The 115,343-nt window shown below is 34.9% G+C and carries 115 protein-coding genes, 4 tRNA genes and 2 other annotated features (2 of these 121 running past the window's edge); of the genes, 95 read left to right on the top strand and 24 right to left on the bottom strand.

All coding sequences use genetic code 11. The annotated features are described in order from the left end of the window. The 4 genes from C7P63_RS03915 to C7P63_RS03900 all read right to left on the bottom strand — a co-directional run. Positions 1-150 carry the beginning of an inorganic phosphate transporter gene (locus C7P63_RS03915; protein ID WP_125942844.1) on the bottom strand. 852 nt of this gene lie to the left of the window's left edge, so the window shows 150 of its 1,002 coding nt (coding positions 1-150); its start codon is at positions 148-150; its stop codon lies off the left edge, out of view. A gap of 13 nt (positions 151-163) precedes the next feature. Further along, entirely contained in the window at positions 164-784 is a 621-nt protein-coding gene (locus C7P63_RS03910) for a DUF47 domain-containing protein (RefSeq protein ID WP_125942843.1), read from the bottom strand. Positions 785-1,121: 337 nt separating this feature from the next. Further along, positions 1,122-2,075, bottom strand: coding sequence for a membrane protein insertase YidC (yidC, locus tag C7P63_RS03905; RefSeq protein ID WP_125942842.1), 954 nt, complete (start codon positions 2,073-2,075; stop codon positions 1,122-1,124). A gap of 90 nt (positions 2,076-2,165) precedes the next feature. Further along, a complete protein-coding gene (locus C7P63_RS03900; RefSeq protein ID WP_125942841.1) occupies positions 2,166-2,444 on the bottom strand; it encodes an acylphosphatase in 279 nt (92 codons plus the stop codon). Positions 2,445-2,576: 132 nt separating this feature from the next. On the opposite strand from C7P63_RS03900, the gene C7P63_RS03895 reads away from it, so the two are divergent. The 9 genes from C7P63_RS03895 (at position 2,577) to cbpB (ending at position 11,611) form a co-directional block, all read left to right on the top strand. Beyond that, positions 2,577-3,347, top strand: a complete 771-nt coding sequence (locus C7P63_RS03895) for a TrmH family RNA methyltransferase (protein ID WP_125942840.1) — start codon at positions 2,577-2,579, stop codon at positions 3,345-3,347. A gap of 126 nt (positions 3,348-3,473) precedes the next feature. Continuing rightward, positions 3,474-3,980: an HD domain-containing protein gene (locus tag C7P63_RS03890; protein ID WP_125942839.1), complete on the top strand. Its 507-nt coding sequence runs from the start codon at positions 3,474-3,476 to the stop codon at positions 3,978-3,980. 83 nt (positions 3,981-4,063) lie between these two features. Then, a complete protein-coding gene (locus tag C7P63_RS03885; RefSeq protein WP_125942838.1) occupies positions 4,064-4,414 on the top strand; it encodes a winged helix-turn-helix transcriptional regulator in 351 nt (116 codons plus the stop codon). A gap of 65 nt (positions 4,415-4,479) precedes the next feature. After that, positions 4,480-4,696, top strand: a binding site (T-box leader). Between the two features lie 74 nt (positions 4,697-4,770). Beyond that, positions 4,771-5,823 (top strand): phenylalanine--tRNA ligase subunit alpha, encoded by a 1,053-nt coding sequence (gene pheS, locus C7P63_RS03880; RefSeq protein WP_125942837.1) that lies wholly within the window; start codon positions 4,771-4,773, stop codon positions 5,821-5,823. Beyond that, positions 5,824-8,241 (top strand): phenylalanine--tRNA ligase subunit beta, encoded by a 2,418-nt coding sequence (pheT, locus tag C7P63_RS03875; protein ID WP_125942836.1) that lies wholly within the window; start codon positions 5,824-5,826, stop codon positions 8,239-8,241. 128 nt (positions 8,242-8,369) lie between these two features. Then, a complete protein-coding gene (gene racE / locus C7P63_RS03870; protein ID WP_125942835.1) occupies positions 8,370-9,200 on the top strand; it encodes a glutamate racemase in 831 nt (276 codons plus the stop codon). Then, on the top strand, positions 9,200-10,540 hold the full coding sequence (rph, locus tag C7P63_RS03865) for a ribonuclease PH (protein WP_125942834.1): 1,341 nt from the start codon (positions 9,200-9,202) through the stop codon (positions 10,538-10,540). Before racE ends, rph begins: the two co-directional genes overlap by 1 nt. Positions 10,541-10,557: 17 nt before the next feature. Continuing rightward, on the top strand, positions 10,558-11,079 hold the full coding sequence (locus tag C7P63_RS03860; protein WP_125942833.1) for a metallophosphoesterase: 522 nt from the start codon (positions 10,558-10,560) through the stop codon (positions 11,077-11,079). A gap of 34 nt (positions 11,080-11,113) precedes the next feature. Then, on the top strand, positions 11,114-11,611 hold the full coding sequence (gene cbpB, locus C7P63_RS03855; RefSeq protein ID WP_125942832.1) for a cyclic-di-AMP-binding protein CbpB: 498 nt from the start codon (positions 11,114-11,116) through the stop codon (positions 11,609-11,611). A gap of 85 nt (positions 11,612-11,696) precedes the next feature. Here cbpB and C7P63_RS03850 read toward each other — a convergent pair whose 3' ends face one another. Further along, positions 11,697-12,620, bottom strand: a complete 924-nt coding sequence (locus C7P63_RS03850; RefSeq protein WP_125942831.1) for a mechanosensitive ion channel family protein — start codon at positions 12,618-12,620, stop codon at positions 11,697-11,699. 173 nt (positions 12,621-12,793) lie between these two features. On the opposite strand from C7P63_RS03850, the gene C7P63_RS03845 reads away from it, so the two are divergent. Further along, positions 12,794-13,240 (top strand): DUF948 domain-containing protein, encoded by a 447-nt coding sequence (locus C7P63_RS03845; RefSeq protein WP_125943071.1) that lies wholly within the window; start codon positions 12,794-12,796, stop codon positions 13,238-13,240. A 13-nt stretch (positions 13,241-13,253) separates the two neighbouring features. Next, positions 13,254-13,802, top strand: coding sequence for a YtxH domain-containing protein (locus C7P63_RS03840; protein ID WP_125942830.1), 549 nt, complete (start codon positions 13,254-13,256; stop codon positions 13,800-13,802). Positions 13,803-13,866: 64 nt separating this feature from the next. Here C7P63_RS03840 and C7P63_RS03835 read toward each other — a convergent pair whose 3' ends face one another. Continuing rightward, positions 13,867-14,970, bottom strand: a complete 1,104-nt coding sequence (locus C7P63_RS03835) for an aminopeptidase P family protein (protein WP_125942829.1) — start codon at positions 14,968-14,970, stop codon at positions 13,867-13,869. Positions 14,971-15,211: 241 nt separating this feature from the next. On the opposite strand from C7P63_RS03835, the gene ccpA reads away from it, so the two are divergent. Further along, a complete protein-coding gene (gene ccpA, locus C7P63_RS03830; RefSeq protein ID WP_125943070.1) occupies positions 15,212-16,216 on the top strand; it encodes a catabolite control protein A in 1,005 nt (334 codons plus the stop codon). 82 nt (positions 16,217-16,298) lie between these two features. Here ccpA and C7P63_RS03825 read toward each other — a convergent pair whose 3' ends face one another. Next, positions 16,299-18,680: a transglycosylase domain-containing protein gene (locus C7P63_RS03825; protein WP_424580137.1), complete on the bottom strand. Its 2,382-nt coding sequence runs from the start codon at positions 18,678-18,680 to the stop codon at positions 16,299-16,301. 234 nt (positions 18,681-18,914) lie between these two features. Here C7P63_RS03825 and C7P63_RS03820 point away from each other — a divergent pair, with 234 nt between their 5' ends. From C7P63_RS03820 to C7P63_RS03780, 9 genes are all read left to right on the top strand, one after another. Continuing rightward, positions 18,915-19,802 carry a deoxyribonuclease IV gene (locus C7P63_RS03820; RefSeq protein ID WP_125942827.1) on the top strand — a complete coding sequence of 296 codons (888 nt, stop codon included), beginning with the start codon at positions 18,915-18,917 and terminating at the stop codon, positions 19,800-19,802. A 125-nt stretch (positions 19,803-19,927) separates the two neighbouring features. Continuing rightward, a complete protein-coding gene (locus tag C7P63_RS03815) occupies positions 19,928-20,164 on the top strand; it encodes a YneF family protein (RefSeq protein ID WP_125942826.1) in 237 nt (78 codons plus the stop codon). Positions 20,165-20,263: 99 nt separating this feature from the next. Next, positions 20,264-22,030 carry an ABC transporter ATP-binding protein gene (locus C7P63_RS03810; protein ID WP_125942825.1) on the top strand — a complete coding sequence of 589 codons (1,767 nt, stop codon included), beginning with the start codon at positions 20,264-20,266 and terminating at the stop codon, positions 22,028-22,030. Beyond that, entirely contained in the window at positions 22,017-23,807 is a 1,791-nt protein-coding gene (locus C7P63_RS03805) for an ABC transporter ATP-binding protein (RefSeq protein WP_125942824.1), read from the top strand. The genes C7P63_RS03810 and C7P63_RS03805 overlap by 14 nt, the downstream gene beginning before the upstream one ends. A 138-nt stretch (positions 23,808-23,945) precedes the next feature. Next, the gene (trxB, locus tag C7P63_RS03800) at positions 23,946-24,863 is read left to right on the top strand and encodes a thioredoxin-disulfide reductase (protein WP_125942823.1); all 918 of its coding nucleotides are present in this window, start codon (positions 23,946-23,948) and stop codon (positions 24,861-24,863) included. A 102-nt stretch (positions 24,864-24,965) separates the two neighbouring features. Then, positions 24,966-26,135, top strand: coding sequence for a nucleotidyltransferase (locus C7P63_RS03795; RefSeq protein ID WP_125942822.1), 1,170 nt, complete (start codon positions 24,966-24,968; stop codon positions 26,133-26,135). Positions 26,136-26,229: 94 nt separating this feature from the next. Then, complete coding sequence (locus C7P63_RS03790) at positions 26,230-26,943, top strand: YebC/PmpR family DNA-binding transcriptional regulator (protein ID WP_125942821.1); 714 nt, start codon at positions 26,230-26,232, stop codon at positions 26,941-26,943. 137 nt (positions 26,944-27,080) lie between these two features. Next, a complete protein-coding gene (locus C7P63_RS03785; RefSeq protein ID WP_125942820.1) occupies positions 27,081-27,422 on the top strand; it encodes a thioredoxin family protein in 342 nt (113 codons plus the stop codon). Position 27,423: 1 nt separating this feature from the next. Further along, a complete protein-coding gene (locus C7P63_RS03780; protein WP_125942819.1) occupies positions 27,424-27,747 on the top strand; it encodes a DsrE family protein in 324 nt (107 codons plus the stop codon). Positions 27,748-27,791: 44 nt separating this feature from the next. Here C7P63_RS03780 and C7P63_RS03775 read toward each other — a convergent pair whose 3' ends face one another. Both C7P63_RS03775 and C7P63_RS03770 read right to left on the bottom strand, forming a co-directional pair. Further along, complete coding sequence (locus tag C7P63_RS03775) at positions 27,792-28,529, bottom strand: amino acid ABC transporter ATP-binding protein (RefSeq protein WP_125942818.1); 738 nt, start codon at positions 28,527-28,529, stop codon at positions 27,792-27,794. Further along, on the bottom strand, positions 28,519-29,964 hold the full coding sequence (locus tag C7P63_RS03770; protein WP_243640790.1) for an amino acid ABC transporter substrate-binding protein/permease: 1,446 nt from the start codon (positions 29,962-29,964) through the stop codon (positions 28,519-28,521). Before C7P63_RS03770 ends, C7P63_RS03775 begins: the two co-directional genes overlap by 11 nt. Positions 29,965-30,184: 220 nt before the next feature. On the opposite strand from C7P63_RS03770, the gene uvrB reads away from it, so the two are divergent. The 6 genes from uvrB to whiA all read left to right on the top strand — a co-directional run bounded on the left by uvrB (position 30,185) and on the right by whiA (position 38,831). Continuing rightward, positions 30,185-32,179 (top strand): excinuclease ABC subunit UvrB, encoded by a 1,995-nt coding sequence (uvrB, locus tag C7P63_RS03765; protein WP_125942817.1) that lies wholly within the window; start codon positions 30,185-30,187, stop codon positions 32,177-32,179. Positions 32,180-32,193: 14 nt separating this feature from the next. Then, a complete protein-coding gene (gene uvrA / locus C7P63_RS03760) occupies positions 32,194-35,016 on the top strand; it encodes an excinuclease ABC subunit UvrA (protein ID WP_125942816.1) in 2,823 nt (940 codons plus the stop codon). A gap of 77 nt (positions 35,017-35,093) precedes the next feature. Next, positions 35,094-35,909 (top strand): alpha/beta hydrolase, encoded by an 816-nt coding sequence (locus tag C7P63_RS03755; protein ID WP_165863762.1) that lies wholly within the window; start codon positions 35,094-35,096, stop codon positions 35,907-35,909. Between the two features lie 84 nt (positions 35,910-35,993). Next, entirely contained in the window at positions 35,994-36,878 is an 885-nt protein-coding gene (gene rapZ, locus C7P63_RS03750) for an RNase adapter RapZ (RefSeq protein WP_125942814.1), read from the top strand. Beyond that, positions 36,875-37,870, top strand: coding sequence for a gluconeogenesis factor YvcK family protein (locus tag C7P63_RS03745; protein WP_125942813.1), 996 nt, complete (start codon positions 36,875-36,877; stop codon positions 37,868-37,870). The genes rapZ and C7P63_RS03745 overlap by 4 nt, the downstream gene beginning before the upstream one ends. 28 nt (positions 37,871-37,898) lie before the next feature. After that, entirely contained in the window at positions 37,899-38,831 is a 933-nt protein-coding gene (gene whiA, locus C7P63_RS03740) for a DNA-binding protein WhiA (RefSeq protein WP_125942812.1), read from the top strand. 68 nt (positions 38,832-38,899) lie between these two features. Here whiA and C7P63_RS03735 read toward each other — a convergent pair whose 3' ends face one another. Beyond that, entirely contained in the window at positions 38,900-39,457 is a 558-nt protein-coding gene (locus C7P63_RS03735) for a DsbA family protein (RefSeq protein WP_125942811.1), read from the bottom strand. Between the two features lie 107 nt (positions 39,458-39,564). Further along, positions 39,565-40,161, bottom strand: coding sequence for an ATP-dependent Clp endopeptidase proteolytic subunit ClpP (gene clpP / locus C7P63_RS03730; RefSeq protein WP_125942810.1), 597 nt, complete (start codon positions 40,159-40,161; stop codon positions 39,565-39,567). 183 nt (positions 40,162-40,344) lie between these two features. Between clpP and C7P63_RS03725 the strand changes: the two genes are divergently transcribed. Continuing rightward, positions 40,345-40,851 carry a hypothetical protein gene (locus tag C7P63_RS03725; protein WP_125942809.1) on the top strand — a complete coding sequence of 169 codons (507 nt, stop codon included), beginning with the start codon at positions 40,345-40,347 and terminating at the stop codon, positions 40,849-40,851. A 59-nt stretch (positions 40,852-40,910) separates the two neighbouring features. Here C7P63_RS03725 and C7P63_RS03720 read toward each other — a convergent pair. After that, positions 40,911-40,982: transfer RNA gene (locus tag C7P63_RS03720), tRNA-Arg, on the bottom strand. Between the two features lie 97 nt (positions 40,983-41,079). Between C7P63_RS03720 and rpoN the strand changes: the two genes are divergently transcribed. The 9 genes from rpoN to C7P63_RS03675 all read left to right on the top strand — a co-directional run bounded on the left by rpoN (position 41,080) and on the right by C7P63_RS03675 (position 52,932). Continuing rightward, on the top strand, positions 41,080-42,411 hold the full coding sequence (gene rpoN, locus C7P63_RS03715; protein ID WP_125942808.1) for an RNA polymerase factor sigma-54: 1,332 nt from the start codon (positions 41,080-41,082) through the stop codon (positions 42,409-42,411). Positions 42,412-42,616: 205 nt separating this feature from the next. Then, positions 42,617-43,654 (top strand): sugar-binding transcriptional regulator, encoded by a 1,038-nt coding sequence (locus C7P63_RS03710; RefSeq protein ID WP_125942807.1) that lies wholly within the window; start codon positions 42,617-42,619, stop codon positions 43,652-43,654. A gap of 41 nt (positions 43,655-43,695) precedes the next feature. Next, the gene (gene gap, locus C7P63_RS03705; protein WP_125942806.1) at positions 43,696-44,703 is read left to right on the top strand and encodes a type I glyceraldehyde-3-phosphate dehydrogenase; all 1,008 of its coding nucleotides are present in this window, start codon (positions 43,696-43,698) and stop codon (positions 44,701-44,703) included. Positions 44,704-44,811: 108 nt separating this feature from the next. Beyond that, entirely contained in the window at positions 44,812-45,993 is a 1,182-nt protein-coding gene (locus tag C7P63_RS03700) for a phosphoglycerate kinase (RefSeq protein ID WP_125942805.1), read from the top strand. Between the two features lie 18 nt (positions 45,994-46,011). After that, the gene (gene tpiA / locus C7P63_RS03695; RefSeq protein ID WP_125942804.1) at positions 46,012-46,767 is read left to right on the top strand and encodes a triose-phosphate isomerase; all 756 of its coding nucleotides are present in this window, start codon (positions 46,012-46,014) and stop codon (positions 46,765-46,767) included. 2 nt (positions 46,768-46,769) lie between these two features. Then, a complete protein-coding gene (gene gpmI, locus C7P63_RS03690; RefSeq protein ID WP_125942803.1) occupies positions 46,770-48,302 on the top strand; it encodes a 2,3-bisphosphoglycerate-independent phosphoglycerate mutase in 1,533 nt (510 codons plus the stop codon). Positions 48,303-48,410: 108 nt separating this feature from the next. Further along, positions 48,411-49,706 carry a phosphopyruvate hydratase gene (gene eno, locus C7P63_RS03685; RefSeq protein WP_125942802.1) on the top strand — a complete coding sequence of 432 codons (1,296 nt, stop codon included), beginning with the start codon at positions 48,411-48,413 and terminating at the stop codon, positions 49,704-49,706. Positions 49,707-50,098: 392 nt separating this feature from the next. Continuing rightward, positions 50,099-51,691, top strand: coding sequence for a CTP synthase (locus C7P63_RS03680; RefSeq protein ID WP_125942801.1), 1,593 nt, complete (start codon positions 50,099-50,101; stop codon positions 51,689-51,691). Positions 51,692-51,795: 104 nt separating this feature from the next. After that, positions 51,796-52,932, top strand: a complete 1,137-nt coding sequence (locus tag C7P63_RS03675; RefSeq protein ID WP_125942800.1) for an RtcB family protein — start codon at positions 51,796-51,798, stop codon at positions 52,930-52,932. Between the two features lie 35 nt (positions 52,933-52,967). Here C7P63_RS03675 and C7P63_RS03670 read toward each other — a convergent pair whose 3' ends face one another. Together C7P63_RS03670 and C7P63_RS03665 are read right to left on the bottom strand one after the other, a co-directional pair. Continuing rightward, positions 52,968-53,675, bottom strand: coding sequence for a YjjG family noncanonical pyrimidine nucleotidase (locus C7P63_RS03670; RefSeq protein WP_125942799.1), 708 nt, complete (start codon positions 53,673-53,675; stop codon positions 52,968-52,970). A gap of 110 nt (positions 53,676-53,785) precedes the next feature. Then, a complete protein-coding gene (locus C7P63_RS03665) occupies positions 53,786-54,166 on the bottom strand; it encodes an effector binding domain-containing protein (protein WP_125942798.1) in 381 nt (126 codons plus the stop codon). A gap of 404 nt (positions 54,167-54,570) precedes the next feature. Between C7P63_RS03665 and C7P63_RS03660 the strand changes: the two genes are divergently transcribed. Then, entirely contained in the window at positions 54,571-54,765 is a 195-nt protein-coding gene (locus tag C7P63_RS03660; RefSeq protein WP_125942797.1) for a hypothetical protein, read from the top strand. Between the two features lie 47 nt (positions 54,766-54,812). Here C7P63_RS03660 and C7P63_RS03655 read toward each other — a convergent pair whose 3' ends face one another. After that, a complete protein-coding gene (locus C7P63_RS03655) occupies positions 54,813-55,769 on the bottom strand; it encodes a sugar-binding transcriptional regulator (protein WP_125942796.1) in 957 nt (318 codons plus the stop codon). Between the two features lie 157 nt (positions 55,770-55,926). Here C7P63_RS03655 and C7P63_RS03650 point away from each other — a divergent pair, with 157 nt between their 5' ends. From C7P63_RS03650 to C7P63_RS03640, 3 genes are all read left to right on the top strand, one after another. Beyond that, a complete protein-coding gene (locus C7P63_RS03650; RefSeq protein ID WP_125942795.1) occupies positions 55,927-56,523 on the top strand; it encodes a GNAT family N-acetyltransferase in 597 nt (198 codons plus the stop codon). Positions 56,524-56,786: 263 nt separating this feature from the next. Beyond that, a complete protein-coding gene (locus tag C7P63_RS03645) occupies positions 56,787-58,643 on the top strand; it encodes a beta-glucoside-specific PTS transporter subunit IIABC (RefSeq protein ID WP_125942794.1) in 1,857 nt (618 codons plus the stop codon). A 90-nt stretch (positions 58,644-58,733) separates the two neighbouring features. Further along, a complete protein-coding gene (locus C7P63_RS03640; RefSeq protein ID WP_125942793.1) occupies positions 58,734-59,573 on the top strand; it encodes a PRD domain-containing protein in 840 nt (279 codons plus the stop codon). A 32-nt stretch (positions 59,574-59,605) separates the two neighbouring features. On the opposite strand, the gene C7P63_RS03635 is transcribed toward C7P63_RS03640, so the two are convergent. From C7P63_RS03635 to C7P63_RS03620, 4 genes are all read right to left on the bottom strand, one after another. Continuing rightward, the gene (locus C7P63_RS03635) at positions 59,606-59,821 is read right to left on the bottom strand and encodes a hypothetical protein (RefSeq protein WP_125942792.1); all 216 of its coding nucleotides are present in this window, start codon (positions 59,819-59,821) and stop codon (positions 59,606-59,608) included. Positions 59,822-59,901: 80 nt separating this feature from the next. After that, the gene (locus tag C7P63_RS03630; RefSeq protein ID WP_125942791.1) at positions 59,902-60,246 is read right to left on the bottom strand and encodes a hypothetical protein; all 345 of its coding nucleotides are present in this window, start codon (positions 60,244-60,246) and stop codon (positions 59,902-59,904) included. Between the two features lie 38 nt (positions 60,247-60,284). After that, positions 60,285-60,914, bottom strand: coding sequence for a DUF421 domain-containing protein (locus tag C7P63_RS03625; protein WP_125943068.1), 630 nt, complete (start codon positions 60,912-60,914; stop codon positions 60,285-60,287). Positions 60,915-60,937: 23 nt separating this feature from the next. Continuing rightward, positions 60,938-61,390, bottom strand: a complete 453-nt coding sequence (locus tag C7P63_RS03620) for a DUF3290 family protein (RefSeq protein ID WP_125942790.1) — start codon at positions 61,388-61,390, stop codon at positions 60,938-60,940. 133 nt (positions 61,391-61,523) lie between these two features. Between C7P63_RS03620 and C7P63_RS03615 the strand changes: the two genes are divergently transcribed. The 4 genes from C7P63_RS03615 (at position 61,524) to C7P63_RS03600 (ending at position 66,555) form a co-directional block, all read left to right on the top strand. Continuing rightward, positions 61,524-61,952, top strand: coding sequence for a MarR family winged helix-turn-helix transcriptional regulator (locus tag C7P63_RS03615; protein WP_125942789.1), 429 nt, complete (start codon positions 61,524-61,526; stop codon positions 61,950-61,952). Positions 61,953-62,109: 157 nt separating this feature from the next. Further along, on the top strand, positions 62,110-64,053 hold the full coding sequence (lpdA, locus tag C7P63_RS03610) for a dihydrolipoyl dehydrogenase (RefSeq protein ID WP_125942788.1): 1,944 nt from the start codon (positions 62,110-62,112) through the stop codon (positions 64,051-64,053). Positions 64,054-64,257: 204 nt separating this feature from the next. Next, on the top strand, positions 64,258-66,027 hold the full coding sequence (locus C7P63_RS03605; protein ID WP_125942787.1) for an LPXTG cell wall anchor domain-containing protein: 1,770 nt from the start codon (positions 64,258-64,260) through the stop codon (positions 66,025-66,027). Between the two features lie 123 nt (positions 66,028-66,150). Next, positions 66,151-66,555: a hypothetical protein gene (locus tag C7P63_RS03600; RefSeq protein ID WP_125942786.1), complete on the top strand. Its 405-nt coding sequence runs from the start codon at positions 66,151-66,153 to the stop codon at positions 66,553-66,555. A 9-nt stretch (positions 66,556-66,564) separates the two neighbouring features. Here the strand turns inward: C7P63_RS03600 and C7P63_RS03595 are convergent, their stop codons facing one another. Next, a complete protein-coding gene (locus C7P63_RS03595; RefSeq protein WP_125942785.1) occupies positions 66,565-67,194 on the bottom strand; it encodes a hypothetical protein in 630 nt (209 codons plus the stop codon). 215 nt (positions 67,195-67,409) lie between these two features. Between C7P63_RS03595 and C7P63_RS03590 the strand changes: the two genes are divergently transcribed. Further along, complete coding sequence (locus C7P63_RS03590; RefSeq protein WP_125942784.1) at positions 67,410-67,916, top strand: hypothetical protein; 507 nt, start codon at positions 67,410-67,412, stop codon at positions 67,914-67,916. 193 nt (positions 67,917-68,109) lie between these two features. On the opposite strand, the gene C7P63_RS10265 is transcribed toward C7P63_RS03590, so the two are convergent. Continuing rightward, positions 68,110-68,206, bottom strand: a tRNA-Sec gene (locus C7P63_RS10265). Between the two features lie 264 nt (positions 68,207-68,470). On the opposite strand from C7P63_RS10265, the gene selD reads away from it, so the two are divergent. The 32 genes from selD (at position 68,471) to C7P63_RS03430 (ending at position 94,871) form a co-directional block, all read left to right on the top strand. Next, positions 68,471-69,502, top strand: coding sequence for a selenide, water dikinase SelD (gene selD, locus C7P63_RS03585; protein ID WP_125942783.1), 1,032 nt, complete (start codon positions 68,471-68,473; stop codon positions 69,500-69,502). 30 nt (positions 69,503-69,532) lie between these two features. Continuing rightward, the gene (yedF, locus tag C7P63_RS03580) at positions 69,533-70,135 is read left to right on the top strand and encodes a sulfurtransferase-like selenium metabolism protein YedF (protein ID WP_125942782.1); all 603 of its coding nucleotides are present in this window, start codon (positions 69,533-69,535) and stop codon (positions 70,133-70,135) included. Between the two features lie 30 nt (positions 70,136-70,165). Further along, positions 70,166-70,429, top strand: a complete 264-nt coding sequence (locus C7P63_RS03575) for a putative Se/S carrier protein (protein ID WP_125942781.1) — start codon at positions 70,166-70,168, stop codon at positions 70,427-70,429. Between the two features lie 13 nt (positions 70,430-70,442). Then, positions 70,443-72,320, top strand: a complete 1,878-nt coding sequence (gene selB / locus C7P63_RS03570) for a selenocysteine-specific translation elongation factor (protein ID WP_125942780.1) — start codon at positions 70,443-70,445, stop codon at positions 72,318-72,320. A 44-nt stretch (positions 72,321-72,364) separates the two neighbouring features. Then, complete coding sequence (locus tag C7P63_RS03565; RefSeq protein ID WP_125942779.1) at positions 72,365-73,531, top strand: aminotransferase class V-fold PLP-dependent enzyme; 1,167 nt, start codon at positions 72,365-72,367, stop codon at positions 73,529-73,531. Further along, complete coding sequence (selA, locus tag C7P63_RS03560; protein ID WP_125942778.1) at positions 73,528-74,925, top strand: L-seryl-tRNA(Sec) selenium transferase; 1,398 nt, start codon at positions 73,528-73,530, stop codon at positions 74,923-74,925. The genes C7P63_RS03565 and selA overlap by 4 nt, the downstream gene beginning before the upstream one ends. 332 nt (positions 74,926-75,257) lie before the next feature. Beyond that, positions 75,258-75,728, top strand: a complete 471-nt coding sequence (gene grdA / locus C7P63_RS03555; RefSeq protein WP_125942777.1) for a glycine/sarcosine/betaine reductase complex selenoprotein A — start codon at positions 75,258-75,260, stop codon at positions 75,726-75,728. 152 nt (positions 75,729-75,880) lie between these two features. After that, the gene (locus C7P63_RS03550) at positions 75,881-76,843 is read left to right on the top strand and encodes an NAD(P)/FAD-dependent oxidoreductase (protein WP_165863761.1); all 963 of its coding nucleotides are present in this window, start codon (positions 75,881-75,883) and stop codon (positions 76,841-76,843) included. Positions 76,844-76,895: 52 nt separating this feature from the next. Next, entirely contained in the window at positions 76,896-77,219 is a 324-nt protein-coding gene (gene trxA / locus C7P63_RS03545; RefSeq protein WP_125942776.1) for a thioredoxin TrxA, read from the top strand. 87 nt (positions 77,220-77,306) lie between these two features. Next, complete coding sequence (gene grdC / locus C7P63_RS03540) at positions 77,307-78,842, top strand: glycine/sarcosine/betaine reductase complex component C subunit beta (protein ID WP_125942775.1); 1,536 nt, start codon at positions 77,307-77,309, stop codon at positions 78,840-78,842. Positions 78,843-78,857: 15 nt separating this feature from the next. Next, positions 78,858-80,009: a glycine/sarcosine/betaine reductase complex component C subunit alpha gene (grdD, locus tag C7P63_RS03535; protein ID WP_125942774.1), complete on the top strand. Its 1,152-nt coding sequence runs from the start codon at positions 78,858-78,860 to the stop codon at positions 80,007-80,009. A gap of 127 nt (positions 80,010-80,136) precedes the next feature. Beyond that, a complete protein-coding gene (secG, locus tag C7P63_RS03530; RefSeq protein WP_125942773.1) occupies positions 80,137-80,373 on the top strand; it encodes a preprotein translocase subunit SecG in 237 nt (78 codons plus the stop codon). A 107-nt stretch (positions 80,374-80,480) separates the two neighbouring features. Further along, positions 80,481-81,257 carry an alpha/beta hydrolase gene (locus C7P63_RS03525; protein WP_125942772.1) on the top strand — a complete coding sequence of 259 codons (777 nt, stop codon included), beginning with the start codon at positions 80,481-80,483 and terminating at the stop codon, positions 81,255-81,257. Continuing rightward, the gene (gene rnr / locus C7P63_RS03520; RefSeq protein WP_125942771.1) at positions 81,254-83,629 is read left to right on the top strand and encodes a ribonuclease R; all 2,376 of its coding nucleotides are present in this window, start codon (positions 81,254-81,256) and stop codon (positions 83,627-83,629) included. Before C7P63_RS03525 ends, rnr begins: the two co-directional genes overlap by 4 nt. Before the next feature lie 81 nt (positions 83,630-83,710). After that, complete coding sequence (smpB, locus tag C7P63_RS03515) at positions 83,711-84,172, top strand: SsrA-binding protein SmpB (RefSeq protein ID WP_125942770.1); 462 nt, start codon at positions 83,711-83,713, stop codon at positions 84,170-84,172. A gap of 406 nt (positions 84,173-84,578) precedes the next feature. After that, the gene (atpB, locus tag C7P63_RS03510; RefSeq protein WP_125942769.1) at positions 84,579-85,307 is read left to right on the top strand and encodes a F0F1 ATP synthase subunit A; all 729 of its coding nucleotides are present in this window, start codon (positions 84,579-84,581) and stop codon (positions 85,305-85,307) included. Positions 85,308-85,364: 57 nt separating this feature from the next. After that, entirely contained in the window at positions 85,365-85,580 is a 216-nt protein-coding gene (gene atpE, locus C7P63_RS03505) for a F0F1 ATP synthase subunit C (protein ID WP_125942768.1), read from the top strand. Positions 85,581-85,671: 91 nt separating this feature from the next. After that, on the top strand, positions 85,672-86,196 hold the full coding sequence (gene atpF, locus C7P63_RS03500; RefSeq protein WP_125942767.1) for a F0F1 ATP synthase subunit B: 525 nt from the start codon (positions 85,672-85,674) through the stop codon (positions 86,194-86,196). Next, positions 86,186-86,728 carry an ATP synthase F1 subunit delta gene (gene atpH / locus C7P63_RS03495; protein ID WP_125942766.1) on the top strand — a complete coding sequence of 181 codons (543 nt, stop codon included), beginning with the start codon at positions 86,186-86,188 and terminating at the stop codon, positions 86,726-86,728. The genes atpF and atpH overlap by 11 nt, the downstream gene beginning before the upstream one ends. A 30-nt stretch (positions 86,729-86,758) precedes the next feature. Further along, a complete protein-coding gene (gene atpA / locus C7P63_RS03490) occupies positions 86,759-88,279 on the top strand; it encodes a F0F1 ATP synthase subunit alpha (RefSeq protein WP_125943066.1) in 1,521 nt (506 codons plus the stop codon). A 32-nt stretch (positions 88,280-88,311) separates the two neighbouring features. Further along, on the top strand, positions 88,312-89,232 hold the full coding sequence (locus C7P63_RS03485; RefSeq protein ID WP_125942765.1) for a F0F1 ATP synthase subunit gamma: 921 nt from the start codon (positions 88,312-88,314) through the stop codon (positions 89,230-89,232). Between the two features lie 19 nt (positions 89,233-89,251). Beyond that, positions 89,252-90,658 carry a F0F1 ATP synthase subunit beta gene (gene atpD / locus C7P63_RS03480; RefSeq protein WP_125942764.1) on the top strand — a complete coding sequence of 469 codons (1,407 nt, stop codon included), beginning with the start codon at positions 89,252-89,254 and terminating at the stop codon, positions 90,656-90,658. Positions 90,659-90,674: 16 nt separating this feature from the next. Further along, positions 90,675-91,088 (top strand): F0F1 ATP synthase subunit epsilon, encoded by a 414-nt coding sequence (locus tag C7P63_RS03475; protein WP_125942763.1) that lies wholly within the window; start codon positions 90,675-90,677, stop codon positions 91,086-91,088. Between the two features lie 212 nt (positions 91,089-91,300). Beyond that, positions 91,301-91,537, top strand: coding sequence for a DUF1146 family protein (locus tag C7P63_RS03470; RefSeq protein ID WP_125942762.1), 237 nt, complete (start codon positions 91,301-91,303; stop codon positions 91,535-91,537). Positions 91,538-91,592: 55 nt separating this feature from the next. Continuing rightward, a complete protein-coding gene (gene murA / locus C7P63_RS03465; RefSeq protein WP_125942761.1) occupies positions 91,593-92,915 on the top strand; it encodes a UDP-N-acetylglucosamine 1-carboxyvinyltransferase in 1,323 nt (440 codons plus the stop codon). A gap of 18 nt (positions 92,916-92,933) precedes the next feature. Beyond that, complete coding sequence (locus C7P63_RS03460; protein ID WP_125942760.1) at positions 92,934-93,113, top strand: DNA-directed RNA polymerase subunit beta; 180 nt, start codon at positions 92,934-92,936, stop codon at positions 93,111-93,113. Positions 93,114-93,176: 63 nt separating this feature from the next. Then, a complete protein-coding gene (yidD, locus tag C7P63_RS03455) occupies positions 93,177-93,476 on the top strand; it encodes a membrane protein insertion efficiency factor YidD (protein ID WP_207852930.1) in 300 nt (99 codons plus the stop codon). Continuing rightward, the gene (locus C7P63_RS03450) at positions 93,460-93,942 is read left to right on the top strand and encodes a GNAT family N-acetyltransferase (protein ID WP_125942759.1); all 483 of its coding nucleotides are present in this window, start codon (positions 93,460-93,462) and stop codon (positions 93,940-93,942) included. The genes yidD and C7P63_RS03450 overlap by 17 nt, the downstream gene beginning before the upstream one ends. 104 nt (positions 93,943-94,046) lie before the next feature. Beyond that, a complete protein-coding gene (locus C7P63_RS03445; protein ID WP_125942758.1) occupies positions 94,047-94,277 on the top strand; it encodes a DUF2969 family protein in 231 nt (76 codons plus the stop codon). Between the two features lie 108 nt (positions 94,278-94,385). Next, positions 94,386-94,466: transfer RNA gene (locus tag C7P63_RS03440), tRNA-Tyr, on the top strand. 10 nt (positions 94,467-94,476) lie between these two features. Further along, a tRNA-Gln gene (locus C7P63_RS03435) sits at positions 94,477-94,548 on the top strand. Positions 94,549-94,646: 98 nt separating this feature from the next. Further along, the gene (locus tag C7P63_RS03430) at positions 94,647-94,871 is read left to right on the top strand and encodes a hypothetical protein (protein WP_125942757.1); all 225 of its coding nucleotides are present in this window, start codon (positions 94,647-94,649) and stop codon (positions 94,869-94,871) included. 110 nt (positions 94,872-94,981) lie between these two features. Here C7P63_RS03430 and rnjA read toward each other — a convergent pair whose 3' ends face one another. Together rnjA and C7P63_RS03420 are read right to left on the bottom strand one after the other, a co-directional pair. Then, complete coding sequence (rnjA, locus tag C7P63_RS03425) at positions 94,982-96,661, bottom strand: ribonuclease J1 (RefSeq protein ID WP_125942756.1); 1,680 nt, start codon at positions 96,659-96,661, stop codon at positions 94,982-94,984. 1 nt (position 96,662) lies between these two features. Further along, positions 96,663-96,878, bottom strand: a complete 216-nt coding sequence (locus C7P63_RS03420) for a DNA-directed RNA polymerase subunit epsilon (RefSeq protein WP_125942755.1) — start codon at positions 96,876-96,878, stop codon at positions 96,663-96,665. A 368-nt stretch (positions 96,879-97,246) separates the two neighbouring features. Between C7P63_RS03420 and C7P63_RS03415 the strand changes: the two genes are divergently transcribed. Then, entirely contained in the window at positions 97,247-98,983 is a 1,737-nt protein-coding gene (locus C7P63_RS03415; protein ID WP_125942754.1) for an ABC transporter ATP-binding protein, read from the top strand. Then, positions 98,976-100,742 (top strand): ABC transporter ATP-binding protein, encoded by a 1,767-nt coding sequence (locus tag C7P63_RS03410; protein ID WP_125942753.1) that lies wholly within the window; start codon positions 98,976-98,978, stop codon positions 100,740-100,742. Before C7P63_RS03415 ends, C7P63_RS03410 begins: the two co-directional genes overlap by 8 nt. 53 nt (positions 100,743-100,795) lie before the next feature. Here C7P63_RS03410 and C7P63_RS03405 read toward each other — a convergent pair whose 3' ends face one another. After that, entirely contained in the window at positions 100,796-101,284 is a 489-nt protein-coding gene (locus tag C7P63_RS03405) for a DUF4825 domain-containing protein (RefSeq protein ID WP_125942752.1), read from the bottom strand. Between the two features lie 273 nt (positions 101,285-101,557). Further along, positions 101,558-101,790, top strand: a binding site (T-box leader). Between the two features lie 162 nt (positions 101,791-101,952). Here C7P63_RS03405 and C7P63_RS03400 point away from each other — a divergent pair. The 15 genes from C7P63_RS03400 to C7P63_RS03330 form a co-directional block, all read left to right on the top strand. Then, complete coding sequence (locus C7P63_RS03400; RefSeq protein WP_125943064.1) at positions 101,953-102,594, top strand: amino acid ABC transporter permease; 642 nt, start codon at positions 101,953-101,955, stop codon at positions 102,592-102,594. A gap of 21 nt (positions 102,595-102,615) precedes the next feature. Then, entirely contained in the window at positions 102,616-103,251 is a 636-nt protein-coding gene (locus C7P63_RS03395; protein WP_125942751.1) for an ATP-binding cassette domain-containing protein, read from the top strand. Between the two features lie 64 nt (positions 103,252-103,315). After that, the gene (locus C7P63_RS03390) at positions 103,316-104,119 is read left to right on the top strand and encodes an amino acid ABC transporter substrate-binding protein (RefSeq protein WP_243640800.1); all 804 of its coding nucleotides are present in this window, start codon (positions 103,316-103,318) and stop codon (positions 104,117-104,119) included. 151 nt (positions 104,120-104,270) lie between these two features. Next, a complete protein-coding gene (locus C7P63_RS03385) occupies positions 104,271-105,488 on the top strand; it encodes a CAP domain-containing protein (protein ID WP_165863760.1) in 1,218 nt (405 codons plus the stop codon). Positions 105,489-105,620: 132 nt separating this feature from the next. Further along, on the top strand, positions 105,621-106,334 hold the full coding sequence (sfsA, locus tag C7P63_RS03380; RefSeq protein ID WP_125942748.1) for a DNA/RNA nuclease SfsA: 714 nt from the start codon (positions 105,621-105,623) through the stop codon (positions 106,332-106,334). Between the two features lie 43 nt (positions 106,335-106,377). Then, positions 106,378-107,382 carry a Gfo/Idh/MocA family protein gene (locus tag C7P63_RS03375; RefSeq protein ID WP_125942747.1) on the top strand — a complete coding sequence of 335 codons (1,005 nt, stop codon included), beginning with the start codon at positions 106,378-106,380 and terminating at the stop codon, positions 107,380-107,382. 16 nt (positions 107,383-107,398) lie between these two features. Beyond that, positions 107,399-108,649 (top strand): DEAD/DEAH box helicase, encoded by a 1,251-nt coding sequence (locus tag C7P63_RS03370; RefSeq protein WP_125942746.1) that lies wholly within the window; start codon positions 107,399-107,401, stop codon positions 108,647-108,649. A 21-nt stretch (positions 108,650-108,670) separates the two neighbouring features. Continuing rightward, complete coding sequence (locus C7P63_RS03365) at positions 108,671-111,400, top strand: sigma-54-dependent transcriptional regulator (RefSeq protein WP_125942745.1); 2,730 nt, start codon at positions 108,671-108,673, stop codon at positions 111,398-111,400. A 165-nt stretch (positions 111,401-111,565) separates the two neighbouring features. After that, a complete protein-coding gene (locus C7P63_RS03360) occupies positions 111,566-111,892 on the top strand; it encodes a PTS sugar transporter subunit IIB (protein WP_125942744.1) in 327 nt (108 codons plus the stop codon). Positions 111,893-111,910: 18 nt separating this feature from the next. Continuing rightward, entirely contained in the window at positions 111,911-112,228 is a 318-nt protein-coding gene (locus C7P63_RS03355; protein WP_125942743.1) for a PTS sugar transporter subunit IIA, read from the top strand. 98 nt (positions 112,229-112,326) lie between these two features. After that, positions 112,327-113,757 (top strand): PTS sugar transporter subunit IIC, encoded by a 1,431-nt coding sequence (locus tag C7P63_RS03350; RefSeq protein ID WP_125942742.1) that lies wholly within the window; start codon positions 112,327-112,329, stop codon positions 113,755-113,757. 71 nt (positions 113,758-113,828) lie between these two features. After that, positions 113,829-114,050, top strand: coding sequence for a hypothetical protein (locus tag C7P63_RS03345; protein ID WP_125942741.1), 222 nt, complete (start codon positions 113,829-113,831; stop codon positions 114,048-114,050). Between the two features lie 15 nt (positions 114,051-114,065). After that, the gene (locus C7P63_RS03340) at positions 114,066-114,227 is read left to right on the top strand and encodes a DUF3188 domain-containing protein (protein ID WP_125942740.1); all 162 of its coding nucleotides are present in this window, start codon (positions 114,066-114,068) and stop codon (positions 114,225-114,227) included. 17 nt (positions 114,228-114,244) lie between these two features. Continuing rightward, positions 114,245-114,658 (top strand): DUF3284 domain-containing protein, encoded by a 414-nt coding sequence (locus C7P63_RS03335; protein ID WP_125942739.1) that lies wholly within the window; start codon positions 114,245-114,247, stop codon positions 114,656-114,658. Between the two features lie 57 nt (positions 114,659-114,715). Continuing rightward, positions 114,716-115,343, top strand: the 5' portion of a protein-coding gene (locus tag C7P63_RS03330; RefSeq protein WP_125942738.1) for a GNAT family N-acetyltransferase. 578 nt of this gene lie beyond the right edge of the window; 628 of the gene's 1,206 nt are visible here — the first part of the coding sequence; it begins with the start codon at positions 114,716-114,718; its stop codon lies beyond the right edge, outside the window.

Here is a 115,343-nt window from a genome sequence, read left to right as displayed (position 1 = left end):
CGCTGCCATGAGAATGGCTTGTCGAGGCTTTAGAGCCCGAGTTGACACGCTAGTAGCAATAGCATTAGCTGTATCATGAAAGCCGTTAATTAAGTCAAAAATTAAAGCGGCAGCCACAATGAAAATCATGAGTAGAAGAGTTTGGTCCATTTCTTAACTCCCCCTAAGCATTTTTCATGACGATAGAATTTAATGTTTTCGCCACATCTTCACAGAAGTTAATAATTGCTTCCAAATCTTCATAGACAGTTTGGTATCGAATTAAACGGATAGGATCTTCTTCAACTCGGAAAAGTTCTAGTAGAGCTTCTCGGTAAAGATCATCACATTTAGATTCATTTTGTTTAATATTTTTAGAATAATCATTTACTTTTTGTAACTGTTTGTTGAAAATACAATCGACTGCTTCTGCAATATTTTCAGTTGCTTGACAAATTTCAGCAGTCATTTGTGAAATGTAGTCATTTAAGTGAGTCATGTGACAAATTTCAAAGGATAAAGCTGCTTTTTCCATACCGTCTAACACATCGTCTATCCGGTTAGTTAATTCTAACAAATCTTCTCGTTCAATTGGAGTAATGAAGGTATCATTTAATTGAACAATCATTTGATAGACAAAGCCATCTCCTTTAGATTCATACTCATTAACAGTTTGAGCAAAAATAGTGACATCCTCTGGTTTTTCAACAGAGAATGATGAAAAATAGTCTGCCGCCTCTTTGACATTTGTAGTCATATCATGTAACAGTGCACCAAATTGATCTTTCTTATTTCTTGAAAACATAAAACCAATCTCCTATCTTATTCCTATCTTATTTCGTCCTATAAAACTAAAAGCACAAGTCATACTATAGCATATTTTTATGAGAGACTCTATGAAATTTAAGCAAAATTTTCTGAAAGGTTGAGTTTATAAACATGTTCTGTTAATCGATTTACCTTACAAGGATTTCTTGTCAAAATAAAAAGCTTATTTCTTTGTTTTTTCAAAAGGATTAAAGTTAGTGAGAGTATGAACAAAAATAAAATAAGGGTTATTTTAATGTCATTCAATTCAGAGAAATATGAGGAAAAATAAAAAAGACAAGGATAATCGTTCATTTATCCTTGTCTTTTTTGACTTATTTTTTATTAGGTCGTTGTTGTTTACCTGCATTTCGACCTTTGCTTTGTTTGTTTTTAGATTGGTTTATCCCTTGTTTAACTGATGCTTGACTAGCGCGTTTTTTATTAGGAGTCGTCACTGTTTTAGGAACTTTTGGTGGATTTTTTTTGAATTCTTCATCCACTTGTTTTTTAATTCGTGGTTTTTGATAGAAAGTAGTAATAACTGTTTGAATAATACTAACTAAACCACCAATCATCCAGTAAAGTGTCACCCCTGCTGGTGCTCTAAAGGACATCATCACAATCATCATAGGAGACATAAACATCATGGTCTTCATTTGTTTTTTCTGTTCTTCAGGCACACCGTATAACATAATGTAACTTTGAATTAAATAAGCAAAACCTGCAATCACAGTGAACATTAGATTAGGTTTTCCTAATGAGGCACCTAAGAAAGTAGCATGTTCAATGTTAGGGGCATATTTAATGGCAAAGAAAAGAGCAGTAAAGATAGGCATTTGAATAAGAAGAGGTAAACATCCCATTCCGCCAAACATACTTAGACCATTCTCTTTATAAAAACGTTGTAATTCCATAGCAGCTTCACGTTGTTCTTCAGGAGAAGTAGCTTCTTTTTGCTTCGCTTGGATTCCTTCCATGTGAGGTTTTAGGTATTGCATTTTTTCTGACATGTAGGTAGATTTTTTTGTTTGATAAAGCATTAAAGGCATTAAAATAGCTCTAACTACAATAGTTAGTACAATAACTGCCACACCATAACTTCCAAATGTATCTACAAACAATTGGATAATATGGTTCATAGGTTTTACTAATAAATTAAAGACCCAACCTTCACCAGTGGGTTGTCCAAGTTTAGGTCCGCTTTTATAGGTTTGGACACAACCTGATAAGGTAAATAAAAGACCAACTAAACCTGAGGCAAATAGCCATTTTTTGATTTTTTTCATTGAATTCTTCCTTTTACATAAATTTAGTTACACAATCAATACTATAATCGATTATAGCTTTCATTTCAACGTTATAATAGTAAAGAGTTGTTAATAGTAAGTGACGCCAAATTTTTTTCTGACGGTTAATGAGTCATCTTCAGTGATGTCACAATAATCTACATGAGCACTAGGGGAGGGAGAGGCTTGGACTTTATTGATAAAGCGGTCAATAGAGGTGGTAGGTCCTGTTGCTTCGATATAGACTGTACCATCTGGCTCATTTCTGACTAGGCCAGTTATTCCTAGTTCATCTGCTACTAGTTTAGTCATAAAACGAAAGCCCACTCCTTGGACTCTCCCGTGAACAATGATTCGTACTTTTTTCATAAGAAGCTCTCCTTTTTTATTAGGTTTATTTTATTATAAGCTATTTTACCATGTTTTTGCATGAAGAGAATGAACAGACTAGTCGGATAGAATTTGGCATGCTATACTAGGCAAGAATTGGAGGTAGAAGTCATGGAAGTTATTACATCAACTAAAAACCAAACAGTTAAAGAAATTAAAAAATTAGCTAAAAAAAAATATCGAGATCAAACCAATACCTATGTCATTGAAGGGTTTCATTTAATCGAAGAAGCTATTCAATATAACCAACCCCTTAAAAAATTAGCAGTGACGCCATCTGTTTTTGAAACAATCCAAGAGGTAGAGCTATTTGCCTCTGTTTTAGAGTCTTTACTTGTCGTAGATGAACTAGTTTTTCAAAGTATGTCTACTTTACCAACCCCTCAAGGAATATTAGCTGTAGTAGATAAGGAGAAGGTCAATCAAGCCATTTCTTTAGACGGACCTTTTATTATGTTAGATCAAGTACAAGATCCAGGAAATATTGGGACAATTATTCGAACTGCTGATGCAGCAGGTTTCTCAGGAGTTATTCTAGGAGAAGGATGTGCAGATATTTATCAGCCTAAAGTAATGCGGGCTATGCAAGGGAGTCATTTTCATCTTCCTATTTATCAACAAGCGTTAGAGCCTTTTGTTAAGACATTACAACAAGCAGATTATACTGTCTATGCAACGGCTCTTGATTCCCAGGCTAAGTCCTACCGCGAAATGATTTCTAAAGAAAAATTAGCGATTATTATGGGAAATGAAGGACAAGGTGTGTCGGATTCTTTACTATCTTTAGTGGATCAAACGGTTTACATACCAATGCCTGGTCATGCAGAATCTTTAAATGTTGCAGTAGCAGCAGGTATTGTCATGTTTCAAGTTATTAAATGATAATAGTTGTCATTTATTACGAAATGATTAATTTTGTCAAAGTATCTAGCTTTTTAAAATAAAGGATGCTATTATGATGTCACTGAAAAAAAGATAAAAAAATCTACATTAATTGAGGATGATAAGATGAAACAAACTTGGCGTAATGATGAAGAATATATGTCATATGTAGGAGATTTATTAGAAACAGAAGACGTCCAAAAATTAAGTGAAATCACTCAACACTATTTCTCAACACGATTAGAGCATTCAATTAGTGTTTCATATTTAAGTTATAAATTAGCTAAAAAATGGAATGGAGATGCTCGTTCAACAGCTCGGGCAGGCTTATTACATGATTTATTCTTCTACGATTGGCGAGTAGAGAAGTTTGACGAAGGCAGTCATGCTTATATCCACCCAAGAGTAGCCGTTAAAAATGCTGAAAAAATTACAGAATTAAACGATTTGGAAAAAGATATTATTTTAAAACATATGTGGTTAGCAACGATTGCACCACCTAAATATAAAGAGAGCTATATTGTCACTTTTGTGGATAAATATTGTGCCATCAGTGAAGTAGTTAAACCTAATTTCAAGTCGTTGAAACAAAAATTTTCCACCTTCTTTGGATTTGCTCAAAGCGAAGGTTAATACTGAGAAAGTAGCCAATTTGCTTATTGGCTACTTTTTTATATAATAAAGACAAGAGACTGTAAAAGAGAGGATGCATCTGAATGAAAGAAGATGATTGTAGACTTGAAGACTTTAGGCTATGTCCAAAGTTTGAACAAGCCTTTGCAATACTTGGAAAACGCTGGAATGGATTAATTATTGACGTGTTACTGCTTGAAGGCCCTCAACGTTTTGGGATACTTGCAGCGAAAATTCCTAGTTTAAGTGACCGAGTGCTAGTTGAGCGGTTAAAAGAATTGGAATTAAACGGAATTGTTAGCCGAAATGAAGACGAGATAAATTGTAAAAAAGTGGTCTATCAGTTGACAGAAAAAGGTCAGGAATTAGAACCAGTTATGCGTGAAGTTCAAAAATGGGCAGAGAAATGGGTTGTTTTACAAGAAGAAAGTTGACCGTTGGGGTTTATTCTTGTAAACTATAAGTAATACTTAAGTTATAACTTATCAATTTAATAGACTTAATAACAAAGATAGAAACTAGTAAATTACAAGTCAGTTGTTCAGGGAGATTTATCATAGACTGGAAGTAAATCCAATGTGACGTAATTGAATTCATTTCTAGAGTTGCCTAGTGATATAAAATTAGGCCGGCATGATATGTCGTTAATAAAAGAGTGTGTTGTAAGAGTAATCTTATAACAAATTAGGATGGTACCGCGAAGACTCGTTCCTTTCATTAGGAACGGGTTTTTTTGTGGCTTATTTAATAAATAAGAACTATTGTGATGAACAGAAAGGAAATAACTACTATGTCATTGAAAAAGCAGCTAGAAGCATTACGAGATGAAACGTTGCAAAAAATTGAACAATCAGAAGCGCTTCAAGAATTAAATCAAATTCGTGTGGAAACTTTAGGTAAAAAAGGTCCAATTACAGAGGTATTAAGAGGAATGAAACATCTTTCTGCAGAAGAAAGACCTGTTGTAGGAAGTTTTGCCAATGAAATTAGAGATCATTTAACTGAAAGTATTGAAGAGAAAAAAAGAGAGTTAGAAGAATTAGCTTTAAATGAAGCATTAAGAAAAGAAACCATAGATGTAACATTACCTGGTAAACAAATTCATGAAGGAACTTCTCATATTTTAACTCAAGTTATGGAAGAAATAGAAGAAGTTTTCTTAAATATGGGATATAAAATAGTAGAAGGATCAGAAGTGGAGCAAGATTACTACAACTTTGAGAGAATGAATATTCCCCCTAACCATCCTGCTAGAGATATGCAAGATACGTTTTATATTAGTAACCAGTTATTATTAAGAACTCATACATCACCAGTGCAAGCTCGAACAATGGAAACCCATGACTTTTCTAAAGGACCACTTCGCATGATTAGTCCAGGAAAAGTTTTTAGACGAGACAGTGATGATGCTACCCATAGTCATCAGTTCCATCAAATTGAAGGATTAGTGGTAGATGAAGATATTACAATGGCTGATCTAAAAGGAACTTTGGAAGTGGTGTTAAAACAATTATTTGGAGAAGAAAGAGATATACGTTTACGCCCTAGTTATTTCCCTTTCACTGAACCTTCAGTAGAAGTAGATATTAGTTGCTTCAAATGTGGGGGCGAAGGATGTAATGTTTGTAAAGGGTCTGGCTGGATTGAAGTATTAGGTGCAGGAATGGTCCATCCAAACGTCTTAGAAATGTCAGGCATTGATCCAAGTAAATATAGCGGATTTGCTTTTGGTTTAGGACCAGATAGAATGGCAATGTTAAGATATGGTGTAAATGATATTCGTGCTTTTTATCAAAATGACCGTCGTTTCTTAGAACAATTCAAAATAAAGGAGTTAAACTAAATGTTAGTTTCATATAAATGGTTAAGTCAATATGTTGATTTAAACGGGATTAGCCCAGATGAGTTGGCAGATAAATTATCTCGGACTGGTTTAGAAGTTGAAGGGATAGACACACCACAAGAAGGATTAAAAAAAATTGTGGTAGGAGATGTGAAGGAATGTGTTCCACATCCTAATAGTGATCACTTATCTATTTGTCAAATTGATGTAGGAGAAGAAGAGCTTTATCAAATTGTTTGTGGAGCTCCGAATATTGAAGCAAATAAAAAAGTAATTGTGGCGATGCCTAACTCTCGTATTACAGGCAATCAAAAAATCAAAAAAGGGAAAATGCGTGGAGAAGTTTCTTTAGGAATGGTTTGTTCTTTAGAAGAACTAGGCTACTCTGAAAATGTTATTCCTAAAGCTTATGCAGACGGCATTTATTTCTTGCCAGAAGATGCAACTCCAGGCACACCTGTTTTTAGTTACTTAGATATGGATGACGCTATTATTGATATTTCCATCACGCCTAACCGAGCAGATGCTTTAAGCATTCGCGGAGTAGCTCATGAAGTGGCGGCGATTTACCGAAAAGATGTTTGTTTTGGAGAAAGAAAATTAGTAGAAGATAAAGAAGACAATATTACTTCCCATTTAGATGTAACAGTCTTAAACCCAGAAGAGGTAACTAATTACCGAATGAGAATGGTGAAAGATGTTAAGGTCAAAGAAAGCCCTCAATGGCTACAAAATGTTTTGATGAATGAAGGCATTCGGCCGGTTAATAACATTGTGGACGTAACGAATTACGTGTTACTTTTATTTGGTCAACCTTTACATGCTTTTGATTATGAGAAAATGGCTAGTCAAAAGGTAGTTGTTAGACGAGGAGAAGAAGGGGAACAATTAGTGACCCTTGACGGTGTGGAAAGAGCACTAACTTCTGATCATATTGTTATTACTAACGGAGAACAACCAATAGCTCTAGCAGGGATTATGGGCGGTTTAGATTCAGAAATTACTGAAACTACTCAGACTGTAGTAATTGAAGCAGCTACTTTTGACCCAGCTATCACCCGATTAGCAGCTAAAGATTTTGCTTTAAGAAGTGAGTCAAGCAGTCGCTTTGAAAAAGGAGTCAATTTACAAACGGTTGAAGAAGCTCTATCTTTTGCTGCAAGTTTAATGGCAGAATTAGGCGAAGGCACTGTTTTAGCAGGTGAAGTCGTTGCAACAGAAGATTTAGGAAAAGATGAAGTAGTAACGATTACACAAGACAAGATTAACCGAGTACTTGGCACAAACTTAACAAAAGAAGAAATCCATGAAATTTTCCTTGCTTTAGGTTTTGAAGTAGCCTTAGCAGGTGAAACTTATACAGTAACTATTCCACCTAGACGTTGGGATATTCAAATTGAGGCAGATTTAATTGAAGAGGTAGCTCGTATTTACGGTTATGATCGTTTGCCTTCTACTTTGCCAAAAGGAACTTATGTGTCAGGTGGATTATCTAACCAACAACAGTTTGAACGAAATATTCGTCAAGTGTTAGAAGGTAGTGGGTTAACAGAAGCGATTAGTTATGCGTTAACTACTGAAGAAAAAGCTTTACATTTTGTAAAAAATGCCGCTCCACTTGTTAGCTTACAAAGTCCAATGAGTGAAGATCACCGAGTATTACGCCAAAATTTAATCACTAGTCTATTAACAGATATTCAGTATAATGTGGCAAGAAAAAATACTGACTTGGCTTTCTACGAAATGGGAAATATATTTATCAGCCAAGGAGAAAGTGATTTACCTAAACAAATGAAACATGTTGCTTTAGCTATGACAGGTTTATGGCAACAGAATAGCTGGCAAGTTTCTAAAACAGCCGTTGATTTTTATTTGTTAAAAGGGATTCTTGAAAATCTAATGAGCTCGATTGGTTTAGATAATAAAGTGGTTTTCCAACCGACTCAAGCTTATCCAGAACTACATCCTGGTCGTAGTGCAGAATTACTAGTAGAGGGGGAAGTTATTGGGGTAATTGGTCAAGTTCACCCATTAACTGGAAAAGCTTATAATATTCCTGAAACTTATGTAGCTGAATTAGATTTAGAGGGACTGTTTAATAAAAATCGTCAAGGAATTGATTTCCAAGCAGTTGCTAAATTCCCAGCTATGAAACGAGATATTGCACTTTTAGTTAGTTCTGAAGTTACCAACCAACAGTTGCTTGAAGTAATTCAAAAACAAGGTGGTAAATTCTTACAACAAGTTGAGTTGTTTGACGTGTTCCAAGGAGAAAAATTAGGTTTAGGCAAAAAATCAATGGCTTATTCATTGACTTTCCAAAACCAAGAAGCAACATTAACGGATGAAGAAGTAAATAGTGCGATGAAACAAGTAGAGCTAGGATTAGTTGAAGCCTTTCATGTGGAAGTACGCTAATAAGTCAAAAAGAGAAAGAAGAGATCTTCTTTCTCTTTTTTATTAAGCTTTGTCGAAAAACTTGAAACTTATTTGGAAAAAAGGGAAAATAGAAAGAGATACGAAAAGAAATAAGAGGTGAGGTTATTATGTCACAGACAGATGCTATTGGTTTTATTGACTCTGGTGTAGGTGGCTTAACTGTTGTGAAAGAAGCATTAAAACAACTTCCAAATGAACGAGTTTTTTATTTGGGAGACACTGCCAGATGTCCTTATGGGCCAAGACCTAAAGAGCAAGTGATTAAGTTTACATGGGAAATGACTAACTTCTTATTAGATAAACAGATAAAAATGTTAGTGATAGCTTGTAATACAGCAACCGCTGTTGCTTTAGAAGATATTAAAAGAAAACTAGATATTCCAGTTGTCGGAGTTATTTTGCCAGGATCAAGAGCTGCCCTTAAAGCGACAGATAATCAAAAAATTGGGATTATCGGCACGCAAGGAACAATTAAAAGCGAAGCTTATCATGAAGCAATTCGAAAAAAATCTCCACAAACAGAGTTAGTCGCTTTAGCTTGTCCTAAATTTGTTCCAATTGTAGAAAGTAATCAATACCGCTCAGCTGTTGCTAAAAAAGTGATTGCGGAAACATTAAAACCTATTAAGGAACAACAAGTGGATACCTTAGTTTTAGGATGTACACATTATCCTTTACTACGTCCGTTAATTCAAAATTTTATGGGAAGTGACGTTACTTTAATCGATTCTGGTGCTGAAACCGTTAAAGATGTAAGCACCTTGCTAGACTATTTTGATTTAGCAGCACCGCCAGTTTCAGGTAAACCGGTGCATGAGTTTTACACTACAGGCTCAGTTAAAATGTTTAGAGAAATCAGTGAAAATTGGTTAAATCTAACAGAGATGAACATTCAAAAAGCTAATTTAAAAAACTTTAAAATAGAGGAAGATAATTAATGAGACATGACGGAAGACAGGCCAATCAATTACGGTCTATTCAAATAAAAACAGATGTTTTAAAATACGGTGAAGGCTCTGTATGGATTGAGTTTGGAGATACAAAGGTATTATGTGTAGCTACAGTGGAAGAAAAAGTTCCCCCTTTTTTAAGAGGAGGAGGTACAGGTTGGGTTACAGCAGAGTACAACATGCTACCAAGAGCTACAGCAACACGTAATATTAGAGAAAGAGCCAAAGGGAAAATTACTGGCAGAACTATGGAAATTCAACGTCTGATTGGTCGTTCTTTACGAGCAGTTGTCGATTTAGAAAAACTAGGAGAACGTTCCATTGTAGTAGACTGTGATGTAATTCAAGCGGATGGAGGCACTAGAACCGCTAGTATTACAGGCGCTTTTGTGGCACTAAAATTAGCCATTAAACAATTAATTGAAACAGGAGAGTTAAAAGAGTCTCCAATCAAAGAACATTTAGCAGCTATTAGTGTCGGACTGTTACCTACAAGAGAAGCGATTTTAGACTTAGACTATGAAGAAGATTATGCAGCTTACGTGGATATGAATGTGGTTATGACAGAATCTGGTCAGTTTGTTGAAGTCCAAGGAACAGGAGAAGAAGCCACTTTTTCAAAAGAGGAACTGAATCAGTTGCTTGGTTTAGCTGAAACAGGTGTAGCCCAATTAATCGACTTGCAAAAAAAAGTCTGTTTAACCAATGAACTCCGTCAAAAAGAACCAGTGGAGACAAAAGTGATGGTGATTGCGACTAAAAATCAGGGAAAAGCTAAGGAATTTGAAGCAATTTTTGCTGAACAAGGCTACCAAATTAAAACCTTGTTAGACTATCCTGAAATACCTGATGTAGTAGAAACAGGTCATACTTTTGAAGAAAATGCTCGTTTAAAAGCGGAAACTATTGCGAACACCTTAAACTGTCCAGTATTGGCAGATGATTCAGGTTTAATGGTGGATGCTTTAGGAGGACGTCCTGGTATTTTTTCAGCTCGGTTTGCTGGGGAGGATAAAAGTGATGCTGCTAATAATGCTAAATTATTACACGAGTTAACAGATGTTCCAAAAGAAAAAAGAACGGCTCGTTTCCACTGTACTTTAGTTTTAGCTGCACCTGGAAAAGAAAGTTTAGTTGTGTCAGGTGAAGTTTTAGGTCGAATATTAAGTATTCCAAGAGGAGATAATGGTTTTGGTTATGATCCTTTATTCTACGTCCCTTCTTTGGATAAATCTATGGCAGAGTTAGCATCTCATGAAAAAAATCAAATCAGTCACCGAGCTAAAGCTATTGAAAAATTAGCAGGAAGTTTAGAAAGCTGGTTGTAAAGAAAGAGAGGGATTTGATGAAATTATTAGTGGTAAGTGATAGTCACGGCGACCGGGAAGTTTTAGAAAATTTAGTGACAACTTATAAAGACGAAGTAAGTCATATGTTTCATTGCGGAGACTCAGAATTAGATCCTAACGATCCTGTTTGGCAACATTTTACAGTTGTCAAAGGAAATTGTGACTATACTTCAGCTTATCCAGATCAACAATTGGTAGTTTGTGAAGATGAACGGGTTTTTATAACACATGGCCATTTGTATCAAGTCAGAACTACCTTGAATCCGTTGTTTTATTCAGCTAAAGAAGAACAAGCATCAATTATTTTGTTTGGCCACACTCATCAGCTGGCTGCAGAGTATGTTGATAACTGTTTAATCTTGAATCCAGGAAGCATTCGACTGCCAAGGGGAAAATATTTAATAAAAACCTATGCAATTATTGAGTGCAATGAAAAAGATTATCAGGTACAATACTATGATGAGACTCAAAGAAAAATTCCTGATTTAGTGTTTACTTTCAAAAAAGACGCATTCTAGAAGTAACATGTGGGGAAAGAGGAGGAAGTTTGTAGTGATTGGAAATTCAGTGAAGCAATTGATTTTGGAAAATGAAGCAGATTTCTTAATACCAGATGAAAAAGTAGCACATGTGATGGATATCAATCCATTAAATCATGCCTTTTTAGTCTTAGCTAATGTTCGGTATTCCAAAATTCCTGTATTGAATAAACAAGGTCAATTTGTTGGGTTAATTGGGTTGTCTGATATTGTGAACGCCATGTTTGATGTGACTTCTATTAATGCAGACAAATTAAATGATTACTACGTTAAAGATTTTATGGAAACAGGGGTTAAAACCATTCAACGTCCCTATGATATTGAATATTTACTTCATCTTATGGTTGATTCTGCTTTTGTTCCAGTGACTAACCAAGATAATTATTTAGAAGGGATTGTCACCAGAAGGGAAATTTTAAAAGCTGTTAATCATATGGCTCATTCTCTAGAATCCCAGTACGATGTAGAAAAAAAAGAATTAAAAGAGATTAGCCGTCAGTATTTTGGCTAACCATCATAAGCTAGTTATGTAAAAAGTCCATCTTGTTAAATTCATGTTATGTGAATTCAACAGGATGGACTTTTTTATTTAAACATTAAGCAGTAGGTAAAAACGGCTGAGGTATGTCAATACCTGCTTCAGTTAAAGCCTGCATATAAGCGGCTAGAAAGTCTGCTTGTACTTTAAACTGTGCGCCGTTTAAGGTATACATCATCACTTTAAAAACTACTTGGCCATTTCCAAGATCTGACAAGCCTAATAAAACAGGAGAAGTGGTAATTTCTGGATAGTTTGGCAATAGTTCCTGATTAGTCGTTTGAATAATTTGACTGACTTTTTCAATATCAGCAGAAGGTTTTAAATGGATTTGAATAAGTGCTCGCATGTCAGAGCGAGATTTATTGCTAACAATCAAGATTTGTCTATTGGGAATAAAATGGACTGTGCCATCTGGACCTTTAATTTGGGTGGTTCTTAAGCCAACAGCTAAGACTGTTCCTTCATAGTTTTCAATTTGAACATAATCTCCTACATCCATTTGTCTTTCTAAAATGATAAAAAAGCCAGTTAATAGATCATTAATAAAACCCTGAGCACCAAGACCAATAGCAATACCGGCAATTCCAGCCCCAGCAATCAGTGAGCTGACTGGTACCCCAACAATAGTTAAAAGAGTGTAGGCTAAAATAAAATAAAGAAGATAAATAAACGTATTATGAGTTAACTTTTGTAAAGTTTCAATTCGATTGGTACTGTAGGCAGGATTATTATGATACTTTTTAAACCCTTTTTCAATCAGTGTTGTCCCTACTTTTTTAATAATAAGTAAAATAACTAAAGAAATAGCTAATGAAATGCCTTTAGAAATTAAACTGCTTAAAATGTTATCCCAATTAATACTTTGCCAGTAACGACTAAAGGCGCTCATTTTTTTGGCGGTTTCTTCTACAATCGCGTTAGGATCTAGATCACTGCTATCCGTTGTAGTTGCCACCCCAATGAACCAGTTGCTAGTCATAGAATCATCCTTTCTTGGTAAACTAATTCCAGTATAACAAAATACCAGAGATAAAAAAATAAATTTAAAGCAGGATAAGTAGGATATAGCTAGCAATATTCGTTGAGAAAATAGAATATTGGTGTTATGCTAATACTATAATTAAAGTCTTTTAAGAAGAGAGGAATATGTTTATGACAGGTGGAGAAGTCGCTGCTTTAATTGCCGCTGTAGCCTTTGTCGTGCTTGTAGTAGTTGTTGCAGTTGCGGGGATGATGATTATTCCAAAAATGAGCAAGACCTTAGATAAAACTAACCAAGCCGTAGATGAAGCAACTCGTATGATGAGTCAAACAAGTCAAACCATTGAGATTCTGTCAAAAGATGTTGAGGTATTGATGCATCAAGTGGAAGACTTATTAGTGAAAAGTAATGATTTATTAGATGATATTAATGAAAAAGCTGAAACCATTCATCCGCTGTTTGAAGCAGTGGGAGAAGTAGGCGAGAGTGTTTCAGAATTAAATGAATCTGGCAGAAATGTGGCTTCAAAAGTGACAGCCTTTAGTAGTAATGCTGCCAAAGCAACAGTGATAAGTAAATTTGGTAAAACTATTTTAAATACGTTGAATAAAAAATAAAGGAGATGGACTAATGAGTAAAAAATCAACAGGATTTTTATTAGGAACACTAGTTGGAGGTACAGCAGCAGCTCTAACTGCTTTATTATTAGCACCTAAATCAGGGAAAGATTTACGAGACGATTTAAAACAACAATGGACAGATTTAAGTGAACAAGAATTAACTGAGCAAGCCGCAGAAATGTTTCAACGGGTAAAACAACAAGCAGGGGATACTTTAGATAAAGTTAAAGGAGACTCTGAAGACGTTTGGTCATCTGTTAAACGAGAAGCAACTGAAGCTGGTGAAGAGGTAATAGAAGATAGCTTAGATATAGAAGAGGATTGGCTAGATCGAATGGCTGAGGAACAAGAAGCAGCTGAAGATATTATTTTAGACGTAGCTGAAGTAGTAGAAGATGCGACTATTGCTAAAAAAGTGGAACTAGAAGACGAATTGAAACAAGTAGATGATCCTCAACTATCAGATGAAACAGAGACAGTAGTTGATTCTGAACAAGAAGAAGAGCTAAAAGAAGAAGATTTTACTTCTATCGCTGAATCAGAAGAAGAAAATAATTAGTAGTAATAAAAATATCCCCTTTAAGTTTTAAACTTAAAGGGGATATTTTTTTATCCGTCAGTGATTATTCAATAATTTTTAATTCTTTTGGTGTTTTAGTAAATGGTACACAACCATCTTTTGTTACAAATACACAATCTTCAATTCGAACTCCTACTTCGTTAGGAATATAAATACCAGGTTCAATAGAGAAACACATACCTTCGCGGATAATCATGTCATTACCTTCTACAATAGATGGAAACTCATGACAAGTTGTTCCAATACCGTGACCTAAGCGGTGGTTAAAGTATTCTCCGTAACCATAAGAACTAATCACATCTCTTGCAATTTTATCTAATTCACTTGCTTTAATACCAGGTTTGACTGCTTGTTGAGCAGCTAATTGAGCTTCTAAGACAATGTTATAAATTTTTTCTTGGAATTTAGTTGGTTCTTTGTAGCTGATTGTACGAGAAGCATCACTACAGTAGTTTTTCCAAATAACTCCTAAGTCAAATAAAACTAGTTCGTTAGGTTTAACTGTATTGTCAGATGGCACTCCATGAGGGCTAGCTGCATTAGCGCCTGCTAAAACGATGGTATCAAAACTCATTTTTGAAACACCTTTACGTTTTAGTTGATATTCAATTTCTGCTACGATATCAAATTCTTTTGCTCCATTTTTAATAGCATTGAATCCAACTTCAAAGGCAAAGTCAGCCCAATCTCCCGCTTCCATCATTAATTGTTTTTCAGTTTCAGATTTAATCAGAAGCATTTCTTCAATACAAGGTGTTAAATCTCCATCAAATAAAGCAGTGTCAAAAGAGTGTTTTAACGCTTCATAGTTTCTAACAGGTAATGAGTTTTTTTCAATAGCAAAGTGTTTAATAGTAGATACCCGTTTTTTTAGTTCATCTGCAATAATTGCCCAAGGATTTTCAGAATCTTGGTAACCTACAACATCATAAGAAAAACCAGCATGTTTAGCATCTTCTACTTCAAGTGCTGGTGTAAATAAAAATGGATCAGCTTCTAAAGGAACAAATAAAGCTAATATCCGTTCGTGAGGGTCACTTACATGGCCGGAAAAATAAGCTACATGTGTCGGTTCAGAAACATAAGCCACATCCATATTATTTTTTGCCATCCAGTTTCTTAAATTTTCTAATTTTTGTTTGTTCATCAAACAACCTTCTTTCTGTATAAGTCCCTTGTTATCTAAATTCTAACATATTTTTAATAAAAGGCTAAACATTTCTCTCGAATGACACATTTTAATCTCTTTCTGATAATTTTCATGAAAAAAGAAATAAAAACGCTTGCATATGTCAATGAAATTTGCTAATCTAATCTATGAGGAAATGTAAATGATTTTTTCAGAAAATGATAAATTCAAACCGATAATGAAAGAAGAGGAAAAACTTATGGAAAGACAAACTATTACCATTTATGACGTGGCGAGAGAAGCTGGAGTTTCAATGGCAACTGTTTCACGTGTTGTTAATGGTAACCCAAATGTGAAGCCAGCTACCCGCAAGAAAGTATTGGAAGTGATTGAACGTTTAGATTACCGTCCTAATGCTGTGGCAAGAGGATTAGCTAGTAAGAAAACTACAACGGTTGGTGTAATTATCCCAGACGTGAGCAATATTTTCTTTTCATCTCTTGCAAGAGGAATTGATGATGTAGCGACTATGTATAAATATAACATTATTTTAGCTAACTCTGATGGAGATGACCAAAAAGAAATTCAAGTGCTAAATAATTTACTAGCTAAACAAGTAGACGGAGTTATCTTTATGGGAATGCATATTACTGATGCATTACGTGGAGAATTTTCTCGTTCTAAAACACCAGTCGTTTTAGCTAGTTCCATTGATCCAGATGATCAAGTAGGTTCTGTTAACATTGACTACAAATCAGCAACAAAAGAAGCCGTTCAGCTATTAGCTGATCATGGACATCAAAACATTGCCTTTGTAAGTGGCTCATTGTTAGATCCAATTAACGGCAAAGAACGTTTAATTGGCTATAAAGAAGCGTTACAAGAAAATGAATTAAAATACACTGAAGGTCTTGTCTTTGAAACAAAATATGAGTACAAATCAGGAGAACAATTAGCTGAACGTATTTTAAATTGTGGTGTAACAGCAGCTTACGTAGTAGATGATGAATTAGCTGTTGGTTTAACCAATGGATTAACAGACCGAGGAATTAAGATTCCAGAAGATTTTGAGCTAATTACAAGTAATAACTCTTTACTAGCAGAAATTGCTCGTCCAAGTTTAACATCTATTTCTCAACCACTTTATGATATAGGTGCTGTTTCAATGCGTCTATTAACCAAATTAATGAATAAAGAAGAAATTGATGAAAAAACAGTTGTTTTACCACATACTATTATTCAACGTGATTCAACTAAAGCTTAATTAAACCAAAAACACTAACTAGGTGATTATCTTTTAAACTCAGTCATAAGTTTAAAGGTGTTAACCAGTTAGTGTTTTTTTGTTAAGTATTTTTATTGTCAGAGTTGTTAGATGTATTAGGTGTTTCTTTTTTTGTTCGATCTTCCTTATCAGTTTTATCTTCTTTCGTTTTAGGAAGAACAGGTTTAGGAGCTTTTTTCCAAGCTTCTTCGTAATCTTTTTCTGTTCCACCAAGTCCAAAGTGATAGCTAGAATTGTCAGGTCCTCCTGTTGCATAGTAGGAGGTGATCTCTTTACCAGGAACTTTTTTCAGTTGTTCTTTATACATCATATCCCCTAGTTTTTGACCAGTAAAATCGGATACTTTTGCTTGAATAACACTGTCATCTAATTCAAATTTTTGATGAGTGGCCATTAAATCAGGATTTACTTCATAAGCACCATAAGCTAAGTAGGCCCAGTATTTCATATTGTTATTGCCCCATGATTCATACATGGGAGTATTGTCATCAATCCCAATCCAAGTGCTTAAAGTAACAGTAGGCGTAGAAGCTGTAAACCAAAAATCTTTAAAATCTTCAGAGGTTCCTGTTTTACCTACCCAATCTGCTTGAGCTAAGTATGGATTAAGAGCATTCAGTGTGTTTCTAGCTTCTGTTCCTGTTCCTGAACGTAAAACATCTCGCATCATGTCTGCCATAATACTAGCAGCAGCTTTAGAATAAACTTCCACTGGTTCATTTTTTTGTTCAAAAACAACTTGTCCGTCTTTATCCGTAATCTTACTAATTAAATAACCTTCTAAGTAATTACCTTGATTAGCCAAAGTCTGATAGGCATTGGTTTGTTCATAAACAGTTAAACCATAATCGGTACCACCTACAGGCAAGGATTCGTATTTGAATTCATGCTCATCAAGTTTAATATTCATTTTATCAAAATACTTTTTAGGATCGGTTACATTGAGTAACTCATCATAAAGGTTGACAACAGGAATATTATCTGACACTTTTAAAGCGTCTCGTGCTGATTTAAAGCTATTACCTGATTGTCCGCCAAAGTTAGTTAAGGTTTTCCCATCTCGGTATTTACGAGGAAAATTAGATAACTGGGACTCAGATCCAATTAACCCAACGTCTAATGCAGGTCCATAAGCTAAAATCGGTTTAATGGTAGAACCTGGAGAACGTCTTGTTTGAAAGGCATGGTTATTTTGGTTTTCTGTATAGTTACGACCTCCCACAAAAGCAAGAATTTTACCTGTTGGATTTTCCATTAAAATACTTCCTGTTTCAACAGGTTTTCCCCGACCATCATCTAGTAAGTATCCATAAGTTTGGGTATAAATTTGCAATTGATTGTACAAATGCTGATCAATGGTAGTTTCTACTGTGTAACCATTTCTTCTTAGTTCTCGTTCCGCTAATTTGAAATATTTTTTCCAAAGGGTTGGATTTTTTTCAATGTCTTCCGTAGATAAATCATCATTTTTATAAAAAGTAGGCATTAACTTTTTAACTGCTTCATCTTGAACGGTATAGTATAAAAAGCCATTTTGTTCACCTGTTAAGTCTTCTTTAGGAAGAAAATGCTGAGTTAAATCCACTTGTTTTGCTGCTTCGTATTCTTTTTTAGATAAATATTCTTTTCGGTACATATTAAATAGAACTTGGTCTTTCCGTTTTAAGCCGTAAGACAAATCTTTTTTTAATTCTCCTGTATTTTCATAGGGAGAATAGCTAATCGGACTTTGAGGTAAGCCAGCGATAAAGGCTGCTTCTGGTGGAGTCAAATCTTTCGCTTGTTTACCAAATATTCCTTTAGCTGCTTCTTCTACTCCAGCGATGTTTTGCCCTTTATTGTTTCGACCAAAAGGGGAAACATTTAAGTAGGCTGTGATGATTTCATCTTTAGAAAAATACTTTTCTAATCGGAGTGCTAAAAGTAATTCGTTGGCTTTTCGTTTAAAGGTAGTTTCACTAGTCAACACTTGTTGTTTCACTAATTGTTGGGTAATAGTAGAACCACCAGAACTTCCACCAAAACCTGTTACATCTGACACCAAAGCTCGTAAAATAGCTTTAGGAACAATCCCTTTATGCTCATAAAAGTATTCATCTTCAGTTGAGACTAAGGCTTGTTTGACTAAAGGTTGAATATCTTTAGAAGGAATGTTTCTTCTAATTAAATCAGAGCGGATGTCTGCAATTTTTTCATGATTAGAATAGGTAAAGTTTGAAATAAGTTCCACATCGTTAATTTGTTCTTCTAATTCATGTTTGGTTGGTACTTCTGTATCTGACACTAAGTAGGCAAAATAGCCTGTTCCAATTCCTAGACCTAGCATGCCTCCTAAAAAAAGCAAAACAATTAAAGTCAGAAAAAGTGAACGTACAACGCTAAAAAACACATTCACATAAAAAAAATTAGAGGAGCTTTCATCTTCCAGTTTAGTAAAAAACAATTGCTTTTGTAAGTGAGATAAAGCTTTTTTTAAACGAGTGGCAAAGCTCTCTTGTTCACCCAAAGAGGTCCACCTCGACTTTCTATAGTGATATCCGTCATATTATATCAAAAAAATAAATGACTGACTAGGTTATTCACTGTTTATCTACAGAAACCACCCCCTTAAAGCAAGATGGTTGTGTAGTTGTAAAAACTATCATACAATTTAAGAGATAGAATAGGAGGAAGATGCATGTTAATAGGATCTCATGTTAGTATGAGTGGTAAAAAAATGTTGTTAGGTGCAGCGGAAGAAGCCGCTAGTTACAAGGCTAGTACTTTGATGATTTATACCGGTGCTCCGCAAAATACTCGGCGAAAAGATATTAGTGAAATGAAAATACCAGAGGGCCAACTATTTATGAAGGAACATCAATTGTCTCATTTAGTGGTGCATGCCCCTTATATTATTAATTTAGGCAATGTTAAAAAGCCTGAAAATTTTGCTTTTGGTGTAGAATTTTTAAAACAAGAGATTGCTAGAGCAGAAGCTTTAGGAGCTACCCAAATTACAATGCATCCAGGGGCTCATGTAGGAGAAGGAGCAGACCTGGCTATTGAACAAATTATTAAAGGCTTAAACGAAGCTCTTACTGAGGAACAAATTCCGCAAATTGCTTTAGAAACCATGGCGGGTAAAGGAACAGAAGTAGGCAGAACTTTTGAAGAACTTGCCCAAATCATTCAAGGGGTTAAGTTACAAGATAAATTATCCGTTACATTAGATACTTGTCATATTCATGATGCTGGGTATAATGTGTCAGATTTTGACCAAGTGTTAACAGAGTTTGATAAAGTGATCGGCTTAGACCGGTTAAAAGTTATCCATGTAAATGATTCTAAAAATGAACAGGGAGCTCATAAAGATCGTCACGCTAACATTGGTTTTGGTCATATAGGTTTTGAAGCACTTAACCGAGTTGTTCATCATGAAGCATTAAAGGACTTACCTAAAATATTAGAAACACCTTATGTTGGTGAAGATAGAAAAACAGCTAAACCACCTTATGGTTTTGAGATTGAGATGTTTAAACAACAACAGTTTGATCCAGATATTTTAACAAAAATTGCCGCTCAATAACTTTTTTTACTCATAAAAACAATAAGCTAACAGCTTTTTTGCTTTTTGGGTTTCCAATTCTTGTTTTTTTTAGTACAATTAAGTTTTGAAAGCAGATGTTTACAAGAAAGGAGCGGTGAGATTAGATGAGTACAGGTTGGGTAGTGTTAATTGCCATTATTAGCTTATTAGTCGGCGGTGCTGGCGGATTTTTCCTTGCAAGAAAATATATGGAAGACTATTTACAAAAAAATCCTCCCGTTAATGAGGATATGTTAAGAATGATGATGTTACAAATGGGACAAAAACCTTCTGAAAAAAAATTGCGTCAAATGATGCAAAACATGAAAAGTCAAGCAGGAAAAAATGCCAAGAAAAAGTAACGTTTATTAAGGCTGTTCCAGAATGAAGTCTCAAAACGGGTAGAGAGTGGTCTCGCCCGTTTTTTATTTTATCAACTTAAAAAAAGGAGGGATTTAAAATTGGATATATTTCTAAAACTAAAGTGGTTTTTTAAAAAAGAACGTAAAACTTATTTGATTGGAATTACCAGTTTAGTCGTGGTTTCTATGCTACAAATTATTACACCCTATGTGATTGGTCGTGTAGTAGATGACATTAAAAACCAAGTATTAACGAAAGAAAGACTAATGATGTGGATTGGTTTAATTTTATCTGTTGCCCTGACACAATACGCCTTACGTTATATTTGGCGAACCAATATTTGGGGAGGAGCAGCTCGGCTTGAAAAAACTTTAAGACAGCGTTTATTTCATCATTTTACCCAAATGGATACCACTTTTTTTCAAAAATATCGGACAGGTGACTTAATGGCTCATGCTACTAATGACTTAAATGCCATTCAAAATGTAGCAGGAGCAGGTATTTTAACTTTTGCTGATTCTTTAGTAAATGGTGGAGCAGTAATTGTTGCGATGATATTATTTGTAGATTGGCGTTTAACATTAATTGCCTTGTTACCTTTACCTTTACTAGCGATTACTTCTCAAAAGTTAGGAGAAAGTTTGCATGATGCTTTTAGAGAATCTCAAGAATCTTTTTCTAAAATTAATGACAAGACACAAGAAAGTATTACAGGGATAAAAGTCATTAAAACTTTTGGACAAGAAAAAGAAGATTTAGCTAGTTTTCAAGGAGAAGTAGATCAGGCAATTGTTAAAATTAACCGAGTGAACTTTTTAGATGCCTTACTTGATCCAGCTATTACACTGATTATCGGAGTATCCTACGTATTGACTATTATATTTGGTGGAAAGTTTATTATGGAAGGCAGCATTACGATTGGTCAGTTGATTACGTTTATTGATTATATTTCGATGTTAGTTTGGCCAATGTTTGCGATTGGCCGTTTGTTTAATGTGCTCCAAAGAGGAAATGCTAGTTATGACCGAGTAAGTGAGTTACTCGGAGAACGTTCTAAGATTGTTGAAAAAACTGGAAGTTTAGCTCAACCTGTTAAAGGAGATATTTCTTACGATATCGCTAGCTTTAGTTATCCTAATAGCCAAAATCATCTAGCTTTACAACAGGTTCATTTTTCTTTACCTAAAGGAAATACTTTAGGAATAGTAGGTAAAACTGGGGCAGGTAAAACTACCTTACTGAAACTCTTGTTAAGAGAGTATGATCAATATACTGGAGAGATTCAATTCGGCCAGCATAATATTAAAGATTATGCTCTAGATAGTTTATTGGCTAGTATTGGGTACGTTCCTCAAGATCATTTTCTTTTTTCAATGAGTATTCGAGATAATATCCGGTTTGCAAGTCCTAAAGCCACGGAAGCACAAGTGGAAAAAGTGGCTAAGTTAACAGCTATTCATGAGGATATTTTAGCTATGCCAGAAGGATACGACACAATGGTGGGAGAACGAGGTGTATCTTTATCTGGGGGACAAAAACAAAGAATTTCAATTGCTAGAGCGTTGTTATTAGAACCAGAATTGTTAATTTTAGATGATGCTTTATCGGCAGTAGATGCTAAAACAGAAGAAAAAATATTATCTAACTTAAAACAAGAAAGACAAAATCAAACGACGATTATTACTGCTCACCGGTTAAGTAGTGTGATGCATGCAAATGAAATTATAGTGATAGATGAAGGACGAATCTCTGAAAGAGGGAATCATGACCAGCTGTTAAAACAAGCTGGTTGGTATAATAAAATGTTTAATGAACAACAGTTAGAAGCTAAAATTGAAGGAGGGGTGTCAAATGAAAGAGGATAAACAATCAGCTTGGGCACGCTCCATTCCTTTAAGAGAACAAAAAGAAATAGTCAAAAGATTACTTCATTACGCTAGACCTTATGCTTGGCAATTTTTATTAGCGATTGTTTGTACATTATTCTTGTCAGTGATTAATATTTTATTACCTAAAATACTCCAAACTTATATGGATAAGTACTTAACTCATTTATCTGCTACTAATCAAATCATCTTCTTTTTTGTTTTGATTTATTTAGCTGCCACAGTAATGAAAGCTTTTGTTTGGTTTTGGCAAGGATTTTTGTTTTCAAAAGCCTCAGTTAATACGTTGCAGCATGTGAGGGTCGCATTATTTGAAAAATTGCATACATTAGGCATGCGCTATTTTGATCAAACGCCAGCAGGCTCTATTGTATCACGAGTAACTAATGACACAGAATCATTGTTCGAATTTTGGAACGTCTTTTTGACCATGTTAACCGCTATTTTTAGTTTAAGTGCTTCTTTAGTTGCTATGTTTCGAGTAAATCCCTCTTTAGCTGTTTTTTTCCTATGGTTTTTACCAGTGTTATTGCTAATTATTTGGTATTATCAAAAATTCAGTTCAAAAGTTTACCGACAAATGCGAGAAAAATTAAGTCAATTAAATACTAAATTAAATGAATCTATTTCAGGTATGTCGATTATTCAACAATTTAGGCAGGAAGAACGCTTAGAACAAGATTTTGATGATACAAATGAGGCTTATTTACGGACTCGTTTTGCTATGATTAGAACTAATTCCTTACTCCTTGCCCCGATTATTAACTTGTTAGTGGCAATTGGTATCTCTTTTGCTTTAGGTTACTTTGGAAAAAGGTCATTAAGTCGGCCAGTTGAAGTGGGGATGGTTTATTTATTTATTTCCTATGTTCGGACAATGTTTCAGCCGATGATTCGCATGATGGACTCTCTTAGTGTGTTTCAAGATGGGATGGTAGCAGGTAGTCGTATTATTAAAATTTTAGATAATCAAGAATTGACTCCTAGACAAAAGGAACAAGCTAACGCAACAATCACTGAAGGGAAGATTGAATTTAAACAGGTTTCTTTTTCCTATGACGGTGAGCACGAGGTGTTAAAAGATATTAGTTTTGTAGCAAATCCTGGAGAAACGGTTGCCTTAGTGGGACATACTGGTAGCGGTAAAAGTTCGATTATTAATGTATTGATGCGTTTCTATGAATTTTCTACCGGAGAGATTTTGATAGATGGTCGAGATATTCGGGAATATCCTATGGAAGAATTGCGAGATAAAATGGGACTTGTTTTACAAGACGCTTTTATGTTTTACGGAGATATCGCAGGGAACATTCGTATGTTAAATACTGACATTACCGATGAAGAGATTCAAAAAGCAGCAGAATTTGTTCAGGCTGATGAATTTATTCAAACCTTACCTGGTGGTTATCATGCTAAAGTGATCGAAAGAGGATCAAGTTATTCTAGTGGACAAAGGCAATTAATTTCTTTTGCCAGAACAATTGTGACAGATCCTAAAATATTAGTGTTAGATGAAGCTACTGCTAGTATTGATACTGAAACGGAAAGTCTCATTCAAGAAGGACTAGCTAAAATGAGAAAAGGTCGGACTACTATTGCGATTGCTCATAGACTGTCTACCATTCGAGATGCTAATTTAATTTTAGTGTTAGAACGAGGCCGAATTGTTGAACGAGGCAATCACGATGAGCTATTGGCTCAAAAAGGTTTGTATTATAACATGTATCAACTGCAAAAAAGTCAACAAGACTCTTAATTTAATCTGTTAATTAAGGAATACTTTCTATTTTGTCTTGATGTTTAGAGAGATGATTTTTTGTAAGCATAACAATAGACAAAGAAAAACAGAAAAGGTAAAGTATATTTAGAAATGAGTGAAGAGGAGATGTCAAATATGCATGATGTAATTGTCATCGGTGCAGGCCCTGGCGGAATGACTGCCGCTTTATATGCTTCCCGTGCCGATTTAGATGTATTAGTGTTAGAACGAGGAATTCCTGGTGGACAAATGAATAACACAGCAGATGTTGAAAACTATCCAGGTGCTGGGATTGTCACAGGTCCTGATTTAGCTCGTAAAATTTATGAAGATTCTACTAATTTTGGGGCGACTCATGCTTATGGTAACGTGACTGGAATTGAAGATCACGGTGATTATAAAGTTGTCCTAACAGATGATAAACAATATGAAACAAAAGCAGTTATTATTGCTTCAGGTTGTGACCACAGACAATTAGGTGTTCCAGGTGAAGAAGATTATAGTGGCCGTGGTGTTTCTTATTGTGCAGTTTGTGATGGCGCCTTTTTCCGTAACAAACATTTAGCAGTTATTGGAGGAGGGGACTCTGCTGTTGAAGAAGGAAGCTACTTAACTCAAATGGCTTCTAAAGTAACCATTGTTCACCGCCGTGATCAATTACGTGCTCAAAAAGTTTTACAAGACAGAGCCTTTAAAAATGAAAAAATTGATTTAGTCTGGAATAAAACAGTTGAAGAAATTGCTGGGGATGATATGAAGGTAACCAAAGTAGTCTTAAAAGATACACAAACAGGGGAACTTTCAGAATTAGCTGTTGACGGAGTCTTTATTTATGTAGGGCTAGATCCATTAACAGAACCATTTAAAACTCTAGGCATTACTAATGAACAAGGTTGGATTCCAACTAATGAAAAAATGGAAACTAGTATACCTGGTATTTATGCCATTGGAGATGTTCGGGAGACTGTTTTACGGCAAATAACCACAGCTGTTGGAGACGGCAGTATTGCAGGTCAAGAAGTCTTTAAATATATTGAAACTTTAACAGATTAACAGACGAAGAAAAAAATCTATGCTAAGCTATAGGGAGAGAAATCTCCCTATTTTTTTTTGAGTAAAGTGGAGTGAAAATGTGGAACGGAGGAAGTCGCTTAAATGAAAAGTTGTGGTGTGATTGTGGAATATAATCCTTTTCATAATGGGCATGCTTATCACTTAGCTCAGGCAAGGGAGTTAACGCAAGCTGAGGTAGTAGTGGTAGTAATGAGTGGTAATTTTGTACAACGAGGAGAGCCTGCCATTTTGGATAAATGGAGGAGAAGTCGTTTAGCTTTAGAATCTGGAGCGGATATAGTAGTGGAATTACCTGTCCACCATGCTGTTCAATCGGCGGACTATTTTGCAACAGGTGGGGTTAAGTTGTTACAAGCTTTAGAAGTAGAGGCTTTGTGTTTTGGCACAGATAGTCAACAATTTACTGATTACCAAAAGTTTGGGGAGTTTGAAAGGAGTCATCAAACAGAAATTGCTGAAGCTTTTCAAAAAATAAAAAATAACGGGATGAGTTATCCTGTGCAAATGACTGAAGTTTACCGAGAATTATTTCCTGAGCTGTCCTTAGATTTTTCTTCTCCTAATCATATTTTGGGTATGAGTTACACAAGAGCGAATTGTTTCTATGAACACCCAATGAAGATTGTCCCTATTGCTAGAAAAGATAGTCATCATCATGGAGAGCAGCTAGATCACCCTGATTTTGCCAGTGGTACAGCCATTAGACAAGCTTGTTATCAGAAAAATTGGGAAGGAATTAAAGGCAGAGTACCAGACAACACTTGGCAAAGCTTACAGAATGCTCCTTTAATGAGTTGGCAGCATTATTGGCCTTTATTAAAGTACCAACTATTAGTTCAACCGGTTGAAGAGCTACAACATATTTATCAGATGGTAGAAGGCATAGAATACCGTTTGAAAGAAAAAGCTAAAGAAGCTGATAGTTTTCAAGAATTTGTTGAATTAGTTAAAACTAAACGGTTTACTTGGACAAGGATTCAACGTTTATGTGTGTATGTCTTATTACAAATGAAAAAAAATGACTTGGCATCACACTTAGATTCGGACTATATACGTATTTTAGGGTTTAACTCTGTAGGACAACAATTTATAAAAGAAAAGAAAAAAAATTGTGGGTTAAAACTAGTAACTAATGTGTCTAAACAAACGGAACAGCTTTTAATGAAAGATATTAAAGCAGGACTTGTTTATCAACAAGGAAGCAGTCAAATAGCCGAACAGGACTATTATAGAAAGCCTATTATCTTATAAAATTGATAGAATATAAAAAAAAGACTTAACAAATAGCTAGTTTCTTTCTATAATGAGAAAGTATTGAAAATTTTAAAGAAAGTGTAGTGAAAATATGGGTCGTAAGTGGTTTAATATTAAAGATAAAAAAGCAGCAAAAGAGGCAAGTAATAGTCGTGTCTTCGCTAAATTTGGCGTTGAAATTTATGTGGCGGCTAAACAAGGGGAACCAGACCCACATCTTAATCAAAAATTACAATTAGTTATTGACCGTGCTAAAACTTATAATGTACCAAAACATGTCATTGATCGAGCGATTGAAAAAGCTAAGGGAACAGGGGACGAAACTTATTCAGAGTTACGCTATGAAGGATTTGGTCCAGCAGGCTCTATGTTAATTGTTGATACCTTGACCAATAATGTTAACCGAACTGCTGCAAATGTTCGTGCAGCTTTTGGTAAAAATGGTGGCAATATGGGTGTGAGTGGTGCAGTTTCCTATATGTTTGATAACACAGCAGTTTTTGTATATGAAGGAAACAACGCAGAAGAAATTTTTGAAACCTTAATTGAAGCAGATATTGAGGTAAAAGATGTTATGTCTGAAGGATCCCAAGTAGTCGTATATGCTGAACCAGCAGATTTTTCAAAAGTTAGAGATGTGTTAACAGAGCAAGGGGTAGAGAAATTTACAGTAGCTGAACTTGAAATGGTCCCACAAAACGAATTAACTCTTGAAGGAGAAGATTTGGAAACTTTTGAACAGTTAGTGGATGCGTTAGAAGAATTAGATGATGTGCAAAAAGTCCATCATAATGTAGATGCTTAAACATCAAAAAAGCTAGCAATCTGCTAGCTTTTTGATTTGTCTAGAGTAAGGGAGTTAAGCTGTAAGCGAATTTGTTTCTTTGTGCAAGTTCTTTGTTTATACTAGAAGTAATAAATCAAGAGTAAATGAGGGATAATATGTTTCAATTGTTAAACACATTAGAAGAAGCGCAAAGGATTATTAAAGAAACACCTTTGACATTTTTATATATCAGTCAAAAAAACTGTAGTGTCTGTCATGGACTAAAACCACAAATTGAAAAGATTTTATCTGAGTATCCAGACATGCGTTTAATTGAGCTTGATGCATTAGATGTACCGGAAGTAGCAGGAGCATATCAAGTGTTAACTGTACCGGTTTTAATGTTGTTTGTTGAAGGAAAAGAGTATTTAAGAAAAGCCAGAATTGTTCATACAGCTGAGTTTAAACAAGAAGTTAACCGAATTGTTACAGGATATCATTCGGTGTTAGGAGAGTAACATGAAAATTATTTTACATATTAATGAATTAGAAAAATGGCCAACGGTGGTACAAAATGCTAAAAATACGTTAACATCAGGGATGCATGTTGATTTAGTTATTTTAGCTAATGGTGGTGCTGTTCAAGTTTTGAAAGATTCTGCAATGATGACTACATTAAAAGAACTAGTAGAGGCTTCTGTAGTTATCCGGATGTGTCAACGTTCTTTGACTAGTTTTGAATTTGATGAACCGGATTTACCAAGTTTTGTTCGAGTAGTGCCAGTAGGAATGATTGAGTTAGCTTTGCTACAAACTCAAGGGTATTCTTATATTAAGCCTTAATTTTACTAAAAAAAGCATTTAGTCCGAAGACTAAATGCTTTTTTTTAAACAGATAACACTTTATTTAAGAATGAACGAGTTCGCTCATGTTGGGGATGATTGAATACTTGTTCAGGAGTTCCTTCTTCTACAATTTCACCGCCATCAGTAAAGATAACTCGGTCAGCAACTTCCTTAGCAAAGCCCATTTCATGAGTGACAATCACCATAGTCATTCCGTTTTCCGCTAATTTTTTCATCACGTTTAAAACATCTCCTACCATTTCTGGATCTAGAGCTGATGTAGGTTCATCGAACAACATGATATTTGGCTTCATAGCTAAAGCTCTGGCAATAGCTACCCGTTGTTTTTGTCCACCAGATAAAGAGTTAGGATAAACTTCGGCTTTATCAAGTAAGCCCACCATATCTAATAGTTTATCTGCCAAAGCATTGGCTTCTGATTTAGTCAAACCTTTTAAATCTTGGGGAGCTAGAGTGATATTTTCCCTAACAGTTAAGTGAGGAAATAGATTAAAGTGTTGAAAAACCATCCCAATATTTTCTCTGACTTGGTTAATGTCAGTTTGAGAGTCAGTGATATCAAAATCATCAATCACAATCGTCCCGCTGTTAACTTCTTCCAATTGATTTAAACAACGTAAAAAGGTGCTTTTACCTGAACCAGAAGGCCCAATGATACACACGACTTCTCCGTCTTTAATGGTCGTTGATATGCCTTTTAACACGGTATTGTCTCCGTATTTTTTGATTAAGTCTTTGACAAAAATTTTACCGGCCATTTGCATTCACCTTCGTTTCTAGTTTTTTCGATAATTTAGTTAGAGCAGTAATGACAATTAAATACATAACGGAAACGATTAGTAACACGTTAAAGGTTTGTAAATTTCTAGCCATAATAATTTGTCCAGATCTTAGTAGTTCTAAAATACCAATCGCTGATAAGATACTGGTGTCTTTTAGTGTAATAACAAATTGATTGATAAAAGATGGAATCATCAATTTGAAGGCTTGAGGTAGAATAATTTTTTTCATTGTTTTTCTGTAAGGTAAACCTAAACTTCTAGCTGCCTCCATTTGACCTTTAGGAACAGCATTAATTCCTCCCCGAATAATTTCGGCAATATAAGCTCCAGCATTTAAACTAAGGGTAATAATACCAGCTACAAAAGGGGATAGTTTTAAACCTGTCACATTAGGAATACCTAAGTAAATAAATAAAGCAAACACATATAAAGGAATGCCGCGAATAATATCTACATAGATACTGGCAATTCTTCGAGAAAGTTTAGAGGGAGAAACACTCATTAAACCAAATAAAACACCAATAAAGAAGGCAATGACAATAGAAACAAATGTTAATAATAAAGTATAAAGTAGCCCACTTAGCAAGGCTGGATAATTATTTTTTAAAATTCCCATAAGTGACTGCTCATCTTGAGTGCTAGCAGGAGCTTCAATATATTTATCTAAAATCTCTTGGTATTCACCTGAAGCTTTTAATTCTTTTAAGCCTTGATTAAACATAGTAAGTAATTCAGGGTGAGTTCCTTTTTTAACACCAAAGCCATAGCTTCCACCTTTTTCATAATCAGTGACTAACTGTAGCGGTTTGTTTTGCTTCACTGCATAACCAATAACTGGGTAGTCATCAAAGATAGCATCTACGTTACCTGCATTTAATACACTGTACATCACATCAGCTGTATCGTATAACTTAATTTTATAGCCGTAAGTCTGTTTGTTTTTTTCAATAAACTCAGCACTTTCTGTTCCAGTTTTAGCTGCAACGACTTTATTTTTTAAGTCTTTATATGAGTGAATAGTGTGATTGTCTTTTGCAATGGCCATTTGGATACCACTTTGAAAATAAGGGTCAGAAAAATCAAAAGATTTCTCTCGTTCAGGGGTAATCGTCATGCCTGCCATAACAGCATCCATTTGACCAGCTTCCACTGCCTGAACAGCTGCATTGAAACCAACTGGCTTAATTTCAAAGTTTACATGGTTTATTTCTGAGATTCTCTCTAATAATTCCATGTCGATTCCGACGTATTTTCCTTGACTATCGGAAAATTCAAAAGGAGCAAATGTGATATCTGTTCCGATGATATAAGTTTGTTTCTTCTCAGCAGAAACTGGCTGTGGTGTTGCTAGTATTGATATGATTAACGACACCATCATAATGAAAAATAAAGATAACTTTGTTTTTTTCACAATGATTCCTCCTTTTTAATAATAACGTAACCCTCATTATAAATGAAAGTGCTAGGGAAAAACAAGTCTATTTGTTAGAAAACGGTAAGAAAGATTAAAATGAAAAAATGAACAATAAATGAAAACGAAAATGAGTTAAGTTATTGGCGAAAATTTGTTCGGTATGGTAAAATAGTATGACTTTGAGTGTGGGATAATCAGTGGGTTAAGGAGGAGTTTTATGATTGAAAAAGTGACAAACAATCCGTTTCAATTAGTATCAAAATATCAGCCAAGTGGGGATCAGCCTCAAGCAATCAAAGAGTTAACTGAAAACTTAAAAGAAAACATACGAGGGCAAATTTTACTAGGAGCAACAGGGACTGGTAAAACTTTTACCATATCTAATGTCATCAAAGAAATTAATAAACCAACGTTAATTATTGCTCATAATAAAACTTTAGCTGGTCAATTATATAGTGAATTTAAAGAATTTTTTCCTCATAATGCTGTAGAGTATTTTGTCAGTTACTATGACTATTACCAACCAGAAGCCTATGTACCTTCTAGTGATACCTACATTGAAAAAGATGCAAGTATTAATGATGAAATTGATAAATTAAGACACTCAGCTACTAGCGCCTTACTAGAACGAAATGATGTAGTAGTGGTAGCTTCTGTCTCATGTATTTATGGGTTAGGGGATCCTGTTGAGTATCAAAACCAAGTTCTTTCAATTCGAGAAGGAATGGAAATGGAGCGACATGACTTATTGAATGGTTTAGTTAGTATTCAATACGAGAGAAATGATATTGATTTTCAGCGAGGACGTTTTCGAGTTAGAGGAGATGTCGTAGAAATATTTCCTGCTTCACGGGATGAACATGCTTTAAGAATTGAGTTTTTCGGAGATGAAATTGATCGCATTCGAGAAGTGGACGCTTTAACAGGGGAAGTTATAGCAGATAGAGAACATGTAGCTATTTTCCCAGCTACTCACTTTTTAACCAATGAAGAAGCTTTGGAAAAAGCCATAGGAGAGATTGAAGCAGACTTAGCTACTCGGTTAACAGAACTACGAGAACAAGATCAACTATTAGAAGCGCAAAGACTAGAGCAGCGGACTAATTATGATATTGAAATGATGCGTGAGATGGGCTACTGTTCAGGAATTGAAAATTACTCTCGTTATATGGATGGCCGAAAAGAAGGAGAACCACCTTATACTCTGTTAGATTTCTTCCCAGAAGATTTTTTAATTGTTGTGGATGAGTCTCACGTTACAATGCCACAAATTAGAGGTATGTATAACGGTGACCGTGCCCGAAAACAAATGTTAGTCGATTACGGATTTCGCTTGCCTAGTGCATTAGATAATCGTCCGCTAAGGTTAGAAGAGTTTGAACAACATGTGAATCAAATTTTATATGTGTCAGCCACTCCTGGACCTTACGAGGGAGAGCAAACAGATACAGTGGTGGAGCAAATTATTCGACCAACTGGCTTATTAGATCCTCTGATTGAAGTTAGACCAATTATGGGACAAATCGATGACTTAGTTGGAGAAATCCATGCTCGTATAGAAAAAAATGAACGGGTATTTATAACCACGTTGACGAAAAAAATGTCTGAAGACTTAACAGATTACTTAAAAGAATTGGGGATTAAAGTTAAGTACTTACACAGTGACATTAAAACACTTGAGAGAACGGAAATTATTAGAGAATTAAGACTAGGGGAATTTGATGTTTTAGTTGGGATTAATTTATTAAGAGAAGGGCTAGATGTGCCAGAAGTTTCTTTAGTGGCGATTTTAGATGCAGACAAAGAAGGCTTTTTAAGAAGTGAACGATCTTTGATTCAAACTATTGGACGAGCTGCTCGTAATGCAGAGGGGCAAGTGATTATGTACGCAGATAAGGTAACGGATTCGATGCAAAAAGCTATAGAGGAAACCTATCGTCGCCGAGAAATTCAGGAAGCGTACAACGAAAAACATCACATTATTCCTCAAACAATTATAAAAGAAATTCCAGATTCTATTAGAATTTCAAAACAAGCAACAGAAAAACCAACAGAAGATGTATTAAAAGAGTATCAAAAACTTAGCAAATCAGATAAAAAAGTAACGTTAGCTCAGTTGAAAAAAGACATGAAGCAGGCGGCGAAATCTTTAGATTTTGAAAGAGCAGCCACTCTTCGAGACACTATTCTAGAGCTACAAGGTGATTTATAAAGGAGATTGATTTTGTGGCAAATGATCAAATTGTTATTCACGGTGCACGTGTTCATAATTTAAAAAATATTGATGTAACTATTCCAAGAGATCAACTAGTAGTGGTAACAGGGTTATCTGGTTCTGGTAAAAGTTCACTAGCTTTTGACACCTTATATGCAGAAGGTCAAAGACGATATGTGGAAAGTTTGTCTGCCTACGCTAGACAATTTTTAGGTCAAATGGATAAGCCTGATGTAGATAGTATTGACGGATTAAGTCCAGCCATTTCTATTGATCAAAAAACAACTAGTAAAAATCCTCGCTCAACAGTCGGGACGGTAACGGAAATTAATGATTATTTACGGTTGCTATATGCTCGGGTAGGTCATCCGATTTGTCCGAATGATGGGACTCCTATTACTAGTCAGTCAGTTGAGCAAATGGTAGACCGAGTGTTATCTTTGCCTAACCGAAGTAAAATTCAAATACTTGCTCCAATTGTCAGCGGTAAGAAAGGTCAACATAAAAAAGTATTAGAAGAAGTGAAGCGTGAGGGATATGTGCGGGTTCGTGTAGACGGAGAAATGTTTGATGTAACAGAAGTTTCAGAACTATCTAAAAATAAAAAACATGATATTGAAATTGTGATTGATAGAATTGTAGTTAAAGAGGGGATTAGGTCTCGTTTATTTGATTCTTTAGAGGCAGCTTTACGGTTAGCAAATGGCCGAGCTATTGTGGATGTGATTGGCCAAGAGGAGTTAGTTTTTAGTGAACATTATGCGTGTCCTTATTGTGGGTTTACAGTAGGGGAATTAGAACCTCGTTTATTTTCTTTTAATGCTCCTTTTGGTGCCTGTCCTGATTGTGACGGTTTAGGTATGAAATTAGAAGTAGACGAAGATTTAGTTATTCCAAATCCTAGTTTAACTTTAAGAGAAGGAGCCATTGCCCCTTGGAATCCGATTAGTTCCAATTATTACCCTCAACTATTAGAACAAGCTTGTTTACATTTTGGTATCGACTTAGATACTCCTTATGAAAAGTTGACAGAAGCAGAGCAACACCTGTTGTTAAATGGATCAGATGGTCAGTTATTTCATTTCCATTATCAAAATGACTTTGGAAATGTAAGAGATGTAGATATGCCCTTTGAAGGTATTGTGGGAAATATTAATAGAAGATATCATGAAACTAATAGTGACTATACACGAGAACAAATGAAGTTATATATGACAGAATTAACGTGCCAAACTTGTCAAGGTTATCGGTTAAATGAAAAAGCTTTGGCGGTTAAAGTTGGTGGGAAACATATTGGAGAGTTTACTCAATTATCTATTGAGAAGGAACTGTCTTTTGTTAAAAGTTTAGAATTAACGGAACAAGAAACCATGATTGCAAAGCCTATTATTAAAGAAGTAAGGGATCGGTTGAACTTTTTACAAAATGTTGGCCTAGCTTATTTAACTTTAAGTAGATCAGCAGGTACACTATCTGGTGGAGAAGCCCAGCGTATTCGTTTAGCCACTCAAATCGGTTCTAATCTGAGTGGTGTTTTATATGTGTTAGATGAGCCTTCGATTGGCTTACATCAACGAGATAACGACCGGTTAATTCATTCGTTGAAACAAATGAGAGATTTAGGCAATACCTTGATTGTGGTAGAGCATGATGAAGATACGATGCGAGCTGCAGATTATTTGATTGATATTGGACCAGGTGCAGGGGAGCGAGGAGGCTATATAGTAGCAGCTGGAACTCCTTTAGAAGTAGCGGAAAATTCGGAGTCTTTAACTGGGCAGTATTTATCAGGTAAGAAAAAAATTGTGACACCAGAAACAAGACGAGAAGCTACTGGAGAAGCCATTCAGATTTACGGAGCGAAAGAAAATAACTTAAAAAATATTGATGTTAGCTTTCCTTTAGGACAATTCGTGGCAGTTACAGGTGTTTCAGGTTCAGGAAAAAGTACGCTAGTGAATGAAATTTTAAAAAAATCTTTAGCACAAAAGTTAAATCGTAACAGTAATAAGCCAGGAAAGTTTAAGAAAATAACTGGCTATGAAAAAATAGAAAAAATTATAGATATTGATCAAAGTCCAATTGGTCGTACTCCAAGAAGTAATCCAGCCACTTATACTGGTGTTTTTGATGATGTTCGTGATTTATTTGCTCGTACAAATGAAGCGAAAGTCAGAGGCTATAAAAAAGGCCGATTTAGTTTTAATGTCAAAGGTGGACGCTGTGAAGCTTGCCGAGGAGACGGGATTATTAAGATTGAAATGCACTTTTTACCTGATGTTTATGTTCCTTGTGAAGTTTGTCATGGTAAACGTTATAACTCAGAAACTTTAGAAGTTTATTACAAAGGGAAAAATATTTCTGATATTTTAGAGATGACCGTTTCAGATGGCTTAGAATTCTTTAAACATATTCCTAAAATTCAGCGAAAATTACAAACCATTCAAGATGTTGGATTAGGTTATGTGAAATTAGGACAACCTGCTACTACTTTGTCAGGAGGAGAGGCCCAGCGAATGAAATTAGCTAGCGAGCTTCATAAAAGACAAAGTGGTAAGAGCTTTTACATTTTAGACGAACCTACAACAGGCCTACATAGTGACGATATTAAACGGTTGTTACAAGTTCTCAACCGGTTGGTAGATGCTGGAAACACAGTTTTAGTGATTGAGCATAATTTAGATGTTATTAAGACGGCAGATCATTTAATTGATTTAGGACCAGAAGGTGGAGAAGGAGGCGGCAGCATTTTAGTCACTGGAACACCAGAAGAGGTAGCTGCTTGTCCAAAAAGTTATACTGGCCATTATTTAAAAAAAGTATTAAATCTCTAAGCTTAGGATAAATTCCTAGGCTTTTTTTTGATCTGTGCTAAAATAAATCAGATAACAAATTTGAAAGGAAGATGGGTATGATTGTACGTGGCACACTTTATTCAGATGTATTAGAAATGGATACAGGAATTGCAATTGTCACTCCGAAAGAATTACCAACACACACACCATATAAAGTAGCTTATGTGTTACATGGTTTATCTGGAAATCATGAAAGCTGGATTAATAATACAATGGTATCTCTTTATGCAGAAAAAACTCCAATGATTTATGTGTTTCCTGAAGTTCAAAGAAGTTTTTACACAAATATGCAAACAGGACTAAATTATTTTGATTACATTTGTTATGAACTTCCTCAGTATATTCAAAAAATTTATCAAGTCTCTGATAAAAAAGAAGATCATTTAATTGTTGGTGCTTCGATGGGAGGATTTGGTGCGCTAAAATGTGGATTAAAACGGCCAGATTACTTTGGTAATATTCTATCTTTTTCTGCTGCGTTACTTCAAGATTATGACCAACCTTTAGCTAACCAACCTAAAGAAGATTGGTCAGGAACTAGTATGCGCCGTTTATTGAAAAATAAATTTAGTCAGAAAGTGGAGCAAGATTTAGTAGCAGCTTTTGGTCATCAAGAAGAGTTGCCAAAAGAAGACAATTTATTATGGTTAGCTCAATCCGTTGCACCATCAGAGGCTCCTAACATTTATTTAGCTTGCGGTTTAAAAGATCCGTTATTATCAGCTAATCGGCACTTTTATCAGCAATTAAACTCATTAGGACTTCCTGTAACCTATGAAGAAAAGGAAGGTTATCATGAATGGAGTTATTTTAATCAAGCTTTAGACGATGGCTTGAGATGGTATAGACGGCAAAATAAAAAGAAAAAATAACTGACATATTATTTTAACTAATAATTATAGTGTGATGATACGCCCGGTATGATATAATGGTTTTACGAAGAAAGGATGATGAGGATGGTAGATAACTTAGAATTGGTTATCATAACAGGAATGAGTGGAGCAGGTAAAACTGTGGCTATGCAAAGTTTTGAAGACATGGGTTTTTTCTGTATTGATAATTTACCACCACGCTTAATTCCGAAATTTTGGGAATTAATTAAAGAATCTGGAAAAGTCACAAAAATTGCTTTAGTGATTGATTTAAGATCAAGAGCATTTTTTCAAGAGATTCAAGATATGTTAGTTGAAATTGAAAATACTAAAATGATAAATACAACAATTATATTTTTAGATGCCTCTGATGAAGAATTAGTTTCTAGATATAAGGAAACACGTCGTACTCATCCAATGGCCATGGATGGATTAGTGACAGAAGGAATTCGTAAGGAAAGAGGGTTACTTGAAGAAATTAAAGCAGATACTCAGTTGGTGATTGACACAACAGATATGACTCCTCGTCAACTAAGAGAAAAAATTATGAAAGAATTCCGAACAAAAGATACTAAACCATTTCGAATTGAAATGGTTTCTTTCGGTTTTAAATACGGGTTACCAATCGATGCAGATGTGGTTATGGATGTGCGGTTTTTACCTAACCCTCACTATGTAGATGAATTGCGTCCGTTAACTGGTCAAGATAAAGATGTGTATGATTATGTCATGTCTTTCCCTGAAACAGAAGATTTTTATGTGAAGTTTAAATCCTTGATTGATACGATTTTACCTGGCTATAAAAAAGAAGGAAAAACCAGTGTCACGATTGCGATTGGCTGTACTGGTGGACAACATCGTTCAGTAGCTTTAGCAGAAAGAATAGGTCATGGGTTAGAAATTGATTATCCTGTAAATATTACTCACCGAGATAAGGATAAACGTAAGGAAACGGTTAATCGCTCATGAAAACATATCGGATACGTAAACCTCGCATTGTTGTAATCGGTGGGGGAACTGGTTTGCCAGTTATATTGAAAGGTTTACGAAATGAAAGTGCAGATATCACCGCAATTGTTACAGTAGCAGATGACGGTGGCAGTAGTGGCTCTTTAAGACAAGCCATTAATGTCTCGCCTCCTGGAGATTTGCGGAACGTATTGGTTTCATTATCTGAAATGCCTAAACTATATGAAGATTTATTTCAATATCGCTTTAAAAAAGAAGATGAATTTTTAGCCAATCACTCAGTTGGCAATCTAATCATTGCTGCCTTGTCTGAAATGAGAGGGAGCACTTATGAAGCTATTCAATTGTTAGGAAAAATTATGCATGTGGACGGACATGTTTATCCTGCTTCAGAAGAGTCTTTAACTTTACATGCAGTTTATGAAGATGGCACAACTGTTTGCGGTGAATCAAAGATTGTAAAAGACAGAAAACCAATTGATTATGTCTATGTTACAAACAGTTGTAATCAAGAAACAAAACCTAAAGCTGCACGTAAAGTAGTGCGAGCAATTATGGAAGCAGATATGATTGTTCTTGGACCAGGTAGTTTATATACTAGTATTTTACCTAACTTAATGATCGAAGAGATTGGTCAAGCCCTTTTACAAACCGAAGCGGAAGTAGTATATATTTGTAACATTATGACTCAAAAAGGTGAGACGGAACATTTTTCAGATGCAGATCATGTATCTGTTTTGCATAAACATCTGAAACAACCCTTTGTAGATACAGTGTTGGTTAATACCGCTCAAGTACCAGATAATTATATGAATAAAGAAAAATATGACGAATATTTAGTTCAAGTGCAACATGATTTTAAAGGCTTAAGAAGTCAAGGGTGTCGTGTGATTTCAGCAGACTTTTTAGAATTAAGAGATGGAGGAGTCTTTCATGACGGACGAGAAGTCGTGGAAGAAATTTTCCGTTTAGTGTTTGGTGCTAAATATTAAGACGTTAATTGAAGAAAGGGGTGACAAGATGTCTTTTGCCTCTGATGTCAAAAAGGAACTAACTAATTTAGAAGTGACAGAAGAACAAGCTAAAGCTGAATTAGCGGCTATTATTCGAATGAACGGAGCACTAACTTTAGCTAACAGGCAATTTGTTTTAAATGTTCAAACTGAAAATGCAGCGATTGCTAGAAGAATTTATTCTTTACTAAAAGACTATTATGGTGTTCAAAGTGAATTGTTAGTTCGGCGCAAGATGAAATTAAAGAAAAACAATGTGTACATTGTAAGATTAAAGCAATCAACTAGCCAAGTTTTAAATGACCTAGATATTGTAGAAGATTCTATGTTTACCGATCATATTCCTGATACGATTATGGGAAATGTTCAAAAGATGAAAGCTTATTTACGAGGTGCTTTTTTAGCAGGAGGTTCAGTTAATAATCCGGAAACCAGTCGGTATCATTTAGAAATTTATTCGGTGTATGAACCTCATAATTTAGATATTTGTCAGATGATGAATTATTTTGATTTTAATGCTCGAACATTAGATAGACGAAATGGTTATATTACTTATCTAAAAGGAGCAGAACATATTTCTGACTTTTTAACCTTGATTGGAGCTACTACCAGTATGTTGAAATTCGAAGATATCCGGGTAGTTCGGGACATGCGTAATTCTGTTAATCGACTAGTAAACTGTGAAACAGCTAATATGAGTAAAACCATTGATGCCGCTTCTAAACAAATTGAAAGTATTCAGTTTATAGATGAAAAAATCGGCCTACAGCATCTTCCAGAAAAATTACGCGAAATTGCTGAATTAAGGTTAGAATATCCAGAAGTTAGTTTGAAAGAATTAGGAGAGTTAGTTCCTTCAGGTGCTATTTCTAAATCTGGTATTAATCACCGAATTAGAAAAATAAACGCCTATGCAGAACAACTGAGAGAAGAAGCTTAAGTAAAAGACCCGTTGTGAAAATTATTTCCACAACGGGTCTTTTTTGTTTAACTGAAATAATTGATTGGTTAACGAGATGAAAGAGCCTGGTGGTAGGCTTCATCTAACCAATGTTGTAATTTGTCACTTTCGATTTTTTGGTCAAAAATATGTGAGTTAACTATCATAGTAGGAACAAATTGAATACCTGCTTTTTCAGCTTCTCTTATAATGGCAATTTGCTGTTCCTCTACGTCTTGTGGGGTAAGTTGAAGAGTATTCTCAGCAAAAGCAGCGATTTTTTCAAGTTGTTCAACTTGAGCTAAGTTGCCCCATTCATCTTGTGTCTGATAGATTAGTTCCATCACTTTTAAAGTATCCTCACTATTAATAGTAGGGATAAAGCGGTGCATCACATTTCCCATCTGCAATCCAGGACTTTCTTTGTCATAGAGTTTGATCAATTGTTTTATTTTCCCAGTATTTCGGTAATTAGCTAATAAGTCTTTTGAATCAAAAAACCACTGTTTACAGAATGGACAGCGGACATTGATATACTCAACTAAAGTAACAGGAGCATTTGGGTTTCCTATTAAAATACCTAAATCTGATTGAATGCCAGCTAATTTAATATGACTTGTCTCCATAGTTATCCCTCTTTTCTTATACTAATTAGTATAAGAAAAATATTGAGATTTGCCTATTAATATGGTTATAAAAAATCCTTTAGAGTTTTCTCTAAAGGATTTGTATCTTATTTAGTTAAGCCTTTACTGTTGACCATGACTTCATCGATTAAGCCATATTCTTTCGCTTCTTCAGCAGTCATAAAGTTGTCTCGGTCAGTGTCTTGTTCGATTTTTTCAAGAGGTTGACCAGTTCTTTCTGCTAAAATGTTATTTAAGCGTTCACGAGTTTGTAAAATGTGACGAGCAGCAATTTCAATTTCAGCTGCTTGACCTTGAGCCCCGCCTAAAGGTTGGTGAATCATAATTTCAGCATTAGGTAAAGCAAATCGTTTTCCTTTCGTTCCTGCTGTTAATAAAAAGCTTCCCATTGAAGCAGCCATACCTAATACAATAGTTTGGACATCTGCTTTAACGAAGTTCATAGTGTCATAAATAGCTAAGCCAGCTGACACACTTCCACCAGGGGAGTTAATGTAAAGGAAAATATCTTTTTCCGAGTCTTGTGCGTCCAAAAATAATAATTGCGCAATGACTGAGTTAGCAACGTTATCATCAATTGGACCACTTAACATAATAATTCGGTCTTTTAATAATCTTGAGTAAATGTCATAAGCACGTTCCCCACGAGAAGATTGCTCAATGACTGTTGGGATTAAATTCATAATCAAGTTCCTCCTTAGTTTCTAATTCTTACTTATTTTACCACATTTCTAGTTTAAGTACCTACATAAAGTGTAGCTTATTGGTCAATCATGGTCAAATGTTTCGTTTGAAGAAAATAAATTATATAAATATAAGAAAGGTTCGTGATATACTAGAGTCAAATAGGTAAGGGGGATTATGAGATGATGCAAGGTGTACTAGTTTTGTTATCAGTCCTTATTGGTGCAGGAATTGCCCTAGGCGGGACGTTTTTTTATCAACGTAAAATGTTTCAAGAGTTTGCCCGAACAGAACAAATAAAAGAGAAAATGAAAGAAATAGATACTTTAATCCTTCTCAATAAAAAAATTCATGAAATATTAGCCAAGCGAGATGGAACAGTGGAACTAGATACTTATTTAGAAAAGTATCAAAGTTTTGTCAATTTCGATGATGTTCAAATAACTATAGATGACTATATTTATTTGCAGTCCTTTTGCGCTCAAAATCATTACTATTTGCCTAATTATCTAGTAGATGAATTTTTTAAAGAAATTTCTCATAGGAAAATTGTGTTAGATCCACAAGACATTAGACGATTAGGAGCCTATACTTACCAAGGAGGACGACTGGTTTTAGAGAATTTTTCAGATGAACTTCAAAAATGTATTGAAGATCAAAAAATTGAACTAAATCAACTAAAAAAATAAACTGATTGGTACAAAAAAATCCAACTATTCATATAAATAGTTGGATTTGTTCTTGTTAACGCACCCTAAGGGAATCGAACCCCTATCTCAAGAACCGGAATCTTACGTGATATCCATTACACTAAGGGTGCTTCATTAAATAACCTTCTTTAGTTTACCTAAGTTTGCAGAAAATAGCAAGAGTTCTTATAATATTATTTATGATAAAGCGTTATCAGGGAGGAAAAAATGAAATTTGAACAAAAGATTCAGATGCAATTAAAGCAACAACAAAAACTTGCTTTAACTCAAGAATTACAACAATCAATTCAAATGCTTCAATATAATGGTGAAGAGTTAAATCGTTTTTTAGAAAGTAAGGCATTAGAAAATCCTTTATTAGATGTTAGTATTACAACAGAGGAAGCTTTTCCTATGCAAAAAAGTTATCATAATAGTGGGGATTCGGATGAAGAAAGAAATATTTATAACCAAATTCCAGACACAGCCCATTCACTATTTGAATATATCTTAGAACAAGTTTATTTAAATTACCGAGATACTTGGTTAAGACAGTTAGTCGTTTATTTAACTGAGCATTTAGATACTAACGGTTATTTACCTTTAAGTTTGGAACAAGCAAAGGAAGAAACCGGAGCTACACTGATAGAAATGTTAGATGCTTTAACCTTACTTCAACAATTAGATCCACCAGGTATTGGGGCTAGAGATTTAAGAGAATGTTTGATGTTACAAATCGAAAGAGATGATACAGCACCAGAGTTAGCTTATGTTGTTCTAGAAGAATATTTTCAAGATTTTGTGGACCGAAACTGGGACAAAATAGCTAAAGCCTATCAAGTTAATTTAGCTACTATCCAACATATCGCAGACTATATTCAAACCTTGCAACCTTTTCCGGGAGCAGGTTATGCAGGAGATGTAGATAGCTATATTTATCCAGATTTACAAGTAGAAAAAGAAGAAGAACAGCTTATAGTTAAGACTACTCGTTATATTCAACCAAAAGTTGTGTTTCAAGCGGCCTACTTTAAAAAAATGGAACAGGTAGAAGATCCTGATGTTAAAAAATATTTAGCTGAAAAAAAAGCAGAGTATGAATGGATTAAACATAGCCTTTTTCAAAGAGGTAATACTATTTTAAATGTAGGTAAAGCAATTGTAGCTAGACAAAGGTCATTTTTTTTAGAAACAACTCGTCCTTTAGTTCCGATGACACAAAAGGAAATTGCAGAAGAGTTAGGTCTTCATGAGTCTACAATTAGCCGGACTGTTAACGGAAAATACTTGGAAACCTCTTTTGGTGTATTTGAATTAAAAACTTTTTTTACCCAAGGAATTGCCAATCATAACGGAGAAAATAGTTTATCCAATGAAATGGTTAAGCGAATCATCCAACAAATGATTCAGAAAGAAAACAAAGAAAAACCTCTATCTGACCAAAAAATTAGCAATCAATTAAAAGAAGAGCAGGGAATTAAACTATCACGGCGTACAGTAGCTAAGTACCGAGAAGAGCTAGGAATTGCTTCTTCGGCTAAACGAAAACGATATGATTAACTGAGTGAAAAGAAGAGTTGAAAAAATCACTAGATTTTTCAGCTCTTCTTCTTGCTTAATAACAAAAAAGATGATATAGTATTAACTGTAAGCTTAGTAAATAAATATTCGTTAAAATTGCTAGGCAATTTTTTTTACAGTAGATGGGTCATTAATTGACACACTAGGTCAAAAGAAGTCCAATAAAGGGGTAAAGGAACTTGTGATGAATAATCAACTAAAATTGATTGAAGCAGTTGCGCCAGATGTGTTAGACATCGTGCAGGAACGTTTCAACATCATGAGACATATTCATTGGATGGCTCCTGTTGGACGTCGAACCTTAGCAACTAAGATGGATATGACTGAGCGAGTGCTTCGAACAGAAACAGATATTTTGAAAAACTTGCAACTAATTGAAAGTTCTAAAAGTGGCATGTCTTTAACACCAAAAGGGTATGAAGTGATGCATGGCTTAGAGTTATTTATGGTTGGTTTAAATGAAATGCAAGAAAAAGAACGACTGCTAGCTAGCAAATTAGCGATTACTAAAGCAATCGTTGTAAAAGGTGACAGTGATCAGGAAAGACAAGTCTTATCAAGTTTTGGACAAGTAGTTTCTGAATGCTTACAACTGGCACTTCCCGACCAAGATAATGTTATTGCAGTTATGGGTGGGACCACTATGGCAGCTGTTGCTGAAAACATGACTGCCTTAGATGACTATCACCATCATTTAACCTTTGTTCCAGCTAGAGGTGGTATTGGTGAATCAGTAGAAATTCAAGCTAATTCAGTTAGCGCTAAGATGGCGATGAAAACCAATGGAGATTTTAGACCATTATATGTGCCTGAAAGAGTTAGCCATGAAACTTACCAATCCCTTTTACAAGAACCCTTTGTTCAAACTGTTTTGAACTTAATTGGTGAATCTACTTGTGTCATTCATAGTATCGGAAGAGCCTTACATATGGCTGTTAGACGAGGAATGGATGAAGAAGAGTTGGTTATGTTGAAGAACAACAAAGCAGTATCTGAGTCTTTTGGTTATTTTTTCGATGACGAAGGTAATATTGTTTACAAAATTCCACGTATTGGCTTACAATTAAAAGAGCTTGAAAAAGTTCCAGTTATTTTAGCTGTTGCTGGAGGTAAATCTAAAGCAAAAGCAATCCAAGCTTATATGAAACATGCTCCTCACCATACTTGGCTAATTACGGATGAGGGTGCAGCAAATGAGATTTTAAAAGGGGACACCCTTTAAAATAAATAATTTTTTCGATTTTCTAAAGGAGGAAATCTCGCATGACAGTTAAAGTAGGTATTAATGGTTTTGGACGTATCGGACGTTTAGCATTCCGTCGTATCCAAGAAGTAGAAGGAATTGAAGTAGTAGCAATTAACGACTTAACAGACGCTAAAACATTAGCTCACTTATTAAAATATGATTCAACTCAAGGCCGTTTCAACGGAGAAGTTGAAGTTAAAGACGGAAGTTTCGTAGTTAACGGAAAAGAAGTTAAAGTATTAGAAGAAAAAGATCCAGCTAACTTACCTTGGGGTGATCTAGGCGTCGAAATCGTTTTAGAATGTACTGGTTTCTTTGCAACTAAAGAAAAAGCTGAAGCTCACTTAACAGCTGGTGCTAAACGTGTAGTTATTTCTGCTCCTGGTGGAAATGATGTTCCAACTATCGTTTATAACGTTAACCATGAAATCTTAACAGGTGAAGAAACTGTTATTTCAGGTGCTTCATGTACAACTAACTGCTTAGCTCCAATGGCAGACGTTTTACATAAAGAATTTGGTATCGTTGAAGGTTTAATGACAACTATTCACGCTTACACTGGTGACCAAAATACATTAGATGCTCCACACCGTAAAGGTGACTTACGTCGTGCACGTGCTGCTGCAGTAAGTATTGTTCCTAATACAACTGGTGCTGCTAAAGCTATCGGCTTAGTAATTCCAGAATTACAAGGTAAATTAGACGGAGCTGCTCAACGTGTTCCAGTTCCAACTGGTTCATTAACTGAATTAGTAACTGTTTTAGACAAACAAACAACTGTTGAAGAAATCAACGCAGCAATGGAAAAAGCAGCTAACGAATCTTACGGTTATACTGAAGATCCAATCGTTTCAGCTGATATCGTTGGTATGTCTTACGGATCATTATTTGATGGTACTTTAACTAAAGTAATGACTGTTGGCGACAAACAATTAGTTAAAACTGTTGCTTGGTACGATAACGAAATGTCATATACTGCACAATTAGTTCGTACTTTAATCTACTTTGCAAACTTAGGTAAATAATTCAAATAAGTTTTTGATTTGAATGTATTCTTCAATTAGAAGCGGGGAAGCTATCGCGCTTCCTCGCTTTTTTAGTTCGTGTGTGATCAACTAGGAGGTTATTGAATAATGGCAAAGAAAACTGTCCAAGATTTAGACTTAAAAGATAAAAAAGTATTGGTACGTGTAGACTTTAATGTGCCTATTAAAGATGGCGTAATTACTGATGATAATCGGATTAAAGCAGCACTACCTACAATTAACTATATTGTAGAACATGGCGGAAAAGCTATTTTATTTTCTCACTTAGGTCGTGTTAAGACTGAAGAAGATAAAGCTGGTAAATCATTACGTCCTGTAGCAGCTCGCTTAAGCGAATTAATTGGTAAAGAAGTTACCTTTATTCCTGAAACACGTGGTAAAGAATTAGAAGATGCTATTGCTGATATGAAAATGGGTGACATTTTAGTTTTTGAAAACACTCGTTTTGAAGACATTGATGGCAAAAAAGAAAGTAAAAATGATCCAGAATTAGGTAAATACTGGGCTTCTTTAGGTGATGTATTTGTTAATGATGCATTTGGAACAGCTCACCGTGCTCACGCTTCTAACGTAGGGATTGCTTCTAACTTACCTTCAGCAGCAGGTTTCTTAATGGAAAAAGAAATTAAATTCATTGGTGGGGCTGTTGATGAACCAAAACGACCTTTCGTTGCCATCCTAGGTGGTGCTAAAGTTTCTGATAAAATCGGTGTTATTGAAAATCTACTTAAGAAAGCTGACAAAGTGCTTATCGGTGGCGGTATGGCTTATACTTTCTTGAAAGCTCAAGGTAAAGAAATTGGGACTTCTTTAGTAGAATTAGATAAAGTCGATTTAGCAAAAGAATTATTAGATAAAGCTGACGGCAAAATTATTTTACCAATTGATTTTGCTGTAACAAAAGAATTTAAAGATGTTCCTCCTACAATTTTAAAAGAAATTCCAGCAGATGATATGTCATTAGACATGGGCCCTGAAAGTATTGCTTTGTTTAACAAAGAATTACAAGGAGCTAAAACAGTTGTGTGGAATGGACCAATGGGTGTCTTTGAAATGGAAAACTACGCAAAAGGAACAATTGGCGTATGTGAATCTATTGCAAACTTAGAAGGTGCTACAACTATTATTGGTGGTGGAGATTCCGCTGCTGCAGCAAACCAATTAGGATTTGCTGATAAATTTACACATATTTCTACTGGTGGCGGTGCTTCTCTAGAATATCTAGAAGGTAAAGTATTACCAGGTGTAGAATCTATTTCTAACAAATAATTTTTGAGGTGAGTAATCATGCGTAAACCAATTATCGCAGGAAACTGGAAAATGAATAAAACAGCTAAAGAAGCCGTAGCATTTGCTGAAGCTGTTAAAAATAAAATTCCTTCAAATGATAAAGTTGATTCAGTAATTGGATCTCCTGCTTTATTCTTACAAGGATTAACTGAAGCAGCAAAAGGAACAGAATTACAAATTTCTGCTCAAAACTGCTATTTTGAAAATGCTGGAGCTTTTACTGGAGAAAACTCTCCAGAAGCTATTGCTGATTTAGGAGTAGACTATGTTATTATTGGTCACTCTGAACGTCGTCAATATTTCCATGAAACAGATGAAGATATCAATAAAAAAGCAAAAGCTATTATTGATAATGGCATGACTCCTATCGTTTGTTGTGGTGAAACATTAGAACAACGTGAAGGTGGAGAAACAGAAGAATGGATTAGCGGACAAATTTCTGCAGCTTTAAAAGGCTTAACAGCAGAACAAGTTGCTAATTTAGTATTAGCTTATGAACCAATTTGGGCTATTGGAACTGGCAAGTCTTCATCTGCTGAAATTGCAAATGAAACTTGTGGCGTTGTTCGTCAAACAGTAGCTAAAGATTTTGGTCAAGAAACAGCTGATAAAGTACGTATCCAATACGGTGGTTCTGTGAAACCTGAAAACATTAAAGAATACATGGCTGAAGAAAACATTGACGGTGCATTAGTTGGTGGCGCTAGTCTTCAACCGGATTCATTCTTAGCATTATTGGAGGCAGTAAAATAATTATGAGTAAATCACCTGTTGCAATCATTATTTTAGATGGTTTTGGTTTACGTGATGAAGTAGTAGGAAATGCTGTTGCGCAAGCTAAAAAACCTAATTTTGACCGTTACTGGAATGAATTTACTCATGGCTCTTTAAAAGCAGCTGCTCTAGATGTAGGCTTGCCTGAAGGTCAAATGGGAAATTCTGAAGTTGGTCATACTAACATTGGTGCTGGTAGAATTGTTTATCAAAACTTAACACGGATTGACAAAGCCATTGAAGACGGAACTATCAAAGAAAATGATGCTTTAAATCATGCAATGGAACATGCTATTCAACATGATTCAGCTTTACATTTGTTTGGGTTATTGTCTGATGGTGGAGTTCATAGTCATCAAAATCATTTATATGGTTTGTTAGAAACTGCTAAAGAAAAAGGGGTTAAAGAAACTTACATTCATGCCTTCTTAGATGGTCGGGATGTACCACCTAAATCTGCTGCAGATTATATGACACAACTATTAGCTAAATTAGATGAATTAAATTACGGTAAAGTAGCAACTGTTACAGGTCGTTTTTATGCAATGGACCGAGATAACCGTTGGGAACGTGTTGAAAAAGCATACGATGTGATTGTATCAGGAGAAGGTATCCAAGCAACAGATCCTGTTCAAGCTATTTTAGATTCTTATGAGGCAGACGTAACGGATGAATTTGTCTTACCCGTTTCAATCGTCGATGAAAACAAAGCGCCTGTTGGAATAGTTGAAGATAACGACGCAGTCATTTTCTTTAACTTTAGACCTGACCGTGCTATTCAATTATCTAAAGCTTTTACTGATAAAGAATGGGAACATTTTGATCGTTCCCCTCATCCTGAAAACGTAAAATTTGTAACGATGACTTTATATAATGCAGCAATTGATGCAGAAGTGGCTTATCCTCCTGAAAAACTTAAAAATGTTTTAGGAGAAGTTTTAGCTGATCATGGCTTAAAACAACTTCGAATTGCTGAAACAGAAAAATATCCTCACGTTACTTTCTTTATGAATGGTGGACGAACAGAGGAATTCCCTGGAGAAAGTCGTATTTTAATCAACTCACCAAAAGTTGAAACCTATGACCTTCAACCAGAAATGAGCGCTTATGAAGTAACAGATGCTTTGCTTGAAGATATTGCAGCAGATAAACATGATGCAATTATTCTAAACTATGCAAATCCAGATATGGTAGGACATTCAGGTAAAATTGAACCTACTATCAAAGCAATTGAAGCAGTGGATGAAAACTTAGGACGCACAGTAGATGCTATTTTAGCTAAGGGTGGGGTTGCAATGATTTTTGCTGACCATGGTAACTCTGAAACAATGGTAACAGAAGAAGGAAAACCACACACAGCTCATACAACAGTGGAAGTTCCACTTATTTTAACTAAAAAAGATGTAACATTGCGTGAAGGTGGACGTCTATCTGACGTTGCCCCAACTATGTTAGATTTATTAAATATTGAGAAACCAGCTGAAATGACTGGTGAAACTTTAATTGTTAAATAAGCCTACAGCTTGTTTAACATGATTAGCCGCTTTACATAAAAAAATAAAAAATATAACTAAGAAATCAACTGATTTCTAGTGATAAAATTTTAAAGGAGAGAATTAATTATGTCAATTATTACAGACATTTATGCTCGCGAAGTCTTAGACTCACGTGGTAACCCAACAGTAGAAGTAGAAGTTTATACAGAAAGTGGCGCATTTGGCCGTGGTATGGTTCCTTCAGGTGCTTCAACTGGTGAATATGAAGCAGTTGAATTACGTGATGGCGACAAATCTCGTTACTTAGGTAAAGGGGTTCAAAAAGCTGTTGATAACGTGAATAAAGTAATCGCACCAGAAATTATTGGTTTCGACGTTCGTGACCAAATGGCGATTGACAAAACAATGATTGAATTAGATGGTACTCCAAATAAAGGTAAATTTGGTGCTAATGCTATTTTAGGTGTATCTATTGCATGTGCTCGCGCTGCAGCAGATTACTTAGAAATTCCTTTATACCATTACTTAGGTGGATTCAATACAAAAGTAATCCCAACTCCAATGATGAATATTATCAATGGTGGTTCACATGCTGATAACAGCGTTGACTTCCAAGAATTCATGATTATGCCTGTTGGCGCTCCAACATTTAAAGAAGCTATCCGTATGGGTGCTGAAGTATTCCATAACTTACAAAAAGTATTAAAAGGTAAAGGCTATAATACTGGTGTTGGTGACGAAGGTGGATTTGCTCCTGACTTAAAATCTAACGAAGAAGCATTAGAAGTTATTATCGAAGCAATCGAAGTAGCTGGCTATGTTCCAGGTAAAGACGTTCGTTTAGCAATGGATGTTGCTTCATCAGAATTCTACAACAAAGAAACTGGTTTATACGAATTAGCTTCAGAAGGCCGTGCTTTAACTTCAGAAGAAATGGTTGCTTTGTATGAAGATCTATGTGCTAAATACCCAATCATCTCTATTGAAGATGGTTTAGATGAAAACGACTGGGAAGGATTCAAACACTTAACTGAAAAATTAGGTAAGAAAATCCAATTAGTTGGTGACGATTTATTCGTAACTAACACTGAAAAACTACGTCGTGGTATTGACGAAGGTATTGCTAACTCAATCCTTATTAAAGTTAACCAAATTGGTACTTTAACTGAAACATTTGAAGCAATTGAAATGGCTAAAGAAGCTGGTTATACTGCAGTTGTTTCTCACCGTTCAGGTGAAACTGAAGATTCAACTATTGCTGACATTGCTGTTGCAACTAACGCTGGTCAAATTAAAACTGGTTCTGCTAGCCGTACTGACCGTATTGCTAAATACAACCAATTATTACGTATTGAAGACCAATTAGGTGATGTTGCTGAATACAAAGGTTTAGCTTCATTCTATAACTTAAACAACAAATAATTTTTAACAAGATATAACTATTGGTAGAGTGATAGCCCCTGTTTACTTAGGTAAAACAGGGGCTTTTTAATTGTAAAAATTTCGTGATTATTTATTAGTCAGTCAGTGTTTTTCTAAATTATTTTTTTATAAAGAGAATGTTAAAAGTTTAGATATAACTCTAGGAAAATAGCCCCTTTCATTTTTTTAACGCTAAAGACTAGTAGGGAAGGGTTGTTTTTTTCAGAAAATTTTCTTGACTTTTTTTACAAATCTTTGTATGATTCTTTTTGGGCACCTTTCTTTTATAAAGGTCATAGATTGATAAGCTAACTCGCTCCCTATTCTTCAATAGAATAGGGAGTTTTTTTATTTTAAAGGCTTCCCTCAAGAAAAAGTAAAGGGTGATGAGGATGACAAAGTATATTTTTGTAACAGGTGGAGTAGTATCTTCAATTGGTAAAGGAATTGTAGCAGCTTCACTAGGTAGATTATTAAAAAACCGAGGACTAAAGGTTACTATCCAAAAATTTGATCCTTATATTAATGTGGATCCAGGTACCATGAGTCCTTATCAGCACGGGGAAGTATTTGTCACAGATGATGGATGTGAAACGGATTTAGATTTAGGACATTATGAGCGGTTTATTGACATTCGTTTAAATCAATTTTCTAATGTTACTACTGGAAAAATTTATTCAGAAGTTTTACGTAAAGAGCGAAAAGGGGATTATTTAGGCGCAACAGTTCAAGTTATTCCCCACATAACCAATGCTATTAAAGACAAGATGCAGCGAGCTGGAACACATAGTGAAGCAGATGTGGTTATTACTGAAATTGGTGGAACAGTTGGCGATATTGAGTCATTACCTTTTTTAGAAGCTTTAAGACAGATGAAACAAGATGTAGGGGAAGATAATGTTTTATATATCCATACTACGTTAATTCCTTATTTAAAGGCTGCTGGAGAAATGAAAACTAAACCAACCCAACATAGTGTGAAAGAATTAAGAAGTTTAGGCATTCAACCAGATATTTTAGTTCTTAGAACGGAAGAACCAATTACTTTAGCCATGAAGCAAAAATTAGCACAATTTTGTGATGTAGCAGAAGAAGCAGTTATTGAGTCAAGAGATGTAGATACGTTGTACTCTATTCCATTACTTTTACAAAAACAAGGCATGGATCAACTAGTGTGTGACCGGCTAAAATTAACTGTGCCTCCAGCTGACATGAAAGAATGGCAATTATTAGAGCAACGAGTGTTACATTTAAAACAGGAAGTACATATTGCTTTAGTAGGAAAATATGTGGAACTACCAGATGCCTATTTATCTGTGGTAGAAGCATTAAATCATGCAGGTTATGAGCAAGATGCTCATGTTAACCTTCATTGGATTCAAGCAGAGGAGTTGACTCAAGACAATGTATCTGACATGTTATCCCAAATGGATGGTATTTTAGTTCCTGGAGGTTTTGGGGATAGAGGACTTGAAGGGAAAATGGTAGCTATTCAATATGCTAGAGAAAATCAGGTAGCTTTTTTAGGTATTTGTCTAGGCATGCAACTAGCTTGTATTGAGTTTGCAAGACATGTGTTACATTTACCAGAAGCTCATTCTGCAGAAACAAATCCTAAAGGACCAGATAAAATTATCGATTTGATGAAAGATCAAGAAAATATTGAAGAGCTAGGAGGAACTCTTCGTTTAGGGTTATATCCTTGTGTATTACAGGAAGGAACAAAAGTTTTTAGCATTTACCAACAAAAAGAAATTGACCAAAGGCATAGGCATAGATATGAATTTAATAATGAGTACCGAGAAGCATTTCAACAAGCTGGTATGACTATTTCAGGTGTTTCACCAGATAATCGGTTAGTCGAAATTGTTGAGATAACTGATCATCCCTTTTTTGTAGCTTGTCAGTATCATCCAGAATTTTTATCTCGGCCAAATCGTCCAGAACCTTTGTTTAATCAATTTATTCAGGCAGCATTAAATTAAATAGTGAGTGATAGACAATGAAAAGAAGACTTGTTAAGTTAAAACAGGTCTTTTTTTGTATTTTATGGTAGCCTAACTATAGAGAAGGAAAGGGGATGGAAAGGATGGAACTCACATTAACTGGGACATACAATTCGGCAGTAGTATTTACAGACGAAGTGGAAGAAAATGCTTTAAGACAAATTGAGTTACTACTAGAGCAACCATTTTTAAAAGGGGAACGTATTAGAGTCATGCCAGATGTACATGCTGGAAAAGGCTCTACAATTGGTACTAGTTTGACGATTTTTAATCAAAAAGTTGTGCCTAATCTGGTTGGAGTAGATATTGGCTGTGGAATTCGCGTGTTTGAAGTGAAAGGAGTCAATCCTAAAGAATTAGCTAAACTAGATCAGCAAATCAAGTTACTGATTCCATCAGGTTTCTCCGTTCATCCTTTACCTATTACAGAGCCTTTTCATTTACTTGATCAACTGACTTTTTCAGTGGATAATCCAGACCGTATCCATTTATCTCAAGGCACACTTGGAGGAGGTAACCACTTTATCGAATTAGGAACTAACCAAAAAGGACAGTATTTTTTACAAATCCATTCTGGTTCTAGAAATTTAGGACATCAAATTGCAAGATACCATCAAAAATTAGCACAAGATTATCAACAGGTTTTAGAAGAAGTGGCTAGAGAAGAGGGGAAAACTTTTATCCCAGTGCCTAAAGATCTCGCTTATTTGGAAGGTCAGCTGTTAGAAGATTATTTAACAGATATGAAAATTGCTCAAGCATTTGCTGTTAACAATCGATTACTGATGGGAGAGAGGATTATTAAGCAAATGGGGTGGCAATTAGTAGATACTTTTGATTCTATGCATAACTACATTGATATTAAGTGTCAGTTACTAAGAAAAGGAGCAACCGATGCAAGCAAAGGAACTCGGTTAGTCATCCCTTTAAATATGCGAGACGGATCACTTATCTGTACCGGTTTAGGCAATCCTCACTGGAATTATTCGGCCCCGCATGGAGCTGGTAGAATAATGAGTCGAACAGAAGCTAGAAATAAGCTTTCTTTAGCAGATTTTAAAGAAACTATGGCAGCTGTTTACTCTACCTCCATTAGTAAAAGAACGTTAGATGAAGCCCCTTTTGCTTATAAAAAGGCTGACATGATTCAAGAAGCGATTGGAGATACAGTGGAAATTACCGATCATATTTCTCCTATTTATAATTTTAAAGCGACATAAAACAAAAAACGAGTGAGTGACTGAAATAGTTTCAGTTAACTCGCTCGTTTTTGACTGGTAGCCATTAAAGGTAAGATTTCTAATAAGTGATGAACAGTAAAGGTTGGCTGAATTCTTTCGAAGGAAGTTTGTTGATAAGGATGGAAAAAGATACTATCAATTCCTGCGTTAGAGGCACCTAAAATATCTGATGATAACCGGTCACCCACCATGATGATTTCATTTTTTCGATGAAGATTTACTCGGTCAAAAATAGTATAAAAGAAGCGAATGTCTGGTTTAGCAAAGCCAATCTCATCTGAGATAAATAAATCATCAAAATAATGATTGAGGTGAGAGTTGTCTAAGCGTTGTCGCTGAATTTTTCCAAAACCATTCGTGCCAGCGTAAAGTTGGTAACCTTTTTGTTTAAGGAGTTGTAGTAAGGTATCCGCATGATTCATTAATTGATGTCCTTCTGCAAGTCTTTTTCTAAAAATAACATCTGCAGCTTCTCCTGTTGCTTTAACTCCCAATACATCAAAGTATTCATCGAAACGGGAAGAAATAGATTGGCTTGGTTGCAGTTTACCTAATTCTAATAAGCGCCAATATTTGTTATTAATTTCTTGATATAAGGCGACATTTTCAGGTGTTTCAGGAATACCGTAAGTAGTTAACACATCTGATAAGGCTTTTTTTTCTGTTGCTTTAAAATCTAAAAGAGTATCATCTAAATCAAAAATAATTTTTTTGTATCCCATGTACTCACATCCTTTCTATCATGATTGAATGAGATTTATTCTTATTTTTGTTTTTCTAATCAATATACAAAAAAATCACCCCTTTGTCAATAAAAAAGGATGATTTTTAGTTAACAGACAGAAACGTATAGCTCGATTTGACCATTTGGTAGATATTTTTCAAAATCGTAGGTAAAAGCACGACGTAGTTCACCACTTTGTTCTAACTGATGAATTTGACTCCAAAGGTTAGTAATGGAAGTTTTGGTGGAGAACTTACGAAAGGTTTGTTTTGGCATAGCTAAAGGTGTATCTGTTACAAGGCTTTCTGTAGCTAAAGACAAGGTAAAATCACCTATACCAGGGTCATGATAATGATGATAAACAACATACCGAGCCCCTTTATAATTAGATAAGCTAATGGTTGCTACTTCCCATAATTCTTGCATACTTTTTTTGAGATTAGTGGTAATAGAATGAGTTTGTATAGCATCAATTTCATAAACTAACATAAAATTTAACCCCCTTTTTTGTTATGCTACCATAATTTATTCAAGGTGGAAAATATAAAGGTTAATTGTTTATAAAATGATGATAAAATAAACTGTTTTTTAAAATTAATCGGTAAATTAGCGATAAAATAATGAGGAATGGATGAAAGAGGCAAATAATGGGTCATGTGAAAATAAGATGAACAGATAACTTTGATAATGAACAATAAATATGTGTATAATAGAGAAGAACAGTATAAGAAAGAAGGTGAGCTTAGGTGAAAAGGAGTCCATATAGAAGAAGAACATTTAAAGAAGTAATTAAAAGTCCACAATTTTATTCGGTATTATTATTGATAAGTTTATTGATGGATCGCTCTACTAGCTACACAAGTATTTGGCCTAATTTATTAGGAGGACTTTTAATGGTATACTTGTTAGGTATTTCTTTTTTCTGTAAAGATAGGCAGACTCGCCGATTAACCAAAAGCGAATTAAACCAAGTCAAGGCAGATATTCGTAATCATAAAGAGATGGTTGGCATTATTCGATTTATTCGAGAGAAGACAGGATGGTCTTTAGTCGATTCTAAACAATTTTATGATCAATTAAATGGTTAGCTCAAAAGCTTTCCATCTAGTGTTTATCAACTAGGTGGAAAGCTTTTTTAATTAAGATAAGTTTGGGTTAATTGTGTTGCTGTTTTTATATCAGTAAAAAAAGTATTAGCATAGTCTCCTTTTAATGCACTATGGATAGTATCCACTTTATGTGCACCTGTGGCGACTAAAATACTATGTTGTTTTTCTTTTAATGCAAGAAGGTCAAGTGACACTGTTCGTTGGTTAATGTCTTGACAAGCAATTTGTCCTTCTTTATCAATAAATCGGGAAAGAATTTCTCCCACTGCTTGGTTTTTTAATTGAGTAATCTCAGCTGGAGAAAAATAATCACTATGAGTTAACATAGAGTCATTAAACACAGACCCAACTGTAAAAATAGCAATATTGCTTTCAAGTCCTGCTTGCATTAATTCGTGAATAGCTGGATCTTTTAGTACCCTTTGTTTCGTTTCAGGATGTTGAAAGAATAAAGGAAGGGGCAATAAGGTTAAATCTGCTTCAAAAGCTTTAGCAAATAAAGATAAAACATCATAAGAATAGTGTTGAATGTTTTTATGAGTTTCTCCTCCCTTTAATTGAACAATACTAACACCTTGTAAAGGCTTAGGAGATAGGTGTTCGGCCACGCTATACATGGTTTTGCCAAAACCTATTCCAATTTTATCTCCGTCTTGTACCAATTGATTAAGGTACATAGCCACTTGTTGCCCTACATCTGATAAAATTTGTTGATAGTCAGTAGCTAAACTTGGATAAACCTCTACGTGATTTAAGTGATACCGTTGCTGAATAAGAGTCGCTAATTTGGAACATTCTTCTAGAGGGTTAGTTAACTCAATTCGCAGAAAAGGATGTTGCTGGGCCAAATTGAGTAATTGTTTCACGTCATTAGATGATTGATCAGTCAATCTAGCTATTTCCTCGATAGATAGTAACTGTTCATGATACATGGAAGCCACATGGAATAAGTGAATAAGTTGATGCTTAGGGACTGAGTTCAAATTGACACCTCCTAAAGGATATGCTTAAAGTATATCATATGTTTAAAAAAAGAGTCATTAATTGGCAGACCGTAAGAGAAACAGAAGAGATAACATGGTATACTAAAATTAAGAGTTTAGTTAGTTAAATGAAGAGTAAAAAAGGAGAGAACTTATCATGCAAGAATTTCACTGGCCACATTTTTCTAAAAAACCAACGTTAATCGGGGAAAATGTAACGTTACGCCCTTTTCAATCTGAAGATTGGTTAGTTATGAATGAGGTAATCAATCAGCCAGAGATCAAGCGGCTAACTGGTTCTGTTACTTCTACTGACGCAGCCAATAAAAAGCAGACCAGTGAAGAAGAGTATTTGACTAAACAATGGTATGACACAAGAAATCAGCAAAGTAACCGGTTAGATTTAGCTATTTATGCTAATCATTCCCAAGAAGTGATTGGGGAAGTTGTTTTAAATGAGTGGCAAGAATCAACTAATACTTGTCACTATAGAATGTTGATTAGTCAGGATTATCAAAATCAAGGCTTAGGGACTGAAGCAACCAAACTTATGTTAGCCTATGGTTTTCAAGAATTAAACTTGCACCGCATTGAATTAGAAGTCTATGAATTTAATCCGAAAGCTAAACATGTTTATGAAACATGTGGCTTTTTAAATGAAGGAACTAAACGGGAAGCTTTTCTATTTGATAAACAATGGGTTGATATCCATTTAATGGCTATGTTAGAAAGTGACTTTCAATCAACTAAGTAAAGCGCTTGCTTTATCAAGTTTATTTTGTTAAACTACCTTTAAGTGAATAGAGACAATTTCTAGGATTGTTACTACTCATCTATGGATGACTAGGCAAAACCTGAGTTGTAAAGAGATAATAATGATTAGGGGAGAACCCCTTATTTGGACATGATTATTTCTTTTCAATTCAGGTTTTTTTGTCCCTTTTTATTGGCCATTTAAAGGGAGTACTGGCATCAGTCTAGTGCAACATACCTATTATGAAAAAAGGAGAGATAGTCATGGATAAAAAAGCTTTAGCCCAAGAGATTTTAACTTTGGTAGGAGGAAAAGAAAATATTAATTCCGTGGTACATTGTGCTACCCGACTACGTTTTTCTTTAAAAGATGAATCCAAAGCTAAAACGAAAGAAATTCAAGAAAATCAAGATGTTATTCAAGTTGTTCAAAGTGGTGGTCAGTATCAAATTGTGATTGGTAGCCAAGTGGGAGATGTGTACCAAGAGTTAACAGAGATATTAGGAGACCAAACTTCTGAAGACAGTGCTACTGACCAAAATCTTTTTAACCGTTTAATTGATATTATTTCATCTATTTTTACTCCATTTTTAGGAGCTATGGCAGGTTCTGGGGTGTTAAAAGGTTTCTTAATTTTATTTACGACACTAGGTTGGTTGTCAGATAAAAGTGGAACGTATCAAATTTTATTTGCAGCAGCAGATGGTATTTTTATGTTCTTGCCTATTCTATTAGCTTTTACAGCTGCTAAGAAATTTAAAGTAAATCCTTATATTGCCTCAATGACAGCATTTGCGTTAATGCATCCAAGTATGGTTGCTTTAGCTGGACAGCCTCCTGTTAAATTTTTAGGTATGCCAGTTATTATGCCGTTAGCAGGTTATGGTTCAACAGTAATTCCTATGATTTTATCTGTGTGGATTCAAAGTTATGTGGAGAAATTCATAAAAAAAGTGGTACCAGATTTTATAAAAATTATCATGGTTCCTTTATTAGTAGCATTAATCATGGTTCCTTTAACCTTCATCGCTATTGGACCAATCGGCACATTAATTGGAGATGTTTTAAGTAAAGGATACACCAGTGTTTATAATTTTAGTCCTGTCGTAGCTGGGATTGTAATGGGTGGTTTTTGGCAAGTATTTGTTATGTTCGGTATGCACTGGGGATTTATTCCAATTGGGATGATTAATTTATCTTTATCAAAATATGACACAATGGTACCAATGTTACTTCCAGCAGTTATTGCTCAAGGAGGAGCAGCTTTAGCAGTCTTTTTAAGAACTAAAAACAGTAAACGAAAAGCTTTAGCCTTTTCTTCTGCTATTACATCTTTATTTGGGATTACCGAGCCTACTGTTTACGGAGTGACTTTACCATTAAAGAAACCTTTTATTGCTGCTTGTATTGGTGGGGCTGTAGGTGGAGGAATTGTGGCTTTTAGTGGTACCAAAGCTTTTGCTATGGGGATTGTTAGTTTACTAAGTATTCCAACTTTTATCAGTCCGATTGAAGGAATTGTTTCTAATGTAACTGGTGCGATTATTGGCACATTGGTTGCCTTTTTACTTAGTTTTATTTTGACATTAGTGTTAGGGTTTGATGTGGAAGCACCTAAAGAAACAAGTTCAACCAGTGATGCTCACTTATCAAAAGAAGGAGTGGCTAAAGAAATATTAGTTAGTCCCTTAACTGGTAAGGTCAAAATGTTATCAGATATAGCGGATCCTGTGTTTAGTTCAGGTGCTATGGGCAAAGGGATTGCTATTGAACCAACCATTGGAGAATTACGAAGCCCTGTAACAGGCACAGTAGAAATTGCGTTTCCAACGGGACATGCAGTAGGTTTGAAATCAACTTCTGGCATAGAAATTTTATTACACATAGGTATGGACACGGTAGAATTAGAGGGACAAGGGTTTGAGTTACATGTAAAAAAAGGTGACCAAGTTCAGCCAGGAGATTTATTAGTTACTTTTGATTTAGAACAGATTAAACAAGCAGGTAAGCCAACAATTACACCGATTGTTATTACTAATTCAGGGGATTACTTAGATGTACTGGATTTGAATCAACAAGAGGTAGTGACAGGGGAAGCATTCTTAACAGTAGTGAAATAAAACAAGATATGGTATGCTAATAGTATAATCTGAGATGGTACCATCTCAGATTATTTGCTTGTAAACCCTAATAAAAGGTGATGAGTTTAGATGAAAATTGTTAAGAAATTAAATAATAATGTAGTGCTTTCTATCAACTCAGAAGGAAAAGAAGTGGTTGTGATGGGGAAAGGACTAGCCTTTGATAAGAAAAAAGGCGAAGAAATTCCGTCATCTGCTATTCAAAAAATCTTTGTTGTAGAAGGAACTACCCAACAGTTAGATATTTCTCACCTTTTACTAGAGATGGATAATAGTGAATTAGCATTAGCTAAACAAATAATTACTTTGGCAGAAAAAAGGTTAGGCTATCAGTTCTCTGATTTACAGTGTTTGATGTTCCTAGATCATCTTCACTATTTACTACAACGGTTGCAAGACGGTCTTCCCTTACCTAATCCGTTATTAACAGATATTAAAAAAATCTATGACACAGAGTACCAAGTAGCAGTAGAAGCTTGTCAGTTAATTGAAAGCAAGTATCCTCTTGATTTGTCAGATAATGAAGCTGGTTTTATTACGTTACATTTTATTAAAAACAGCAACCAATCTAATCAGTTTGGAGCTACTTTGGAAAGTGTTCAAATAGTTAAAGATATTTTAGGAATTATTTCAAAAAACTTTGGTATCTTATTAGATGAGAGAAGCTTTCATTACAAGAGACTGGTGACACACTTAAATTATTTTGTTCAACGTGTGCTAATGAAGGAGTATTTCCCAAAAGGAGATGAATTTTTAGTAACAGTAGTTAAGGAAAGATATCCTAAATCCTTTGCCTGTGCTAAAAAGATTGGGACTTATTTAGATAACGCTCAAAGCTATCATGTTTCAGAAGATGAGTTGTTGTATTTAACTTTACATATTCAGCGAGTGATTGCTGAAAATAAATAAAAGCCATTCTAATAGGAAGAATGGCTTTTTTGCTAGCGTTCATGGGTAAACAGGTAACGATAAATAGTTAAAACCCCAATCCACAAGAGTATAATCGGTAACATAATCGGAGCTAAATGGTTAGCACCAATATCAAGAATATAGCTCAAGGGAATTAATAGAATACCGAATAAAATAGAAATAAGTAGCGAGATATCCAAGGTTTGGACAGTCCGCTTGATTCTGGGGGGATATTTACCTTTTTTCATGTTTGTTTACTCCTTTATAATAAAAAATTAACATAAAATAAGTTTATCACTTTTTAGATGAACTGCAACTAAAAAGCCAGTTATTTTTTTACTAGGGTAAAAAAGAGACCACAAACTAAAATAATACAAATTAAGAGGTAGAGAAAGATACCAAAAGGATGATGAGGATTAATCGCATAGCCATCACCTTTTACTTTAGGCAAGAGAATTGGCTGAGTTTCGCTAGTTGGTTTAGGATATAGTAGCCACTGACGAACAAAAGATAAAATAAGTAATAAAATCACTAAACCAATTAATAAATAGGTTAGCCAAGATACTGCTGCTTGATTTTTAGTTAAAAAAGTCATTAAAACAGCTAAGCTTAATAAAGCTAAAGTTAATTTTGAAAGAACTTGATCTAATTTTTTGACACGAGATTGAGACATTTGACATCACTCCTAATGATAATAAATAAAGGGTTAATTTACCCAGCAGGTTTGGGATATAGAGTTAGTTGTAGCTTGCCATGAACATATTCTCCTAAGTACACGTCTGATAAAGCAATCGACTGTTTAGCTAGTTCAGCTAGTAACCAACTTTCTGGTTGATCGATTAACAATAAAGTTTCTTCCACGATGACGCCATTTGTAATTAAAGGAAATTTTACACTGGCTTCTCCGTATTGAATAATAGTAAGTTGACCATTTTGTTCTTGGACAGCTCGTTTAATGGATTTAGTATCAGAGTATCCAGCACTTCTTAGTTTAAACATCAAGTCGTTAGCAGACAAGCCTAATTTAAGGCAAGCAGATACATTAATTTCTCCATTACTAATTAAAATCACAGGTTTACCGTCTACAAATTGTTTAATAAGAGGGATATGTTCCTTTAAATATTTTAAGGTAACTGTTAGTAATGTCCAAATAAGGAGGACGATTAAGTATTGTAGAATCGTGATTTGTGGGTTATAAATCACTCCACCAATAATTCCACCTAAGACGTAATTTTGAATTTGGTCTAAAACAGAAGTAGGAGCTAAGTTTCCTTTTCCTGTTAAATTGATTTGAATAACTAAAGTAATAATTCCTAGCGTTAATTTAATAGCAATCGGCATAATAGGCACGAATTAAGTCTCCTTTATTGGTTAATTTGGATAATCTCTGTTTGTCTAGTCAGAAAACTTTCTTCTAAAGAGTAGGCAGAAAAATCTTCATTAAAATGAACGAAATAGACTTGTTGTTTATCGGCTTGTAACGCCATCCCGTCTTTAAGACTAGTATTGTTGACTGCTAATTGTTTAGTTGGAATATGGAGGTTGGTACTAACCGTATCCAAAAACTCAACCATTTGAGCAGATTGGTTTTGATGGATTTTTCCTTGTTTATAGTCGTTGAGTTGTAAAAGACTAATTAAAAACAAACTTAACAGTAGTAAGATGAACAGATCTCGATATTTAGTCGCTTCTTTATGTTGCAGCCACTTAACAAGGACTATAGCTAGACTAAGCAACAAACCAGCAGTTATTACAAATCTTATTTTACCAGCAGTACCTGCTTGGGATAAAAAGTACTGATAGGAATAAAAGTTCATACAAGTCCCTCCTTTTTATTCATCCTATCACAATCAGAGCAGTTGTAGGAGCAATTTATAGATAAAAAGTTTCATTGTTTTTTTTTATTAATCATGTATACTAAATTTGTTACTAAGAAGTGGGGGTTATTAGATGTTTAATCTAACAGATTGTATTGGTTTTATTACAAAGAAAGCATCAAAAGAAATCACAGATGTTTTTAATCAACGGTTAAAAAAAGAAGATATTTCTTATGCAAAGTGGACGGCTCTATTCTTTCTTGGTGAAGATGAAAGTTTATCGCAGCGAGAGTTAGCAGATAAAATGAATACTAAAGAGTCTTCTGTGGCAAGATTGTTGGACCGAATGGAAAAAGAAAATCTTTGTCAACGGGAAAAGGATTTAGAGGATCGTCGTGTTATGCATATTGCCTTAACCGCTAAAGGACATGAAAAAAGAGAGGCTCTATTACCAATTGGGAGTCAATTTCATCAAGATGCCACACAAGATATTTCACAAGAAGATTTAGATGTTTTTAAAGCTGTTTTAGAAAAAATGGTTGATAATTTAACAAATAAATAAGTGTAACTGACTAGATTAAATCACAAGAGCTGCTTGACAGCTCTTTTTTTTATCTATTTTTTTACTTTACATAGCAAGTTTTTAGGTGTAAAGTAACTTGTGAAAGTGATATCAATCACAAATTAATAGGTAAAGATAACTGAGTGGAGGTATAAAGTTGAAAGTAAGATTAACACATGAATTAGATCAGGATACTCAAACAAAAGTAGAATGGATAGGTGTAAAAGTAGGAGATGTAGTAGCTAAAGGGGAGGAATTACTACAATTAGAAGGAAGTAAATCTTCTCTTTCTGTTTTGGCAGAGGAAAGTTATCAGATTGAGGCTGTTTTAGTCGAAGTGGGACAAGAGGTCACAAATGAGGTAGCCATTTTAGAGGTAAAACAACTTGAGCCAAACTGTTGTGATACATCGGTTGTTAAAGTATCTGTTACAGACGAAGTGGCACCAGATAGTCAGACTCTTATTGCAGAGATTAATATAAATGTGGGAGATAAGGTCGTCCAAGATCAAGAACTATTTCAATTAGAAGGCAATAAGTCGACTGTGCCAGTGTTAGCGCCTAGTGATGGTATAGTCAAACAAGTGCTAGTCAATACAGGGGAAAAAGTTATGACAGGCACTGTTTTATGTGAAATAGAAGGAGAGACACAGCCATCAAACTGTTCTCAGTCTAAAGCAGTTAAGCAAGAAGTTGAACTAACACCAGATTTATTGATTATCGGTGCAGGACCTGGTGGATATGTAGCTGCTTTGTACGCTGCTAAACAAGGAAAGCAAGTTGTTTTAGTGGAAAAAGAAGCATTAGGTGGTACTTGTTTAAATGTTGGCTGTATTCCAACGAAAGCCTTAGTAAAATCTGCTGAAGTTTATCATCAATTTACGCAAGCAGCAGAATTTGGGATAGAAGTCTCTGATTACTCTGTTAATATGGGGAAAGTACTTGAGAAAAAAGAGGCTATTTGTCAAAAACTTGTGTCAGGGATTGATTCTTTAGTTAATGAACAAGGGATTAAGTTAATCAAAGGACAAGCTCAGTTTAAAAACAATCAACAAGTGTTGGTAGAAAATAAGGATACTCAGTATGTTATTCAAGCAACGGATACGATTATTGCAACAGGATCCAAGCACTCTAAGTTGCCTATTTCAGGTATAGAGCAGGACTTCGTTTTAACTAGTACGACTGCGCTGTCTTATCCTGAAACGATTGACTCTATTACAATTATTGGTGGCGGAGTTATCGGGATGGAATTTGCTTTTATGTATGCTAATTTTGGAACTAAGGTGACAGTGGTAGAATTTTCTGATCACTTACTTCCGATGTTAGATGTAGAGGTTTCTTTAGAAATACAAAAAATAGCAGAAGAAAAAGGCATTCAAGTGTTAACTCAAACGGCAGTTCAATCTCTTCATCAAGAGAAAAATGGTCAAGGGGTAGCAGTATGCCAATCAGTTAACCAAACAGATTCCTTCTTCATTGCTAGTGAAAAAGTGTTGGTAGCTGTGGGAAGAGAAGCCAATTTAGATGGTTTAGGTTTAGAAAATACGGATATAGAGTTAAGAGAGGATCAAAAAGCTATTGTCGTAAATGAAGAGTTAGAAACAAATGTTCCTCATATTTACGGTATTGGAGATGTAATTGGTGGTATGCAGCTAGCCCATGTAGCTTCTCATGAAGGTATTTGTGTAGTGGATCATTTGTTAGGCCACAATCATACTTTAAACTATGACTTGGTTCCAAGTGTTATTTTTACAGATCCTGAAATTGCCACAGTTGGTTTAAATGAAGAAACAGCTCGGCTAACTTATCCTAATCTTGCTATTAGTCAATTTCCTTTCCAAGCGAATGGAAAAGCGTTGACTATGAGAGAGGAAAAAGGTTTTATTAAATTAATGAAAGATTTAGATAGTCAACAATTAATCGGAGGAACTATTATAGGGCCAGAAGCTTCTGCTTTAATCAGCAGTTTAACCTTGATGATTGGCTCTAATCTATCTGAAAAACAAATTCTTCAGACGGTATTTGCTCACCCAACGACCGGAGAAGTTATCCATGAAGCTACTCTAGGATTTTCTATAGGGGCTTTACATTATCAAAATTAATTGAGATAATGTAAAGAGGTAAGACTCAGAAAATTATTTTTAATAGAGCGAAGTAGGCGAATGCTTGTCATTGGCCTACTTTTTATTTAGCGGTCATTCTTTACAAAATCTGGTATGAAAAGTTCTAGCAAAACAATTGAGAGTCGTAGAAGATTGGGGTACACTATAAAATATAAGATGTGTTTTAATTAAGGAGGAAAATGTATGAAAAAACAGCGTATGATTATAAGTATTGCTTTGCTGTTAATGTTTGGTCAAGTTTTAGCACCAACAGTTTATGCAGCGACAGAAAAGCCAGAAAAAACATCTCTTTTTCATAAATTAGACACAGCAGATTGGTTAAAAAATAAACCGTCTCTTTTGGATACATTAAGAGATAAAAAGACGGATTCTGCAGAAAAAGAGGAAACAGAAACCACTGAGACAGAAGTAGAAGTAGAAACACCAAAAGAAACTATTTCTGTTGGAAAAGAGGAGTCATCAGAAGAACAAAATAATCCTTCTAAGGAATTACCAAAAGAATTAGATGGGGCAATTTCTGATGAAACAAAAGAAACAAGTCGACCTAATGTAACAATTAGTAAAAAAGGAACCATTGAAATTAAAAAAACTGATGCAGACACAAAAGAAGTTATTACAGGATTTGAATTCGAAATAACTAATGACCGTGGAACTTTCCGTAAAATAATTAAAACCAATAGTGAAGGAATAGGTAAACTAACTGATTTAGAACCTGGTACTTATTTTATTAGGGAGATAAAAGCTCCGGAAGGGTATGAAACTGATGATCAAATTCACATCGTTGATTTAGATGAACAGACCCCTAACTTTCTAGTTTTATTACCCTTAACTTCTAAAAAATTATCCGATTTATTACCATTAGAAAAAAGACCGGGTAAAATCAACCTAACAAAAGTAGATGAAGCAACACAAGCTAAATTGTTTGGGGCTATTTTTGAAGTGAGAGATGAAAAAGATCGGTTTAAAGGGCATATCATGACTAACCTTAAAGGTGTCGGTAAAATGAAACGCCTGGCTCTTGGTACTTATACGTTAAAAGAAGTTCATGCTCCTTTAGGCTATGAAAAAAATGAAGGGGTTGAAACAATTACCCTTACAAAAGAAGCACCAGAAGCTTCTTTAACCATTACTAACAAAAAAATAGAATCAGAAATTCCTACTCCCACTCCAGAAGAAGGGAAAGGGAGCATTGATGTTTTAAAACTAGATAGCAAAACCAAAGAACCTTTATTTGGAGCAGTTTTAAAAGTATACGATGTTGATGATCAATATGTTGGTCAGATCATTACGAAACGAGATGGTACTGGCGCTCTGACCTCACTGTCTTACGGAACTTATATGATTCAAGAAGTACGGGCTCCTTTAGGCTATCAATTAGATTCATCCACGCATTTTGTAAAAATAAATGAGAATAATCCTAAGGGACAAATCACGTTAACAAATGAAGCGAAAGAAACAGATAAAGAAACACCAGAAACCCTTGACCGTTTAGGAATGATTCAGCTACAAGTAACGGATCAAGATAGTCAAAAGCCGGTAGTAGGTGGTGTGTATAATATTAATAATCCTTTAGGCAAAACAATTGGAACGGTAAAAATTGGATTAAATGGTCAAGGAAAAATAGACCATTTAGCTTACGGAAAATATACTATTCAAGAAAAATCGCCAGCTGTTGGCTATGATAGAGATTTAAGTGTTTATAATGTGTCACTGGATAAATATGATCCAACTAGTACGTTGAACATTACTACTAAGAAAACAACTAAAAAGGCGCTAACTTTTGGTTTAGGTCAAAATAATAGTGGTCTTGGTGGTGGAAGTGGCCTAGGCTTAGGAAGCAATAGTTTGTTACCTCAAACAGGTGAAAGTCAGAAACGTTGGTTAACTATTGCCGGAATTATCTTAATAACAGGAGTCATTACAGTTGTAGTTAAACGTAAATCTTCTAACTAAAAAAAGAATCTAGTTACCTGTTAAAAGGAGCTAGATTCTTTTTTCTTGCACTTTTTCTGAAACAAAGTATACTAGTATTATTAAAAAAAGATTAAAATAAGATGATAAAAAGGAGTGAGGGGAATGGTTAAATATTATATGTCTATTTTTTTATTAAGTGGGTTAGTTATCTCGATTAGTCTCTTTTCCCAGTCTATTAATCACTTGACTAAGGACGCCAATGTCAAAGTAGATCATTCGGATTTAGTCATTCCAGCTGCCTGTTTGTCCTTAAACAAACCAGGAGACTCATCCTTTAACTCATTAAAAACCAGTGAATTTGTTGAGCAAAAGCCGATTCGTTTGATAGAAAAAGAAGTTTTAGCAGTTAAAAAGATTGAGCCATTAGAAAAACCCTCTCAATTGACTCATAAAAAAATAGGGTGGATAACTTATGTGAAAGTCATTAGTTTTACTTTTACGCTAATTGGAAGTTTTGGAGTGATGATTTTATCTATTTTATTTAATTGGCAACGAAAAAACAGATAAGAAAAACCTTTAAGGATTTTTCTTATCTGTTTCTTCTAAACGATCTAACATGCTTTGTCGTTTGTCATGGTTTTGTGTTAAAACTTGTCCCAATTGTTTGGCTTCTTCTAGTTGTTGATCCCGAATGTCTATGGTTAATTTTCGGAAGGTTTTATTAGCCCCTTTAAAATCTCTGAAAAATTGTTCATCCTCTGGTTGCTCAAAGCCTTCTTCTTCCATATTTTTATAGGTTTGATTAAACAAAGTGCTTACTTTTTTTGAAAAAGAGGTGATTTCTTTTGCTTCCTCTTCTGATAGTTGATAGTCTTTTTCGTTAATATATTGATAAACTTCCCATTGTTTTGTATAAATTTCAGCGACAGTGTATTTAGCACCAGTTAAAGTATCCATTTTTTTTACTTGGTTTTTAAATTCTTTTTTTTCATCTAAGTTAACCGCTAACCATGTTTTATCTTTTGGAAATAAGCCAGCATATTTATCTTTGAAACTAAGGGGAACCGCCAATCCAATGAATAAAATAGCTAAAGAAGCTAATACCAATTTAGCTAAGGTTATTCGCTGTTCTTTTATATTCAATAAATAGAGTATAAGGGTAATAACTGTGCCTAAACCTCCAATTAAAATTAAAAAATTGTTCATATAAATGATTCCTTTCTCTTCTGCTTGTTGCATATGGTTTCCATTTTAACAGAATTAAAAAAGGATAGGTAGCTTAATTCTAAAAATTAGTAAAATGCTAACTTTTGTTACCTAACAATTTTGTTAGATGGATGTTAGGCAATCACATGGAAGCCTGACATAATTTCCACTATACTAGGGTTAAGTTAAAACAATTAGTTAAGGAGGAATTATAGATGAAAAAAGTAGTTAGTCTATTAGTTTTATTTGTTTCAGTAATAATGATGACAGGGTGTTCAAATAAAATGGCCAAAGTAGATATTCAGTATCAAGATTATCAAATAAGTTTATCTGAAGCTATTACTCAATATCAACAAGCCACTAATCAACAAGAGTTAACCCAAATTAGTTTTGAGCCTTCAGAATTAGCTGATAAGAAAAATGATTGGTATAAGTATTATGGTTATTATTTCTTTAATCAAGACGATAAATTTGTGGTAGACGCTAATACAGGGGAAACGTTAACTGGCACTAAAGAGGTAACCAATCAATCCACAGAAGTTTTTGGATTAGCAGAATTAACCCATGTGAAAGAACCAAAAGAAGCGATGAAAGAAGCAATGAAAGGTTCACGTTCTTCCAGAGTTATGGGATGGACATTGAAAAAATCAAAAGGGAAATTTGTTTATACAGTCGCAATCAAAACCCTAACTTCAGCTAAGGAAGTAGAAGTGGCAGGTTAAGTTAACATAAAAGATGTCTTTTTTTAGTAGAAAATTACTATTTAATGATTTTCTTTTTCTTTAAAGGAAAAAAATCTTCTGTTAACTTAGCTATAAAAGCAGTATTCTTTAAAATAAAGTGGGATATAAAAAAACGTCTAACAAAATAAGTTAGACGTTTTTTTTATATGTTTTTAAGCTAAATTATCTCAAATGGCGGGAATGTGTGGGAATCGAACCCACCTAAGAAGCTACTAACTCCTCATGCTGGTTTTGAAGACCAGAGGGAACACCAGAACCCATCCACTCCCAAATAACAAACTTAGAATAACACATGGAAACTAGGTCGTCAACCTTAAAATTAAAAAAGGGATTAAAAGTGAAGAATTAAAAATAATGAAGGGGAACAAGATAAGAAATTAATAAAAAATTTTTATTCCAGTTAATTACTATAGAGATACTATGCTATAATGAACATGAATAATTAGAGAAGAGTTTTTGTTATCTTATAATGTAAGCGTGTTATAGAACAAGGATAATTTTTTATAGACTATTTTTAGAAAAGAGTGTGTCAAATGGAAGAAACAAAAGATTTAGGTAAATTATTTATTTGTGGTGGTTGTAATGCCAAAATTGGCCCAGGTAACTTATCTAAAATTTTAGATAAATTGCCACAAACAATGAGTGACCAACTATTAGTAGGATTTGACTCAACGGATGATGCTGGAGTGATTAAAGTAAGTGATGAACTGGCTTTAATTCAAACACTAGATTTTTTCCCAACGATGGTAAGTGATCCTTATTTATTTGGTCAAATTGCAGCGACTAACGCGTTAAGTGATGTGTATGCTATGGGTGGAGATGTTTTATCTGCTATGAACATTGTTTGTTTCCCAGAAGACATGGATATTGATATTTTAGGAGAAATTTTATTAGGTGGTTCAGAAAAAGTACAAGAAGCAGGTGGTTTATTAGTAGGTGGCCACTCTATTCATGACTCCACTCCTAAATACGGTTTATCTGTAACAGGCACCATTCATCCTGACCGAGTGTTAGTTAATAATGATTGCCAAGTAGGAGACGTGTTAATTTTAACAAAACCATTAGGAGTCGGCATTATTACTACTGCTTATAGTGTAGGCGAAACGACTGAAGAAGCCTTTAAAGAAGCAGTGACTTCTATGACAACGTTAAACAAATATGCAGCAGAAATTATTCGTGAGCATCCTGTTACGACATGTACCGACGTGACTGGTTTTGGTATTTTAGGTCACTTAACAGAAATGCTTCACGGAGAACGTAGTGCTATTATTGAAACAGAAAAATTGCCTTATATAGAAGATGCTTACCGCTGTGCTAAAGAGTTTCTAATTACAGCAGGTGGTCAACGAAACCGTAACTATTTAGCAGATAAAGTTTCATTTGAAATAGATGACTATGCTATGGAAGAAATTTTATTTGATCCTCAAACATCAGGAGGATTATTAGTTAGTGTGCCACAAGACGCAGCTGAAAAGCTACTTCAAGATTTAAATCAAGCAGACATTCCAGCTAAAATAATTGGAGAAGTTGTTTCTCCATTAGAAAAAGAGATTTATATCAAATAATTGATCAAGTAATGAAAGAAGGAAAAAATCATGGAAAAAATTAATGCAATCGGAGACGTTTGTCCTGTTCCAGTTATTAAAACAAAGAAAGCTTTACGTACCACTGATGTTGTTGAAATTGTGGTAGATAATGAAATTGCTACTCAAAACTTAAAAAAAATGGCGGAACAATTAGGCTATGGCTATTCAATGAACCAAGTCTCTACTAAAGAATATACTGTGGTGATTGATAAAAACAAAGCAGATGATGAAGTATGTATGCCAATGACTCATGTTGAAGTGAACGAAGTTAAAGGAGAGTCTTATTCTGTCTTTTGTGATACGCAAGTGATGGGCCGAGGAGATGACGTTTTAGGAACGACTCTGATGAAAAGTTTCTTTTACGCTTTAACAGAACAAGACGTGTTACCGGATAAAGTGGTGTTATACAACGGGGGAGTTCATTTAGCTGTAGAAGGATCCGATGTGCTAGAGGATCTACAAACTCTTTTAGATAAAGGAGTAGAAGTTTATGCTTGCGGAGCTTGTGCTAACTTTTACGGTGTAACAGATCAGATTAAATTGGCAGAAATTACTAATATGTATCGAATTGTGGAATTAATGAGAGAAGCTAATCGGGTTGTAAAACCTTAAATCTGGCATTAGAAGAAAGGAAGACTTGCGGTGGAGTATTTACTAGTATTTGATTCAACCCATCAAGCAATTACAATGGAAACTAGGGTGAAAGAAGCGGGTCTTTTAAAAGCTCGGTTAATCCCTACACCAGAAACGATTACTGCTAGCTGTGGTTTGTCTTTAAAATTTCAAGCTACTGATATAGAGCAAATTAATGACTTTTTACAACAGGAAAGGTTTACTAAAACCGCTTATTACCGCATTGTAACCGATGGACTTCAAAAAACATTTGAACCATTAGAAGATAAGTAAGGGATTTGATAGGATGAAACATATTGTCATTGGCACAGCAGGACATATAGATCACGGAAAAACAACACTGATTAAACGTTTAACAGGTATTGAAACAGATACTACTCGAGAAGAAAAAGAACGAGGCATGTCCATTAATTTAGGATTTGCCTACGTTGATTTACCAAATGGAGAAAGAATCGGGATTGTAGATGTTCCTGGCCATGAAAAGTTTATTAAAAATATGTTAGCAGGGGTAGCTGGCATTAATTTAGTGTTACTTGTCATCGATGCAAATGAAGGAATTATGCCACAAACTAAAGAGCATATGGATATTTTAACTCTTTTAGGTATTGAAGACTTTATTGTGGTTCTAACGAAAGTTGGCGCAGTAGATGAAGAGTTAAGAGAAATCGTTTATGAAGACATCCAAGAGTCCTTAAAAGGCACGCCTTTAGAACAGGCACCGATTATTGAAACCGATGCAGTGGAAAATATAGGGATTGATAAGTTAAAAGAAGTTATCATGTTAAAAGTTGAACAATTATCAACAGACATTGTTGAAGCAGCTCCTCGTTTAAATGTGGACCGTTCTTTTTCTGTTAAAGGGTTTGGTACTGTAGTAACCGGAACATTGTTAGACGGTTCTTTAAAAATTGGGGATGAGCTGATTGCTTATCCAGGTGAAATTAAAACGAAAGTACGAAATATTCAAGTGCATGAAACCAATCAAGAGTTAGCTTATCCTGGTCAACGAACTGCTCTTAATTTAACTAAAATAGGAGTAGATGAGGTAGGCCGAGGCTCTGTCTTAACCACAAAAGCTAATGTGGAACCAACTTGGATGTTAGACACTAAAATTACTTGTTTAAATTTACCACAAAACCAATTAGAGCTTTGGGACCGAGTTCACTTACATATTGGGACAAAAGAAGTTAGAGGAAGAATTGTTCCTTTAGGAGTGGACAAGATATTAGCAGGAGAAGAAGGATTTGTTCAGTTGCGATTAGAAGAGCAGGTAGCAGTAAAAAGTGGAGATCACTTTATTATTCGCTCCTATTCGCCTGTTGTGACTATTGGTGGCGGCGTAGTACTAGAAGCCAATCCTGTTAAACATCGCCGGTTTAATGAAGAAACTCTAGCTAGTCTTAAAATTAAAGAAGAGGGAAATTTTGAAGATTTAATTTTAGATTATTTAAATAATAAAATCAAACAATTTAAAACTGCTAAAGAAATTGCTGAATACTTGAATGCTAATTTAGACTTAGTCAGAGACACACTAGATGATTTAATTGTAAAAGGACAGGTTTTCCCTGTTAGTCATACATTTTTAGGAATGGAAGAAGTCAACCGTTCCTTAGTAGAAATGGAACAAGTGTTAGAAAATTATCATAAAAAATATCGATTGCGTCAAGGGATGTCCCTAGAAGAATTCCGTTCGAAATTTGGACAATTTAAAGGGAAAGAACTAGAAGCGATGCTGAAATATCTAAAAGAAGAACAGTTGGTTCAAGTTACTGGTAGCTTAATTAAGTTAACAGATTTTGAAGTGAGTTATAATTCTTATCAGTTAAAAGAGAAAGAAAGAATTGAAAAGGTTCTAAAACAGTCAGGGCTAACCCCGCCATCTGTTGAAGAAATTTTAGCAGACAGTCCTAATGCTAAGGAAGTATTAGAGGCGTTAAACGGAGTTTCTATCTATTATTTAAATCCAGAGACGATTATTCACATGGATACGTTTAATCATGGTGTTAACTTTGTTAAGCAGCATATTACTGAAAATGGCTCTTTAACATTAGGGGAATTTCGTGATGAAATGGATACTAGTCGTAAGTATGCCATGATGTTTTTAGAACATTTAGATGAACTAGGCATTACCAAACGAGTGGAAAATAACCGAGTGTTAGCTTAAAACAAGCTAACAATTAGTTAGACAAACAGTGAGGAGGAGAAGTTTTGGGGATTTATTTTGATTATGCAGCCACATCATTAAAAAAACCACAAGCTGTGGCACAAGAGATAAGTCAGCTATTACTAAGTGAAACATGTGGCAATCCTTCTAGAGGTGCCCATGATTTTTCATTAAATGGCTACCGCAAATTATATCAAGCAAAAGAAAGGTTAAAAACGTTTTTTAATCTTCCTTCATCAGCTGGAATTGGTTATACGATGAATGCGACTATGGCACTTAATATGGCCATTCAAGGCTTATTTCAACCAGGAGATCATGTTATTACCACAAATTATGAGCATAATTCAGTGTTACGTCCACTTTATTTAAAAGAAAAACAAGGAGTGGAACTGTCTTTTGTTCCCTGTGATAAGGTAACTGGAAAAATTCACTACGATGAAATAGAAAAGTTAATTCAACCAAACACTAAAGGAATAGTATGTACTCACGCCTCTAATGTGATTGGAAATGTGATTGATTTAAGAAAAATTAGCACCATTTGTCAGAAGCACGATCTTTTATTTATTGTGGATGCCTCACAAACTGCCGGCAGTCTACCAATTGATGTGCAGGATTTAGGGATTGATGTATTGTGTTTCACAGGACATAAATCTTTATACGGACCACAAGGGATTGGCGGAATCTGTTTTAAAGAAGCGTTACCTTTTGAACCATTACTAGTGGGAGGCAGTGGTGTTCATTCCCAAGATAAAATTCATCCCCATGATTATCCAACAGTTTTAGAAGCTGGTACAACTAACTTACTAGGAATTGTTGGGCTAGATGCTAGCTTAAAAGAGTTGATGGAGCAAGGCTTAGATAAGGTTCATCAAAAACAAATGGCTATGGCCAACCGGTTTTATGAGGGGATTAAAGGGTTAGAGAAAGTGACTTTTTATGGAGATTATGAAGCAACTTGCCGTACTGGCATTGTTTCTTTTAACATAGGAAATCTTCCTTCTGCAGAGATTGCTGATTATTTGAATGAGACTTATGAAATTGCGGTTAGACCAGGTTTACATTGTGCTCCTTTAGTTCATGAAGCTATGGGAACAACTCATCAAGGTATGGTACGTTTTTCATTTTCTCATTATCATACGGAAGAAGAGGTAGATCAAGCGATTCAAGCCGTACAAACTATTTATGAAAAAGTTGAGGAGAGCTTACTGTGAAAAAAAATGTATTAGCACAACTGCCATCCGTTGATCAACTGCTAAAGCAACCAGATATGTTATCTGTTATTTCTCAATACGGAGTTGAACAAGTTAAAAAAAGTACCCAACACATTATTCAAGCGACTCGTAGCAAATTATTAGCAGGAGAAGAAGACGTGTCTTTAGAGATAGTTCATTTTATTTCAAAAATTGAACAAGCTTTACAACAAAAGCACACGCCTCATTTGTGTTCAGTGATTAATGCTACAGGGGTGGTTCTTCACACTAATTTAGGTCGTTCTAATTTAAGTCCATCGATTCAGTCTTACTTAAATGATATAGCGTTTGGTTATTCCAATTTAGAGTATGATTTAGAAAAAGGCCAGCGAGGCTCTCGTTACAGTCATTTGACTCAGATTATACAAGAACTAACAGGGGCAGAAGATGTGTTAGTTGTGAATAACAATGCAGCTGCTGTTTTATTAGCTCTTAACACTTTAGCTAATCAACAAGAAATTGTGGTTTCAAGAGGAGAGCTAGTTGAAATTGGTGGTTCTTTCCGAATTCCTAATATTATTGAATTAAGTGGGGGTCGGATTAAAGAAGTAGGGACAACAAATAAAACCCATGCTAAAGATTATAAAGAAGCCATTAATGAAGAAACTGGGGCTCTTTTAAAAGTTCATACAAGTAATTATAGAGTCGTAGGTTTTTCTGAGACAGTTAGTATGGAAGAATTGGTACAAATTGGTCATCAACATGAGCTCCCAGTAATGAATGACTTAGGTAGTGGGTTGTTGATGGATTTGACTGAGTTAGGTTTATCCTATGAGCCTACTGTACGGGAGTGCTTAGAAGCAGGATGTGACATTGTTACATTTAGCGGGGATAAATTATTAGGCGGCCCACAAGCAGGAATTATTGTAGGGAAAAAAGCCTATATTGAAAAAATGAAAAAAAATCAGTTAACCCGTGCGTTAAGAGTAGACAAGATGACGATTGCTGCTTTAGAGGGAACTTTGCGACTTTATTTAAATAAAGAACAAGTTTTTGATCAAGTACCGACCTTACGTTTATTAAAGCAGTCTCTTGCTGAAATTGAAAAAAAAGCAATTGATTTCATTCAACTAGGAAAGTCTAGTGATATTCTAGGTGATCTTACGTTATCAGAAGGCTATTCACAAGTAGGTGGAGGCTCTTATCCGATGGAGTATTTGCCGACAAAATTAGTGAAGTATACTTCACCAGTTTTTTCAGCTGCTGAAATTGAGCGAGGATTAAGGTTGTCTAAGGCTCATATTATTACAAGAGTTCATGATCAAAGCGTGTACTTTGATTTGAGAACAGTGGAGGCTAATCAGGTTGCTACTATTGTTGAAACTCTAAAGGAAATGACTACACAGGGCAACTAAACGGGATTTAAAAAAACGTTTAGTTATGTTATACTTGACTTGAAGTTGGAAGGGGATTCATTATTTTAAAAGCTCATTTTATAATAATGAAAACCCTCTAAGTAATTATTAAAAATATTCACATTGTGCATTGTATAACTAACTAGACTTTGTTAGTATTAGGTTGTAAACGTTATTAGTTTTTCACTCATGTAAGTAAAGAGACACTTACAAAGATTTTAAGGTAAAGTAATAGTTAATGAAATAAATGGATTCAGTTAACGTCTTATTTTGATAAAAACAAAGAGTTAACTCTTTGTTTTATATAAATTCTATTTTTGGAGGGATTTAAAATGGCATTAGATAACAAAAAGATCATTGTTATTGGCGACCGTGATGGTATTCCAGGACAAGCGATTGAAGAATGTCTAAAAGGCACTACAGCCGAAGTTGTTTTTTCATCCACAGAGTGTTTTGTTTGAACGGCCGCTGGGGCAATGGATTTGGAAAATCAACGCAGAGTAAAAGAAGCAGCAGAAAAATATGGAGCTGAAAACTTAGTTATCCTTATTGGTGCTGCAGAGTATGAAGCAGCAGGTCTTGCTGCAGAAACAGTTACAGCAGGAGATCCTACTTATGCAGGACCTCTAACAAACGTAGAGCTAGGTCTAGCTGTCTACCATGCTGTAGAACCAGAATTTAAAGGGTTTGTCGATCCAGATGTTTATGAAGAACAAATTGGTATGATGGAAATGGTCTTAGAAGTAGACGAGATTATTAATGAAGTCTCAGAAATTCGTAAGGAATATTCTAAGTACGCGTAATCGTACCGTAGAATAAATAAGTAAGCCTTAAACTAAGTCCAGGAGAAAATGACTCGGTGAGTTATTTCTACTTGGACTTAACCTAAGGCGGTTATCTATTCGCCCACCAAATATGAAAACGTATTCATTTGTATATGAAAGGAAGTTTTGTCATGTCAGAAATGTATGATGTTGTTATTATCGGCGGTGGCCCCGCTGGATTGACAGCTGCTTTATATAATGCTCGTGCTCGTTTAAAAGTTATTGTGTTAGAAAAAACTAAATTAGGTGGTCAGATTGTGACTACCCATGAAATTGCAAACTTTCCTGGCTCTGTTGTAGGTTCAAGTGAAGAAGAACCTTCTGGACCAGAATTAATTAAACGTATGACCGATCAAGCTAAAAAATACGGAGCTCAAATAGAAGTTGGAAAAGAAGTAGTAGGCCTTGATTTAGACGGAGATGTGAAAACAATCACATGTCAAGATGGCACGACTTATCAAAGTTTAGCAGTAATTTGTGCTAATGGAGCGTCTCCTCGTAAAATTGGTTGTCCAGGCGAGGCAGAACTTCAAGGTAAAGGAGTTTCTTATTGTGCAACATGTGATGGAGCTTTCTTTGAAGACATGGAAATTTATGTGATTGGTGGGGGAAACTCTGCTGTAGAAGAAGCAACATTTTTAACTAGCTTTGGTAGAAAAGTGCACATTATCCAAAACTTAGACCGATTAACAGCTGATGCCATTGCAATTGAGCAAGCTAAAAAATCCGGAAAAATTGATGTGACTTATAATACAGTAGTAGAAGAGATTAAAGGGGACGGCCTTGTTGAGTCAATGGTTCTTAAAAATACAGAGACAGGGGAAGTAACAGAAGTCTTTGCTGATGAAGAAGATGGCACATTTGGTGTGTTTGTCTTTATTGGCTATATCCCAACTACAACATTGTATCAAGATAAATTAGAACTAAATGAATGGGGATACATTCAAACAAACGAATGTATGGAAACTAGTATTAAAGGAGTTTTCGCAGCTGGCGACATTCGACCAAAATTATTACGTCAAGTGGTGACAGCAACTGGGGACGGAGCAACTGCTGCTTTCGCCGTTCAAAAATATGTAGAATCTAAACGTTAAACGATAAAAAAATCTAAAACTTATGTTGAAAGAATATATAGGAGGAAGAATAATGATTGAATTAACATTAGAAAATTTTGACCAAGAAGTGGTAGAACAAGACAAACCAGTATTGATTGACTGGTGGGGAGAAAGTTGTGAAAACTGTATCGCTTTAATGCCTGCAGTCGAAGAACTATCAGAAAAATACGGAGAACAAATGCATTTTACAAAATTTAACACATCTCAAAAAGGTGTTCGCCGTTTCTGTATTAAACATCGTATTATGGGCTTACCTGTTATGTCTATTTACATAAAAGGTGAAAAAGTTGAAGAGTTAGGAAAAGATGATTGTACTAAAGAAAATATCGAAGCACTTATTCAACGCCATATTTAATACATTATTAGCTACATACTTTAATAGATAACTGTCATAAAGGGTTAGTCATGTTACTAACCCTTTTCTTGAAAAGGGAGGATTTCGATGGATTTTTCAACGTTAAAAGGGGCAAGTTATGTCCTAATACATACGCCTGATATGGTAGAACAAAATGGGACAACACAAACAACTGAAAAGGTTGTGAACCCAAACAGTGAGTATTTAAAAAAAGTTAGAGAAAATTTACGTTCGTATGAAGATGTGGTTAATTATGCACCTAACCAAACATATATTGGTAATATGACTCCTGAAGAATTAAAAGCGCTACCTCAACCTTGGGTCAATGAAAAAATTGAAGGTCAACGGTATGGTAAATTTGGCGAAATAATGCCAGAAAAAGAATTTTACGGCATTATGCAAATTTGTGATGTTTTTGAATTAGTTCATTTAGAAGATGCATTTGCTAAAGACGTGAAACAAGAATTAATCGATCATGAATTGTTTGCTAAAGATGTAGATAAAATTAAAGAAGGTGTCACTTTAGAGTGGATTCAAGAACAAGTGGACACACATGATGCAGAAGGTCTTTATTACGACTATCAGTTAGTAGGATGCGTACTAAGAGCCCATGAAATTGATGCTAACTTAACAGCTCATGTTATGTTGGAAAACTTAGTAGTGAAAGCTAGTGGCGTTATTTCACTTCGTCATTTATTTAGAGATAATGATATTAATCCAGAAGAAGTAGAGTATGTGATTGAGTGTAGTGAAGAAGCTTGTGGAGATATGAACCAACGTGGTGGTGGTAACTTCGCTAAGTCTATTGCAGAGTTATGCGGCTGTGTAAATGCAACAGGTTCAGATTTACGCGGATTTTGTGCAGCACCTACTCATGCGCTGATTTCAGCTGCTTCTTTAGTTCGTTCAGAAACATATAAAAATGTGGTTATTGTTGCAGGTGGAGCAACGGCTAAATTAGGGATGAACGGAAAATCACACGTGGATAAAGGTTTACCTATTTTAGAAGATGTGGTTGGCGGATTTGCAGCATTAATTGGTCCAAATGACGGAGAACATCCAGTATTACGTTCCGACTTAATTGGTCGTCATAAAGTATCTAGTGGGTCTAGTCCACAAGCAGTTACAACTGCTTTAATTGCAGAACCTTTAGAGCGAGCTGGTTTAACTGTCCATGATGTGGATGCTTATTCTGTTGAAATGCAAAACCCAGATATTACTAAACCTGCTGGAGCAGGGGACGTACCAGAAGCAAACATGAAAATGATTGGTGCTATTGGTGTGTTACGTAAACAGTTAGAGAAAAAAGAATTAATGACATTTGTTAAAAATAAATCTATTCCAGGTTGGGCACCTACTCAAGGTCATATTCCAAGTGGCGTACCTTATCTAGGATTTGCTGTAGATGATTTAACAACAGGGGATAAAAACCGTGCTATGATTGTAGGTAAAGGGTCATTATTCTTAGGTCGAATGACTAACTTATTTGACGGAGTATCTATTATTATTGAAAGAAACTCAGGAGAAACTGCTTCAGAGAATAGTGCTGATATGAAAGAAGAAGTCCGTCAAGCTGTGGCTGATGCCCTGCGCGACTTTTTAGAGAACTTCTCAAAAGAATAGAGTAGAGGTGAGTACATGTCGAACAAAATAAATGAAACAATTAAAGAAGTATTTACAGAAATGGCCTCTGCTTTAGAGACAGGTACACTAGGTCCACGCATCAAAATTGGTTTAACCATTGATGGAAGTGAACACGGCTTAACAGTCATGCAAGAGGCAGTCAAATTAGCACAAAAAAATGACAACTTTGATATTGTGGCAATTGGCTCTCAAGTAGATTGGCCAGGTATTGAAAATGTTGTGACAACTTGTGAAGCTGATAATTATAAAAAAATGGAAGAATTATTGGCATCAGGTTATTTGCAAGGATGTGTTACTTTACACTATAGTTTCCCAATTGGGGTGTCTACTGTGGGAAGAGTTATCACACCAGGAACAGGCAAAGAGATGCTGATTTCAACTACTACAGGCACAACTAGTTCTAATCGTAATGAAGCCATGGTGTTAAATGCGGTTAACGGTGTAGCTGCTGCAAAAGCAATTGGTATTAAACAACCAACTGTAGGTATTTTAAATGTTGACGGAGCTAGAAGCGTAGAGCGAGCTTTGAAAACCTTAAAAGAAAATGGCTATCCAATTAACTTTAGTGAAAGCCACCGAGCAGATGGTGGAACAGTTATGCGAGGAAATGATTTACTAGAAGGTAGTGCAGACGTTATGGTTTGTGATAGCTTAACTGGTAATATTTTAATGAAAATGTTCTCAGCTTATACAACTGGTGGCAGTTACGAAGCGATGGGCTATGGTTATGGTCCTGGTATTGGCGACGGCTATGAAAACAATATTTTAATTATTTCAAGAGCTAGTGGAGCTAGTGTTATTGCTAATGCAATGCTTTACGCTTATGAATTAGCTTCTGGAGATATTATTGCTAAAAGTCAAGAAGAATACCGTCTAGCTAAAGCTGCTAAACTAAAAGAAGTATGTGAGTCCTTGCAACCTAAACAAGCCGTTGCAGAACAAGCTATTGAAATGCCAGCTAAAGAAATTGTTACCTCAGATATTGCTGGGATTGATGTTATTGAGTTAGATGATGCAGTAAAAGCTTTATGGAAAGAAAATATTTATGCTGAAAGTGGTATGGGTTGTACAGGACCTATTGTCTTGATCAGTGAAGCAAATCACGATAAGGCTGTGGAGATTTTAAAAGCCGCAGAATTTATTTAACAAGATGGAAAGAATCAGATGCTAGCGTCTGATTCTTTTTTATAATGGTCGGGTTTTATAGATTTTTTTTTTTCGTTATGGTAAAATAGTGTAGATATGAAACAGTCGCTGAGGGAGGTTTTAAAAGGTGTATAAATTTTTACTAGGCGTGATGATTGTCCTTTCTATTTTGATTATCATTTCAGTCATGATGCAGCCAAGTAAACAAAATAGTGCAGCTAGTGCTTTTACTGGCGGTGCAGATCAGTTGTTTGGTAAACAAAAATCCCGAGGTTTTGAAGCCGTAATGCAACGTGTTACAGCTGTGTTAGGCACTGTATGGGCAGTTCTTGCTGTGATGCTTGCCTTTCTTGGGTCAAAATAATCAAAATCGAAAGGTCTCCTGTTTGAACAGGAGACTTTTTTCTTGTTACAATAGATTTATAAAAGGATAAAGTTATAAATGCTATGAAGTAGAGAAGGTGTGAGAAGATGTTAATTCGTGAAAATGAGTTGCCTGGATCTGTTTATTTTAAAGGAGATGAGCGTGGAATTATTTTATTTCATGCCTATACAGGAACGCCTAACGACGTACGAATGTTAGGAAGATACTTAAACAACCAAGGGTATAGTGTTCTGTTGCCGTTGTTTAGAGGCCATGGGCAAAATATTCCAGAACCTATTTTAGATGCCGGACCTGGAGCTTGGCATCAAGATATGGAAAAAGCAGTAGCTTATATGAAACAAGAAGGCTGCAAACAACTAGCTGCTTTTGGTTTATCTCTTGGAGGAATTTTTGCTACCAAAATGGTCGAAGAATATCCGGAAATAATCGTTGGCGGAGGTTTTTTCTGTTCACCACTGTTAATTGCTCAAACGGAAACTAATATTATTCCCCAATTTCTATATACGGCAAGGCAACAATTAACGGCGATTGGTTATACAGCAGAGGAATTGGAAGAAGAAATTTATCGGATCCAACAAGAGCTGCCAGAACAGTTAAATCAAATTACTGCCTATACAGAAGAAGTGCATGACGAATTAAAACATATTAAGGTTCCAATGATGTTAGTGCAAGCTGGACAAGATAAAATGATTCCACCTGAAGATGTTTATGAAGCTGCTAAGGCTTTTAAGAATGACTGTGCTAAAGTCTATTGGTATCCTAATAGTGGACATATTATCACAATTGGACCTGAGCGAAAACAATTTCAAGAAGATGTTTTACAATTTGTAAATCAACTTGCTTGGAAGAAGGAGAGAGAATGAAACAAACAATTAAAACACAAATTTTAACTTGGTTAGAAACAGAAAGCCAAAGTAGTTTTACAATGGAAGAAGTGGCTAAGGGAATTAACTTAGTCAAGGCAGAGGATTTTAAGCTATTAGTCCAAACCATCGCTGCCATGGAAAGGGAACAATTAGTTGAATTTACTAAAAAGGGCAAAATTAAATTAGCCCAAAAAGATATTTTAATAGAAGGTATTTTTCGAGCAAATGAACGTGGCTTTGGTTTTGTAACTATTGACTCAGATGAAGATGATGTGTTTATTCCTAAAGAATCCACAAGTTATGCTCTTAACGGAGACAAAGTAGCAATAGATATTGTTAAACCTGCCAATCTTGTCCAAGGGAAAACTGCAGAAGGTAAAGTAGTGGACATTATTGAACGAGAATTCACCCAAATTATTGGGGAATTTGTGGCTTATACAGAAGAGATGGTTCAAGAAACAGATTTATACGGAGAATTGATTCCTAAAGATAAAAAATTGAAAAATTATCAGATTTATGTAGCTGCAGAAGGGATTAAACCAGTAGAGGGAATGATTTGTTTACTAGAAATCACTCATTACCCTGAACCTGGTTATAATACACAAATTGAAGGGCTGATTAAACAAACGGTTGGTCATAAAAATGATCCAGGAATGGATATTATGTCGATTGTGATGCAATACGGCATTCCAACTGAATTTCCAAGAGAAGTTATTGAGCAAGGGGAAAAGACCCCAGATGAGATTTCAGCTCGTGACTTAGAAGGAAGAAAAGATTTAAGAAATCAAACTATTGTGACGATTGACGGAGCAGACGCTAAAGATTTAGATGATGCTGTAACTGTTAGAAAATTAGACAATGGGCATTATTTTTTAGGGGTACATATTGCGGATGTGTCTTATTATGTACCAGAAGGCAGCCCAATTGATTTAGAAGCTTATGAACGAGGAACTAGTGTTTATTTAACTGACCGGGTTATCCCAATGATTCCTCATCGATTATCTAATGGGATTTGTTCTTTAAATCCACATGTTCCTCGCTTAACTATGAGTTGTGAAATGGAAATTGATCAAGCGGGTAAAGTAGTCCGTCATGATATTTTCCCAAGTGTCATTCAAACTAGTGCAAGAATGACTTACACAGCAGTAAACCAAATTTTAGAAGAAAAAAATCCTGAGGTTATGGCAGAATATTCTGAATTAGTTCCAATGTTTCAAGCGATGAAAGAATTACATCATATTCTAGAAGAAATGCGGCAAAGACGTGGAGCTATTTCTTTTGAAGATAGAGAATCTTATATTTTAGTAGACGAAGCAGGTCATCCACAAGATATTATTTTACGAGAACGTGGGGTAGGCGAAAGACTAATTGAGTCCTTTATGTTAGCTGCTAATGAGACTGTAGCCGCTCATTTTTATCAGCTAGATTTGCCTTTTATTTACCGAATTCATGAGCAACCGAATGAAGACAAAATGCAACGCTTTTTCGAGTTTGCTTCAACGTTTGGAATTTTAGTCAAAGGAACTAAAGAAGATATTACGCCTAGACAATTGCAAGACGCCTTAGATAAGGTGGCAGGAAAACCAGAAGAAATGGTTATTAACACCATGCTACTAAGAAGTATGCAACAAGCCAGATATTCTGAGCAACTGGATAGTCACTATGGTTTAGCTGCTCCTTATTACACGCATTTTACCTCTCCAATTCGTCGGTATCCTGACTTAATTGTTCATCGTCTTATTCGGTTTTATTTAACGCAAACAGTGGATAAAAAAGGAAAAGACAAATGGAAAGAGTTACTTCCAGATATTGCTAAGCACAGCTCACAAATGGAGCGTCGTTCAGTTGAAGCAGAACGAGAAACAGAGGCAATGAAAAAAGCTGAATTTATGGAAGATAAAATTGGGGAAGAGTACGACGGAATTATTAGTTCTATTATGAAGTTTGGCATGTTTGTAGAGCTGACTAATACGGTTGAAGGGTTAGTTCATATGAAGAGCATGACCGATGATTACTATCATTATTTGGAAAATCATTTAGCGCTTGTCGGAGAAAGGACAGGAAAAACCTATAAAATTGGACAACCTGTTCGTATAAAAGTAACTAAAGCTGATGCTGACCTAAGAGAAATTGATTTTGAATTAGTGTCAGCGGAAACGACCCATGAGTTGGCTCATGTAGTTAACGGCTCTCATAACCGTCAATCTAGAAGAAGAAAAAATAAAGGGAATCATCAGACTTCTTCACTGAAATCTTCTTCTACCAAATCAGTAAAAGAAAAAACTGAAAAAAAGAAAGCAAAAGGGAAAAAGAAAAAGCAACCTTTTTATAAAGGAGTAGCTAAAAAGAAATCCCATAAGAAAAAATAAAAAGAATGACTTATTTTTTCCTATATAAATAGGTAGAGAAAAATAAGTTGTTCCCTTATTTTTAAGACTGGAGGAGAGAAAATGCCCAAAGGAGACGGCAAATTAATCGCTCAAAATCGAAAAGCTAGACATGATTATACAATTGTAGATACAATTGAAGCAGGAATTGTCTTGCAGGGGACAGAAATAAAATCTATTCGGGCAGGTCGGATTAATTTGAAAGATGGTTTTGCTAGAGTACGAAATGGTGAAGTGTTTTTACATAATGTGCATATTAGTCCTTATGATCAAGGGAATATTTTTAACCATGATCCACTTCGGACCCGGAAACTATTAATGCACAAAAAACAAATTCAACGTTTAATTGGAGAAACTAAAAATACTGGGATTACGTTAATACCTTTAAAGGTTTATATCAAAAATGGCGTAGCCAAAGTATTAATAGGTTTAGCTAAAGGGAAAAAGAAATATGACAAGCGAGAAGATCTTAAAAGAAAAGTGCAAAACCGAGAGATTGAACGAGCTTTAAAGAACCGAGATTAACCTAAGACTTACGTAATTATTCACAATTTTATTAGCTATTATTTGAAGTTTCTTACTAACTAGGGAAAAAAACAGGATACTTCTTTCAAAAGTTTATAAAATTTGTTAGGATAAATACGTAAGTTTATTTAATTTTTATAAAGGAGGAAAATCAATTCGTTTTTTTTATTGATAAATGAGTAGAGAAGTCGGTCTAGTTAGTGACATATCAAGGAACTACAAAAATTTTCAGAAATTTTTACAAAAGCTTTTGTATTTTGCTTTTGTTGGTGGTATGATATGGTATGTTAAATGGCTTCAAGTAATAGAATTATAAGAAAAAACTTATAGCTAATGTTAAACTATTAACTATTTATTACTGTGCCTTTTATTAGTAATTCTCTCTCTAGAAAAGAGGTGAAACAAGATGAACGAAGTGTCAAAAATAGTGACAATTGCAGGATTAGATTTTGATCTAACTGTGATTGGCATGACAATCTTAACATGTGCGATTATTTTTGGTTTTACTTATGGTTGCTCACGAAATCTACAGTTAAAACCTAAAGGAAAACAAAATGTTTTGGAAGCTGTAATCGACTTTGTCAAAGGTATTTTGGATAGCAACTTACCTAAAAAAGAAGTAGGAAATTATCATTTATTAGCATATACCTTATTCTTATTTGTTTTAGTCTCAAACATGATTGGTTTAATGACTAAAATAGAAGTTCACAATGCTAGTGGTGTAGCAGTTAGTTATTGGAAAAGTCCCACAGCGGATCCAATGGTGACACTAACGCTTGCCGCATTAATGATTATTCTAACAAATTACTTCGGTATTCGAAAATTTGGATTACACGGATATTTTGTTAATAGCTTTAAGAAACCTGTCTCATTTTTAATGCCAATCAAATTTATGGAAGAATTCACAAACGTATTGACGTTAGGTTTACGTCTATACGGAAATATCTTTGCAGGTGAAGTTTTATTAACATTAATATCTAACTTTGCTGCTAGCAAAGGAATTATCACATTTGTTTTCGCATTACCATTAGAGATGGTTTGGCAAGGCTTCTCTATCTTTATTGGCGGTATTCAAGCTTACATCTTTGTGACACTAACATCGGTTTATTTATCACATAAGATTGAAGCAGAATAAACATATTTACACTAAAAAACATAAAAAAATGATGATTTAAGTAGGAGGAAACAAACTATGAATTACATTGCAGCAGCAATCGCCGTATTTGGCTCAGCAATCGCAGCAGCTTACGGGAACGGAAAGGTTATTTCAAAAACAATCGAGTGTATGGCTCGCCAACCAGAATTATCTGGTGAATTAAGAAGTACAATGTTTATCGGTGCAGGTCTTATCGAGGCTGTTCCAATCTTAGGTATTGTTATTGCGTTATTATTAGTATTCTTAGGGTAAGCATATCAGAAAGCAGGAGGTTTTCTAGGATATACTATAAACCGTCTCTGCTTTCTTTCTATGATAAAAAGGAGAGGAAGTGCGAACGAAAATGATCGAGAATTTCGTCGTTGGTAGTGCCCATACCAGTACAACATTCACAACAGTCTTATTCGTAACATTATCTTTTATCATTTTGATGATGCTTATTAAAAAATTTGCATGGGGTCCTATTACTACCATGTTAAGTGATCGTGCTCAAAAAATTTCCGATGATATAGATGGAGCAGAACAAGCAAATGAAAAAGCTCAAACGTTATTAAAAAAACGTGAAGATGAGCTTGTTCAAACAAAAGCTGAAGCAGCAGGTATTGTACGTGAAGCAAGAGAAAATGCAGAAAAATTAGCTAATTCAATTGTGACTGATGCAAAACAAGATGCTAACCATTACCGTGAAAAAGCACGTAAAGATATCGAACTTGAAAGAGAGCAAATTATAGAATCTGCTAAACGGGAAGTGGCTGATTTATCAGTTCAAATCGCGTCTAAGATTTTGAAAAAAGAATTAAGCCAAGATACCCATAAAGAATTGATCGATTCTTATATCGAAGGGCTAGGAAAACGCCATGAAGATTGATAATTTAATTGCTGACCGTAAATATGGGAAGGCTCTCTTTGAAATAGCGAAAGAAAATAAAATGATTGATGAAGTGTATCAAGAGCTTTTAGACTTACGGGCTGTCTTTGTAGAAGTCCCAGATTTAGGTCTTATTTTAAGTGATGACCGCTTAGAATCATTTGAAAAAATCGATATTTTGCATGAATTAGATAAAGACTTTAGTGATGTTGTTTCTAAATTTATTTATGTAATCTATGATTATGGCCGTATGAAAGAAATGCCAGGAATTATAGATGAGTTTGAAAACCTTTATTATGAAAATAAAGGAATTTTAATAGTAGATGTTGTTTCTGCTGTAGAATTAACAGATGAAGAATCAAAAGACTTAGAAGAACGTACTGTAAAATTATATGAAGTCAATCAAGTAATTTTACGTAAAAAAGTAGATCCTTCGATTTTAGGCGGCTTAATTATTCAAGCAAATCATCGAGTGATTGACAACAGTGTTAAAAAACAACTAGATGATATGCATCGAGAGCTATTAAAATAGCAAAATGAAGAGATTGAAGAGGTGAAACAATTGAGCAATAAAGCAAAAGAAATTAGTGCAATTATTAAAAAACAAATTGCAAATTATGAAGACACCTTGGCCGTCGAAGAGATAGGAATTGTTACTTATATCGGAGACGGAATTGCTAGAGCTTATGGACTTGAAAATGCTATGTCTGGAGAATTATTAGAATTTGAAAATGGTTCTTTTGGTATGGCTCAAAACTTAGAAACACAAGATGTAGGGATTATTATCTTAGGTGACTTTGAATCCATTCGTGAAGGTGACAAAGTAAAACGAACAGGTCGTATCATGGAAGTACCTGTAGGAGAAGAATTAATTGGTCGTGTTGTGAACCCACTTGGACAACCTCAAGATGGTCTAGGGGATATTCGTACGAATAAAACACGTCCAGTCGAAGCAGCAGCACCTGGCGTTATGCAACGTCAATCCGTTAACGAGCCCCTTCAAACTGGATTAAAAGCTATTGATGCTTTAGTTCCAATTGGTCGAGGTCAACGTGAATTGGTGATTGGGGATAGAAAAACTGGTAAAACAACCATTGCTATTGATACAATCATTAACCAAAAAAATCAAAATATGATTTGTATTTATGTAGCTATTGGACAAAAAGAATCAACTGTTCGTTCTCAAGTGGAAACACTAAAACGTTACGGTGCAATGGATTATACTATTGTAGTAACAGCTAGTGCTTCTCAACCAGCTCCATTATTATACTTAGCACCATATGCAGGAGCTGCAATGGGTGAAGAATTTATGTATGACGGTAAACATGTTTTAATCGTTTATGATGATTTATCTAAACAAGCAGCTGCTTATCGTGAAATATCTTTACTATTACGTCGTCCACCAGGTCGTGAAGCATATCCTGGAGATGTTTTCTATCTACACTCACGTTTATTAGAACGTGCAGCTAAATTAAGTGATGAGTTAGGTGGAGGCTCGATGACAGCTTTACCGTTCGTTGAGACTCAAGCAGGAGACATTTCTGCTTATATTCCAACCAACGTTATCTCTATCACAGATGGACAAATTTTCTTACAAAATGATTTGTTCTATTCAGGTATTCGCCCAGCGGTTGATGCTGGATTATCTGTTTCTCGTGTTGGAGGATCTGCTCAAATTAAAGCAATGAAAAAAGTAGCAGGAACTTTACGTCTAGACTTAGCAAGTTACCGTGAATTAGAAGCCTTTGCTCAGTTTGGTTCAGATTTAGATGCTGCTACACAAGCTAAATTAAACCGTGGTCGTAGAACTGTTGAAATTTTAAAACAAGACATTCATAAACCTTTAGCTGTTGAAAAACAAGTAACTATCTTATATGCCTTAACACATGGCTTTTTAGATAGTATTCCAGTGGATGATATTTTAAGATTTGAAACAGAATTGTTTGAATATATTGAAAACAATCATGTAGATATATTTGAAACAATCATCCAAACTAAAGAATTACCTGACACAGAAGATATGGACCGTGCTATTAAAGAATATATTGCTATTTTCCAACCAGGATCACAATCTGGAAATTAGTGTAGCCAAAGAAGAAGGGATGGTGAATTTGTGTGGCAGAGTCATTAGTTGAAATTCAACGTAGAATTGCCTCTACAAAGAAAACCAGTCAAATCACGAGTGCTATGCAAATGGTATCTGGTTCTAAACTGCATCGTTCAGAAGTAGCATCCAAAACTTTTCAGCTATATGCTAGTAAAGTGCGTGAAGTTGTCACGCACCTAGCAGCTGCTGAGTTACTATCTCTTGAAGGAGAAGTGGAACCTGATCCGTTTGATGATACTGACGAATTACATTACCACAGCATGTTAGTTTCTCGTCCTGTTAAGAAAACTGGCTATATTGTTATAACAGCAGACAAAGGACTAGCAGGTGGGTATAACAGTTCAGTAATCAAACAAACACTCACAATGCTAGGTCAGGATCATGAAAATGATAACGAATATGTCATGATGGCTATTGGCCGAGCAGGTGCGGACTTTTTTAAATCACGTGGCATGAATATTGCCTACGAAATGCGTGGATTAAGCGATCATCCTACATTTGCTGAAGTGATGAAAATTGTTCGGGCTGCTATTAAAATGTATGAAAATGAAGTCTTCGATGAATTATATGTGTGTTATAACCACCATGTAAACTCATTGTCAGCACAGTTTCGTGCAGAAAAAATGTTGCCTATTTCAGACTTAGTGGCTGAAGAGGCTAAAACATATGAAAAAGAATATATTTTAGAACCTTCGAAAGAAGAAATCTTAAATAGAATTCTACCTCAATATGCTGAAACATTAATCTATGGTGCTATTTTAGATGCTAAAACAGCTGAGCATGCTGCTCGGATGACAGCAATGAAAAGTGCAACAGATAACGCTTCAAATATTATTGATGATTTAACTATTTCATTTAACCGGGCTCGTCAAACTGCGATTACACAAGAAATCACAGAAATTGTTGGCGGTGCTGCGGCATTAGAGTAATGACGGGAGGAGAAGTATCGTGAATTCAGGCAAGATTGTTCAAATTATCGGTCCCGTTGTCGACGTGGAATTTCCATTAGATCAATCCTTACCAGATATAAACAATGCTCTTATTGTTTATAAAGCAGATGATTCTAAACAAAAAGTTGTATTAGAAGTTGCCCTAGAATTAGGTGACGGCGTTATTCGCGCTATTGCAATGGAATCAACTGATGGGTTACAAAGAGGAATGGAAGTGCTAGATACTGGTGCCCCTATTTCTGTCCCAGTTGGTGAGCGCACATTAGGTCGTGTGTTTAATGTGTTGGGAGAAACCATTGACTTAGAAAGACCTTTTGCTGAAGATGTAGAAAAAAGTAGTATTCATAAAAAAGCTCCAACTTTTGAGGAGCTAGCTACTAGTAGTGAAATCCTAGAAACTGGGATTAAAGTGATTGACTTATTAGCTCCTTACTTAAAAGGAGGTAAAATTGGGTTGTTCGGTGGTGCCGGTGTTGGTAAAACTGTTCTAATTCAGGAATTAATCAATAACATCGCTCAAGAACATGGTGGTATTTCAGTATTTACTGGTGTTGGTGAGCGAACACGTGAAGGAAATGACCTTTACTATGAAATGAGAGAATCAGGAGTTATTGAAAAAACTGCCATGGTATTTGGGCAAATGAATGAACCTCCTGGTGCTAGAATGCGTGTAGCATTGACTGGTTTAACTATTGCGGAATATTTCCGTGATGTTCAAGGTCAAGATGTTCTTTTGTTTATTGATAATATTTTCCGTTTCACTCAAGCAGGTTCTGAAGTATCTGCCCTTTTAGGACGTATGCCTTCAGCCGTTGGTTACCAACCAACTCTAGCTACTGAAATGGGACAATTACAAGAACGAATTACTTCTACACAAAAAGGATCTATTACATCTATTCAAGCGATTTATGTGCCAGCCGATGACTATACTGACCCGGCTCCAGCTACTACTTTCGCCCATTTAGATGCAACAACTAACTTGGAACGTCGATTAACAGAAATGGGGATTTATCCAGCGGTAGATCCATTGGCTTCTACTTCAAGTGCGTTATCTCCTGAAATTGTTGGAGAAGAGCATTATAAAGTTGCAACAGAAGTCCAACATATTTTACAACGTTACCGTGAATTACAAGATATTATCGCTATCTTAGGGATGGACGAATTATCTGATGAAGAAAAAATATTAGTAAGTCGTGCGCGTCGTATTCAATTCTTCTTATCACAAAACTTCCACGTTGCGGAACAATTTACAGGTCAACCAGGTTCATATGTGCCTGTTAAAGAAACTGTTCGTGGCTTTAAGGAAATTTTAACTGGTAAACATGATGATTTACCGGAAGAAGCTTTCCGTAGTGTAGGTAGTATTGAAGATGCCATTGAGAAAGCAAAACATTTAGGCTACTAAGAATGGAGGAAATACTATGGCTTTAGTTCAAGTAGAAGTAGTAACTCCAAATGGTCTCGTATACGAGCATGAAGCTAAAATGGTAATTGGCCGAACAACTGAGGGAGATATAGGAATTATGGCTAACCATGCTCCTATTATTGTTCCTTTAGTTATTGACGAAGTTCGTATTAAACTGGATGATGGAACACAAGAAATTATTGCTGTGAGTGGTGGGATTATGGAAGTTCGTGATAATGTGATCACTGTTTTAGTCGATAGTGCTGAAAAAGCAGAAGATATTGATGTTCCTCGAGCAGAACGAGCTAAACAACGAGCTGAGAAACGAATCCAAGAAGCTAAAGAACAGAAAAATGCGGATAAATTACGTCGTGCAGAAGTTTCATTACGACGAGCTATTAACCGGATTAACATTTCAAACAAATATTAAAAAAGTAACGCTTTAGGCGTTGCTTTTTTTTATGCTTATTTAAAAAAAGCATAAAAGTTGTCTAGTCAAAAATTATTAGGTATGATGAATTTTGCTGATTAGCTTTCTAATGGAAATATGAGAAGTAGGAACACTTGCTTTTTTTTCTAGATGAATTGTGCTAGAATATAGAAAGTTACATGAAATACTCTGTTAGAAGGTGAACAATAACCATGCAAGTTTACGGCATACCTGCTTTAGTTCGGGTGATCAGTCATTTTAGTTTTATCTATTTAACCTTTTGGTCGTTACAATCGATTAGAACCGACCAATTTTTTAAAAAGACTAACTTGATTCAAATTAGAATGGTTTATTTGTTAATTTCGATTGGCATTGGTTATTTAGCTAGTTCATTTTTATTAGAATGTATGGACTTAATTAGAAACTTTTTTATAACCATGCCTAAATAAGTTAAATAATGAGTAAAAAAAGACTATTGATTACGTTTTTTGGGGGGACCAAGTAGTGGAATATATGTTAGTGCAAGGTGGTCATCGGTTAATCGGTGATGTCACTATTGAGGGAGCAAAAAATGCTGTTTTACCGATTTTAGCGGCTAGTTTATTAGCAGATAATGGTGTGACAAAGTTAAAAAATGTTCCTATTTTATCGGATGTTTTTATGATGAACGAAGTCATCCGCCATTTAAATACTGAGTTACATTTTGATGAAGCACATAATGAAATTACTATTGATGCAACAAAACCATTACATATCGAAGCACCTTATGAGTATGTTAGTCAAATGCGTGCCTCAATTGTTGTAATGGGCCCACTTTTAGCTAGAAATTTACATGCTCGAGTGGCTATGCCTGGTGGTTGTGCTATAGGAAAAAGACCGATTGATTTACATCTGAAAGGATTTGAAGCACTAGGAGCCACCATTAATCAAGAAGATGGTTATATTGAAGCTATTGCTGAAAATGGTCTAAAAGGTGCTAGAATTTATTTAGATTTTCCAAGTGTTGGGGCTACTCAAAATATTATGATGGCAGCTGTATTAGCAGAAGGTAAAACAGTTATTGAAAACGTGGCACGAGAACCAGAAATTGTGGATTTAGCTAATATTTTAAATAAAATGGGAGCTAAAGTAGTAGGTGCCGGAACTGAAATGATTAAAATTGAAGGGGTAACCCACTTAAAAGCGGTGGAACACCGAATTGTTCAAGATAGAATAGAAGCAGGAACATTTATGGTAGCTGCTGCTATGACTCAAGGCAATCTTTTAATTAAAGAAGCTATACCTGAGCATAATCGCCCACTGATTTCTAAGTTAAGAGAAATGGGTGTCATGATTGAAGAAGAAGCAGAAGGTTTACGTGTAGTAGGGCCTGAAACTCTTAAATCGACTAATATCAAAACGTTACCTCATCCAGGCTTTCCAACAGATATGCAAGCCCAAATGAGCACGATTCAAACAATCGCTATGGGAACAAGCGTTATTACTGAAACAGTTTTTGAAAATCGATTCCAACATTTATTAGAGTTAGAGAAAATGGGTGCGAAATTTAAGATTGACCAAAATGTCGCTTATATTTACGACAATACTTCGTTAAAAGGTGCACAAGTAGCAGCTACAGATTTACGTGCTGCAGCAGCTTTGATTTTGGCTGGACTAGTAGCAGAAGGTAGAACTAAAGTGACTCATTTAGAATATTTAGATCGTGGCTACTATAAGTTTCATGAGAAGCTTCAAAAATTAGGAGCTAACATCGAACGAGTTAACCCTTTAGCAAATAAAAACTCAAGTATGGTTGAAACTACTGAAACACTTACTCACTCTAACTAATAAGGAGTTTAGAAGAAGATGGATAATATTTCAAAGCATGTCCTTAAACGTGTCTTATTTGTTGTCCTTATTTTAATCATAGGGTTAGTCTTATTTATGATTGGTTCTATGGTTGGTTATAGTGTGATTGGTGAAGGAAAAGCTACAGATGTTTTCCATCAATCTGTTTGGCAACATATTTTAGAATTTATGAAATAAAAGAAAGTCATGACCTGATTAGGTTGTGACTTTTCTCTTCATTATAAAGGAGTTTTTAGTGATATGATTAATCGTTTATTTATTGCTGGAGTTCGTTTTTATCAACGACGTATTTCCCCAGGACTGCCTAAAAGGTGTCGATATCATCCAACTTGTTCTCAGTATATGGTAGATGCTTTAACCTACCACGGACCACTAAAAGGGCTTATTATGGGGATTAGTCGTATTTTAAGATGTCAACCTCTTGTAAAAGGTGGGATTGATTACGTTCCGTTAACATTTAGTTTAAAACGAAATCCTGATCAATGTTACCCAGGTCCCTATCAAAAAAATAAGGAAGATAATCATGACTGTCATCATTAGACCATTGAAAAAAAATGAACCACTGCCTATGGATCTATTATTGTTAGCTGATCCAGATAGGGAAAAAGTGAATAGCTATCTAGAAAAAAATCAACTTATCATTAGTGAATGCAATCAACAGGTGATAGGAGTGCTAGTGTTAGGGTATAGCCAGAACCAAGCTGAAATAAAGAATGTGGCAGTTTCTGAACAGTGTCAAGGCAAAGGGATAGCCACTTTATTAGTTGAATATGCTATAACAAGTTATCTTAAAGGGTTAAAAATACAAGCCCAAGATAGTCAAGACTATCCTTTATACGTTAAAACTGGAGAAACTTCTTTACCTGCCATTAAAGTGTATACTCGGTGTGGATTTAAAGAGGTAAAAAGGGAAGTTAACTATTTTGTCCAGCATTATTCAGAACCTATCTATGAATTTGGCCAATTATTAAAAGATCAACTTATCTTTCAGTATTTGCCTAATTAGAATAACAAAAAAAGAAAAAGATTAGTGGACTTTTTTACTACTTTTTTTAAAGTATGCTATACTGTACTAGAACTGATTTTAAATTAATCAAAAGGAGTTAACAAATGAAAAAAAATAAAGATATTGAAGTTTCTGTAAAAGAAACCACACGTGAAGTTAACGGTGAAACACAAGCTGTACATACTTTATCCATTGGAAAAAAAACAATTGGTGAAATTATTGAAATAAGTTCTAAAAAATATGAAGTGCATATGAATGACAATGAAGTTAGTCTAGCAAGTAATTTAGATCAAGCCTATGAAGAAATTATTCGACAATGGAACCTTTTTCAATAAAAAACAAAAAAAATAAAAAAAGTTGTAAAAATTACTTGAAATTTTTCTCTTTTTTTTGTATGATAAGTATGTAAGGTTGAGACAGCAATTGTTAACAACCTAGCTTATGGAGGAATAGCGAAGTGGCTAAACGCGACGGACTGTAAATCCGTTCCTTAGGGTTCAGTGGTTCGAATCCACTTTCCTCCATTTTTTTTATTGGGCTATAGCCAAGCGGTAAGGCAACGGACTTTGACTCCGTCATTCGTTGGTTCGAATCCAGCTAGCCCAGTTGCAAGCAACTTTCAATTATTGAAGGTTGTTTTTTTTTATCAAGAATATGTTAGAATGAAGATAGTGAGTATTTAAAATAGAGAGGGGGATAGAGCAATGAAAAAGATAGAATTAGATAATTTAAAAGAAGAAGTAAAAGATGGTTTATATGATGCTTATACAAGTATTCGTAAAGGGGTTCAAGGAATCAAAGAAGAGGTTGATGATAAAAAAAATCTACCTACTTTTACCAAAGAGGAACCAACTAGTTGTCAGTGCAGTGGACGTTGTTCTAGATGTCAGACTCGTCAACGGATTAAATGGCAGGCTAAAGGCTATTAATCAGATTAATAGTGGTTTTTAGTAACTATGAAAATGATAGACAAATAAAAAAATGGTAGAGCTTCTTGTTATATAAGAAGTTCTACCATTTTTAGTTTTAGTGGTAAAAATTAATGTATTTCCGGTGTTAAGACCATAGGCAAGATCATAGGGTGTCTTTCTGTTCGTTCTGCTAAGAAAGGATGAAGAGTACTGATAATAGTATCTCTAATCATACCATCATTCACCTTAGGATCTTGTAACGTTTTATTTAATGCTTTTGTTAAGATACGTTGACAATCATTGATTAGGTCACCAGATTCCCGCATATAAATAAAACCACGGGATAAAATATCTGGCCCAGCTAAAATTTGTCGACGTTTATAGTCAACAGTGATAACTGCAACCACTAAACCTTCTTCAGATAGAATACGGCGATCTCGTAAGACAATGTTACCAATATCTCCTACGCCGCTACCATCCACATAGACATCTCCAGCTTGAAAATGTCCAGCTAGACGTGCTGTTTCTTCAGTTAAGGCTAATACTTCACCATTTTCTAAAATAAAACAGTTCTCTTTTAACACACCAACATCTTGTGCTAAACCTGTATGAATTTTTAACATACGATATTCTCCGTGAACTGGCATAAAGAATTTAGGTTTCATTAAACTTAACATTAATTTTTGTTCTTGTTGGCCACCGTGACCAGAAGTATGGATGTTATTGACTTTTCCGTGAATAACTTCAGCACCAGCTTCTGATAACAAGTTGATGACATGATTCACACTTGTTGTGTTACCTGGAATTGGAGAACTTGAAAAGACAACAGTATCTCCTGGTTGAATAGAGATTTGTCTATGAGTTCCGTTAGCAATCCGGCTAAGAGCTGCCATAGGTTCACCTTGTGAGCCTGTACATAAAATTAAAATTTCATTGGCTTGGTAGTTATTGATTTCTTTTTGATCAATGAAGGTATTTTTAGGAACTTTGATGTAGCCTAATTTTTGTCCATTGATAATAGCATTTTCCATGCTTCGACCGAATACTGCAATTTTTCTACCGGTTTTAACAGCAGCTTCAGCTGTCTGTTGTAGTCTGAAAATGTTAGAGGCAAAAGTAGCAAAAATAATCCGTCCATTGATTTTTTGGAAGATATGATTGATTGATTCTCCAATTGTTTTTTCTGACTTAGTAAAATCTGGAATTTCAGCATTAGTACTATCTGCTAGTAAACACAGAACTCCTTCTTCACCAATTTTTGCCATTTTTTGTAAATTAGGTGGCTCACCAACAGGAGTAAAGTCAAATTTGAAATCTCCAGTCAGAACAATATTTCCAGAAGGTGTTTTAACTACGACTCCTAGTGCATCTGGAATACTGTGAGTAGTTCGGAAAAAGCTCACTGAAGTTTTTCTGAATTTTAAAACGGTATCCTCGTTGATTGTGTGTAGCTCAGCATTTCTAAGTAAACCATGCTCTTCTAATTTGTTAGTAATTAAAGCTAAAGCTAAAGGTCCTGCATAAATGGGAATATTCGCTTCTTTTAATAAGTAAGGAATACCACCAATGTGATCTTCGTGACCATGAGTGATAACTAAAGCCTTAATTTTTTTAAGATTTTGTTTAATGTAAGTATAATCTGGAATGACATAATCAATCCCAAGTAGATCATCTTCAGGAAACTTAATTCCTGCGTCTACTAAAATAATTTCATCTTGAAATTGTACCCCATACGTATTTTTACCAATTTCTCCTAAACCACCAATAGCGAAAACTCCTGTTTCGTTATTTTTTATGGAAGGTTTCATGTTAGTTAAACTCCGTTAGTGAAAAGTCAGCATTTTCTTTTTCGTAAGCTAGATGATTATCATCTAGTTCTTGAATATATTCGACATTATATGGGGTATGTTTGTCCAATAAATCTCTGACTTCAATTACAGAGTCAGCTTCTAAGTAAAGAGATTGTGTTTGTTCTCTTTTAGGGTTTCTTGTTTTGGTTTCTTGATAGTAAACTTTATAAATCATGTTGTTAACTCCTTTTTATTTATAACTAAATTTAATTATTCTTATGGTTAAATGTTTGTCATGTTTTTTTGCACACGAAAATAAGGTGATAGGTCACCTGTCATTTTTCTTAGATTTTCATTAGGAGAGAATGGTATTAAAATCTACTCTAATGAAATGAAACCTCGTCTGTTTGTTTCATTTTAAATCGATAAAAAAATCAACGTGTTCTTAACAATTAAAACCATTTTACCATAATAATGACTAATTGTATAGAAAGGAGATTAACTCCCTTTTTTTATACTGGGAACAAGTAGTATTATTTCACATTTATTTCATAAATCTATGTTATATTAAATAGATAATGAGTACGGGAGGGTGAAATTAAGATGAAACTAATGTGGCAATATACCATGCGACACAAAAAATTGTTATTGCTTAACTTTTTATGTGTGTTTGGTTTTATTGTAATTGAATTAGGACTACCTACATTGTTAGGACGTATGATTGACTCAGGTCTTGAAACTGGCAATATGGAGAATGTGAAAAAAATTGGCTGGTATATGGTCATTATTACCGTGATTGGGATTACTTTACATATCATGTTATCTTACGTAGGTGCTAAACTAAACAACCGAATTATTGTGGATTTGAGAGATGATATGTTTGAAAATATTCAACAATTTTCACATGGTGAGTATGAACAAATTGGGGTATCTTCTTTGATTACTCGTGTAACAAATGATGCCTATCAAGTCATGCTTTTTTTAGGTCAAGTTTTGCGAACCGGTTTTATGACACCGATGATGTTCATCGCTAGTATTACGATAGTGATTAAGCGAAGTCCATTATTAGCTAGGTATGTGTTTCTGGCATTACCTTTTTTAACTATAGGTATTATCATTATTGCTAAGTATTCTAAACCATTGTCAGAAAGGCAACAAACAGAATTAGATAACATTAACGGCATTATGCGAGAGAATTTGTCTGGTTTAAGAGTCATTCGTGCTTTTGTTAATGAAAAATTTGAAGAAAAAAGATTTGATCAAGTCAATGCAGCCTTTACTGATACTTCTACGAAATTATTTAAATTAGTGGCTGCGGCACAGCCTGCTTTCTTTTTCTTGTTTAATTTAGTAATGGTATTGATTATTTGGATGGGTGCTAAGTATATTGATATGGGGCAATTAGAGGTTGGTAATTTAATTGCAACGATTGAATATGTGTTTCATGCACTATTTTCTTTTATGCTATTTACAGTTATTTTTATGATGTATCCACGAGCAGCTGTTTCGGCTAATCGAATTCAGGAGGTATTAGAATTATCATCCACGATTACCGATAAGCCAGATGGAGTTAAAGAAACTAGAACGAATGGAGTGGTATCTTTTAATCAAGTAACCTTTGCTTATCCAGGAACAGTTGAGAGTCCAGTAATTCGAGATGTTAGCTTTGAGGTGAATCCTGGAGAGACGATTGCCTTTATTGGTAGTACAGGAAGTGGTAAGTCTACTTTAATTCAATTAATTCCTCGTTTCTATGATGTGACAAAAGGCAGTATTCAAATAGATGGAGTAGATGTTAGGGATTATAATTTACATGCTTTACGGCAAAAAATAGGTTATATTCCTCAAAAAGCGATTTTATTTGAAGGTAGCATTCGGGATAATTTATTAATGGGAAAACCAGATGCGACAGAGGAAGATTTAGACTATGCTTTAGAAATTGCTCAAGCTACAGAGTTTGTGGCAAGTAAGCCAAAAGGGTTAGAAGAACATTTATCAGAAGGTGGTTCTAACTTTTCAGGAGGTCAAAAACAACGATTAGCTATTGCTAGAGCTATTATCCGTCGACCAGCTATTTATATTTTTGATGATAGTTTTTCAGCCTTAGATTATCAAACAGATGCTAAATTACGGGAACAGTTAAAAAAAGAAACAAAACAGTCTACGGTAATGATTGTGGCTCAACGGATTAGTTCAATTATGGATGCAGATAAAATTGTGGTCTTAAATGAAGGAGAAGTAGTAGGTCTTGGGACTCATCAAGAGTTATTAGATCACTGTGATATTTACCGAGACATTGCTTTTTCTCAGTTATCAAAGGAGGAATTAGCCCATGAATAAGCGAAAATTATCTTCCTTTAAACGATTATGGACTTATTTAAGTCCTTATCGCTGGCTTTTCTTTTTAGGTGTGTTTTTAACGATTTTAACGGTTATCTGTAATGCTTTATTACCTTTTGTGACTGGATTACCTACAACAGAAATTATTCAAAATTTAGCCAAACATGAACCGATTAACTTTGCTTATATTAAACAAGTGTTAGTCGTTTTAGTTGGACTGGCAATTGGTTATAGTGTGTGTCAGTATTTATCTGCTTTACTCATTACTTTAGTGGTGCAGCGTTCGATGAAAGATTTAAGAGAGGACATTTCTAAAAAAATTAACCGACTACCGGTTTCTTATTTTGATACCCATCAACAAGGAGATGTTTTATCACGCATGACTAATGATGTTAATGCGTTGATGAATGCGATGCAACAAAGTTTTATTCCGATTATTTCTGCTATCTTAGGTATTGTATTTGCTGTAGGAATGATGTTTTATATCCATGCCAAAATGGCGTTGATTGGAGTGTTGATGATTCCTGTAGCATTAATCATTTCAAAAGTGATTGTAGCAAAGTCACAAAAATATTTTCAAGATCAGCAAAATGCACTAGGTGAGATGAACGGATTTGTTCAAGAACAACTAACAGGGTTTAGCGTTATTAAATTATTTGGCCGAGAAGAAGCGACTTTGACTCGGTTTAAAGATATTAGTCACGAGCTATCTGGTTATGGTTTTCGTTCTGCTTTTATTTCTGGTTTAATGATGCCGCTTGTGGCTTTAACTGCGTATATCGCTTATATTGTAACAGCTGTTTTAGGTGGTTTTTTCGTTATTCAAGGGAGTTTAACCATTGGAAACTTACAAGCTTTAATCCAATATGTATGGCAAATCAATGCTCCTATGAGTCAAATTACTCAACTTTCAGCTGTACTTCAAAGTGCCTCAGCTTCTGTGGAACGGATTTTTGAAATATTAGACGAACCTGAAGAAGTGCAAAATATAACGGATGTTCCTTTACCTGAAGATATTCAAGGTCATGTGGTCTTTGATCAAGTTTCTTTTAGCTATGATCCTGAAAAACCTTTGATCCAGCAAGTTAGTTTTGAAGTGAAACCAGGCCAGACAGTCGCAATTGTTGGGCCAACAGGTGCTGGTAAAACCACAATGATTAACTTATTAATGCGGTTTTATGATGTGAATGAAGGTGCGATTAAAATTGATGGGATTGACACGAAAAAAATGAACCGAAGTGATCTTCGCTCTTTATTTGGCATGGTTTTACAAGATGCTTGGCTTTATCCTGACACTATTGCTGAAAATATTCGCTTTGGTAATTTAGAGGCGACTGATTATGAAGTGGTAGATGCTGCTAAGACAGCCAATGTGGATCATTTTATCCGGACAATGCCAAATGGTTATGAGATGATGATTGATCAAGAGGCAGATAATGTTTCTTTAGGTCAAAAACAACTGTTAACCATTGCTCGAGCAGTTATTTCAAATCCTAAAATTTTAATTTTAGATGAAGCAACCAGTTCAGTGGATACTCGGTTAGAGCTACTTATCCAAAAAGCTATGGCAAAAGTTATGAAAGGGCGAACTAGTTTTGTGATTGCTCACCGGTTAAGTACTATTAAGGATGCAGATTTAATTTTAGTGATGAAAGATGGTCACATTATTGAACAAGGCAATCATGACAGCTTATTAGCTGCTGGCGGTTTTTACGAGCAGTTGTATCAAAGTCAATTTGCAGAAAAGACAGAGGAATAAATAGAAAACTCTCCCTTTCTTATCTATAGTTAGATGAGGAAGAGAGAGTTTTTTTATTCTTGCCAAATTTTGGCAAGTAGTTTAGGATGTGCCAGTTTTTCTTGGATCCATTGATTTAATTCTTTTTCTGTATAAGAACCCATTAAATCATTTTCATATAGTTTAGTTAATTGTTCTCTAGTGACAGTTGTTTCAGATTGGTCTTTTTTCCATTTAAAATTAACCCAATCTGCATTATGAACAAAGGCTAAAATATAAGTCGCGTTATTCAGGGCGATTTTTCGATGTTCATCATTACTTAAATGATTGTTATAAGTAATAATTACCCCGTAAGGCGCTTCTTTGGTTTGCAGTTCAATCATATCGAAATAATCATTATTATTCAAAGAATTGACTAGATTATAGACAGATGTATTATCACCTACGTATAATTCTTTATTGTTTAAAACAGTTTGTTCAATTGCTTTTTTTTGTTGGCAACCAGTTAAAAAAATAAAGCAAGAGAGAATAAACAAACTGATGATGGTTATCTTAACTTTCATGATATCCTCCTTCTTCTCTCGAGACACAACGTATCTATTGTAATAGAAAAGAAAAAATAATGCAATAGCTTTGTAATAATAGAGATTAGCCTTGATATATCAAGGTTGTTACCGCTTTTTATTTTAACATAAAACAAATAAAATAAAAATATTTTTTTAAAAAATTATGAGAAGACCCATTAATTTCTCATAATCAATAAGAAAAACTTAGCGGAAAATTAATTTAATAGTTGACAAATGTTCATGACTGTAGTAAATTTAAACACAATACAAACAAAGACGATGATAAGAAGAGTAACTAACCAATTATTCACAGAGAGCCTTTGGTAGGTGTAAAAAGGTATGGTTGTTTAGTGAAACACATCTTGAAGTCTATCTTTTTGAAAGTCTAGTAGGAAAGATCGGTAGAACCCGTTAACGTTACAGTCATTGTTAGATGACTTTTAGAGGTTAAGATTGTAAAATCTTAATAAAAAAAGGTGGAACCACGTTAAAACGTCCTTTAGTCAATTGTTGACTAAAGGCTTTTTTTTATGGGAAAACAAGACTGTTTGAGGTTTTTATTGTGAAATAAAGACAAAAAAAGGTGGTATCGCGTTAAAACGCCCTTTTATTCTTCGGAATAAAAGGGCGTTTTTTTATTTTAAAAGAAAAGGATGAGAAAGATGATAAGAGAATTTATAACTGTTTTACCTCAATTGTTAAGCGGAATGAAAACTACTCTAACGTTATTCGGTTTAACGTTGTTAGGATCGATTCCTTTAGGTATTTTATGTGCTTTAGGGTTAAAAACCTCGATTAAACCTGTGAAATATTTATTAGAAGCCTATGTTTGGTTAATGCGAGGAACTCCGTTACTGTTACAACTTATTTTAGTTTTTTATGGCTTACCAACAGTAGGGGTTGTGTTTGAAAGATTCAGTGCAGCTTTATTAGCATTCACGCTAAACTATACAGCTTATTTTGCTGAGATTTTTAGAGGAGGGATTCAGTCTATTCCAAAAGGACAATACGAAGCAGCAGCGGTTTTAAAATTAACCCCACGACAAACAACTCGAAGGATTGTTATTCCTCAAGTATTTAAAATAGTGTTACCTTCTTTAGGAAATGAGGTCATTAACTTAGTGAAAGATTCTTCTCTAGTTTATATTTTAGGCTTAGGAGATGTGATGAGAGCAGGAAAGATTGCCATGGAGCGAGAAGCTTCCTTAATTCCGTTAGTTGGAGTGGCTGTTATTTACTTATTATTGACTGGGATATTAACCCTTAGTTTGAAAGAATTGGAAAATAAATTTAACTATTATCATTAAAGAGATTAGGAGGAAGAGAAAATGTTAACTTTACGGCAGATTGATAAATCTTTTGGAGATAAACAAGTGATTCATCAGTTAAATTTAACAGTTGAGAAAGGAGAACTACTAGCGGTTGTAGGGGCTTCTGGTGGAGGGAAAACCACTTTGTTACGTTTGTTAACTGGATTGGAAAAAGCAGACCGAGGAGAATTTTTAATGGATGGTCTCCCTTTTTATCCAGATAAAGGAAATAAAAAAAATCAATTAGTAGGACTAGTGTTTCAAGATTTTCAGCTATTTCCTCATTTAACTATTCAGGAGAATTTACTACTAGCACCTAGTTTAGTTAAGGAGGAGAAGCCAGAAGCATATCTAGCTAAAAGTGAAAAATTAGCTAAAGAATTAAGTATTCAAGATTTGTTAGCCTTATATCCTTATCAATTATCTGGGGGACAAAAACAACGAGTAGCTATTGCTAGAGCAATGATGATGTCTCCTAGTATTTTAGCTTATGACGAACCGACTAGTGCTTTAGACCCTAACTTAAAAAAACAAGTCGAAGAACTGATTTTAACTTTAAAGAAACAAGGTATGACTCAAATTGTGGTGACACATGATTGGGATTTTGCCCAAGATATTGCAGATAGAGTGTTTGAATTAACGGATCTTGTATAAAGTAAAAAAGGAGGAATATATAATGAAAACAACATGGAAAAAAATGGTAGTGTTAGGTAGTTTGATGGTGGTGTTGGTAGGGTTATTAGGAGCGTGTCAAGATAAAAATAAGGCTGGTAATAAAGGAGAAGCCAAAGATCAATGGTCTGAAATTAAAAAGAAAAAAGAAGTAGTAATGGGGTTAGATGATACTTTTGTACCGATGGGATTTAAAAATAAGCAAGGAGAAATTGTTGGATTTGATGTGGATTTAGCCAAAGCCGTATTTAAATTGTATGGTATCACAGTTAAAACACAGCCCATTGACTGGTCTATGAAAGAAAAAGAGTTAACTAATGGCACTATCGATCTGATTTGGAACGGCTACTCTGCGACACCGCAACGAAGGAAGAAAGTAGCCTTTAGTCAAACCTATATGAAGAATGAACAAATATTGGTAACACCTAAATCATCAGGAATTAATCAACTGGATAAAATGACCGGTAAAATTTTAGGCGCTCAAAACGGTTCTTCTGGTTATGATATCTTTGTTCAAGAAGAAGAGGTGTTAAAAAATAAAGTAAAAGATCAAGAAGCAGTGTTATATGATACTTTTAATGAAGGATTTATTGATTTAGAAGCCGGAAGAATCGACGGTTTATTGATTGATAAGGTATATGCTAATTATTATTTAGCGAAAAAAGATCAATTAAATGATTATTATTTAATCGGAAATATTTATCAGCCAGAAGATTTTGCAGTGGGGATTAGAAAAAGTGATAAGGAACTCCAAACTAAATTAAATGAAGGGTTTGAGCAATTAGAAAAAGATGGCAGCTTTGCTAAAATTTCAGATAAGTGGTTTGGGGAAGATGTGTCTCCTAAATAATGTTGCAAGTATGAGATAAAACAAAAAAATAGCCTATATAAAAAGACTTTCTCTATTAGAGGAGGTCTTTTTTCCTTGGCATAAATTCCTCTATTTAAACAGGTTTATGATAAAATAAAGAAGAAGATAAGCTAGGAAGGAAGTGATAGAGGTGAAACTAAACAGCCAAGTAGTGAAAGGAATTAGTTTCTTTGGATGTTTATTTATAGCTAGTTTAGTAAAAACAAAAACCACCTTGGCACAACAGGCTCAGTCAACAGATTCTCCAACTTTTTCAGGAGTGGCTCATGTTCAAAATGAAGGATGGCTAACTAAAAAAAAGTTGCCTACTATAATAGGAACAGTTGGGAAAAATCAACGATTAGAAGCAATGTATCTTACTTCTTCTTGCCCATTATCCGGAAATTTAATTTATCAAAGTCACTTGTCTAACATCGGTTGGCAGTCTATTTCTGAAAATAATGAACTATCTGGTATAGTTGGACAAAGTAGGCAAATTGAAGCAGTCCGGATTGCTTTGAAAGGGCCAATGTCAAAGACTCATCAAGTAGAATATCGAGGTCATGTTGCTAACAAAGGTTGGTTAAACTGGGTAACTGATTGGCAAAGTGCAGGAACTACTGGAGAAAACAGACAGTTAGAAGCAGTTCAACTGAGACTAAAGAAAAAAACAACAGCCGCTACCAAAATGCCTCAGTTAGTCACTCAAAATTTAATGATTCATCAAAGTAGTTCATTTAATTGGAAAAAACCTATTATTGTAGCAGTAGACCAAAAAGATCAGCCTTTATCTTTAGAAAATATACAAGTTAACGGTTCTGTGAATAATCAAGTAGTCGGTGTGTATCCAGTGGTTTATAGTTACTCTTACGGTAATCAAGAAGTAATTAGCTCTAGAAGTTTAATCTATGTGTTACCAACCCAGGCTTATTTACTAGAGGATAGAGTAGCTGAAAAAGAAATGCTTAGATTAGTTAATCAACACCGTGCAATCTATCATCTGCCTCCGTTGGCTGATAAAGCAGCGTTGAGTCAAGCAGCTCGGTTAAGGAGTCAGGAACTTGAACAAAATTATGGCCATAGTCGGCCTGATGGAACAAACTTTGACACAATAGGGGAACAGCTTGGCTTAGCTGTTTCAGAAGAAGGCCAGTTAGGAGAAAATATTCAAGTGATTCCTTATCACTCAGATGAAGGAACAGAACAAATGGTTCATACCCTTTTTTCAGGGTGGGTAAACAGTGCCAGTCACAATCAAAATATGTTAACAAGTGTTTATAATGAGTTTGGCTTTGGTTTTTACAAAGGAAGTTATCAAGGAAAACAAGTGATTTTTGCGACTCAATGGTTATTTCAACAAAATAAGTGAGTGAAACTAATTAAAGTAGCAATTAAATGACTAGTAATTTTTTGGTTTTATATAGGAAGCTTTTTAATAGCTAAATCATGTATGAGGGTTATTTTTTCATGTATAATGAAAGGGATAAGGAGGGAGATGGAGATGACCTACCAAGATATTCATTTAGGGACTTTTATAAGTAGAGAAAATAGATTTGTTAGTTATTGCCAGCTACCTGGAAGTAGTCAGCCAATTCCTGTCCATGTAAAAAATACAGGACGCTGCGAAGAACTACTTATTCAGGGGGTTGAAGTTGCCCTTGATTATCAAGCGTCTAAGACTCGTAAAACTGATTATGATTTAGTGGCTGTCAAAAAAGGCAAGACCTGGGTTAATATCGATAGCCAGTTACCTAATGACTTGGCTGCGTCAGCTTTAGAAACTGGCAAAATTCAGTTACCTAATTTGTTGGGGACAATCACTCATGTTACACGAGAAGTGACATTTGGTTCCTCTCGGTTTGATTTGGTAGTTGAAACTGATTTAGGAGAAACAGCTATTATAGAAGTTAAAGGAATGACTTTAGAAAAAAATGGTCTGGCAGCTTTTCCAGATGCTCCTACAAGTAGAGGGCTTAAACATATTAAAGGATTAACTAAGTTAAGAAAAGATTATCTGACTTACTTATTGTTTATTATTCAACTAGAGCCAGTCCAACTAGCTACTTTACATAAAGAGATGGATCCTGCTTTTTATGAAGGAGTGCAACTGGCCAAAGAAAACGGGGTTCAGATTGTGGCTTATAACTGTCATGTGACTCCGGAAATAGTCGAAATCAAACAAGAAATTCCTTTTAAGTTAGATAAAGTATTTTAATTGAGAGTAAAAATAGATTAATTTATATAAAGGAGGCATTATCATGTTACGTTTAGGAATTATAGGAACTAACTGGATTACTCAGCAATTTATTTCAGCAGCACATGAAACCCGTCAGTACCAGTTGACTAGTGTCTACTCTAGACACCTTCAAACTGCAGAAACATTTGCCAAAGATTACGGAGAGGTTGCTATTTACACAGATTTATCTACTTTTTTTGCATCAGAAGACATAGATGTTGTCTATATTGCCTCACCTAATGCTCTTCATTACGAACAAAGTAAACAAGCGTTACAAACAGGCAAACATGTGATTGTAGAAAAACCAGCTGTTTCCACGTTAAAAGAATGGGAAGACTTATTAGCCTTAGCTAAAGAAAAGCAATGTTTCATTTTTGAAGCAGCACGAAATATTCACGAAGCTAACTTTCAACAAGTTAAAGAATTATTACCAACTCCTGATAAAATAGAAGGAGCCACGCTTAGTTTTATGAAATACTCTTCTCGTTATGACTTAGTTAAAGCAGGAGAAGTGCCTAATATTTTTTCTCCTAAGTTCTCAGGGGGAGCTTTAATGGATTTAGGGATTTATGTGGTATACGCTGCAGTGGCTTTATTTGGTAAGCCTACTCAGGTTCAATATACTGCTAGAAAAATAAAAACAGAAGTAGACGGAATGGGAACGTTAATTTTCCACTATCCTGATTTTCAAGTGACCTTATTAACCGGTAAAATCATCGATAGTTTTTTACCCTCTGAAATATATTTAGCAGAAGGTACTATCATTCTGGATGCGATTAATAGTATTGAAAGTATTCGCTACTTTGATAGAAAAACACAAGAAGTAACAGTGATTGATGTAGAAAAAGAAGAAAATCCAATGGTTGAAGAGGCAATGGATTTTGCCAATGTGATGTTGCAACCGACTAAGGGGCTTTATCAAAAACAATATTTGTATTGGCAAGATTTAGGACGGATTGTTCATGAAATAATGGAGCAAATGCGTCTTGAAAATGATATAATTTTTCCTGCAGATAGAAAGATATAGAAAGATAGGTTAATTCATGATAAAACAATTACCACAAGCATTAAAAACAATTTGGACAGAACAAGGCTACGAAAAGGCAACACCAATTCAAACGGAACTATATGAGCCATTACTAGCAGGAGTAAGTGTGATTGGTATTTCTCCAACTGGGTCTGGTAAAACAGTAGCCTATTTATTACCGCTTTTACAAAGAGTTAAAGCAGGGGAAGGCAATCAGTTATTGGTTTTACTCCCTTCACAAGAACTAGCTATCCAAGTCACCAATGTGGCTAAAACTTGGGGAGATAGTTTGGGGCTAAAAATAGAACAAATGATAGGTGGGGCTAATAAAAAACGGCAAATTGAAAAATTAAAGCAAAAGCCAGAAGTGATTATTGGTACAGTGGGGCGAGTAAGTGAGTTAATGCAAGATAAAAAAATTAAAGCTCACACGATTCAGAGCCTTGTGTTAGATGAAGCAGATCAGCTGTTGCAACCAACAGAACTTCAAGCTCTTGGCCACATTTTTAAGGCAATTCAACGAGATACCCAGTTAATTGCTATTTCAGCAACAGACACCGACATAGCTACTTTGTTAGAGAAACAAGGAGCTACAGCTATTAAACGAATAGATGTAACCGATAAGGACACTTCAAGAGGCAATGTAACTCATGGTTATTTAGAGTGTCCTAGTCGAAAAAGAGGGGAATTGTTAAGACGATTTGCCCATATGGAAGGCATGCGTGGGATTGTGTTTTTCAACCAAGTTCAAGAGCTAGGAGTTGTGTCGGATAAATTGCGTTTTGAAGGGATTCTCCATGAAACACTAGCATCTGATCAAAATAAAATGGAACGTCAATTAGCTTTACAAGGATTTGAAACAGGTAAAGTTCCTTTCTTATTAACCACTGATGTGGCGGCTAGAGGGATTGATTTTCAAGAAGTACCAGTTATTATCCAATATGATGTAGCTTTTGATAAAGACATCTATACACATAGAAGTGGACGCACTGGTAGAATGGGCCATAGTGGGTATGTGCTAACCTTTGTCGGCCATGAACAAGAACATTACTGGCATAAACTATGTACTCAGCTAGAGCTACAACCGACTAAATTTGTCACCTATAAAGGAAGCTTATTGAAAGAAGAAGACTTTATTGAGATGAAAGAACAAGGTCAAATAGTCCAAGAAAAAACTAATAAAAAAACAAAGAAAAAGAACCGCAAAGACAAAGGCGCTCCTAAAAGTAAACATAAACAAGGTAAAAAGAAAAATAAAAAAGTTTAAAATGAAAGAAGGAATTCATCCGTGTCTTCTCGAAAAGAAGAGTTGCTTATTTTGTTAAAAAAATCTCCTAAAGGATTGACAGCTCAGGAAGTGGCTGATCATTTAAATATAGATCGTTCTAATGCTAGTCGCTACTTAAATGAGCTATCAAAAGAAAATCAGCTAACCCGCTCAACAGGAAGACCGGTTGTTTTTTCTTTAACTTCTACTGTTAGTTGTAACCAAAGAAAAAAAGCTTGTCTGTCTTCTGCAACAGAAGTAAAGGAAGTCGCAACTCCTATGACTTTTCAATACTTGGTAGGAAATCAAGATTCTTTAAAGGTAAGCATTCAGCAAGCTAAAGCCGCTATTTTGTATCCTCCAAGAGGTTTACATACATTAATTTTCGGTGAAACAGGGACAGGCAAGTCTTTGTTTGCTGAATGTATGTACAATTTTGCTAGAGCTTCAGAAACGATTTCCTCAGCCGCTCCTTTTGTTGTTTTTAACTGTGCAGACTACGCTCAAAATCCTCAATTGTTATTTGGTCATATTTTCGGAATTAAAAAAGGTGCTTTCACCGGGGCTGATCAAGATAAAGCTGGACTAGTGGCTAAAGCAGATGGAGGTATTTTATTTTTAGATGAGATTCACCGGTTACCACCAGAAGGGCAAGAGATGCTGTTTACTTTTATAGACAAAGGAGAATATCGTCCGTTAGGGGAAAGTAGTCAAGTCCATCAAGCTAATGTTCAAATTATTGGTGCAACCACAGAAACATCGGATATTTTTTTAAATACCTTTACCCGTAGAATTCCTATGGTGATTACTTTACCACCTTTAAAAAATAGATCCCTAGATGAGAAATTTAAAATTGTTTCTTTATTTTTAAAGCAAGAAGCTAATCGTTTAAATAGACGAATTATTGTAGAACGAGATGCCATCCTTGCGTTTCTCTTATATGAAACGATAGGGAATATCGGTCAAGTTAAACGTGATTTAAAACTAGTTTGTGCAAAAGCTTTTTTACACTACAAAACTAGTCAACTTGATTATTTAAGTATTCAGCAAAAAGATTTGCCTTTAAACGTTCAAAAAGGATTGCTAAAAGTGAAAGACTCAGATGAATTAATGAGTTTTTCTAGTAATACTAGTCAATTTTTGACTTTTGAACCAGGTTATGATGAACCTGTTTGGTCGAAAGATCCTGCTTTAGATATGCGAGTCTATCAAGTTATCGATGAACAAGTAGCTAAAGCTTGTCATGAGTCTAAACAATTAGATACCTTGCCTGAATTAAATTTAGAAAAATTAGTCACTCAAGATGTTTCTAACTATTTTAAAACCTATGTGACTGAATTATCTAAAAAAGATATTCATCATGATTTAGTTAAAGAAGATTACTGGGAACTTGCCAACTATTTACTTCAAGTTGCCGAGGAAAAACTTCATAGGGAGTATAGTGATCGTTTACGTTTTACTTTTGCGTTACATCTGCAAGGTAGTTTGGAAAGAATTAAGCAAGGAAGTCCTATTACTCATCCTGACTTAAATAAAGTCAGACGGGCTTATAAGGAAGAATTTCAAGTGGCGATTGATTTATCTACTTATATAGAAGACACGTATCATTTACCAATTCCTTTAGATGAAATTGGCTTTATAACCATGTTTTTAGCGCTTGAATTGTCTGACCAACCAGATTGTTCAACAGGTGATATGGTTGAAGTAGTAGTGATGATGCACGGAGAACAGGTGGCGACTTCTATGCTAAAAACTGCCCAAGAGTTACTTGAAACCTCACAGGGAGTCGCTTTTGATATGCCCTTAACTACAGACGTTAAAGAGATGTATGACCAATTAAAAAACTATGTGTGGACTCGCCGGGCCAATTTAACTCAAGGACTACTGCTTTTAACAGATATGGGTTCGTTAAATACTTTTGGCAACATGTTATATGAAGAAACAGGTATTCGGACCAAAGCCATCTCTATGACAAGTACTATGATTGTGTTAGAGTCATTAAGAATGAGTGGAATGCGTAGAAGTTTAGAAGATATTTATCAAAGTGTGCAAGGTGCTTTTGAAAGTTTAATTAGAACAGAGTTACATCCTCAGTTAACTAAACCTTTGAAAGCAGTAATTGTAGCTTGTTTTACAGGAGAAGGAGTGGCGAAAAAGTTACGTGAGCAAATTCAACCCATTGTTGAGAAAGAAGGCATTGAAATTATTCAACTGCAGTATTTAGAAAAAGAAACTTTTCACCGACATATTGATGAGCTCATGGTGACCTATGACTTATTAGCTATTGTGGGGACAGTAGATGTGCATTATCAGAACATTCCATTTTTCTCCGCCTTAGATATGTTTGATTCTAAACAATTAGCGATTTTTGGCAGAATTGTTACAGAAGAAGTTCCTTTAGAACAAATTATAGAAGGACTAAAAGATAACTTGCCTGCTGTTGGATCTGTTTCTACCTTAATTCAGCTACTTTATCAAGTAGTGACTCATATTCAACAAGATTTAAAGTTGATGGTGGATCCAGCAGTTACTTCAGGGATTTTAATTCACTTGGCTTTTTTAGTTAATCAGTTAAAAGAAGAACCTGTTACAAGAGACTTTCAAAATTTATTGTCATTTAAAAAACAATATCGACTAGCTTTTAAAATTATTCATTCTCAGTTACTTTTAGTTGAAAAACAGTATCAAGTAACTTTTTCTGAAGATGAAATAGCTTTTTTAGTGCAAATGTTTTATCAAAGTAGTGTGTAAGCTTCAACAAAGTTTACACACTACTTTTTTGTTGCACGCTAAAAAAGGTAATAGTGTGTAGATTAAACCTTCTAAAACATGGATTAATCAAGGATTGAGTCTGAATAGATTGGCATGGAACTTGCTTATATATAAGTGATGAATAAAACTAAAGGAGAGATTACCATGACAAAACGCACAATTATGTTAGTATGCTCAGCAGGTATGAGTACAAGTTTATTAGTGACAAAAATGCAAAAAGAAGCAGAAGCAAGAGGAGAAGAGTGTGACATTTTTGCAGTATCCGCTTCAGATGCAGATAATAGCCTAAAAGAAAAAGATGTGGATGTCTTATTGTTAGGACCGCAAGTTCGTTTTATGAAAGCACAGTTTGAAGGTAAATTAGCAGAAACAAATATTGCGTTAGGAATTATTGATATGAAAGACTACGGTATGATGAATGGTCCTAAAGTATTAGATCAAGCCATTACTTTAATGGATCAGCCAGACTAAAAGAAAGAGGTGACGAATATGACAGATAGTCCCAACATGGAAGTGGTCATGTCGTTAATTGTTTATGCAGGTAATGCTAAAAGTTTAGCAATGGAAGCTATTCAAGCAGCTAAACAAGGTAAATTTAATGAAGCAAAAGAAACATTAAAAGAAGCAGATGCCTCATTAGTAGAGGCTCATCATTCTCAAACAAGTTTATTAACCAAAGAAGCTCAAGGAGAAAAAACAGAACTAACGCTATTGATGGTTCACGCTCAAGACCACTTGATGACGTCGATTGCTTTTGCTGATTTAGCTAAAGAATTTGTAGAATTATATGAAAAGCTAGACCAATAACAACTGTTTTGTTTTAAAAAAACACCGTTTTGTGAAATAATAAATAAAGGGGGTGAGCTGTTTTTTATTAATCTAATATGCTTAAAGGAGGAAACAACATGGATAAACTGACTGCTTGGATGGAAAAACATATTCTACCAATTGCAGCAAAAATTGGTGGACAAAAACATTTGGTTGCTTTACGTGATGCGTTTATCGGAACAATGCCAGCGACTATGGCTGGTTCGGTTGCGGTAATGATTAATGCTATTATTCGGGATTTACCTCCTCAATTTTGGCCAGACTACGATGCTTCTACTATTCCTATTATTAGCCAAATTATTGAAGTCAATGGCTTTGTTTGGAATGGTACGTTGGCCATCGCAGGTTTGATTTTTGCTTTCTCTTGGGGCTATAATTTAGCTAAGGCCTATAAAGTAGATGAGTTAGCTGGCGGGATTGTTGGTGTTGCTACTTTAGTGCAAGGGATTGCTTTTTCTTATTCAACTAATATTAAAGGAGCCATTCCGAAAGAGTTAGTTGAAAGTATTAATCAAGGAACTGCAGATACTGGTTGGTCAGCTACAAGTCATGGTATTACTGCTGGTGGTTGGGGTTGGCTAAATTTAAACCACTTAAATGGTAACGCTTACTTTACGGTGATGATTTTAGGAGCTATTTCTGTTATTATTTTTAGTAAATTAATGTTAGCAGACTTTACTATTAAAATGCCTGATTCAGTTCCTCCAGCGGTTTCTAAAGCATTTTCTGCTATCTTACCTGCTACCATCTCTTTATATGTGATAGCTATTATAAACTTTATTGTATCGAAAGTCTCTAATGGCCAATTGTTAATTGACTTGATCCAAAAGTATATTGCAGAACCTTTCTTAGGGTTATCTCAAGGATTTGGGGCTTTAGTTATTATTCAATTAGCTATTCAAGTTTTCTGGTTCTTTGGTATTCATGGTATGAACGTATTGGCTCCTGTTTTAGAAGGAATTTGGGGACAAGCTCAATTAGTTAATATTGATGTGTTCCAAAAAGGATACAATGGAAAAACTGGGACTGCCGCTGTTTTAGATGCAGTTAAAGACGGTAAAGCTTATTTATGGGTACGTGGTTCTTTTGATGCTTATACGATGTTTGGTGGTTCGGGAGGAACTATTGTATTAATTTTAGCTATTCTGATTTTCTCTAAACGAGCAGATTATCTAGCTGTAGCTAAATTATCAGTTGGGCCAGGACTATTTAATATTAACGAGCCGGTTATGTTTGGATTACCGATTGTTCTTAATCCAATTATGTTTATTCCGTTTATTTTAGCACCAATCGTAACAACAGCTATTGGTTACTTTGCTACAGTACTTGGTCTAGTTGCACCTGTTTCCCAGCAAGTAACTTGGGTTGTTCCGCCAATGCTACTATCTTTCTTAGCTACGGGAGCTGATTGGCGTGCCCCTATTGTTACGTTAGTTTGTATGGTGGTTGCCTTTCTAATTTGGGCACCATTTGTTCTATCTGCTAATAAAATGGAAGAAGTGGATTAAGAGGATTAAGGGATAAAGAAGTAGGTTTGGCCTACTTCTTTCCCCCTTTTTTAAAGAGGAAGGTGAAAAGGATGATTTGTATAACAAGTGTGATGCAACAAGATGCTATTATTGAGCTACTAGAAAATGATCATTCAACTAATATTCAGTTTAAATTAAAAGAAAAAAAAGGGCCTAAACTTTTTTTTGATATTCTAGAAGGAGATAAACAAGAAGCCGCTGATTTAGCTAAAAAATTAATCAAAGCAGCACCTTGGGGAAGTATTTTATATTTTCAATCAATTGCTGTTTAAAAAGAGGGAAAACGAATGGAAAAAAATGGGTTGTTTTTATGTAGTGTTGGTAGTTTAGTCGTTTTATATAGCTTAAATCCTAACAGACCTCAGTATGACTTACTTAGTTTGACAACAGGTATTTTTTTAATAGTAGTTGGCTGGCTTCTTTTTTCAAAAAGAAAAAAGTCTAAATAGGAGGAGGGAACAATAGGATGGAACTGACACGAGAGTTAAACATTCCTGGCACATATTTTTATCAAAAAATAATCGATTCTGTTATTTATGATATTTTTAAAGCAACAGGAGAAACTGTTTCTAAAGATCAGTTAGATGGGTATGAATATGTGAAAGAATTTTCTAAAAATAATCGTGCTAAAATAAAAATAGAAAAAGTTGTTCCAAATGAAGCTTATTATTTTAGAACATCTACTACACGTAATGATTTTTTAGTGCAATATGAGATTGTTTGCTTGTCTGACACTAGTTGTCAGGTTAAGTATCAAGAAACAATGAAATCTTTTGGCGTGTTACAACAATTAAATGATTTAGTTATTGGAACTCTTTTGATGTATTTGAAGAAAAGACAATTTAAACGCATGTTGGGATTGATTGAACAGTCCTATTAAAAGGGTCTAGACAGGGCCCTTTTTTATTATAGAACAGAAGTCAGGTGGTTATTATTTATGGCAAATATAAAAAAAATGGAAAAAGATCACTTAGAAGAGATGTTTCAGTTAGCTAAATATGCCTTTCATTTTGAAGAAACAGAAGAAAGACGAAAAAGGTTTCAATACATCGCCACACATTCAGAGAATTATGGAGTTTTTCAAGCAGCTAATCAGTTGACTAGTCAGGTCATGAATACTCCTTTTACTGTTAATTTTCATGGGGTTACCTATACTATGGGAGGGATTGGCTTTGTTTCTTCTTATCCTGAATGGCGGGGGCAAGGTGGGATTAATCAGTTAATGACAGATATTTTAAGGGATAGCTATCAAAAAGGACAAGTATTATCTTATTTAGCTCCTTTTTCTTATTCCTTTTACCGGCGATATGGCTACGAATGGGTATTTGAACGATTAACTTATGAGATGAATGTAACTGATTTACCTGTTGTAGAAAGAATGTTAGGCCAAGTTATCCGTGTTACTCCAAAAGAAGGGAAAACAGCTATTCAGCATCTTTATCACGCTTCTGAACAATCAAAAAAAGGCGGCTTAATCAGAGATGATTGGTTGTATACTTACAAGTACGAATTAAAAGAGCCTAACAGCTATATGGCTCTTTATAAGAATGAACAAGGAGTAGAGG

It is taken from the genome of Vagococcus humatus (genome assembly GCF_003950325.1).
Lineage (GTDB): Bacteria > Bacillota > Bacilli > Lactobacillales > Vagococcaceae > Vagococcus_C > Vagococcus_C humatus.
The sequence above is the reverse complement of the archived record's forward strand: the minus strand, read 5'-3'. Positions and strand labels throughout refer to the sequence as shown.

What these genes read in the sequence shown, in the direction of transcription:
- C7P63_RS03430 (WP_125942757.1), top strand. Translation starts at nt 94,647, where the DNA reads ATGAAAAAGATAGAATTAGATAATTTAAAAGAAGAAGTAAAAGATGGT.
- C7P63_RS03390 (WP_243640800.1), top strand. Translation starts at nt 103,316, where the DNA reads ATGGTGGTGTTGGTAGGGTTATTAGGAGCGTGTCAAGATAAAAATAAG.
- C7P63_RS03745 (WP_125942813.1), top strand. Translation starts at nt 36,875, where the DNA reads ATGAAAACATATCGGATACGTAAACCTCGCATTGTTGTAATCGGTGGG.
- C7P63_RS03710 (WP_125942807.1), top strand. Translation starts at nt 42,617, where the DNA reads ATGAATAATCAACTAAAATTGATTGAAGCAGTTGCGCCAGATGTGTTA.
- C7P63_RS03625 (WP_125943068.1), bottom strand. Translation starts at nt 60,914, where the DNA reads ATGCCGATTGCTATTAAATTAACGCTAGGAATTATTACTTTAGTTATT.
- C7P63_RS03700 (WP_125942805.1), top strand. Translation starts at nt 44,812, where the DNA reads ATGGCAAAGAAAACTGTCCAAGATTTAGACTTAAAAGATAAAAAAGTA.
- smpB (WP_125942770.1), top strand. Translation starts at nt 83,711, where the DNA reads ATGCCCAAAGGAGACGGCAAATTAATCGCTCAAAATCGAAAAGCTAGA.
- C7P63_RS03630 (WP_125942791.1), bottom strand. Translation starts at nt 60,246, where the DNA reads ATGTCTCAATCTCGTGTCAAAAAATTAGATCAAGTTCTTTCAAAATTA.
- C7P63_RS03820 (WP_125942827.1), top strand. Translation starts at nt 18,915, where the DNA reads ATGTTAATAGGATCTCATGTTAGTATGAGTGGTAAAAAAATGTTGTTA.
- C7P63_RS03370 (WP_125942746.1), top strand. Translation starts at nt 107,399, where the DNA reads ATGATAAAACAATTACCACAAGCATTAAAAACAATTTGGACAGAACAA.
- C7P63_RS03405 (WP_125942752.1), bottom strand. Translation starts at nt 101,284, where the DNA reads ATGAAAGTTAAGATAACCATCATCAGTTTGTTTATTCTCTCTTGCTTT.
- C7P63_RS03340 (WP_125942740.1), top strand. Translation starts at nt 114,066, where the DNA reads ATGGAAAAAAATGGGTTGTTTTTATGTAGTGTTGGTAGTTTAGTCGTT.
- rnjA (WP_125942756.1), bottom strand. Translation starts at nt 96,661, where the DNA reads ATGAAACCTTCCATAAAAAATAACGAAACAGGAGTTTTCGCTATTGGT.
- rph (WP_125942834.1), top strand. Translation starts at nt 9,200, where the DNA reads ATGAGACATGACGGAAGACAGGCCAATCAATTACGGTCTATTCAAATA.
- trxA (WP_125942776.1), top strand. Translation starts at nt 76,896, where the DNA reads ATGATTGAATTAACATTAGAAAATTTTGACCAAGAAGTGGTAGAACAA.
- C7P63_RS03650 (WP_125942795.1), top strand. Translation starts at nt 55,927, where the DNA reads ATGCAAGAATTTCACTGGCCACATTTTTCTAAAAAACCAACGTTAATC.
- C7P63_RS03345 (WP_125942741.1), top strand. Translation starts at nt 113,829, where the DNA reads ATGATTTGTATAACAAGTGTGATGCAACAAGATGCTATTATTGAGCTA.
- C7P63_RS03910 (WP_125942843.1), bottom strand. Translation starts at nt 784, where the DNA reads ATGTTTTCAAGAAATAAGAAAGATCAATTTGGTGCACTGTTACATGAT.
- atpE (WP_125942768.1), top strand. Translation starts at nt 85,365, where the DNA reads ATGAATTACATTGCAGCAGCAATCGCCGTATTTGGCTCAGCAATCGCA.
- C7P63_RS03890 (WP_125942839.1), top strand. Translation starts at nt 3,474, where the DNA reads ATGAAACAAACTTGGCGTAATGATGAAGAATATATGTCATATGTAGGA.
- C7P63_RS03550 (WP_165863761.1), top strand. Translation starts at nt 75,881, where the DNA reads ATGTCAGAAATGTATGATGTTGTTATTATCGGCGGTGGCCCCGCTGGA.
- C7P63_RS03375 (WP_125942747.1), top strand. Translation starts at nt 106,378, where the DNA reads ATGTTACGTTTAGGAATTATAGGAACTAACTGGATTACTCAGCAATTT.
- C7P63_RS03670 (WP_125942799.1), bottom strand. Translation starts at nt 53,675, where the DNA reads ATGGGATACAAAAAAATTATTTTTGATTTAGATGATACTCTTTTAGAT.
- C7P63_RS03415 (WP_125942754.1), top strand. Translation starts at nt 97,247, where the DNA reads ATGAAACTAATGTGGCAATATACCATGCGACACAAAAAATTGTTATTG.
- C7P63_RS03410 (WP_125942753.1), top strand. Translation starts at nt 98,976, where the DNA reads ATGAATAAGCGAAAATTATCTTCCTTTAAACGATTATGGACTTATTTA.
- eno (WP_125942802.1), top strand. Translation starts at nt 48,411, where the DNA reads ATGTCAATTATTACAGACATTTATGCTCGCGAAGTCTTAGACTCACGT.
- yedF (WP_125942782.1), top strand. Translation starts at nt 69,533, where the DNA reads ATGGAAAAAATTAATGCAATCGGAGACGTTTGTCCTGTTCCAGTTATT.
- C7P63_RS03395 (WP_125942751.1), top strand. Translation starts at nt 102,616, where the DNA reads ATGTTAACTTTACGGCAGATTGATAAATCTTTTGGAGATAAACAAGTG.
- rapZ (WP_125942814.1), top strand. Translation starts at nt 35,994, where the DNA reads ATGGTAGATAACTTAGAATTGGTTATCATAACAGGAATGAGTGGAGCA.
- C7P63_RS03615 (WP_125942789.1), top strand. Translation starts at nt 61,524, where the DNA reads ATGTTTAATCTAACAGATTGTATTGGTTTTATTACAAAGAAAGCATCA.
- C7P63_RS03790 (WP_125942821.1), top strand. Translation starts at nt 26,230, where the DNA reads ATGGGTCGTAAGTGGTTTAATATTAAAGATAAAAAAGCAGCAAAAGAG.
- rnr (WP_125942771.1), top strand. Translation starts at nt 81,254, where the DNA reads ATGAAACAAACAATTAAAACACAAATTTTAACTTGGTTAGAAACAGAA.
- pheS (WP_125942837.1), top strand. Translation starts at nt 4,771, where the DNA reads ATGTCATTGAAAAAGCAGCTAGAAGCATTACGAGATGAAACGTTGCAA.
- C7P63_RS03840 (WP_125942830.1), top strand. Translation starts at nt 13,254, where the DNA reads ATGAGTAAAAAATCAACAGGATTTTTATTAGGAACACTAGTTGGAGGT.
- C7P63_RS03360 (WP_125942744.1), top strand. Translation starts at nt 111,566, where the DNA reads ATGACAAAACGCACAATTATGTTAGTATGCTCAGCAGGTATGAGTACA.
- C7P63_RS03475 (WP_125942763.1), top strand. Translation starts at nt 90,675, where the DNA reads ATGGCTTTAGTTCAAGTAGAAGTAGTAACTCCAAATGGTCTCGTATAC.
- atpB (WP_125942769.1), top strand. Translation starts at nt 84,579, where the DNA reads ATGAACGAAGTGTCAAAAATAGTGACAATTGCAGGATTAGATTTTGAT.
- C7P63_RS03885 (WP_125942838.1), top strand. Translation starts at nt 4,064, where the DNA reads ATGAAAGAAGATGATTGTAGACTTGAAGACTTTAGGCTATGTCCAAAG.
- selD (WP_125942783.1), top strand. Translation starts at nt 68,471, where the DNA reads ATGGAAGAAACAAAAGATTTAGGTAAATTATTTATTTGTGGTGGTTGT.
- sfsA (WP_125942748.1), top strand. Translation starts at nt 105,621, where the DNA reads ATGACCTACCAAGATATTCATTTAGGGACTTTTATAAGTAGAGAAAAT.
- yidD (WP_207852930.1), top strand. Translation starts at nt 93,177, where the DNA reads ATGATTAATCGTTTATTTATTGCTGGAGTTCGTTTTTATCAACGACGT.
- C7P63_RS03595 (WP_125942785.1), bottom strand. Translation starts at nt 67,194, where the DNA reads ATGAACAATTTTTTAATTTTAATTGGAGGTTTAGGCACAGTTATTACC.
- C7P63_RS03815 (WP_125942826.1), top strand. Translation starts at nt 19,928, where the DNA reads ATGAGTACAGGTTGGGTAGTGTTAATTGCCATTATTAGCTTATTAGTC.
- grdC (WP_125942775.1), top strand. Translation starts at nt 77,307, where the DNA reads ATGGATTTTTCAACGTTAAAAGGGGCAAGTTATGTCCTAATACATACG.
- rpoN (WP_125942808.1), top strand. Translation starts at nt 41,080, where the DNA reads ATGAAATTTGAACAAAAGATTCAGATGCAATTAAAGCAACAACAAAAA.
- C7P63_RS03460 (WP_125942760.1), top strand. Translation starts at nt 92,934, where the DNA reads ATGGATAATATTTCAAAGCATGTCCTTAAACGTGTCTTATTTGTTGTC.
- C7P63_RS03675 (WP_125942800.1), top strand. Translation starts at nt 51,796, where the DNA reads ATGGAACTCACATTAACTGGGACATACAATTCGGCAGTAGTATTTACA.
- C7P63_RS03665 (WP_125942798.1), bottom strand. Translation starts at nt 54,166, where the DNA reads ATGTTAGTTTATGAAATTGATGCTATACAAACTCATTCTATTACCACT.
- C7P63_RS03660 (WP_125942797.1), top strand. Translation starts at nt 54,571, where the DNA reads ATGGTATACTTGTTAGGTATTTCTTTTTTCTGTAAAGATAGGCAGACT.
- C7P63_RS03805 (WP_125942824.1), top strand. Translation starts at nt 22,017, where the DNA reads ATGAAAGAGGATAAACAATCAGCTTGGGCACGCTCCATTCCTTTAAGA.
- C7P63_RS03725 (WP_125942809.1), top strand. Translation starts at nt 40,345, where the DNA reads ATGATGCAAGGTGTACTAGTTTTGTTATCAGTCCTTATTGGTGCAGGA.
- C7P63_RS03735 (WP_125942811.1), bottom strand. Translation starts at nt 39,457, where the DNA reads ATGGAGACAAGTCATATTAAATTAGCTGGCATTCAATCAGATTTAGGT.
- gap (WP_125942806.1), top strand. Translation starts at nt 43,696, where the DNA reads ATGACAGTTAAAGTAGGTATTAATGGTTTTGGACGTATCGGACGTTTA.
- C7P63_RS03450 (WP_125942759.1), top strand. Translation starts at nt 93,460, where the DNA reads ATGACTGTCATCATTAGACCATTGAAAAAAAATGAACCACTGCCTATG.
- clpP (WP_125942810.1), bottom strand. Translation starts at nt 40,161, where the DNA reads ATGAATTTAATCCCAACAGTCATTGAGCAATCTTCTCGTGGGGAACGT.
- C7P63_RS03795 (WP_125942822.1), top strand. Translation starts at nt 24,966, where the DNA reads ATGAAAAGTTGTGGTGTGATTGTGGAATATAATCCTTTTCATAATGGG.
- C7P63_RS03645 (WP_125942794.1), top strand. Translation starts at nt 56,787, where the DNA reads ATGGATAAAAAAGCTTTAGCCCAAGAGATTTTAACTTTGGTAGGAGGA.
- ccpA (WP_125943070.1), top strand. Translation starts at nt 15,212, where the DNA reads ATGGAAAGACAAACTATTACCATTTATGACGTGGCGAGAGAAGCTGGA.
- C7P63_RS03755 (WP_165863762.1), top strand. Translation starts at nt 35,094, where the DNA reads ATGATTGTACGTGGCACACTTTATTCAGATGTATTAGAAATGGATACA.
- C7P63_RS03605 (WP_125942787.1), top strand. Translation starts at nt 64,258, where the DNA reads ATGAAAAAACAGCGTATGATTATAAGTATTGCTTTGCTGTTAATGTTT.
- tpiA (WP_125942804.1), top strand. Translation starts at nt 46,012, where the DNA reads ATGCGTAAACCAATTATCGCAGGAAACTGGAAAATGAATAAAACAGCT.
- yidC (WP_125942842.1), bottom strand. Translation starts at nt 2,075, where the DNA reads ATGAAAAAAATCAAAAAATGGCTATTTGCCTCAGGTTTAGTTGGTCTT.
- C7P63_RS03525 (WP_125942772.1), top strand. Translation starts at nt 80,481, where the DNA reads ATGTTAATTCGTGAAAATGAGTTGCCTGGATCTGTTTATTTTAAAGGA.
- C7P63_RS03620 (WP_125942790.1), bottom strand. Translation starts at nt 61,390, where the DNA reads ATGAACTTTTATTCCTATCAGTACTTTTTATCCCAAGCAGGTACTGCT.
- selB (WP_125942780.1), top strand. Translation starts at nt 70,443, where the DNA reads ATGAAACATATTGTCATTGGCACAGCAGGACATATAGATCACGGAAAA.
- C7P63_RS03600 (WP_125942786.1), top strand. Translation starts at nt 66,151, where the DNA reads ATGGTTAAATATTATATGTCTATTTTTTTATTAAGTGGGTTAGTTATC.
- C7P63_RS03845 (WP_125943071.1), top strand. Translation starts at nt 12,794, where the DNA reads ATGACAGGTGGAGAAGTCGCTGCTTTAATTGCCGCTGTAGCCTTTGTC.
- atpH (WP_125942766.1), top strand. Translation starts at nt 86,186, where the DNA reads ATGAAGATTGATAATTTAATTGCTGACCGTAAATATGGGAAGGCTCTC.
- grdD (WP_125942774.1), top strand. Translation starts at nt 78,858, where the DNA reads ATGTCGAACAAAATAAATGAAACAATTAAAGAAGTATTTACAGAAATG.
- C7P63_RS03900 (WP_125942841.1), bottom strand. Translation starts at nt 2,444, where the DNA reads ATGAAAAAAGTACGAATCATTGTTCACGGGAGAGTCCAAGGAGTGGGC.
- C7P63_RS03635 (WP_125942792.1), bottom strand. Translation starts at nt 59,821, where the DNA reads ATGAAAAAAGGTAAATATCCCCCCAGAATCAAGCGGACTGTCCAAACC.
- C7P63_RS03835 (WP_125942829.1), bottom strand. Translation starts at nt 14,970, where the DNA reads ATGAACAAACAAAAATTAGAAAATTTAAGAAACTGGATGGCAAAAAAT.
- C7P63_RS03850 (WP_125942831.1), bottom strand. Translation starts at nt 12,620, where the DNA reads ATGACTAGCAACTGGTTCATTGGGGTGGCAACTACAACGGATAGCAGT.
- gpmI (WP_125942803.1), top strand. Translation starts at nt 46,770, where the DNA reads ATGAGTAAATCACCTGTTGCAATCATTATTTTAGATGGTTTTGGTTTA.
- pheT (WP_125942836.1), top strand. Translation starts at nt 5,824, where the DNA reads ATGTTAGTTTCATATAAATGGTTAAGTCAATATGTTGATTTAAACGGG.
- C7P63_RS03350 (WP_125942742.1), top strand. Translation starts at nt 112,327, where the DNA reads ATGGATAAACTGACTGCTTGGATGGAAAAACATATTCTACCAATTGCA.
- C7P63_RS03640 (WP_125942793.1), top strand. Translation starts at nt 58,734, where the DNA reads ATGAAAATTGTTAAGAAATTAAATAATAATGTAGTGCTTTCTATCAAC.
- C7P63_RS03335 (WP_125942739.1), top strand. Translation starts at nt 114,245, where the DNA reads ATGGAACTGACACGAGAGTTAAACATTCCTGGCACATATTTTTATCAA.
- racE (WP_125942835.1), top strand. Translation starts at nt 8,370, where the DNA reads ATGTCACAGACAGATGCTATTGGTTTTATTGACTCTGGTGTAGGTGGC.
- C7P63_RS03470 (WP_125942762.1), top strand. Translation starts at nt 91,301, where the DNA reads ATGCAAGTTTACGGCATACCTGCTTTAGTTCGGGTGATCAGTCATTTT.
- C7P63_RS03780 (WP_125942819.1), top strand. Translation starts at nt 27,424, where the DNA reads ATGAAAATTATTTTACATATTAATGAATTAGAAAAATGGCCAACGGTG.
- C7P63_RS03355 (WP_125942743.1), top strand. Translation starts at nt 111,911, where the DNA reads ATGACAGATAGTCCCAACATGGAAGTGGTCATGTCGTTAATTGTTTAT.
- trxB (WP_125942823.1), top strand. Translation starts at nt 23,946, where the DNA reads ATGCATGATGTAATTGTCATCGGTGCAGGCCCTGGCGGAATGACTGCC.
- C7P63_RS03860 (WP_125942833.1), top strand. Translation starts at nt 10,558, where the DNA reads ATGAAATTATTAGTGGTAAGTGATAGTCACGGCGACCGGGAAGTTTTA.
- whiA (WP_125942812.1), top strand. Translation starts at nt 37,899, where the DNA reads ATGTCTTTTGCCTCTGATGTCAAAAAGGAACTAACTAATTTAGAAGTG.
- C7P63_RS03785 (WP_125942820.1), top strand. Translation starts at nt 27,081, where the DNA reads ATGTTTCAATTGTTAAACACATTAGAAGAAGCGCAAAGGATTATTAAA.
- C7P63_RS03775 (WP_125942818.1), bottom strand. Translation starts at nt 28,529, where the DNA reads ATGGCCGGTAAAATTTTTGTCAAAGACTTAATCAAAAAATACGGAGAC.
- uvrB (WP_125942817.1), top strand. Translation starts at nt 30,185, where the DNA reads ATGATTGAAAAAGTGACAAACAATCCGTTTCAATTAGTATCAAAATAT.
- C7P63_RS03590 (WP_125942784.1), top strand. Translation starts at nt 67,410, where the DNA reads ATGAAAAAAGTAGTTAGTCTATTAGTTTTATTTGTTTCAGTAATAATG.
- C7P63_RS03445 (WP_125942758.1), top strand. Translation starts at nt 94,047, where the DNA reads ATGAAAAAAAATAAAGATATTGAAGTTTCTGTAAAAGAAACCACACGT.
- C7P63_RS03895 (WP_125942840.1), top strand. Translation starts at nt 2,577, where the DNA reads ATGGAAGTTATTACATCAACTAAAAACCAAACAGTTAAAGAAATTAAA.
- C7P63_RS03420 (WP_125942755.1), bottom strand. Translation starts at nt 96,878, where the DNA reads ATGATTTATAAAGTTTACTATCAAGAAACCAAAACAAGAAACCCTAAA.
- atpF (WP_125942767.1), top strand. Translation starts at nt 85,672, where the DNA reads ATGATCGAGAATTTCGTCGTTGGTAGTGCCCATACCAGTACAACATTC.
- C7P63_RS03680 (WP_125942801.1), top strand. Translation starts at nt 50,099, where the DNA reads ATGACAAAGTATATTTTTGTAACAGGTGGAGTAGTATCTTCAATTGGT.